81 protein-coding genes and 1 tRNA gene are annotated in these 100,577 nt (G+C 41.8%); 55 read left to right on the top strand and 27 right to left on the bottom strand.

Translation table 11 applies throughout. From position 1 onward, the window contains the following. Positions 1-85: 85 nt before the first annotated feature. Complete coding sequence (locus N473_RS01055; RefSeq protein ID WP_063366367.1) at positions 86-466, bottom strand: hypothetical protein; 381 nt, start codon at positions 464-466, stop codon at positions 86-88. A gap of 30 nt (positions 467-496) precedes the next feature. Continuing rightward, the gene (locus N473_RS01050; protein WP_063366366.1) at positions 497-1,993 is read right to left on the bottom strand and encodes a DNA cytosine methyltransferase; all 1,497 of its coding nucleotides are present in this window, start codon (positions 1,991-1,993) and stop codon (positions 497-499) included. A gap of 148 nt (positions 1,994-2,141) precedes the next feature. Here N473_RS01050 and N473_RS01045 point away from each other — a divergent pair, with 148 nt between their 5' ends. Both N473_RS01045 and N473_RS01040 read left to right on the top strand, forming a co-directional pair. Next, a complete protein-coding gene (locus N473_RS01045; RefSeq protein WP_063366365.1) occupies positions 2,142-2,420 on the top strand; it encodes a hypothetical protein in 279 nt (92 codons plus the stop codon). Between the two features lie 39 nt (positions 2,421-2,459). Continuing rightward, positions 2,460-2,870 carry a hypothetical protein gene (locus N473_RS01040; RefSeq protein WP_063362099.1) on the top strand — a complete coding sequence of 137 codons (411 nt, stop codon included), beginning with the start codon at positions 2,460-2,462 and terminating at the stop codon, positions 2,868-2,870. A gap of 84 nt (positions 2,871-2,954) precedes the next feature. On the opposite strand, the gene N473_RS01035 is transcribed toward N473_RS01040, so the two are convergent. Next, positions 2,955-3,212, bottom strand: coding sequence for a hypothetical protein (locus N473_RS01035; RefSeq protein WP_063362098.1), 258 nt, complete (start codon positions 3,210-3,212; stop codon positions 2,955-2,957). Between the two features lie 229 nt (positions 3,213-3,441). Between N473_RS01035 and N473_RS01030 the strand changes: the two genes are divergently transcribed. Further along, positions 3,442-3,945, top strand: coding sequence for a YfbU family protein (locus N473_RS01030; protein WP_063366364.1), 504 nt, complete (start codon positions 3,442-3,444; stop codon positions 3,943-3,945). On the opposite strand, the gene N473_RS01025 is transcribed toward N473_RS01030, so the two are convergent. The 3 genes from N473_RS01025 to N473_RS01015 all read right to left on the bottom strand — a co-directional run bounded on the left by N473_RS01025 (position 3,942) and on the right by N473_RS01015 (position 5,908). Beyond that, on the bottom strand, positions 3,942-5,198 hold the full coding sequence (locus tag N473_RS01025) for a Y-family DNA polymerase (protein WP_063366363.1): 1,257 nt from the start codon (positions 5,196-5,198) through the stop codon (positions 3,942-3,944). The two genes, N473_RS01030 and N473_RS01025, sit on opposite strands and share 4 nt — an antisense overlap. After that, positions 5,186-5,599: a LexA family protein gene (locus tag N473_RS01020; RefSeq protein ID WP_063366362.1), complete on the bottom strand. Its 414-nt coding sequence runs from the start codon at positions 5,597-5,599 to the stop codon at positions 5,186-5,188. Before N473_RS01020 ends, N473_RS01025 begins: the two co-directional genes overlap by 13 nt. 232 nt (positions 5,600-5,831) lie before the next feature. Then, positions 5,832-5,908 (bottom strand) — tRNA-Pro (locus N473_RS01015). Between the two features lie 329 nt (positions 5,909-6,237). On the opposite strand from N473_RS01015, the gene N473_RS01010 reads away from it, so the two are divergent. Further along, the gene (locus N473_RS01010; RefSeq protein ID WP_063366361.1) at positions 6,238-7,617 is read left to right on the top strand and encodes a fibrinogen-like YCDxxxxGGGW domain-containing protein; all 1,380 of its coding nucleotides are present in this window, start codon (positions 6,238-6,240) and stop codon (positions 7,615-7,617) included. Positions 7,618-7,726: 109 nt separating this feature from the next. Here N473_RS01010 and N473_RS01005 read toward each other — a convergent pair whose 3' ends face one another. From N473_RS01005 to N473_RS00995, 3 genes are all read right to left on the bottom strand, one after another. Beyond that, positions 7,727-8,731, bottom strand: a complete 1,005-nt coding sequence (locus tag N473_RS01005; RefSeq protein ID WP_063366360.1) for a CobW family GTP-binding protein — start codon at positions 8,729-8,731, stop codon at positions 7,727-7,729. A gap of 213 nt (positions 8,732-8,944) precedes the next feature. Next, positions 8,945-10,360 (bottom strand): alanine/glycine:cation symporter family protein, encoded by a 1,416-nt coding sequence (locus tag N473_RS01000; protein WP_039609348.1) that lies wholly within the window; start codon positions 10,358-10,360, stop codon positions 8,945-8,947. Between the two features lie 145 nt (positions 10,361-10,505). After that, positions 10,506-11,228 (bottom strand): metal-dependent hydrolase, encoded by a 723-nt coding sequence (locus N473_RS00995; RefSeq protein WP_063366359.1) that lies wholly within the window; start codon positions 11,226-11,228, stop codon positions 10,506-10,508. 278 nt (positions 11,229-11,506) lie between these two features. Between N473_RS00995 and N473_RS00990 the strand changes: the two genes are divergently transcribed. The 4 genes from N473_RS00990 to N473_RS00975 all read left to right on the top strand — a co-directional run bounded on the left by N473_RS00990 (position 11,507) and on the right by N473_RS00975 (position 17,359). Further along, the gene (locus tag N473_RS00990) at positions 11,507-12,982 is read left to right on the top strand and encodes a hypothetical protein (RefSeq protein WP_063366358.1); all 1,476 of its coding nucleotides are present in this window, start codon (positions 11,507-11,509) and stop codon (positions 12,980-12,982) included. A gap of 154 nt (positions 12,983-13,136) precedes the next feature. Then, positions 13,137-13,451, top strand: a complete 315-nt coding sequence (locus N473_RS00985; protein WP_063366357.1) for a hypothetical protein — start codon at positions 13,137-13,139, stop codon at positions 13,449-13,451. Positions 13,452-13,735: 284 nt separating this feature from the next. After that, a complete protein-coding gene (locus tag N473_RS00980) occupies positions 13,736-16,525 on the top strand; it encodes a collagenase (RefSeq protein WP_155735499.1) in 2,790 nt (929 codons plus the stop codon). Positions 16,526-16,603: 78 nt separating this feature from the next. Next, positions 16,604-17,359 carry a transporter substrate-binding domain-containing protein gene (locus tag N473_RS00975; RefSeq protein WP_063366355.1) on the top strand — a complete coding sequence of 252 codons (756 nt, stop codon included), beginning with the start codon at positions 16,604-16,606 and terminating at the stop codon, positions 17,357-17,359. 30 nt (positions 17,360-17,389) lie between these two features. Here the strand turns inward: N473_RS00975 and gloA are convergent, their stop codons facing one another. The 4 genes from gloA to N473_RS00955 form a co-directional block, all read right to left on the bottom strand. Continuing rightward, positions 17,390-17,830, bottom strand: coding sequence for a lactoylglutathione lyase (gloA, locus tag N473_RS00970; protein WP_063366354.1), 441 nt, complete (start codon positions 17,828-17,830; stop codon positions 17,390-17,392). Positions 17,831-17,904: 74 nt separating this feature from the next. Continuing rightward, complete coding sequence (locus N473_RS00965; protein WP_063366353.1) at positions 17,905-19,854, bottom strand: pre-peptidase C-terminal domain-containing protein; 1,950 nt, start codon at positions 19,852-19,854, stop codon at positions 17,905-17,907. A gap of 5 nt (positions 19,855-19,859) precedes the next feature. Further along, positions 19,860-20,537, bottom strand: a complete 678-nt coding sequence (locus N473_RS00960; protein WP_063366352.1) for a DUF1566 domain-containing protein — start codon at positions 20,535-20,537, stop codon at positions 19,860-19,862. Further along, complete coding sequence (locus tag N473_RS00955) at positions 20,534-22,033, bottom strand: ethylbenzene dehydrogenase-related protein (RefSeq protein ID WP_063366351.1); 1,500 nt, start codon at positions 22,031-22,033, stop codon at positions 20,534-20,536. Before N473_RS00955 ends, N473_RS00960 begins: the two co-directional genes overlap by 4 nt. Positions 22,034-22,193: 160 nt before the next feature. On the opposite strand from N473_RS00955, the gene N473_RS00950 reads away from it, so the two are divergent. From N473_RS00950 to N473_RS00920, 7 genes are all read left to right on the top strand, one after another. Further along, entirely contained in the window at positions 22,194-23,381 is a 1,188-nt protein-coding gene (locus N473_RS00950; RefSeq protein ID WP_063366350.1) for a sensor domain-containing diguanylate cyclase, read from the top strand. A 73-nt stretch (positions 23,382-23,454) separates the two neighbouring features. Beyond that, positions 23,455-24,513 (top strand): DUF2066 domain-containing protein, encoded by a 1,059-nt coding sequence (locus tag N473_RS00945; protein ID WP_063366370.1) that lies wholly within the window; start codon positions 23,455-23,457, stop codon positions 24,511-24,513. After that, a complete protein-coding gene (gene hda / locus N473_RS00940; protein WP_063366349.1) occupies positions 24,513-25,217 on the top strand; it encodes a DnaA regulatory inactivator Hda in 705 nt (234 codons plus the stop codon). The genes N473_RS00945 and hda overlap by 1 nt, the downstream gene beginning before the upstream one ends. An 84-nt stretch (positions 25,218-25,301) precedes the next feature. Beyond that, complete coding sequence (gene pheS, locus N473_RS00935; protein WP_039609339.1) at positions 25,302-26,282, top strand: phenylalanine--tRNA ligase subunit alpha; 981 nt, start codon at positions 25,302-25,304, stop codon at positions 26,280-26,282. A gap of 13 nt (positions 26,283-26,295) precedes the next feature. Beyond that, a complete protein-coding gene (gene pheT / locus N473_RS00930; RefSeq protein ID WP_063366348.1) occupies positions 26,296-28,683 on the top strand; it encodes a phenylalanine--tRNA ligase subunit beta in 2,388 nt (795 codons plus the stop codon). 2 nt (positions 28,684-28,685) lie between these two features. Then, positions 28,686-28,985, top strand: a complete 300-nt coding sequence (gene ihfA / locus N473_RS00925; RefSeq protein ID WP_023400419.1) for an integration host factor subunit alpha — start codon at positions 28,686-28,688, stop codon at positions 28,983-28,985. 139 nt (positions 28,986-29,124) lie between these two features. Next, entirely contained in the window at positions 29,125-30,714 is a 1,590-nt protein-coding gene (locus N473_RS00920) for an EAL domain-containing protein (RefSeq protein ID WP_063366347.1), read from the top strand. 36 nt (positions 30,715-30,750) lie between these two features. On the opposite strand, the gene N473_RS00915 is transcribed toward N473_RS00920, so the two are convergent. Further along, complete coding sequence (locus N473_RS00915) at positions 30,751-32,373, bottom strand: alpha-glucosidase family protein (protein ID WP_063366346.1); 1,623 nt, start codon at positions 32,371-32,373, stop codon at positions 30,751-30,753. A gap of 656 nt (positions 32,374-33,029) precedes the next feature. On the opposite strand from N473_RS00915, the gene N473_RS00910 reads away from it, so the two are divergent. The 5 genes from N473_RS00910 (at position 33,030) to N473_RS00890 (ending at position 43,435) form a co-directional block, all read left to right on the top strand. After that, on the top strand, positions 33,030-35,888 hold the full coding sequence (locus N473_RS00910) for a TonB-dependent receptor (protein ID WP_063366345.1): 2,859 nt from the start codon (positions 33,030-33,032) through the stop codon (positions 35,886-35,888). A gap of 100 nt (positions 35,889-35,988) precedes the next feature. Further along, a complete protein-coding gene (locus tag N473_RS00905; RefSeq protein WP_063366344.1) occupies positions 35,989-37,491 on the top strand; it encodes a tryptophan halogenase family protein in 1,503 nt (500 codons plus the stop codon). Between the two features lie 200 nt (positions 37,492-37,691). After that, positions 37,692-39,530 carry an alpha-amylase family protein gene (locus N473_RS00900; protein WP_063366343.1) on the top strand — a complete coding sequence of 613 codons (1,839 nt, stop codon included), beginning with the start codon at positions 37,692-37,694 and terminating at the stop codon, positions 39,528-39,530. A 2-nt stretch (positions 39,531-39,532) separates the two neighbouring features. Then, entirely contained in the window at positions 39,533-41,023 is a 1,491-nt protein-coding gene (locus N473_RS00895; protein ID WP_063366342.1) for an MFS transporter, read from the top strand. Positions 41,024-41,044: 21 nt separating this feature from the next. Then, positions 41,045-43,435, top strand: coding sequence for a glycoside hydrolase family 15 protein (locus N473_RS00890; protein WP_063366341.1), 2,391 nt, complete (start codon positions 41,045-41,047; stop codon positions 43,433-43,435). A 246-nt stretch (positions 43,436-43,681) separates the two neighbouring features. Here the strand turns inward: N473_RS00890 and N473_RS26080 are convergent, their stop codons facing one another. Together N473_RS26080 and N473_RS00885 are read right to left on the bottom strand one after the other, a co-directional pair. Next, positions 43,682-43,831, bottom strand: a complete 150-nt coding sequence (locus N473_RS26080) for a hypothetical protein (RefSeq protein WP_155735498.1) — start codon at positions 43,829-43,831, stop codon at positions 43,682-43,684. Positions 43,832-44,000: 169 nt separating this feature from the next. Beyond that, complete coding sequence (locus N473_RS00885; RefSeq protein ID WP_063366340.1) at positions 44,001-45,305, bottom strand: anti-phage deoxyguanosine triphosphatase; 1,305 nt, start codon at positions 45,303-45,305, stop codon at positions 44,001-44,003. Positions 45,306-45,562: 257 nt separating this feature from the next. Here N473_RS00885 and N473_RS00880 point away from each other — a divergent pair, with 257 nt between their 5' ends. Together N473_RS00880 and N473_RS00875 are read left to right on the top strand one after the other, a co-directional pair. Next, positions 45,563-46,387, top strand: a complete 825-nt coding sequence (locus tag N473_RS00880; RefSeq protein WP_063366339.1) for a glucosaminidase domain-containing protein — start codon at positions 45,563-45,565, stop codon at positions 46,385-46,387. Then, the gene (locus tag N473_RS00875; RefSeq protein ID WP_063366338.1) at positions 46,377-47,021 is read left to right on the top strand and encodes a DUF2987 domain-containing protein; all 645 of its coding nucleotides are present in this window, start codon (positions 46,377-46,379) and stop codon (positions 47,019-47,021) included. The genes N473_RS00880 and N473_RS00875 overlap by 11 nt, the downstream gene beginning before the upstream one ends. An 88-nt stretch (positions 47,022-47,109) precedes the next feature. Here N473_RS00875 and N473_RS00870 read toward each other — a convergent pair whose 3' ends face one another. Continuing rightward, a complete protein-coding gene (locus N473_RS00870) occupies positions 47,110-48,276 on the bottom strand; it encodes a putative manganese transporter (protein WP_063366369.1) in 1,167 nt (388 codons plus the stop codon). A 72-nt stretch (positions 48,277-48,348) separates the two neighbouring features. Continuing rightward, complete coding sequence (locus N473_RS00865; RefSeq protein ID WP_063366337.1) at positions 48,349-49,977, bottom strand: M28 family metallopeptidase; 1,629 nt, start codon at positions 49,975-49,977, stop codon at positions 48,349-48,351. A gap of 193 nt (positions 49,978-50,170) precedes the next feature. Between N473_RS00865 and N473_RS00860 the strand changes: the two genes are divergently transcribed. From N473_RS00860 to N473_RS00850, 3 genes are read left to right on the top strand one after another with little or no spacing between them, the layout of a single operon-like run. Continuing rightward, complete coding sequence (locus N473_RS00860; protein ID WP_063366336.1) at positions 50,171-51,013, top strand: DUF3025 domain-containing protein; 843 nt, start codon at positions 50,171-50,173, stop codon at positions 51,011-51,013. Further along, the gene (locus tag N473_RS00855; RefSeq protein ID WP_063366335.1) at positions 50,979-51,767 is read left to right on the top strand and encodes an ATP-binding cassette domain-containing protein; all 789 of its coding nucleotides are present in this window, start codon (positions 50,979-50,981) and stop codon (positions 51,765-51,767) included. Before N473_RS00860 ends, N473_RS00855 begins: the two co-directional genes overlap by 35 nt. Next, the gene (locus N473_RS00850) at positions 51,760-52,971 is read left to right on the top strand and encodes an ABC transporter permease (RefSeq protein ID WP_063366334.1); all 1,212 of its coding nucleotides are present in this window, start codon (positions 51,760-51,762) and stop codon (positions 52,969-52,971) included. The genes N473_RS00855 and N473_RS00850 overlap by 8 nt, the downstream gene beginning before the upstream one ends. A 3-nt stretch (positions 52,972-52,974) precedes the next feature. Here N473_RS00850 and N473_RS00845 read toward each other — a convergent pair whose 3' ends face one another. From N473_RS00845 to tsaA, 3 genes are all read right to left on the bottom strand, one after another. Then, positions 52,975-53,775: a UDP-2,3-diacylglucosamine diphosphatase gene (locus N473_RS00845; RefSeq protein ID WP_063366333.1), complete on the bottom strand. Its 801-nt coding sequence runs from the start codon at positions 53,773-53,775 to the stop codon at positions 52,975-52,977. 154 nt (positions 53,776-53,929) lie between these two features. Further along, positions 53,930-55,651 (bottom strand): proline--tRNA ligase, encoded by a 1,722-nt coding sequence (locus N473_RS00840; protein ID WP_063366332.1) that lies wholly within the window; start codon positions 55,649-55,651, stop codon positions 53,930-53,932. Between the two features lie 94 nt (positions 55,652-55,745). Beyond that, positions 55,746-56,477 carry a tRNA (N6-threonylcarbamoyladenosine(37)-N6)-methyltransferase TrmO gene (tsaA, locus tag N473_RS00835; RefSeq protein ID WP_419555128.1) on the bottom strand — a complete coding sequence of 244 codons (732 nt, stop codon included), beginning with the start codon at positions 56,475-56,477 and terminating at the stop codon, positions 55,746-55,748. Positions 56,478-56,628: 151 nt separating this feature from the next. Between tsaA and N473_RS00830 the strand changes: the two genes are divergently transcribed. Next, positions 56,629-57,075, top strand: coding sequence for a hypothetical protein (locus N473_RS00830; protein WP_063366330.1), 447 nt, complete (start codon positions 56,629-56,631; stop codon positions 57,073-57,075). A 20-nt stretch (positions 57,076-57,095) separates the two neighbouring features. Here the strand turns inward: N473_RS00830 and N473_RS00825 are convergent, their stop codons facing one another. Beyond that, positions 57,096-57,710, bottom strand: a complete 615-nt coding sequence (locus N473_RS00825; RefSeq protein WP_063366329.1) for a hypothetical protein — start codon at positions 57,708-57,710, stop codon at positions 57,096-57,098. Between the two features lie 268 nt (positions 57,711-57,978). Between N473_RS00825 and N473_RS00820 the strand changes: the two genes are divergently transcribed. From N473_RS00820 to N473_RS00790, 10 genes are all read left to right on the top strand, one after another. Further along, the gene (locus tag N473_RS00820; protein ID WP_063366328.1) at positions 57,979-58,776 is read left to right on the top strand and encodes a hypothetical protein; all 798 of its coding nucleotides are present in this window, start codon (positions 57,979-57,981) and stop codon (positions 58,774-58,776) included. Position 58,777: 1 nt separating this feature from the next. Then, positions 58,778-59,098, top strand: coding sequence for a hypothetical protein (locus tag N473_RS00815; protein WP_063366327.1), 321 nt, complete (start codon positions 58,778-58,780; stop codon positions 59,096-59,098). 73 nt (positions 59,099-59,171) lie between these two features. After that, on the top strand, positions 59,172-62,846 hold the full coding sequence (locus N473_RS00810) for a hypothetical protein (protein ID WP_155735497.1): 3,675 nt from the start codon (positions 59,172-59,174) through the stop codon (positions 62,844-62,846). Positions 62,847-62,904: 58 nt separating this feature from the next. After that, the gene (locus N473_RS26660; protein ID WP_063366325.1) at positions 62,905-67,758 is read left to right on the top strand and encodes an RHS repeat domain-containing protein; all 4,854 of its coding nucleotides are present in this window, start codon (positions 62,905-62,907) and stop codon (positions 67,756-67,758) included. Positions 67,759-67,781: 23 nt separating this feature from the next. Further along, the gene (locus N473_RS00800) at positions 67,782-67,997 is read left to right on the top strand and encodes a hypothetical protein (protein WP_063366324.1); all 216 of its coding nucleotides are present in this window, start codon (positions 67,782-67,784) and stop codon (positions 67,995-67,997) included. 168 nt (positions 67,998-68,165) lie between these two features. Continuing rightward, positions 68,166-68,303 carry a hypothetical protein gene (locus N473_RS26440; RefSeq protein WP_196766347.1) on the top strand — a complete coding sequence of 46 codons (138 nt, stop codon included), beginning with the start codon at positions 68,166-68,168 and terminating at the stop codon, positions 68,301-68,303. A 141-nt stretch (positions 68,304-68,444) separates the two neighbouring features. Beyond that, entirely contained in the window at positions 68,445-68,594 is a 150-nt protein-coding gene (locus N473_RS26435) for a cyclic-phosphate processing receiver domain-containing protein (protein ID WP_196766346.1), read from the top strand. Positions 68,595-69,161: 567 nt separating this feature from the next. Next, positions 69,162-69,323, top strand: a complete 162-nt coding sequence (locus N473_RS26075) for a tyrosine-type recombinase/integrase (protein WP_155735496.1) — start codon at positions 69,162-69,164, stop codon at positions 69,321-69,323. Between the two features lie 50 nt (positions 69,324-69,373). After that, complete coding sequence (locus N473_RS00795) at positions 69,374-69,886, top strand: hypothetical protein (protein ID WP_063366323.1); 513 nt, start codon at positions 69,374-69,376, stop codon at positions 69,884-69,886. A gap of 432 nt (positions 69,887-70,318) precedes the next feature. Further along, entirely contained in the window at positions 70,319-70,768 is a 450-nt protein-coding gene (locus tag N473_RS00790; RefSeq protein ID WP_063366322.1) for a hypothetical protein, read from the top strand. Positions 70,769-71,074: 306 nt separating this feature from the next. Here N473_RS00790 and N473_RS00785 read toward each other — a convergent pair whose 3' ends face one another. Beyond that, a complete protein-coding gene (locus tag N473_RS00785) occupies positions 71,075-72,061 on the bottom strand; it encodes a transposase (protein WP_063366321.1) in 987 nt (328 codons plus the stop codon). Positions 72,062-72,369: 308 nt separating this feature from the next. Here N473_RS00785 and N473_RS00780 point away from each other — a divergent pair, with 308 nt between their 5' ends. From N473_RS00780 to N473_RS00750, 7 genes are all read left to right on the top strand, one after another. After that, a complete protein-coding gene (locus N473_RS00780; protein ID WP_063366320.1) occupies positions 72,370-73,197 on the top strand; it encodes a hypothetical protein in 828 nt (275 codons plus the stop codon). A gap of 12 nt (positions 73,198-73,209) precedes the next feature. Continuing rightward, the gene (locus N473_RS00775; protein ID WP_155735495.1) at positions 73,210-73,989 is read left to right on the top strand and encodes a hypothetical protein; all 780 of its coding nucleotides are present in this window, start codon (positions 73,210-73,212) and stop codon (positions 73,987-73,989) included. Between the two features lie 24 nt (positions 73,990-74,013). Beyond that, positions 74,014-74,781 carry a hypothetical protein gene (locus N473_RS00770; protein WP_063366318.1) on the top strand — a complete coding sequence of 256 codons (768 nt, stop codon included), beginning with the start codon at positions 74,014-74,016 and terminating at the stop codon, positions 74,779-74,781. Positions 74,782-74,808: 27 nt separating this feature from the next. Continuing rightward, positions 74,809-77,121: a cadherin-like domain-containing protein gene (locus tag N473_RS00765; protein WP_063366317.1), complete on the top strand. Its 2,313-nt coding sequence runs from the start codon at positions 74,809-74,811 to the stop codon at positions 77,119-77,121. A gap of 49 nt (positions 77,122-77,170) precedes the next feature. After that, positions 77,171-77,494 (top strand): hypothetical protein, encoded by a 324-nt coding sequence (locus tag N473_RS00760; RefSeq protein ID WP_063366316.1) that lies wholly within the window; start codon positions 77,171-77,173, stop codon positions 77,492-77,494. A gap of 153 nt (positions 77,495-77,647) precedes the next feature. Further along, positions 77,648-78,517, top strand: a complete 870-nt coding sequence (locus N473_RS00755) for a helix-turn-helix domain-containing protein (protein ID WP_063366315.1) — start codon at positions 77,648-77,650, stop codon at positions 78,515-78,517. A 94-nt stretch (positions 78,518-78,611) separates the two neighbouring features. Further along, the gene (locus N473_RS00750) at positions 78,612-78,989 is read left to right on the top strand and encodes a hypothetical protein (protein ID WP_063366314.1); all 378 of its coding nucleotides are present in this window, start codon (positions 78,612-78,614) and stop codon (positions 78,987-78,989) included. A 248-nt stretch (positions 78,990-79,237) separates the two neighbouring features. Here N473_RS00750 and N473_RS00745 read toward each other — a convergent pair whose 3' ends face one another. Next, on the bottom strand, positions 79,238-81,409 hold the full coding sequence (locus N473_RS00745) for a M3 family metallopeptidase (RefSeq protein ID WP_155735494.1): 2,172 nt from the start codon (positions 81,407-81,409) through the stop codon (positions 79,238-79,240). A gap of 451 nt (positions 81,410-81,860) precedes the next feature. On the opposite strand from N473_RS00745, the gene N473_RS00740 reads away from it, so the two are divergent. Together N473_RS00740 and N473_RS00735 are read left to right on the top strand one after the other, a co-directional pair. Continuing rightward, on the top strand, positions 81,861-83,435 hold the full coding sequence (locus N473_RS00740; protein ID WP_063366313.1) for an alkaline phosphatase: 1,575 nt from the start codon (positions 81,861-81,863) through the stop codon (positions 83,433-83,435). 164 nt (positions 83,436-83,599) lie between these two features. After that, on the top strand, positions 83,600-84,088 hold the full coding sequence (locus tag N473_RS00735) for a hypothetical protein (RefSeq protein ID WP_063366312.1): 489 nt from the start codon (positions 83,600-83,602) through the stop codon (positions 84,086-84,088). An 89-nt stretch (positions 84,089-84,177) separates the two neighbouring features. On the opposite strand, the gene N473_RS00730 is transcribed toward N473_RS00735, so the two are convergent. Continuing rightward, a complete protein-coding gene (locus N473_RS00730; protein WP_063366311.1) occupies positions 84,178-86,169 on the bottom strand; it encodes a TonB-dependent receptor plug domain-containing protein in 1,992 nt (663 codons plus the stop codon). 90 nt (positions 86,170-86,259) lie between these two features. Further along, on the bottom strand, positions 86,260-86,634 hold the full coding sequence (locus tag N473_RS00725) for a hypothetical protein (protein ID WP_063366310.1): 375 nt from the start codon (positions 86,632-86,634) through the stop codon (positions 86,260-86,262). A gap of 731 nt (positions 86,635-87,365) precedes the next feature. Between N473_RS00725 and N473_RS00720 the strand changes: the two genes are divergently transcribed. The 6 genes from N473_RS00720 to N473_RS00695 all read left to right on the top strand — a co-directional run bounded on the left by N473_RS00720 (position 87,366) and on the right by N473_RS00695 (position 96,192). Next, positions 87,366-88,073, top strand: a complete 708-nt coding sequence (locus tag N473_RS00720; RefSeq protein ID WP_063366309.1) for a hypothetical protein — start codon at positions 87,366-87,368, stop codon at positions 88,071-88,073. Between the two features lie 3 nt (positions 88,074-88,076). Continuing rightward, the gene (locus N473_RS00715) at positions 88,077-89,240 is read left to right on the top strand and encodes a M48 family metallopeptidase (protein ID WP_063366308.1); all 1,164 of its coding nucleotides are present in this window, start codon (positions 88,077-88,079) and stop codon (positions 89,238-89,240) included. 4 nt (positions 89,241-89,244) lie between these two features. Further along, entirely contained in the window at positions 89,245-89,814 is a 570-nt protein-coding gene (locus tag N473_RS00710) for a hypothetical protein (RefSeq protein WP_063366307.1), read from the top strand. A gap of 805 nt (positions 89,815-90,619) precedes the next feature. Then, complete coding sequence (locus N473_RS00705; protein ID WP_155735492.1) at positions 90,620-91,018, top strand: hypothetical protein; 399 nt, start codon at positions 90,620-90,622, stop codon at positions 91,016-91,018. A 7-nt stretch (positions 91,019-91,025) separates the two neighbouring features. Then, positions 91,026-95,681, top strand: coding sequence for an RHS repeat domain-containing protein (locus N473_RS26655; protein ID WP_063366305.1), 4,656 nt, complete (start codon positions 91,026-91,028; stop codon positions 95,679-95,681). A 7-nt stretch (positions 95,682-95,688) separates the two neighbouring features. Beyond that, complete coding sequence (locus N473_RS00695) at positions 95,689-96,192, top strand: hypothetical protein (RefSeq protein WP_155735491.1); 504 nt, start codon at positions 95,689-95,691, stop codon at positions 96,190-96,192. A gap of 135 nt (positions 96,193-96,327) precedes the next feature. Here the strand turns inward: N473_RS00695 and N473_RS00690 are convergent, their stop codons facing one another. After that, on the bottom strand, positions 96,328-96,615 hold the full coding sequence (locus N473_RS00690) for a hypothetical protein (RefSeq protein WP_063366303.1): 288 nt from the start codon (positions 96,613-96,615) through the stop codon (positions 96,328-96,330). 102 nt (positions 96,616-96,717) lie between these two features. On the opposite strand from N473_RS00690, the gene N473_RS00680 reads away from it, so the two are divergent. From N473_RS00680 to N473_RS00665, 4 genes are all read left to right on the top strand, one after another. Then, a protein-coding gene (locus N473_RS00680; RefSeq protein WP_419555127.1) for an IS3 family transposase occupies positions 96,718-97,841 on the top strand; the annotation gives its coding sequence in 2 pieces (ribosomal slippage) (positions 96,718-96,940 and positions 96,940-97,841; 1,125 coding nt in all). Beyond that, the gene (locus N473_RS00675) at positions 97,842-98,069 is read left to right on the top strand and encodes a hypothetical protein (RefSeq protein ID WP_063366301.1); all 228 of its coding nucleotides are present in this window, start codon (positions 97,842-97,844) and stop codon (positions 98,067-98,069) included. Beyond that, complete coding sequence (locus N473_RS00670; RefSeq protein ID WP_063366300.1) at positions 98,062-98,634, top strand: hypothetical protein; 573 nt, start codon at positions 98,062-98,064, stop codon at positions 98,632-98,634. Before N473_RS00675 ends, N473_RS00670 begins: the two co-directional genes overlap by 8 nt. A 597-nt stretch (positions 98,635-99,231) precedes the next feature. Next, positions 99,232-99,741, top strand: a complete 510-nt coding sequence (locus N473_RS00665; RefSeq protein ID WP_063366299.1) for a HEAT repeat domain-containing protein — start codon at positions 99,232-99,234, stop codon at positions 99,739-99,741. The last annotated feature ends 836 nt before the right edge of the window (positions 99,742-100,577 follow it).

Below are 100,577 nucleotides of genomic sequence, written 5' to 3'. Positions count from 1 at the left end.
GAGAATTCTTATGGTCGTAAATTATTGTAGTCATCAACAAGTCTCATTTAACAATTTTAATTGCGTGGTTATTCTTTAAACATAATTAGTTGATAGGCACCATTGAAGCGCCACACTGGCATTCAATTCCTATGTTTGGTGATTTGTGTGCAAATACATCAACATCATATTGTTCAGTGCATTTGCTGCATTGGTACTTAATGGTTTCTGGCTTTTGTCCCATTCTCATATGAACAGCATCAATGGCATTTTCAACGGGGCAATTAACATTAGAATGTTCGCCTATATTTGTGTTGAAAAATGTCGCTACATCATTTGCTAATTCAGTCGCTTTGGATTCCCAGTGATCACAATTGTCGATTAGCTGCTTATTTTCTTGTTCTAGAGCAGCTACCTCTCGGGCTTTCCTTATTGCGTAGTTTTGTAGTGATTCATTCACCTTTATGTCTGCTGGCATTGGTTGCATTGATTTTAATTCCTTTATTTTTACTGAAAGTTACGCCGCTATACGGCTTTCATTTGATCTTAAGTTGGCCTCAACAATTGCTTGAGCAACCGGTGGGCAAACGGCGTTGCCGCAGCGAGCGACTTGCTTTGCTTTTGATAGTTTCATTCCGCTGCTGTCACGGCTTATTTTGTAGTCGTCTGGAAAGCCTTGTGCTGCAAATAGCTCATGCGGTTCAAGCATGCGCATACCTATATCAACGATCTGATAATCTTCGCCCTTAATCGTTACTAGGCCGAAACGGTCTTTAGTTGTTACTGTGTGCAATGGCTTATCAAGCCGGTGAACACTACCCGTGCCGTAGTACTCAACTAAGAAAGCTCTCACTTCACCGATATGAAAGCCACCGGCTGAGATGGTGTGCACTGGTTCATTCGTACCGTGGCCTATGTTTGAACCGCGTAGTTTAACCATGTGGCTTGTGACAAGTGCGTTATGATCTTTAGCTGTTACGGTATGCAATGGATCTTGAATGTCCGAGCCGTCAACACCTGTGTAGTGTTTTGCAATATGAGCAGAGACAAGTGCAAAATGACCACCTTTCACTTGGGCGCATATTGTTCTAAGGGGTTCATTTGCGGACATATTGCGTTGATTGCTAGCATTTGCATGTTCAGTAATAAAAGGGATTGAACACTCTTCAGGAACTACGAAAGGGTTATTCGAGTTAAGTACAAATCTTTGCAACCCCTTTGCGATTCTGGCCATAGTTTTTTCTGCCAAAGGACGTTTGCGGTTAAAAATAGACTTAACTGGCACGGACCAATCGATTATATCCGCTGCTGTTTTGTATGGCTTTAAACCTTCACCATGAGTGGGCTCGGGCCACGCAATTGGTTTGTCATCATTTCGTGCAATTAGGAATAATCGTTTACGAATAGTTGGCGTTCCGTAATCACAAGCTTTTAGTATTCGCCATTCCACGTTATAGCCAAGGCCGTTGATGATTTTATTTTGTGTTATGTGATCATTCTCTATACATAGCGCTTCACACACTTCATTGAATGCGGGGTTTTCACATGGTAAGCCAGTTGTGAGCGCTAGAATAAAAGCATTAAACGTTTCACCTTTTCGCTCTTTGCATGGCTTTCCATCTACAACAGGTCCCCAAGTAAGAAATTCCTCAACATTTTCTAGCATTATAATTCTGACAGGCACAAGTGCTGCCCAACGTACAGCAACCCAAGCTAAACCACGTATGTTTTTATTAACTGGTACATTTCCTTTGGCTTTGGAAAAATGCTTGCAGTCAGGGCTGAACCACGCAAGCCCTACTGGGCGACCATTACAAGCCTCTATAGGGTCAACATCCCATACTGACTCGCAATAGTGTTTAGTTTCGGGGTGATTTAGTTTGTGCATGTCTATAGCATCTTGGTCATGATTGATGGCTATATCGACATGACGATTCAGGCCTAGCTCCATACCGGTTGAAGCACCGCCACCCCCTGCAAAGTTATCAACGACTAATTCATTTTGATAAAGCATTTTTAGTTCCTTTTAAATCATCTTTGACTTAATATTGAATTATAATTAATCATCTTTGATTTAATGTCAAATCATTTATGATTTAAATTAAGTCTTTTTTGATTTAACTTTTAGATCACTCTATGATTCGAACAATAATAGGAAGCGTATGGCGAGCGAAATGCCAAAAAAGAAAGAGACAGACAGGCGACACATAGAAGCTGGGCTATCTGTATTGACGAGCTTAAAAGGTGATGCTGGTAACAGGGCTTTATTTCGTCAGGTTTATGGGCGTGAACCTGATAGTCAGAGTGAGTTAAACACCTTTAGCAATAGGCTGCAGCCGGGCAGAGGAAATCCGGGTTTAGATTTTCTCGGTAAATTTGTGGAAGCTTATCCAGAGCTTGCAAAAATGTCCCTTGGTGAATTTTTTAGGGTTAAGGAATAGGGGTATAATGATCCTATTTGAGAGAAGGTTGGAGGGTGTATGGATATTCTTTCGTTAGCAATAGGGTTTGTTGTTGGTGGGTTTACCGGTGCTGCTGGCACCTTTTACGGAAATAAGTATACAGATCAGCGTAGACAAAAAGAGAGTGAAAAAAAAGCAGTTGAGCAATGGGAAGGTTTAAAAGAAAAATTCCCTGAGATCATTCGGGAAATGATAGAAGACGTTCAAAATCCAATATTTGCTGGAGCGCGCACTTTTTTCGTATTAGAAAGTAATTATCAGATTTCTACAGATGAACCATGTTTTATTTATCACCCTGATAAGCACCCAGAGCTTCTAGCAGCACTTCGGTATATGGAGGATTTAGGATATATAAAGGATATTACTCCGAAAAACTGTCCTAAATATAGATTTTACGAACATTTTTATGATTTGCTAAAGGATAGCTAAATAACTTAAAGGCCGCTATAGGCGGCTTTTAAGTTTCAAATTAATCTACAAGCAATTAGCTATATTAGCTCATGTAGAATTCTTCTAAATGGGGACGATCCTGACATCTAGATAGCGGCCATCGCTATTTAGCTTGATCTCACTAATAAACCCTTCCAAGTTTTGAAAATGAGCACGCACAATATCCCTAAAATATTCAGCTTGCGGAGTATTGTAAAGCTCTTTATCAAGTGAATATCCACCTTGCGTCAATCGTCCATAGACTTTTATGTGCTCGCCATATTTTGCGATTGCCTCTTGTGCCTTGCTCTCTACGAATACCTTTTGCTCAGGCGTTAACATGATTATCTCCTTTCGTGAGTGTTCAACTTCAATGTAGCTTATATTGTGATAACTTTAGCTCGATTGGCAAGTGTAGGAAACGAAGGTTTTAGGTTAGCTCCCTTTAGACAATGCGGTAAGCCACTTCTATTAGATTGATTTATATCAATAGCCTTTCACTCTTGTTTGCTTTTTGACAGTTGTGTGCCTAACTAGTGTTTAAGATAACGGAAAACACTAAGGACAATTAATGAATCTTAGCCAACAAGAGAGACTTCAGTTGATCAATCAATTTGAGATTTTGTCTATTCAAAATGAGAATGATGCCAGCCACTACCAAGAACTAATAAAGATTTTACAGTCAGGCTATACAATTTTTTACAATCAAGTATTTCAGCACCTGTCAGAAGAAATGAGTGAAGAATCATGTAAGCTGGTTTTGAACATATTGGATTTATATAGAGCGATTGAAGATACAAGAGCAAGAACCGCCAGTAAGGAATTGGATGATCATCGCAGATCAACTTTTCTAGGGTTTGATGGAAACAGTGAAACTGAATATATGTGCTTCGCTAGATTTTTGGTTGTAGAGCAAGGTAAGTTTCGCGAGCAGGAACAGTATCTACAGAAAAATGACAATATGAATAGCCATATGCCAATGATAGAAATATACAGAAGAATGCTGATTGCGGCCGGAAATTATAACATCTGGGAAATGAGCGCTGAAGATGCGCTAAACATATTAAATGCCTAGCATTTGATTACTGGAATATCAGGCCACCTGGTCGTATAGCGTGGAGATAAAAACTCTCTGCGCATTTCCCAATTTTTAGTTTGTAACTCTGGCCCAATGCGAGCGGTAGTGGAACCATATCTATTATTTATCTCGTCTAAGCACTTCATAAGTTCTGGCTTGTCCTGAGATTGATTAAACATATCTGCCTGTTGAAATACATCATCTTCTAGCTCAATAGCTCCAACACCTGCTTTGTAGTATCTAACGCCCGGCTTATACAATTGGCTAAATACATTCTCTACAGCGTTCGCAAATACGGTTGCATCATTGGATGAAACAGGTAGCTCTTTAATGAAAGACTTTTTGAAATAGTCATTCTCGTGTGGCGAACTGTGAGCAAATATCACAATACGTTTTGCCAGTGAGTTTTGCTTTCTTAGCTTCTTGGTCACGATAGAACAATGAGTTGCAAGTGAGGCTTTGAGCGAGAATGGATCGGTAACACGTTCGCCAAAACTGCGAGTACTGTAGACTTCTTTTTTACGTTGCTTTACTTCATCCCAAGATAAACACTCTTCACCATTTAACTCTGTGATAGTGCGCTCGAGCACAACACTAAATTGCTGGCGCATAAGTCGTGGGTTTTGTATTGCCAAATCGAGTGCAGTTTCAACGCCGAATAGTTGCAGCTTTTTAGTTAGCTTTCTTCCAACTCCCCAAACGTCACCAACACCCATTTTTGAAAGTATTTGTCTGCGGCTTTGTTCATTGTCGATTACTGCAACACCTGTAGCGTTTGGGAATTTCTTTGCAGCATGGTTTGCTGCTTTTGCTAGCGTTGGAGTAGGGCCAAAACCTACCCCAACAGGTAGTTTTGTTTTACGCCACACTGAACGCCGGATTAAATGGCCGTAGTCATACCATGATGAAACCACATCACTATAGCCGTCGAACTTTAGAAATGACTCATCGATAGAGTAGATATAGTGATTGTCACTAAATTGGTTGATGACATTCATCATTTTATCGGAGAGATCAGCGTATAACTCATAGTTAGACGATTTAATTACTACGCCATTATTATGCAGAATATCTTTCAATTTAAAGTAGGGCTCGAACTTTGGAATACCTAAACGCCGGGCTTCAGGAGAAGCCGCAACGATACACCCATCATTGTTAGATAAAACGACAACGGGCTTTTTACGTATGCTCGGATCAAATACCTTCTCTGCAGACGCATAAAACGCAGTTGCATCAACTAGTGCATACATTTAGTTAATTCCGAATTACTGCGATGCATACGAACAGAGCCAATGACGACACCTTCTAGCTGAAAGTTATCGCAATCACTAATTCTTACTGGCGAATAAATGGGGGAGGCAGATCTCAGCAACCTATTATCAACGTCTAATAGTTTGCAAACAAACTCGTTGTTGTAGTTAGCAACGATTACATCGTTTTGCTGTGGCTGTACTGCTCTATCAACAACAAGTAGATCGCCATCGAAAATGCCTACGCCTTGCATTGAATCACCGGACGCCAAGCCAATGAAAGTCGCATTTGGGTGTTGCACTAATAATTGATCTAAAGACAGTCCTAGTTCTCTGTATTCCGCAGCCGGTGATTCAAATCCTGTTATGCCGGCACTTGCTTTGATTGGTATTACTTTCATACGTCAACCTGATACTGTTTATATATACAGTATATAATCTGAAAACGTGAGAGCACAAGAAAAAATGCTGTTAAGAAGACTCAGTGAAACAAGTTAAAGAGAATGAAAATGCTAAAGAACAGGTATGCTTGAAAGTACTGTATAATGGGACGCTAATGGGGCATTAATGGGGCGGTGCAAATAAAATAAGGAAGAAAAAAGGGTGTATCTCAATGATTAATAAGAGGAAAGCTGGTCGGCATAGCAGGATTTGAACCTGCGACCCCTGACACCCCATGACAGTGCGCTACCAAGCTGCGCTATATGCCGACTTGGTTGTCACTATAATGATTTTATTTTAAAAGGCAATAACTAATTGGTTTGTTTGGACATTAAATGGTCATAAAGCGGTTTTTGCATGCTGAGAGGTGTGTTTTCCCCTGTTAAATTGGGCTAATTAGGTGTTTTTTACTTAGTGTTTGTCGTACTTATGAATACGGTAATTGGGGCGTATTTATCTAAATATAATATTATTAATATATTGATTTAACTTAATAAAATAACTTTTTCGTATATAAAAAAGGGACGTGGTTTGTTAACATAATTGCGAAGGTTGCAATTATTCGGCCTCATACCTAGTAAAACATAAGGAAAAGTAAATGTTTAAACTCGCTCTATTGTCAGCAGCAGTATTTGCTGCAAGTTCTGTAAATGCTGTTGTTTTGGTTGAAAATACGGTCAGTCATAATGGTGTGCTGGTGCCAGCAACATCCAATGAGGTGGTTGTAACTGGTGTTGCCAGCAATTTACATGCGGAGCCAGGTGCTGTTTCACTGAAAAAGAACTCTGACGGCTCGTTTAGCTTAAGTTATAAAGAGTGGGAGTATTTAGATGGTACGCATACCAACGAAACCATCTCAACGCTTACATTAGGGGCTGGTATCCATACTATGGCCGATGGGTCAATCTGGGAAGTAGGCGTACTTGATATAAGTACTGCCAGCCAAACGTTTGAATTTTCTCAGCAGTATGATCAAGTACCTTATTTATTTCTAAGTCCGCAATCTGATAACAGTGGTTTTGCATACGTTGCCAGAGCCAATAATGTTAACCAGATCGGTTTTAACGCTAAAATTCAATATCAAGAACTACAAACAACTGGAAATACTCGGGTCTCACAAAAAGTTGCTTATTTGGCTGTGTACGCACCTAACAAAACGGGTCAGTTGGACTCAGGACAAACTTACAACTTAAACCAAGCCAAAGTTAACGAGCAGACAATTAAGTTTGAAAACCATGAGCTGTTTTTACAAGAAGAACAGTCAAAAGATGCTGAGCTCACTCATATACATGAAGTGGTCAACATGCTAGATATCGACGGTCACTTATTTGCGCAAGATATTACGACCGATGGTAGTGATACGGTAACTATTCGTGCAAACAAAAATATTCAACCGGTATCAGGTAGCGCAAGCTGTAAAATGATCCTAGAGAAAAGCCCAGATTCATTGTCTGGCTACTATACGTTGGATCCTGACGGTGTAGGCGGTTTGGCTGAATTTACTACTTTCTGTGATATGGAAAATCAAGGTGGCGGCTGGACATTAATGGCCATTCGCTATGTGCCGGGTAAAGAGTACAGCAGTGCAAATAACTACGAGTCACATTATACCGAGACGCAAAATATCACTTCGTTTGTGGATAATTTCCATTTGACTGATCCTCAGTGGTTCCATTTCAAGAATAATAGCCAAGAAATGATGCTGACTATGCGTGATGCAGGCTATTACGGCATTGCTGATATCTCTAAATTTGAAAGCGCAAACTGTATTCCACTGCAAGACACGCTTGGTTTAAATCACGGTTTAACAGGGGAAAGCATATTCAGACTTTATTGGTTTGAAGATGGGGTTTGTGATGGCAAAGGTGGTAATTTCTCCATGCTTAACTATGCGAATATTTATGGTGGGACGTACTTTAAATCGACTAATATTGGTTCGAAAATAGTCGGTGGCACAACTTATATCTTTGTAAGATAATGAGTAAAGAGCAACCCTTTGGGTTGCTCTTTGTATTAATCGTATTGTTGTTAATTAATGTTGTTTGAGCGCGTTATGCATAATGCTTAGTGCTTCTAAGTTTTTATAGTTAGGTTGCTAAGCAGTGGATAAGCTTTGTTTCAAGATCTGTACTTAGGTTTTCACCAATGATCTCAATGCGGCTTTCAATACATTCGTCTAGTTCTATCTCTGTTGTGCCATCGGCTGTTTTGTTGTAGCCAAAAATGCCATCCATGGTGATAAACACCGCCTTTAAACGTTCCGCGTCGACACTGGTGACAAATACTCTCAGCTTATCTCTGTCAAATACTTGCTCGGGGGCAAAACGCCAGCCTACACTGACAAAGCCTTCTCCTTCATTTAGAGCTTTTAGGAAGCCATCTTCAGGGAAAGGCTCTGCGTTAATGTCTCTAGCTGGATCGGCATCATGGTGATGGTGGTGATGACAAGGCGGTTTAGCGTTATTGATTGTTTTGCCGCTAAGCCACTGGGGGTTGAGTTGCCCGTGTGAGCAAAACTCTAATTGCTTACTATCAAACCCTTTTTCGGCCAAAAATAGCTCAAGCTGTGTTTTTTGAGTGTCCTGATATAAATCTAGTTTATTGCCAACCACGACATCAGCAATGGCGATTTGCTGATTAAATGTAGCATGCTCTGTGTAGCGGGTATCAGTGAGGCTTCGTGCATCGACTAGGGTGATGACTTTTTCGAGGCTAAGCAATTGCTGGTAATATTGATTTGATAATAACTGCAGTACTTCTAAGGGGTGTCCAAGCCCTGTGGGTTCAATGAGTAAGCGATGCGGCTTAGCTTCACTGAGTAGCTGATTAAGCGCGATTTGCATTGGCAAGCCAGATGCGCAGCACATACACCCACCGGGTACTTCTCGGATAAATACTTGGCTATCTTTTTTTCCGCTAAGTAAATTACCATCTATACCAATCTCACCAAACTCATTGACTAAGATGGCCCACCTTTCATCCTCAGGCTTTTGTGCTAGCAGATGCTTAATTGCGGAGGTTTTACCAACGCCTAAAAAGCCGGTGATGATGTTGGTTGGGATCGCCGAGATTGGCTGATTATCACTTTGCATTACATACTCCAATTTTTCACACTTGTGTGACGGTTGCCGCGCATTATATTTGAAATGTTATACTATAACAATTATTGTCTTTCTAAGCATGGTATTCACCCTGCTGTTAACGGGCTCTTATTATAAGGTAGTGGATTTAACGGCTTTGAAGAGAGGGGGAACAAAAAAGCGGCAGATTAACTGCCGCTTTTTTAGATAAAGGTAATTGGCTATTTATTTGCGCCAAATACCTTTAGGAAGCGTTTTTGCTATTTCAGGTCGGCTACTTGGGTCAAACTTGGGTGTTTTACCTTCTTTAAGCTGGGCTTTGTAGTCTTTGGCAAGCCAGATCACAATACCCGACAACATGAATAATGCAGCAACGTTCACAATGGCCATCATACCCATTGAGATGTCAGCCAGTGTCCAAATCAGACCAAGCTCACCCACCGCACCAAACATCACCATGCCTAATACACACAGACGGAATACCATCATGGCAGTCTTGTTTTCTTGCAAGAACATTAGGTTAGTCTCAGCGTAGCTGTAGTTCGCCACAATTGATGTGAATGCGAAGAAGAAAATAGCGACGGCAATGAAGATTGCACCCCATTGACCAACATGTTCTACAAGGGCTGCCTGTGTTAATGCAATACCGGTAACACCTGAATCAGGCACCAGCTGGTTTGATAATAAAACCAGGGCTGCAGTTGCACTACAGATCACAATGGTATCGACAAATACACCGAGCATTTGTACATAACCTTGTGATGCAGGGTGGTTTGGGTTTGGTGTAGCACTTGCAGCGGCGTTTGCTGCACTACCCATACCGGCTTCGTTAGAGAACAAGCCGCGTTTAATACCTTGGATCATTGCCTGCATAACGGCATAGCCTACAGCACCGCCAGCTGCTTGCTCTAAACCGAATGCGCTGTTAATAACCTGCATGAACACATCTGGTAGTAACTCAAAGTTGCTAAAACACACGTACAGTGCAACTAACAGGTAAGCTAATGCCATGAATGGTACAACGAGTTCTGCAAAGCGTGCGATGGTTTTCAGACCACCAAAGATGATGAACGCAGAGCCAATAACAAGCACAATGCCCATTACATATTTAGGTACATCAAATGCCACTTCAAATGCTGCCGCAATGGAATTTGATTGTACTGCATTGAATACTAAGCCAAAGGCAAGGATTAGACAGAGTGAGAATAAAATCCCCATCCAGCGCTTGTTCAAACCATACTGCATGTAATAAGCAGGCCCGCCTCGGTAGTTGCCGTCTTCGTCTTTTACTTTATAAAGCTGAGCGAGTGCACTTTCTGCAAAGCTGGTTGCCATACCAATTAAGGCAATAAGCCACATCCAGAAGATTGCGCCTGCACCACCTAAATACAGGGCGACAGCCACACCGGCCATGTTACCTGTGCCTACACGGGCTGCGAGTGAGGTACAAAATGCCTGAAATGAGGAGATACCTTCACCAGCGCCACTTCGACTGTTGGCCATGACTTTGACCATATGCGGGAATTGAGCAAATTGAATAAACCCAAGTCGGATCGTAAAGAAAACACCGGCTGCGATCAGGAGGTATATAAGAATATGTCCCCACAACAGGCCGCTGATTTGGTTAAAAAACTCAGCCATCGGATATCCTTTATTTAAGGTAACGAATAATTTTGAGCGCGTAACTTACCACAACTTGCTATCTATACGAAATTACTGCGTCGAATTCAGTTGTACAGTATTGTTTGCATGCACGTTGCTTGCAACGGTGTGAGCTTAAAATGGGTTACCATGTCCAGCTCTGCCAAGGCAGGTTATGTAAGTCTGGTAAAAAGCGCAACGTTTGTAGTTTTGTGGACCAAGTAGTGAATAGAGATGAGATATCTGTCCAGTAGGGCTGTGCAAAATAGATACCCCCAGCAGTGATTGCAACTTGCGACAAGGAGGTAATTGGGTAGCGCAGATCAATCATTTTCATTGCGGTGCCGAACGAGGCTTTAAGCTCTTTGTTATCAATGTCTACGCTGTAGCATTCATCTAATATGAGATGGGTGATTGCGCCAGTAAAAATAAAAATACTGCTCAGCACTGCAATGTACAAAGTGACACCCACAAGTAGGGCTGCGTGCAATGTTAGAATGCTAAACATCAGTACCGCAGAAATCGAGTGTAAGGTGGCTCGGTGAACTGTAAAATGTTCAAAAATAGGTTTGATGACATACATAAAACACACATACATCATGGCACCAACTAACCAGGTTTCAATGACTGAGTCAAAGTTGTTATTGAGTAAAACAATCCCAGCGGCAAGTAGCGCAAAGATGCTAAACAGACTATTGAGTGATTTAGATTTGTCGGAGTCCAGATCGGGTAACAATCCTGCGAGTGCGCCAACAATAAATAAACCAAGCGCTTGAAATCCATTAACTTCAGCCATGCTTAATAAGACAGAGCTGAATGTCGCACTGACGATGGTAGATGCTTTGAGATGAGTAGAAAAATTCGCCATGATACTTCCAAGTAGCGGAACCAATTAATTAATATAGAGAAATTAATTTTTCTTGCTAGTCTACATGAAAAACGCGAACAGGCACATTGAGTGGCATTTAAATCTTACGTCAGGTTATGCCTAATCCGCGTAAACAACACTAAATGCGGACTGTAATGAGGTGTAATGTTTTTTTTGTACTTGCTTGACTAGCCTAAGACAGTTAACACGCTTTTAAGCAGTATTGATGCGCAAGTTCAAACAGAACAATCTCTGACCGACTTAGGAGTGAGTCCATTATGCACTTTCTCAACCCAATGCTGCAAAACCACCCTATGGAAAGTACATTTATGCAAACGTGGTTAAATCGGCTTGCAGATAAATACTCACCTTGTTTGTTTACTCAATGCAGCAGTGCTACCACTGAACTTACCTCTGAAAACTACATTGATATTTATGATGGGCGTCACGCTGCAGCTATTTATACTGATGTTTCACAAACATTGAACAGGACAGAAGCGCTGGCCATTTATAAGGGAAAGCTACTGGAGCGAGGGACATTTTCGCAGGTCTATGAAAACGTAAAAAAGCATGCTGCTATGGTGCGATGTCATCGCTTAGAACCAGATGCTGTGATAGTCCCCAGTTGTGTGAGTGTGCATAGCTACCTCGTGGAGTCCGCTCTGTGTCGTCATTATGCCGATATTGGATTGTTTGGTTTGTGCGGCAGCGCAAAACGCGTGCATCAAGATTACAACTTAGCTTATGTCTTAAATACCTTAGATTATTTAAATAGTAGCCTCGATAAGGATGACTGCTTATTTTGCTTTGGTTTAGATCCGTATTTGGTGAATTGGGGCAAGCCTTTGGATAAACTGAGTGTTGAGGCGCTCGATGCATTAGCACTTGAACGACCGATTTGTATTGTTAGCAGTAATTTCTCAGTGGCTTATGTGAATACACAACTGTTAGATAAAATCCAAAATAGTGCAATTGGGCGAACGCCCTCGTTTAATGGGTTTATTGACTCAGTGAAGACATTGGGTTTTGTGAATGCGGAGGGGATGTCATTATTACCCTGGGCATTTAGTGGCAAAGAGTTATTGTGGCAATTGAGCTCACTGCCAAAGACATTTGAATATATTATCGAACAGGCTCAAAAGCAGGGTGTCAGTCATTTTGAAGTGGCGCTGCAAAGCCATTTTGTTGAGTTATTATTCGAAAAACTGGTTATACGTTTCTCAAAAGCTCAGCGCTTTTCAACTTACTACACATATCAAAGTCACATTGATGATCACGCGCGGTTAGATCATTGTGAAGTGATGAAGCTGTCGCAACTTGGGCGGCTTGATGAAAAAACCTCTGTGGGTATCGCCGTGGGCCGTTTGGCCACATGTGGTTATAAATGGGTCAATGATTATCACTATGATGAGCTCTTTGTACCTTGCAAAAGCATTCTAAGCCACGGGTGTAATCTGTGCTTACATAATGACTTTCCTCGAGAGCCAATATGCCCGTTGAGGTTGGCCGACATTGCAATGGGTCGTGATATAGAAGCCATGCCTCATAATTATTCTTGTGATGAACGTACGCTGGATACTGGGCAATGTATTTCACCGCAAGAGGCCCTGAAAGCGATTACCTATGGTGCTGCATACCACGCTAAAGTTGCTGGGTACAATCAATTAAACAACATCGCACATTACATGAAATTAAACTGCGACCCTATTAGCTGCAATAGACCTTGGCGCGATATCAAAGTCACGTTGTTATAAATTCAATTGATTGTCATAGGACACATTTAGATACGATTTGTATCTATTTCGTGACGGATCTTGAATCAATAAGATGCTTAAATGTAGTGGTGTAATGGAGTGTAATAATTTCATATGTCACAATAAAGTTAAGTTTCAGTATTAAGGCTATGTCATGATTGCAACTATTTTTAAATCATTATTTTTTAAAGCGTTGAAAAATGAAGCGAGTAGAAAAATTGCTAAGTCGGTTGTTGAAGGCGCCGTTGATAAAGGTGTTGATTACTTCAAAGCTCGTGGACAAGTGAATATCCCCTCTCAACATGAGGTAGAGACGCTAGGTTTGATCACTGGGTTAAATAATTTAGCAAGGAAAAACCTGCCTGACGGCGATTACCCGTTGAGACTAGAAAAACAAACTCTACTGGTTACTATGCGTAATCAAGGTGTCGTGAACATCCAATATGTAAATAAAAATATACCTCAGTAACTTTTGTTTCATGTGCCAAGTACCTGCACATGTTTATTTGTGATTCCAAGCTGCATCACAACATCACTATAACTAATTGATTATATTGCTTTACCTCTTAAAGGAGCGATAGGGCAACTCCCGCCTATACTGGAATAATTCAGTATTTTAAATACCAAGATAAAGAATTTAACCCGCTGTTTATGAAATAATATTATATAAAATATATTGTATGCAATATTGCGTTTGTGTTAAAAAAGTGTTCCCGCTAACGGGTTTGGATACACATATAAAAAGGTAATATTATGAAAATACAATCACTTGCTATGGCACTGCCCATAGTGGTATGTAGTTTACAATCCTTCGCTCATCAATCCACTGAGCGAACATTTAGACCTCTAGTTACATCACAACCGCAGCACTTCACCCATGGTGATGAGTATACGCAGCATCAGCTTGATAATTCTCCTACGGCACAAAGTCATGTGTCGCAGCATGAGCACAGCTTTGTTAACTCGGCTTTTATGACAACACGTACTTTGGACGTCACTTTGCAATGCGATATGACTGCATTAGCGCAGGCGAGCTCCCACACGATTGCAGATCTGGTAATTCAACAAGGCGCCAGTTGTGTGAATGAGTTATTTAGTGCGGCGAGTCAAATTCAAACGTCCGTATTTACCACAGAAAAAATGCGTGCAGCGGCACAGCGTGCCAAGTCGTTGTCAATGAGTTATGACGGTAGTGGCAGTGCACCTTTAGAGTCCTTATTTTTGTTTATTCGTGCCGGTTACTATGTAGAATTTTACAATGACTCGGTGAGTTTCGGTGCCCAATTAAAGCCTGATGTACGTGCTGCCATCGATGAGTTTGTGAAAAGCCGGCATTTTTATAACAACTCTGATGCACATGGCAAGGTGTTGAAAGAAGTCATTACTGCAATGGACTCCTCCGAGATGCAGGATGTTTATTTACCGGTTGTAAAATCATGGTTGTTGAAGTGGGAACAATCATATGCAGACAAATGGTATATGCGCAGTGCCGTTAATGGGGTATTCACCATATTGTATCGAGGCCAATGGAATACTGAATTTGTCGCAAAAGTACAATCAGACACGGAGTTAGTGAATATCTTAGCTAACTTTACCAAGCAAAATTGGATGATTGGTTCAGATTCAGAGTATCTCATCATCAATTCAGCCAGTGAACTGGCCAGATTGAAAACTTACAAGAATGCACCTATCCAGCCATTGGTAGATACCGCCCTAAAGGATTTATTTGGCCGCTTTGAAAGCTTTGGGTATGGGGATGGTATTTGGCTTGCTGCGGCAGATGTTGCGACCTATTATGCTGATTGTGATACCTTCGGCATTTGTAATTTTGAAGACGTATTGACGCAAAAGGCGTTATCTCAAACTTACCAATGTAGCGCGACGATTCGGATCCGATCACAAAATATGACGTTACAGCAGCATGAATCAGCATGCCAAACGATGGCGCTGGAAGAGTCCCGTTTTCATCAAATGTTAGCGACTAATCAAACCCCAGTCGCTGATGATAACAACACGATGCTGCAAGTGAATATTTTTGATAGCAGTGGTGATTACAGTAAGTACGCTAAGGCGATCTTTAAGATTGATACCAATAATGGCGGTATGTACTTAGAGGGTGATCCAAGTAAAGTAGGCAATCAGGCAAATTTTGTTGCCTATGAGGCCAGCTATGCCAAGGCGGATCATTTCGTTTGGAATCTAGAGCACGAATATGTGCATTACTTAGATGGTCGATTTGACTTATATGGTGACTTTAATGCGCCGACTGAAGCGATTGTTTGGTGGAGTGAAGGAGTTGCTGAATACGTAGCCAATCTCAATGACAACCAAGCAGCCATCGATACGATAAAAGATGGCAGTACTTATCAGCTCAATGAAATATTTGCCACGACTTATGCTGGGTTTGATCAAGATAGAATTTATCGGTGGGGTTATTTGGCGGTACGTTTTATGTTTGAACGTCATTTTGAAGAACTTAAAGTGATGCTCTCACAAACTAGACAAGGTAATTGGTCTGGTTATAAAACAACGGTTGATGATTGGGCTCAGCGTTATAACGAAGAGTTTACTCAATGGACATTAGCACTTGCAGGCAGTGACGACAATAGCGCACCTGTGGCATCTATCAACGGGCCTTACATGGGCACGATTGGTAATGAGATCCGGTTTAGCAGCCAAGGGAGTTCAGATCCTGAAGGGCAAGCTCTGACTTATTTGTGGCAATTTGGTGACGGTGCACAAAGCACCAGTGCAAACCCAAGGCATATATATAGCGCACCGGGAACCTATACTGTTTCACTCACAGTGAGAGATCCGCAAGGTGCACAAGCAAGTGCATCGACTTCAGTGGCGGTATCAGAAAATACAAATGAGGTGGTGGTTCTGCTCAAAGGGCAACCTGTCACAGTGGCCGCAGAACAAGATGCATTTAAGTATTTTAAACTCTCGTTACCGGCTGGCGCCACTGACTTATCAATAGTGACTTCGAGCGGCACTGGCGATGCTGATCTTTATGTTCAACACGGCCAGTTACCTACCCTTGATAGTTATGATTGTCGCCCGTATGTCAGCGGCAATGCTGAGCGATGTGATATTGCTCAGCCTGCAGGTGGAGACTATTTCATCATGCTACGCGGTTATAACCGCTTTGATAATGTCACATTAGTGGCTGACTACACGCCTCCTGTATCCACGTTACCTGATCAATGCAAAATACAAGGTGGTTTATCTGGTGGAAGAGTGATCGCAGGGACACCTGTTTGCTTAACGAGCCAAACACCGATGTGGTTTAGTCTTGAAGATGTCGAAGGGCAGGGCAGCATCAGTATTCAGACAGGGCATGGTAGCGGTGATTTAACCTTAGAGTATAGCAATCAAGGCTGGCCAAATGACGCTAATACTGAGGCGAGGTCGGCTAACGAAGGCAACAGTGAGTGCATTAATCTTACAGGGCAAAGCCAATATTGGGGGTATCTCAAGGTGTCGGGTAACCATCAAGGGTCAACGTTATTGGTTAGGTACAATGAGGGCTATTGCCAATAACTTTATTGTATAAAACTTGATGACTGAACGGTGACAGGATAAATTAAAAATAGAGCCGTTTAGTCATTGTTAGGGTTTATGTTGTTAAAGTTATTTGTATTGGGTGTTTTTGCTTTATTGTCACTGAGTGTAAAGAGTGCTCAGATAGAGCGCCTTAGTTTGTATACTTACCACAACAAACCGCCATACATAGAAAGTTTGGCGGACAAAAAAGGCCTGTATTTTGATATTGTGAACTTGCTTAATGAGTTCCAGCCAAACCTGCAATATAAGTTGGTTTTTATGAGCAAAGAGCAGATCCGCCAACGGCTTGAACGCGATACTTTAGCGGGGGTCGTATTAGGGGTTAACCCCCAATGGTTTGGTGATATTGAACAGCAAAGGTTTATTTGGAGTGACCCGCTGTTTTACGACACAGATGAATTTGTATCGAGCATTAAAAAACCGTTTGAATACCTAAGTCAAGCATCATTACATGGGAAAAAATATGGCGGTGTAGAGGGGTATTTTTATCCTAAGTTGGCAGAAGCTGAGCGCAGAGAGAAGCTAACAAGAGTAGATGCAGGCAGTGAAAAGGAATTACTTGAATTGATTTTGCAGCAACAATTGGATTTTGCGGTGGTTAGCAGACCAACCTTTTTTTACTTTGCCAAGAAAAATGGCTGGTGGACAAGTTTATCTTTATCGCATCAAGCCCATCAGAAATACTACAGGGCTATTCTGATACCAAAATCAAATAAAGCGCAGTTTACTCCTTTACTCAATACAACCAATTCTTTGGGATTCAAAAAGTATATGAAGGAGCTGGTGAGCTCATACCATATATCAGAATGAAGCGGAGCGACTCCGCTTTTTCTTAATGTTTTACCATGTGCCTGTATTTGGCATTGATAGCCACGGTTCTTGCGGCTCTAACGGCTGATTTTTTTGCAGTAGTTCAATAGAAATGCCATCAGGAGACTTGATGAATGCCATATGTCCGCATCGAGGAGGTCGGTTAATGGTGACGCCAGCTTGTTGGATTTTGTCGCACAGCGCATAAATATCATCAACGGCGAATGCTAAATGGCCAAAGTTTCTGCCACCTGTGTACTCTTCACTATCCCAGTTATAGGTTAGCTCAATTGTTGGTGAAAACGTTGCTTGTGCTTGTTCAAGCTGACCTGGAGCGGCTAAAAAAATTAAAGTAAAGCGACCTTTTTCGCTTTCTTTACGCTTAATTTCAACCAATCCTAATAGGTCACAATAAAATTTAAGTGATGCGTCTAAATCTTTTACGCGCACCATGGTGTGTAAGAAGTTCATAACTTGCCCCTTGTGATTATGCCCCACATGATAGGGGCAAACTTAGACTTCGCAAGGGGCAATTTACATATAGATTAATATTCGGCGCTTAACGTGACGCCACTATATGTTTCATATGCTCTCACACCTAGGTGCCATGTACCCGCCGTAGGATTAGTTATGGTGCAGGTTTCGGCATTTCCATTTTCGTAGGGGCGGCAATCATAGCTTGAAGTGGTCGGTTGGCTACCTACGCGGATATAAAGATCTGCATCGCCTGTACCGCCGCTAATTTTAACTGTTAGCTTGCTCGCACCTGCTGGGACATCGAAAGTTTTGTGAGTCCAGTTTGATTTATTCGCTGAAAGCCCCGTCCACTGCTGTTTATTGCCCGGATTAGTTGCTGAACTGAAAGATCCAACCAACGACACGCCGCTAAAGGCAGCATAACCGTTTAGCATCACATAATACGTGCCCGCTTGCACATTTGAGATAGTACAAGACTCATTATTACCATCTTTGTATGGGCGACAGTCATAGCTTGAAGTTGTTGGTTCTGTCCCAAATTTAACATACATATCTACGTCTCCAGTACCGCCGCTTGTTGTAAACGATAGCTGGTTGGCATTGGCTGGCACGTCCATGGTGAAAACGGTTTTACTGCCTTTTGCACCCGTTAACCCTGTTGCAGGCACGTCGTTTTCAAGTACATTAGGGTTTGGCAGATCAGGCGTATCAATAATTGAACGGCCAGACGTACTTTGGACTAGAGGCAAAATGTCGCCTAAGCCACTTGCGTACCACCAGTTTACATTACCAGGTAATGCTAATGGATCAGCGGCGCGCTGCTCACGAGATAACGTATTGGTAGAAGAGGAAAACTGAGCCGTTCTTACTTCAAGTTTGTTCGGTGTTACAGACAGTACTTTGAACTGCTGAATGCTCGCTAAGTCAATAGTCCAAGACTTAGGATCATTTGCTGAACGTGCTGGTGCCCCCCAGCTTCCTTCACCTACATACACAGTGCCGCCAGTGGTCGTTTTGACAAAATTACTGCCTGATGGTTTCAGTGCTTCTGTGATTTTATTGATGTGAGTGTCTGATTCAACAACTAGGTTCATCGCGTGATCATAAAAGTTATTTGCCCACCAAGTATGCAAGATGGTGTTATCAGATTTGCCAGAATAGTGCGGGTACATGGGTTTATGATACTGGGCTACTCGCCATTTAGCACTGCTACCTTGACTCTGCAGGTCTTGCTTTAACCAGTTATTCATAGCAGTCGCGTAGCTTGACCAACCACTGTTTTTGTACTGGCTGTTGAGCGTATAAACTCGAAGCAAATTAGACACATTGAAAGCGCCGTAGGTATCAGCACTTGTACATTGACCGTCACTGTTATAGTCAACCCCAAACACCTGGCATAAGGTCTTGTAGTTATCATCTTCATGATTACCATGTGTGGCAACAAACGGGTATACACGTTTATAGTTTTGTCCGCCAATCAAATCACTGGAAAAGGTAAGTTGCCAATCTTTGAGGTATTCCTTCATTTCCGACGCCGAGTTGGCATTGGTATAATCCCCACCGTGCATGATAAATAGCGGTCTGATTTTTGCGACCATTTGATTGCCTGAACGACGTGTGGTCCAGCCTGTTCGGGTATCTCCGCCAGCGATGGCAACAAAGCCAGTCGTTGTTGATGTTGGCGCAGTTTTAAACCATAAATGTTGACCACATCCCGTGCTATCACACACACGATAGTAAATCGCGGAATCAGCAGGCAGGCCTGTCAGCTTCACGAATTGGCTGCTTAAACTACCTGCAAAAGTATGGCTGGCAGTGACTGTTTTGCTGGTCCAGCTAGACTCATCAGTACTAGTCCCGTATTTCACCACGTGATTTGATCCGCTGGTTGGTGTAAAACCAATGGTTGCTTGGCTACTTGGGTTACCATCCCAAACGATACGATGGTAATCACTGCCTGCATAGCAACTACCTGCCATGAGCAACGTTGAAGCGAGGCCAAAATGGAGCGCTCTCATAGTTATTATTCCTGTTTCTGTTGTGTAATTAGTTCGCGACGACTTAGCTGCGGTGAAGTATTTGCTGCTGGCAGATCGGCGACCAGCATCACAAATGCGGCATTTCGGTAAGGCAGCGTGTAACTTTTACCAAAATGGAAATTAATTGCGGTTGCGCCATCGCCACCTTGACGATATTGCTTGGATAACGGTTGGCTGTGGTCCGCGCTCCAGTAATCTCCTTTTTTTATATGCACAAAAAAGTCATTGGCGATATAGGGGTGAGCAGGAGAGGCGGGGTCTTGAATTAAGCTACTTAGCTCTTGCGCGCTTGGTAAACGCCATTGAGTTAGGCCACACAAAGCCTGTTCGTTGGTACGGCGTATTAAGTCCTGGGTATCACAGCGGTTGGGTTCAAAATAACAATCTCCGAAGTTCTCTTTACCTTGCGCACCGTTAAACCAAGAATATGTCCAATAACCATCATGAATGGTTTCGTTATCTGTTTTTACTTCCCAAAGTAGTTGATTTTGAGTGTCATGCACGCAAGCCCATGGGCCTTGCCATGGTGACAGTGTCTTGCCGTCTTGGGTTATTTTTGTAAATCGTGGATGTTGGCTTAACTTAGGTTGTGCTGGAGGCACTAAGCAAATACCGATAAATACTGCAATGATGAATGCAGAGATTAAAAGCCGTTGGATCATAGTGCATACCTCAATTTTATCGCTTTTATATGCCTTGTGTGCGCAATCTGTGCATGGTCAAACGCCGATACCCACATACAGGTTCCGGTTTGCAAGGGAATGTCATATTTAGATCGGGTGTTGTGCTTGCGAACTAACTCTAGCGTCCAGCGTCCGTCGTGCCACTCACCTCTCGCTCTGACATCCGCTCTGTCTCCTTCAAATCGGTTAGAACGATACAAAACCGAAGGCAAAAGAGTCCCAATAGGGTAGGTATCTTGTTGGTGTTGATAAGGCTTTGATCCAAACCATGGCAGAACAGCTTGATGGGATTGTGGATCCATGGGCAAGCGTTTTGGCGATACCCCTTGATTGCTATACCATTGCCAGTTCATCACATATGCACCACTTTCTTTTCCGTCGGCTTGGTAACCTGCTGAGTATCGACGTTTTCCTTTGAGATGTTCACTGGGTGGTCCAATAAAGTTATCATCGGCGAGGTACATATCATTGGTTCTTACGGCTTTCCAATGCCATAAATCTCTGACCTTGCCATCCAAGCTGGCATGGTACCCCTTACCGTGCCAATTCTTCGGTTTATTCTTAATTGGTTTACTGCCAGAGTGATAGGTATTGTCCCCTGCAATTTCGCACCCATCGGAAAGCATGACGGCAAATTTATCCTCATAAAAGGTGCGTTCATCAAAGCGATAAAAGCCGTTCTCTTGTACTTGCCAACCATTGTCCGTTTTTAGCAGTGGCAAATGGTTGGTACTCTTTGATTTGTCTTGCCATGAGATGAGGAAGTAGGTTTCATATTGATTCGCCAGTGCTTTGATGGAAACTTCGGTGCTGCCATTGTCAAAGTTTGCGCCGCCAATGGTTGTGACTGTATACGTGGGGGCAGATTGCCACTGGGCTTCTGTGGCTTTACCATCAATTTCAATAAATACGGTATCAGCCATTGTTTGTACTTCAAGCTGGTGGCTTGTGTTTACGGTGAATGTATGAATAAACAGACCCAATATGACCAAGCATAGTGTGATGGCACCGTGCATAAGCTTGAGACGTTTTGGCAATATTGCGCCAAACACACCGCGTCCTTTTTGCAAGATATAAATCCAAGCGTGAAGCACGAAATAGCTGACCATTAACCACATTGCGACTTGGTGAATACTCCGTGCATAATGGCTATGAAAGTTTGCCCAAACCGCCCATCCAGATAACACGATAAGGCAAATGCTGATGTATCCTAAGTAATTAATTATTTTATGATAAATGGATGGGTAACTACGAAAAGGGGCACGTAAAGAGTAACCTGTGTATGCGATGACGAGCAGCGTCAACCCCACTGCAAATCCAAGGTGCCATGTATGTATTGCACCTTGTGGGAGCAATACAGATATCGCAGCCAACCAGTCTTGACTAACAAGTGAAATTCTAAAGCCTGTTAACATACTGCCGATAATCGTTACAATGGCAAGTATATGTAAGACAATAAAAGTTTGTCTTTCCATAAAGGTTTTCATAATAATTATTGTTTTTGTAAATATAGTGTAAATTACAATGTTTACATAAATATGTCATTTTTCAAATACTGCAAAAGGGTATAGTTTTGTCTAAACTTTAAGCAGTTGAGCTTAGATAACAGTGTTAATAGTTACAGAGGGATACGCAATGGAAAAAATAGCTGTAGAGGCGGTAGACAGCGGCTATGTGATTGATAGCATGACGGATATAGTAGCGTGTTTGAATACATCAGATTCAATTCAACGCTTTTTACTGGATATTCATTGTATATTACAAAAAGTAACTTATGCAGATAATTTTTATGTGGTCTTATATCAAGAAAATGGAAATTTATCTTTCCCGTATTTTCATGATGTTAAGGACGATATTGAGGCGGAGGAGTTAGACAACTTATCTTTAGATGACATTTCGCACTCACTGACAGCTTTTGCCCTGAAATCACATAAAGTGTGCAATTTCAATCAGCATGATATTGAACAGTTAATTGATAAGGGCGAAGTAAATATTTTGGGCTCAGTACCCATGCAGTGGCTATGTTTCCCATTGGTTAATCGTAGCCAGCACTTGGGTGCGTTCATTATTCAATCATATCGAAAAGAAAACGAATACTCAGGCATGATCGTTGATGTCTTGTATACCATCAGCCATGTTATCTCATCAGCGCTGGATGCATTTAATAATCAACAAGCCTTAATTGAAGCAAATAAATCGTTGCAAAGCTACCAGACAGAGCTGGAACACAAAGTACAAGAACGGACGTCTGAACTCAAAGAAAGCTTAACGAAGCTTGAGCATGAAATAGAGGTACGAGAGTCACTTCAGCAACAGCTAGAGCATGATTCTTTGCATGATAGCTTGACCGGGCTTGCCAATCGAAAATACTTATTTAAGGAGTTAGAGCGATTGTCTGCACGCTCGCAACGCGGAGATATCCTCGTTTATGTGTTGTATCTTGATCTTGATGATTTTAAGCCCATCAATGACAACCACGGTCACCAAAGTGGAGACTTAGTGCTTAAAACGGTGAGTGAACGACTCAATCAAACTCTAAGAAGCTATGACTTTGTATGTCGCTTGGGTGGGGATGAATTTGTCGTGATGTTAACTGAAAAAATAGACAAGCAATCATTAAGTCAGTTGGCTGAGCGTATGCTGAAGTCTTTGTCATCGCCTATAACGTTAGAATCTGGGATAGAGGTGCAATGCGGTTGTAGCATTGGTATTGCTTCTGTGATCAACCAATCTTTTGACGCTCAAGCTTTGATCCATGATGCGGATCTGGCATTGTATGAGGCGAAAGGAAAAGGAAAAAATCAAATTTATTTTGCCAAGTAAATGTATCGCCATTGCTTTACCAGCGTGTATGATTGCATTAGGATCAAACTTTATTTTTATTAAATGGTTGCGAATGGCACAAAAACTCTTCTTTATTTGTCTATTTTGGATGTGCAGCTCCGCGTTTGCGATAGAAGTGACGGATCTATACGAGGCAACGCTTGTGGTTGATGACAAAACGCGTGCCACGCGCGCCAAAGCCAGTCAAGATGCGTTGGATCAGGTGATCAAGAAGCTTACAGGGAAAGCTGGGCATAGTGATCATCCATTGATCAAAAAAAGCAAAAGACGTATATCAGATTACATGCTGAAGTACGAATATATTGAGCATGCCAACCAAGAGCTAAAGATACGAGTGCGCTTTGAAGCTGAGAAAGTTGAAAACTTGGTCAGAGAGAGCGGGTTTGGGCTTTGGGGTAACCGACGCCCTCTGATTGCGATTTGGTTAGTAATTGAAGACAATTTGAGGCGCGACTTTGTGACTCAAGAGAGTTACCCTCAGTTAGAGCGATTAATTTACGATACGGCTGCGGAGTGGGGGATCCCCGTTGTTGTGCCATTGATGGATTTAACTGATCGTTCGCAGGTCGGCATTGCTGAGGTATGGGGGAATTTCTCCGAGCCTGTAGAGGCCGCATCGGCCCGCTATAATGCTGAGCGGGTGATCACTGGGCGTTTATTCAAGCAGCCTAACTCCAGCAGTTGGCAACTGGATTGGCGTTATACGGATGCGGAGATGTTTGAGTCAGTGCAACTGGTGGGTGACAAGCAGCAGTTATTGATTTCTATGATCAATGATATGTCGGCGGCGCTTGCCAGTGAATATATCATTGACCCGACTAAGTCTTATGCTACAAATAGTACCGTGATCACGGTCGACGGGCTAAGAACATTTGATAAAATAGAACGTGCGAAAAGAGAGTTATTGACCATCAGTACAGTGAATAGCGTTGATGTTATTTATCGAAGTAAACAGCAAGTTCAATTTGAAGTAGAGCACCTATCTTCTGTCTCAGATTTACAAAAGTCACTGAAGTTGGAACAGTCTTTCGAGGTCTACGTAGACCCGCGGGCTTTTCATCAGGTCGTCAGTTCTGAAAACTTAAGGTACAGCTGGGTAGGGCAGCAATAATGTTAGATCCGATGCAGTTGGCTTTACCAGTAACTTTGCCAGATGACGAGACGTTCACATCTTATTTTGGCGGTGAAAAATCACTTGAAGTGACGCACTTAAAAAAAGCGTTAAGTGATATCCAGTCCGATTTTCAATTTACTTATTTATGTGGCTTGGCAGACTCCGGTAAGTCTCACTTGTTGTATGCAACGTGTATTCATGCGCAAGAGCTCGGCCTATCAACGATTTTACTTTCACTTCGTGAAGTGATTAAGTTCGGCCCAGACGTGTTAGAGGGGCTGGATGCACTGGACGTAGTGTGCATTGATGATGTGCATTTAGTTGCTGGCAATGAAGCAATGGAAAAAGCCCTCTTTAACTTTTTTAATCGCTTTAACGAAGCAGGTAAGTGTTTAGTGATGACCGCTGATCTCTTACCTAACATGCTCAATATCGAACTGCCCGACTTAGAGTCACGATTGGCATGGGGCACGACTTTTCAAATTCGCTCAATGAGTGATGATGATAAAGCTGAAGCATTAGTGAAACGTGCGCACATGCGTGGACTCGAATTAAGTGATGAATGTGCCCGATTTTTACTCACTCGATTGAGCCGAGATATGCGGGCATTATTGGATGTTTTGGATAAGTTAGACCACGCATCCATGGCTGCACAGCGAAAACTTACCATTCCTTTTATAAAAGCAACGTTAAAGCTGTGAATTTGGGCTAGAATCTAGCCCCATCTTTCAGTTATCATAACTGATTCAGAAAAGGCAAATTACCTCAACCAGATCAGGTATAGAATGAACTTAGAGAATATTTTAGCGCAAGCGCTTGAAGCCGTTTCAAGTGCCAGTGAGATTGCGCAACTTGAGGAAGTCAGAGTTAACTACCTTGGTAAAAAAGGTGAGATTACTGGGCTATTAAAAACCCTAGGCAAGCTAGCGCCAGAAGAGCGTAAAGAAGCAGGTCAAGTAATCAACCAGGCAAAAAACCAGGTACAAACTGCAATTAACGAAAAACGTGAAGCACTTGCAAATGCTGCATTAGAGCAAAAACTAGCAGCAGAAACAATTGATGTGACTTTACCAGGACGTACAGCGCCAACAGGTGGTTTACACCCTGTAACGCGTACTATTGAGCGTATTGAATCATTTTTTGGTGAGCTCGGGTTTGCAGTAAAATCAGGTCCTGAAATTGAGGATGATTTTCATAACTTTGATGCTTTGAATATTCCTGAGCATCATCCTGCGCGTGCTGACCACGATACGTTCTACTTTAATCCAAAGCTTGTTTTACGTACTCAAACAAGTGGCGTACAGATCCGTACGATGGAAGCTGAACAGCCTCCACTTCGCATTATCTCTCCTGGACGTGTTTATCGTAACGATTACGACCAAACACATACTCCAATGTTCCATCAGGTTGAAGGCCTAATGGTTGATGAGAATGTCAGCTTCACTGAGCTGAAAGGTATTTTGCACGATTTCCTACGTAATTTCTTTGAAGAAGACATGGAAATTCGTTTCCGTCCTTCATACTTCCCATTCACTGAGCCGTCTGCTGAAGTCGATGTAAAAGGCAAAAACGGCAAATGGTTAGAAGTACTTGGTTGCGGTATGGTGCATCCAAATGTTTTACGTTCAGTCGGAATTGACCCTGAAAAGTACACTGGTTTTGCCTTCGGTATGGGTGTAGAGCGCTTGACGATGTTACGTTACGGCGTGAACGACTTACGTGCATTCTTCGAAAACGATTTAAAATTCCTAAACCAATTCAGATAAGAGCGAACCAAAAATGAAATTTAGTGAAAAGTGGCTAAGAGAGTGGGTAAACCCTGCGATTGATACGGATGCTCTTTCTGAACAGCTTTCTATGGCAGGTTTAGAAGTAGATGGTGTAGATCCGGTTGCTGGTGACTTTGATGGTGTAGTCATTGGTGAAGTCGTTGAGTGCGGCCAGCACCCAGATGCTGACAAGCTTCGCGTGACAAAAGTAAACGTTGGTGAAGAAGAATTACTCGACATCGTATGTGGCGCGGCAAACTGCCGTGCAGGTCTAAAGGTTGCGGTTGCTAAAGTTGGTGCTGTATTACCTGGTGGTTTTAAAATTAAAAAAGCAAAACTACGTGGTCAGCCTTCTCACGGCATGCTATGTGCGTTTGAAGAGCTTGGTATGGCGGAAAGCTCTGACGGTATTTTAGAATTACCAGCAGATGCAACAATTGGTCAGAACATTCGTGAATATTTCCAATTAGACGACGTCACTATCGATGTTGACTTAACAGCAAACCGCAGTGACTGTCTAGGCATTAAAGGCCTTGCACGTGAAGTGGGTGTATTAAACGCTCTGGATGTAACTGAAGTTGCTATCGACACAGTTGAGCCAACCATTGATGACAAGATTGACATTGAGCTAGTAGATAGCGACGCGTGTCCTCGTTATTTAGGCCGAGTTATTAAGGGCATTAACCTTGATGCTGAGTCGCCACTGTGGATGGTCGAAAAACTGCGCCGCTCAGGTATTCGCTCAATCGATCCTGTTGTTGATGTGACTAACTATGTATTACTTGAGCTAGGTCATCCGATGCACGCATTTGACCTCGCTGCTATCTCAGGTGGCATCAAAGTACGTAAAGCACAGCAAGATGAAGAGTTAGTATTGCTAGATGGCAATACCGCTAAGCTCAATACATCAACATTACTGATTGCTGACCACGAAAAAGCATTAGCAATGGCGGGTATTTTTGGTGGTGAAGCATCAGGTGTTAAAGAGGGTACTCAAGATATCCTACTTGAAAGTGCATTCTTCAACCCACTCGCGATTGCTGGTCAAGCGCGTAGCTATGGCTTGCACACTGATGCTTCTCACCGTTACGAGCGCGGTGTAGATCATGAGCTTCAGCGTGATGCTATGGAGCGTGCGACTGCATTATTACTTGAAATTGTTGGTGGTGAAGCGGGCCCAGTTGTTGAAGCTGTTTCTGAAGCAGATTTACCAGCGGCTAAATCAGTAACACTTCGCCGTGAGCGTTTAGACCGTGTGATCGGTTATCACATTGAAGATGCTAAAGTAACAGATATTTTGACTCGTCTTGGTCTAGAGGTATCGGTTGATGCTGGTCAGTGGCAGGCACAAGTGCCAAGCTACCGCTTTGATATCAGCATTGAAGAAGATCTTATCGAAGAAGTTGCACGCGTATTTGGCTACAACAACATTCCAAATGTTGCGCCAATTGCAGCACTTAAAATGACAGATCACCAAGAGGCATCTGTACCAGTTTCTCGTTTCCGCAATGAGCTAGTTGCACGAGGCTACCAAGAAGCGATCACTTACAGCTTCGTAGACCCTAAAAAGCAGGCGCTACTGCACCCACAAAGCGATGCGCTAGTGTTGCCTCACCCGATTTCGGTTGAAATGTCTGCAATGCGTGTAAGTTTGATGCCGGGTCTTGTAAACGCTTTGGTATACAATCAGAACCGTCAACAATCACGTATTCGATTCTTTGAGCATGGATTAAAGTTCATCAAAGATGAAAATGCAGAAAACGGTGTTCGTCAAAGTGCTGTGATTGGCGGTATTGTGTATGGCAATACACATAATGAACATTGGGGAATTGAAACTCGTAAGGCTGATTTCTTTGATATTAAAGGTGATGTTGAAGCTTTACTTGCAGTTTGCAACGACCCTGCTAGATTTAGCTTTAAAGCAGAAGCGAGTGATGGTTTACATCCTGGTCAATCAGCGGCAATTTATGCTGATGGCGTTAAAGTTGGATTTATCGGTGCGATTCATCCTCAATTACAAAAATCGCTAGAATTGAACGACACAGCGTTTGTATTTGAGGTAGAAGTGGATGCAATTTCACAAAGAAAGCTACCAGAAGCCGTTAATATCTCAAAATTTCCATCAAATCGCAGAGATATTGCTATTTTAGTTGCAGATGATGTAAAAATAGGCGATATTTTAGAAAGCATTGAGAAAGTTGGCGGAAATCAATTAGTTGACCTAAACTTATTCGATGTGTATAAGGGCAAAGGTATTGAACCCGATTATAAGAGTTTAGCCATCGCCCTAACCCTACAAAACGTTGATAAAACGCTCGAAGAGAAAGATATCAACGAAGTAGTAGACAGAGTCGTGGCCGAATTGGCCAAACAATTTAATGCATCGTTGAGGGACTAGATATGGCGCTTACTAAAGCCGACATAGCTGAACACCTATTTGAAAAACTGGGGATAAATAAAAAGGATGCCAAAGACTTAGTTGAAGCGTTTTTTGAAGAAATCCGCTCAGCGCTTGAAAACGGAGAGCAGGTTAAGCTTTCTGGCTTTGGCAACTTTGACCTACGTGATAAAAAACAACGTCCAGGTCGAAACCCAAAAACTGGAGAAGATATACCTATTTCTGCAAGGCGCGTTGTAACTTTTCGACCAGGTCAGAAGTTAAAAACTCGTGTTGAAGTAGGCACAAGCAAAAACCTGTAAGCTGAATTATTGGCATTTTGCCAGAATGATTTTACGGCTTTCCCTCAAAGGGTTTACTCGCAAGAGTAAACCCTTTGTCATATATCGGTCATATTTACGCATTAGACTTTGCTAACTCATTTTATCTTGGAAATTTGACTTGAGTCAGAGAGTATCTGCTTGGACTAATCACTTTAAGAATATTGTTGTTTCTTGGCTGATCTGCTCATTTCTTTTTGGTCTCCTTTCTATTTTTATCTATATCCAACATGCTGAGTCTAATAAGGCATCCGTCAGGGCGATGGCTGAGCGAGTGATGATTGAGTTTGGCACTCAATTAAATAGTGTGGACAGTTTTTTACATCATGCTGACAGCATAGACGTTCAATGTTCAGATTCCGCTATTGCGAAAATGAGACAATTTGTTTTTAAACATCCAGCGGTGAGTGAAATAGGAATAGTTAACCCCGCTGGTGAGTTAGTGTGTAATTCGTTCGGATTACTGTCTTCACCTCTGTTTATCAGTGAGCCACCTAAAAAGAGAGGGCTTAGGTATCACGGTCCTATTATCTCTGAGTTTTTGCAAGTGTCCGCATTTGTGTTGGCCAGAACTCGCCATGATGGCTATGAAGTGAATGCATTATTACCGACCGATTGGATCAACGATATGATCCATTTAAGCAAATATCCTGAACTTGATTACATTACAATCGTCGATAGTGAGACCGGTGTACCTATATTTTTGCAAGGTGAGTATAGTTTACCACTCGGGCATGCATTGTTTCCTTTGTCTCAAAGCACTGAATTAGAGAAGTTGTTTGATGATCAGAGTCGTAAGTTTCTGTATATGAAACCTTTTCAAAGTGTTCCGCAGTTATCTATTATCGTGGCTAAAAATGCTCGATTTTTAGGGTTACCGAGCCCAATCTGGTTAATGGCCTTGTGTTTTATGTATGTGTTGTCTTGGCTTGGGTTGGTTTTGATATTGAATCATTATGATAAACGTGTGTTCAGCAGCCGGGCATTGTTATTGAGTGCGCTGACTCGTCAGGAGTTATTTAATGTCTATCAACCTTTGGTAGATGCGCAGCAACAAACTGTCGTCGGTGTTGAAGTGTTGATCCGTTGGATGCATCCTATTGAAGGGGAGTTGGGACCAACCTATTTTGTGCCAGAAGCAGAACGAGATGGCACGATATTAGAGATATCATTGTATCAAATTGACAAAGCGATATCTGATTTGAGGTCTGTTTTAGTTACTAACCCTGATTTTAAAGTGTCATTTAACGTGAATGGTTATTTGCTAGGCTGCCCGAGTTACATAAAAAAGTTGTGTGAAGCTAAGTCTGTATTTCATAACTTAACCATAGAGCTTACTGAGCGTGATGTACTATCCGAAACAAAAATTAAGTCGGTCCTGCAACGGTTGGGTGAGTTAGGCGTTGAAATTGCGATAGATGATTTTGGTACGGGCTATTGTGGTTTACAGTACTTGCAGAGTTTTCCAATTGACCTGCTCAAAATAGATCAAAGCTTCGTTGCCTCCATTGGTTTAGCTAATTTGCAATCTCCAGTTTTAAATGCGGTGATAGAAATGGCCGATAAGCTGGGTAAAAAGTTGATAGCTGAAGGTGTTGAAACGCAATTACAAGCTAATTATTTAAGTGCGCGTGGTGTGAATGTGCATCAAGGTTGGTATTACCATAAGGCCCTAAGAGCTGGCGCTTTGAAAAAACTGCTCAGGGGTTGAGAAAGCCCCATGAAGGGGCTTTAGGGGTCATCTGTGTTATATAGATGCGAAATAGCAGCCGTAACCGGGCAGGGTTACTATACCTGCTTGTAGCTCACCGGTATGGTGGGCCAGTTCATCCATGGAAACCTTTATGCTTTGTTCGACCACAAATTCCGAAGTTTGTTCCGTCAAATTGAATACACAAAGCAACTTCTTGTCTTCTAGTGTTCTATAAAAGGCTAAAATCGGCTCTTTAGTCGATATAAATTCAATATCACCTGTAACTAGCTCTGGGCGTGACTTTCTCCAAGCTAAAAATGCGCGATATTGTGCCAAGATAGAATTATCATCTTGCTCTTGTATATCTACCGCAGTGTGCGCATGTGCATTAGCAACAGGCAACCACGGCTTACCTTGTGTAAAGCCAGCATGTGCTTGTTCCGTAGACCATGGCATGGGAGTGCGACAGCCATCTCTGCCTTTAAAGTTTGGCCAGAATGTTATGCCGTATGGGTCTTGAAGATCTTCAAATGCAACTTGTGCTTCACCAAGCCCTAATTCTTCACCCTGATACATACAAACGCTGCCACGCAATGAGCCAAGTAAAGCAGTGAGCATTTTTACTTGCTGAGGGTTCACTGTTTGGCCGTCTTTAGACCAGCGGCTGGCGACGCGTTCAACATCATGGTTGCTAAATGCCCAACATGGCCAGCCTTCGGTCATTACAGATTCAAGGCGTGATACCGTTTCACGAATATATTCAGCGCTGTAGTCATTGGTAAGCAGTTCAAAGCTGTATCCCATATGCAGTTTGTCACCACCGGAAGTATACTCTGACATGGTTTTAAGAGAATCTTCTGATGAAATTTCCCCCAAACTAACTGTGCCCGGATATTCGTTAAGCAAGGTACGGATCTCAGCCATAAAATCCAAATTTTCCGGTTGAGTGTTATTGTAATAGTGGTATTGGAACGCGTAAGGATTGTCTTCGCTGAACCCTCGACCCTGTCTCAACTCTTTTGGCTTAGCTGGGTTGTCCTTCAGTTCACTATCATGGAAGCAGAAGTTAATCGCATCTAAACGGAAGCCGTCCACACCTTTGTCGAGCCAGAATTTGACGTTGTCTAATACCGCTTGACGAACTTGTGGATTGTGGAAGTTTAAATCAGGTTGTTCAGTTAAGAAGTTGTGTAAATAGTACTGACATCTTCTCGGTTCCCATTGCCACGCAACGCCGCCAAAAATAGATAACCAGTTATTTGGCGGGCTGCCATCCGGTTTAGCATCAGCCCACACGTACCAGTCAGATTTTTCGTTGTTTTTATCTTGACGGCTTTTGACAAACCACGGGTGTTCATTGGACGTGTGGCTGAGAACCTGATCAATAATAATTTTGATATCACGTTGATGCGCTTGAGCAATTAAGTTATCAAAATCGTCAATATTACCAAACATAGGATCAATATCTCGATAGTCACTGATATCGTATCCAAAGTCTTTCATCGGTGATTTAAAAAAGGGGGATATCCAAATTGCATCAACGCCTAATGACTTTATGTAATCAAGACGTTCAATGATGCCGTTAAGGTCACCGATACCATCACCTTTGGTGTCTTTAAAACTGCGTGGGTAAACCTGATAGATTACCGCACCTTTCCACCATTCATTTTGCGCCATGCACGATTCTCCAGCTTTGTGCAGTGAAGCCACTTCTTAAAGCGAACTAAGCCAGCTAAAAGTATAAAGTGCTTCTGGTCGTTAATATTGTCGAAAAGCATACGGCATGCATGCATTTGAGTAAAAAAACTGCATACGTATGCATTTAAAATATTATGAAATTTTGACAGATCTTTGACTATTGAAGGTTTACTAAATCATCTTTACCAATTTATAGTGAAATATATCAGGGCTCAGGTTTTATAAGTGCTTGGAATATTTAAATTGGTAATACCAATTTTACTTTAACGTATTTAGCACACATCTATCTGCCGATTTTTATGTCATAACTTGCTTGTTAAGCGATTGAGTTACTTGCTTGTAAAATATACTTAAATGTATTGCTTAAATTGTTAATTTTGGTTGCGTTTTGAATAAAGTTAATAAAAGCATTAGCTTACAAGCTTTTAAAAGACGATTTTTTGAAGTTTATGCCTGCTCACCTTTCTTTGAATACGTATGCATAAAGTTGTGACTAGCCAAGTCACAGCGCTAATATGGCGGGTGACAACAAAATTAACGTCAAATGAATTTATTTTTGCAGTTTTACTATCAATCTCTGCATTAGGTAAATAACAACAAAGCGACGTACAAAAAGCTAATTGGGATAAAACATTATGTCTACGTTCAAACCAAGCTTATTAACAGCTGCACTCATTGCAGCTGGTGTAAGTCACACTGTAAGCGCACAAGAGCAGCAAACAGCAAAGATAAACGAAGAAGTAGAAGTGATAGAGGTACGTGGGATCAGCCGCAGTATCATAGCTTCGATTGATAAGAAACGATTTGGCGATACCGTCTCTGAAGTGGTTGATGCGGGAGACTTGGCTTCTTTGCCGGACATATCAATCGCAGATGCATTGAGCCGTCTACCGGGCGTTACCGCCGTAAGAGATAGCGGTCAATCATCTCAGCTTAATATTCGTGGTATGAACGGAGACTTTATTCAAACTACATTAAATGGCCGTGAGCAAGCCAGTACCAGTGGTTACTCGGCAGGTAGTCGTTGGATTTCTTTTGATCAATATCCGTCAGAACTAATTACACAGGCTGCTGTTTATAAATCGCCAAAAGCATCTCTTGTAGAAGGCGGCGTGGCAGGTTCTGTGGAGTTGAAAACGGCCAACCCGCTAGATGCAGAAAATACGCATAACTTTAATACTAGTGTAAGGTTTTCTCATAACGATGCTGCATCAGATATTGATGCAGATGCCAATGGTGAAAGGCTAAGTTTTTCATACCAGGGTAAATTCTTGGATGAAACTTTGGGTTTCGGTATTGGTGCAGCATACTTAAATCAACCAAACAGTTCTGTTGAGTTTTCGGGTCACTCACCTGAAGGTACACGCGATATCGATGGTGATGGTGAAGCCAATGAGCGTTCATTCAATGGCTATCAATATCGTAATTCTGTGGGAACCGATGAGCGTTTGGGCTTGATGAGTACTTTGGTTTATCAACCTACTGATAACCTAAAAGTTCAATTTGATTACTTCCGCTCGACTTTTGATTCTGAGGATAGAAAAAACGGATTAAATTTAGAAGGTCTTTCGAGATCGAGTGATTTATACAATCTAGAAAATGCCAAGCTTGAAAATGGCTTTTTGGTTGGTGGTGACGTATTCATTACCGACACAAACGGTCCATGGGTTGAGATGCGTTCAGAAGACCAGTCGACTGAGTCGACCACAGATAGCTTTGGCTTAAACCTAGACTACTCAACAGACAAGTGGGAAATTAGCTTAGATGTTGCGCACAGTGAAGGTGAAAAAACGCGCCGTGACATGATAGCATCAATGCACGCTTATGAATTTGGTACCGCGACACTTGAAGATGGCACACAGGTCGAGACTTGGCAGGAGTTAAGTAATCAATACTTTGGCTTTGAGCATGTAGCTACTGACGCTGCAAAGTTAAAGTTAGGGCATGACTATACCGATCTTACGCACATGCGTTTGGGTGATTGGGAGCAATTCCCACATAAGTACACAGATAAAATTGACAGTGCTAAATTAGACTTTAAATACCATATTGAACACGACATTATTGCGTCGGTAGAGGTAGGTGTTCGTTGGTCTAAGCGTGAGTTTACAGATCAGCGCTCAACATTCCGTTGGGGGGCGCGTGAAGGGCAAAATGGTTACCGTACACCAAATGGTGAAATTGTCACAAATAAAGGGTGCGAATTTAACCACCAAAACCACGCTTGCGTTCCACATGATTTAACAGGCTTTGTGACAGTTAAAAACGGTGGTGGCTTTGATTATCTAGATTTAGATATGATTGGTATTGCTGACTCTGTATTTGGCCCAGGAAATTATGAAGGACAGCAGACTTGGGAGCATAACTGGACACTAGTTGAAAGTGGTGCTGTTAAAGAAGAAGTAACGGCAGCCTACTTTATGGCAAACATTGATACGGAGATTGGGAATATTCCAGTATCAGGTAACTTCGGTGTGCGTGTGGTTCGGACAGATACCAAGTCTATCGGTATTCAACAGATCCAAGGTGACGAAACAGGTGATCCAATTACCGATGATAACGGCGTGACTGCAAATGATTATCGCCATGTAAATTATGGTCCAGAGTATACAGACACGTTACCATCACTGAACTTAAATTTCCGCATAACTGAGCAAGATCAAATTCGTTTTGCTGCTGCAAAAGTAATGGGTCGCCCACCTGTTAATCAATTACGTGGTGGTGCCGGTTCGTGGGCAGATACTGCGAATGATGGTGTCAGTAAAAGATACAATGTATGGTCTAAAGGTAACCCGAACTTAGACCCGTTCAGAGCGAATCAAATGGACCTGTCATATGAACATTATTTTGAAGATGGCGGCGCATTTGTAGCGGCACTGTTTTGGAAAAATATTGAGTCATTAATCGAAGATGTAACTTATTTCGAAGGTGAAATTGACTGGGCTACGATTGGTTTAGAAGTTCCTGAAGGATTTGTTCCTGGCCAGTATCAAACGACGCGTAATAATGACAAAGGCGGATATATTCGAGGTCTAGAGTTAGCTTATACGACGTTGTTTGATAGCCTTCCAGGTGTTTTTTCTGGTTTGGGTTTAAATGCGAACTACTCGTATACAGAGAGTGAAACGACAATTGATGGTGGCAGTAATTTCCCTGACTTACAATTGGACTTGCCAGGTTTATCTAAGCATGTGTGGAGCACAACTCTATTTTGGAATATTGATAAGTTCACGACACACTTAAATATTCGTTATCGTGATGAGTATACTTATTTAGGTGCAACTCCTGGCGGTACGACTCCGACAACTGCGGATGAGTACACAGTGGTAGATTGGCAAGCTACATATGATTTCGATAATGGGGTACAAACTGTATTCCAAATTAACAATTTGACTGATGAACCTAATACGTCAAATCTAGGCAGTTCACTTAGAACTGGGGAAGACAAGGTGTTTGGTCGCCAGTACTTCCTAGGCTTCAACTACAGCTTTTAGTAAGCATAGTTAGTCGCTTGAAATAAAAGCCATCAGAACGAATGTTTTGGTGGCTTTGTTTTATATAATATTTACGGTGCGGTATATCAGGAGAAAGACAATGAATAGCAGAAAAATTATCATACTAGGTGGAGGAACCGCTGGCTGGATGGCGGCAAACCTAATTGCAAAGAGTTGGTGTGATAAAGATATTTGTATCAGCGTCATTGAATCACCCGATATAGGTATCATCGGCGTCGGAGAAGGTTCTACCCCGCAATTCAAGGCCTTTATGGATTTTATTGAAGTGCCAGAGTCAGAGTGGATGCCACAATGCAATGCGACCTATAAAAATGGCATACGCTTTGTAAACTGGTCAATGAGACCCGGATTTGAGCAATACTTTCACCCGTTTCCTGCACAGCCCGATGACTACTCTGCGCCGGCTTTTTTTCATAATAGTTTTGTGCGTAGAAAAGGGGTTGATTTAGAAGGTCATCCAGATCCGTTCTTTTTAGCAACTTATTTGGCTGAGCATGCAAAAGCACCTATTGCAGCTGAAAGCTTTCCGTTTGAAATCAATTACGGTTATCACTTTGATTCTGCAAAGCTAGGGCTGTTACTGGCAGAAAAAGCAAAAAGCTTTGGTGTAGAGCACATTCAGGCTCGAGTTCAAGATGTGCGAAAAAACACCGATGGCACAATTGCAGCATTGATTTGCGAGTCTGGCATCGAAGTGAGTGGTGATATTTTCATTGATTGCTCTGGCTTTTCTAGTTTACTTCTGCAGCAACATTTACAGGTTGGTTTTGAGTCATTCTCAAACAATTTGTTTAATGATAGCGCTGTTGTTCTCCCGACTGAGCAAGGGGATGTTATTGCCTCGGAAACGCTGTCAATCGCAAGGAAATACGGATGGAGTTGGCATATTCCTTTAACCAATCGTATTGGTAATGGTTATGTTTATAGTTCGAGGTATTGTAATAAGGACCAAGCAGAAACGGAATTAAGGGCTGCTCTTGGGTTATTAGATAGTGATATTGAAGCGAGACACCTGAATATGAAAGTGGGTCAAGTAAAAGAACATTGGCACAAAAACTGTGTGGCAATTGGGCTATCTCAAGGGTTTATTGAGCCACTGGAAGCAACTGCTCTACATATAGTACAAGAAACCGTCCAGTCATTTATTGAGTGTTATCAAGAAGAAAACTTTAGTTGCAAAGGGCGAGGCAAGCATAATCGAATGATGTCACAAAGATATCAAGCTATCAGGGATTATATCGTCGCGCATTACCGAGTTAACAGCCGCAATGATACAGCTTATTGGCGTGATAATGCGAATAACAACCAGCTGTCAAAGTCTTTATTTGACGTTTTAAATACTTGGGTGCAAGGAAAAAATTTGTCAGATGAGCTGGATAGGCAGGACATTGATAAATATTACCCTTCTGTTAGCTGGCATTGTTTATTAGCCGGATATGGTATTTATCCAGAACAGCATCAATTAGTTGCTGCAAGCCAAGCAGCGAATAAATACGAGATGAGTCAAGTGCGTGAATATATTAGAAGGTGCGGATTGAATTTTACGGATCACCGCACTCAGTTGGCCCGTTTCATCGATTAATGCCAAAAATATGATCAATAGTGAGTTCAGTTAACTCGTGCACAGTGAGCGAGAGTTTTGATGGCGCGAAGTATCTACCATACTTCGCGTTTTTTATATGAATAACAAATTAATCACGACTTTGAATACGTATGCAAGTGGTTCAACACTGGGCTGCAAGTCAGTAGACTCAATTAAAATACCAATATGACAACAAGATAATGACAATAAAACCTTTGGTGCTTGCACTGAGCTTAATATCAGGCAGTGTTTTACTGACAGCATGTCAGTCTTCTCAATACACTGAGCAAAGTAAGCAAGCCGAACAGCAAGAGCAAAAGCCTGTCGTTTACCAAGTGTTCACGCGACTATTTGGTAACACAAACACCAATAATGTGCCTTGGGGTACGTTGGAACAAAATGGCGTGGGCAAATTCGAAGACTTTACGCCAAAGGCGTTATCGGAAATTAAAGCCATGGGCGTGACCCATGTATGGTATACAGGTGTGCTGCATCATGCTTTAGTTGCCGATTACAGTGCGTATGGCATTGGTATTGATGATCCCGATGTGGTGAAAGGCCGTGCAGGTTCACCTTATGCAATTAAAGACTATTACAATGTTAACCCTGACTTAGCACGAGATCCTGCAAAGCGACTGGCAGAGTTTGAAGCGCTGATCGAACGTACTCATGATGCAGACATGAAAGTGGTGATAGACATCGTACCCAACCATGTTGCAAGAAATTACCAATCTTTGAGTGCGCCGCAAGGGGTAAAAGATTTTGGTGCGCAAGACAATACGTCGCTGACTTATGCCCGTGATAACAACTTTTATTATGTGACCGGGCAGGATTTTAAAGTCCCTACATCTGTTGACTATCAAGTACTAGGCGGTAAGCCTCACCCGCTTGCGGATGGCCAATTTACAGAATCACCGGCGAAATGGACGGGAAATGGCGCACGAGCTGCACAGCCGCATATTCATGATTGGTATGAAACTGTTAAAGTGAATTACGGTGTGCGCCCTGATGGCAGCTATGACTTCCCATCGCTGCCCGCTGAAATGGCAAAGCAAGACTACCGTGCACACTATGCATTTTGGCAAGATAAAGACCTACCGGATAGCTGGTATAAGTTTAGAGACATCACCTTATATTGGCTTGATAAAGGGGTAGATGGCTTCCGTTACGATATGGCTGAAATGGTGCCAGTTGAATTTTGGAGCTTTTTAAATTCTTCCATCAAGATGCAAAACTCTGATGCCTTTTTATTGGCTGAGGTATATAACCCAACCCTTTACCGCCTTTATATTCACCAAGGTAAAATGGACTTCTTATACGATAAAGTGGGCTTTTATGACAGCTTGAAGCTGTTGATGCAAGGCACTGGCAATGCACAAAGTGTAATGGATGCACACTTAAGCGTGTCTGATATTGCACCACACATGCTGCACTTTTTGGAGAACCATGATGAGCAGCGTATCGCCAGCCCTGAATTTGCAGGCAGCGCTGAAAAAGGCAAGCCGGCGATGGTGGTGAGCCATTTGATCAGTAAAGCACCGACTATGCTGTATTTTGGTCAATCGGTCGGTGAAGACGGCTCAGAGATGGCCGGTTTTGGTAAACCGAGCCGCACCAGCATTTTTGATTATATCGGTGTACCTGCCCATCAGGCTTGGATGAATAAGGGCAAATTTGACGGTGGTCAGCTAAGTAATGAGCAAATGGCATTACGTCAATATTATAAAAAACTCATGAACTTAAGCTCAATGCCTGCTATTCAACATGGGGCTCTGGTGCAACTGAACACATTAGATAGTGCTAACAAGCCAGCTGAAAAAGTAATGGCATTTGCACGTGATAATGCCGCTCAGCAAGTCATTGTGGCAAGTAATTTTGATGCTGATAACGCGCAGCAGGTTACGATTGAATTACCTGAGGGATGGCAAGGCAAAGTCGCCGATAAGTTGGAGTCTCACCCAACACTTGTCATTAAAAATAATCAACTCAACATCACCTTGGCACCGCTTGCCAGTGTTGTGTATGAGCTAGAGAACTAATTATGCAAAAACAAAAACCACAACTGAGTTTCTGGCAAATTTGGAATATGTGCTTTGGTTTTATGGGCATACAATTTGGTTTTGCGTTACAAAACGGTAATGTGAGCCGAATTTTCCAAACGCTAGGCGCATCAGTTGATGATATTCCAATTTTGTGGGTGGCAGCGCCGCTCACAGGATTGATTGTACAGCCTATAATTGGCTACTGGAGTGACAGAACTTGGACAGGCCTTGGCCGTCGTCGTCCTTTCTTTTTATATGGTGCGATACTGACGACCTTGTCACTCTTTATCATGCCAAACTCGCCAACACTTTGGATTGCAGCCGGCATGCTGTGGATCATGGATGCGTCAATCAATGTCACGATGGAACCGTTTCGTGCATTAGTGGGTGATAATCTTAATAAAAAGCAGCGCGCAACAGGTTATGCAATGCAAAGCTTTTTCATTGGTATTGGTGCCATTGTCGCCTCTGCATTGCCTTGGATGATGACCAACTGGTTTGGGATCAGCAATACAGCAGCGCCTGGTGAAATCCCTGAGTCTGTAAAATATGCCTTTTATTTTGGTGGTGTGATTTTATTTTTAGCCGTCGGCTGGACCATTCTGAAAACCAGAGAGTACACGCCAGAGCAGTTAGCTGAATTTGAATCACCAGAGCTTAAACAAGCATCATCGCAGCCAAAACAACGCATTCAATTTGCTAAGTTTGCACTTGTCAGTGGTGTGATGGGTGGCCTAATTTTGGCGGGTGTTACCGTATTGAAGCTAGAAAAAGAGCTTTATTTGTTAAGTGCACTATTACTGTCGTTCTCAGCGATCATTCTCATTGCGGGTTATCTGCAAAACAAGCAACGTACAAGTGGTGGCTTCTACGAAGTCATTTACGACGTATTCACTATGCCAGAGACCATGAAGCAATTGGCGGTGGTGCAATTTTTCAGCTGGTTTTCTTTATTTGCAATGTGGATCTATACCACATCGGCGGTAACCAGTTTTCACTATGGTACGACGGATGTGACCTCTAAGGCCTACAACGACGGCGCTGATTGGGTCGGCATTCTATTCGCTGCATACAATGGTTTTGCCGCGCTAGCAGCCGTATGCATCCCATTTGTTGTTAAACGTGTTGGCCTCAAATGGGCGCATAGTTTAAATCTGCTTTTAGGTGCTGGTGCGCTTTTGAGCTTCTTGTTTATTTCAGATCCAAGTTTACTCTGGATACCTATGATAGGTATCGGCTTTGCGTGGGCATCTATTTTATCTCTGCCTTATGCCATGTTAAGCGATGCTGTGCCAGCGCACAAAATGGGCGTGTTTATGGGGATTTTTAACTTCTTTATTGTTATCCCTCAACTGCTGGCTGCCAGTGTACTTGGCCTTATTTTAAGAAACGTTTTTGAGAATCAACCTATTTATGCATTAGTTATTGGTGGTGTGTCGTTTATTTTAGCGGCGCTGTCTGTTGCACGTGTGAAAACAAGCGCGCAATAAAACAGCCACTGAGGAGTAAAAATGAAAAAATTGTCATGTTTGTCGTTGGCACTGATTGCCGCAGGCCTTATTGGGTGTGGTAGTGCAACGAATACGCAGCAGATTGAGGCTGCACCGGGTGCGCCGGGCGATAAGCCGTTTTGGACTTATTCAGATAAAACGGGCATTGGCACATCTTATGAAGCCTATAAAAATGGCCAGTATGCAAATGATGCTCAAACAGGTGAAGTATCTAAAGTTTGGTTTTCAATTGCCAAAGGCATGATCACCGAAACCATGTTTGGCCTTATTCACCAAGCGCAAATTCGTGATATGCAGTTTGTCGTGACAGGTAAAGACTTTACTGTGACTGAGCGCGATGAATTAGAGGTGTCTATTGATTATCTTTATAAAGATAATCAAGGCCGTCCTTTATCTCTGGCTTATAAAGTTGTCAGCAAAGACAAGCAAGGTCGCTTTACGCTAGAGAAACACATTTTCACGGACCCTGATGGCCAAACTCTATTTGTTAGAGCAAAAGTGGACACGCAGCTGAGCGGTGTAAAAGCGTTTGTGAACGTCAATCCATATGTAAATAACAACGGCCTGAATGATTCCGCCACCGTGACAGACAAAGGGCTGCTTGCTTGGGAGTCTGATAACTTTTTAACCTTGCAAAGTAGCACTGGGTTTGAGCAGGCATCAGTCGGTTTTACAGGTAGCAGCGACAATTTGAATGACCTTAAGAAAAATCATGCATTGACGCGTACATACCAAAGCACGGGTGACACAAAAGGTAACGTAAACTGGCTTGCAGAACTAGGTGAAGTTAAGGGGTCTGCGACCTTTGACCTTGCTTTGAGCTTTGGCAAATCACAAGCAGAAAGCTTTGCTCAAGGTGCCGCTGCGCTAAATAAAGGCTATGACAAAGTCCTTGCACACTACAATGGTCAGGGCGAATACATCGGTTGGGAAGATTATTTAGCCAGCCTTGAACCCATGCAGCGTCTTGCAAACTACACCACAGACAGCGGTAAATTATTAAATGTCAGTGCATTAGTGTTAAAAGCACAAGAAGATAAAACGCACGCCGGCGCGCTCATTGCATCACTGTCTAACCCATGGGGTGATACAGTTGCTGCTGAGCAAGGTCACACAGGGTATAAAGCGGTTTGGGTACGTGACTTTTATCAAGTTGCTATGGCGTTCATGGCGATGGGCGATCCAGATACAGCGCTAACCGCATTTGAATACCTTGAAAAAGTTCAAGTGATGGATGGCACGCCGGGTAACCAAGGTGATACTGGCTGGTTTTTACAAAAGACACATGTTGATGGTGAGTTAGAGTGGGTAGGCGTTCAGCTTGACCAAACAGCGATGCCGATCATGCTTGCTTGGAAATTGTGGCAAGCGGGTGTGTTAAGTGATGAAAAGCTAGTTTACTGGTACGAGCGCATGCTCAAACCTGCGGCAGAGTTCCTAGTTGATGGCGGTCTGGCAAAGATTTTGTGGAATGACACGCAAATTACACCACCTGCGACCCAACAAGAGCGCTGGGAAGAGCAAGACGGGTATTCTCCTTCGACAACCGCTGCGGTGATTGCGGGCTTAGTGACAGCAAGTGACATCGCTAAGCTAGCAGGTGATAAAGCCGGTGAGCAAAGGTATCTAGATACTGCTAAAAAGTATAACGATACTGTTGAAAAGCTCATGTTCACCACCGAAGGTAACTTGAGAGGCGAAGATACAGATGGTGAATACTTCTTCCGTATCGCACGAGACGAGAACCCAAACACCGCCACAAAATTGGGTGATAACAATGGCCGTACAGGACTTGATAAGCGTCAGATCATTGATGGTGGATTCTTAGAGTTAGTACGTTATGGTGTAAGGGATGCCGATGCGCCTAGTATTTTGAAAACACTGCCAGAGTACGAAGATGAAACGTTACCTGAAAACTTGCGTGTAAAATACAGTTTTACCTTTGCAGGTGACCCAAATACTTACCCAGGCTACCGTCGTTACGGTAACGATGGCTATGGCGAGGATGAAGTTAAAGGGACTAACTATGCAGAAGGCGGCCAAAATACACCAGGGCAGCGTGGTCGTGTATGGCCATTCTTTACAGGTGAAAAAGGCCATTATGAAATTGCGGCTGCCGCTGCGACTAAAGGCTTAAACAAAGAAGCTGTGACGCGTATTAAGCACACCTATGTCCGTGGTATGGAGCACTTTGCCAACGAAGGTTTGATGCTACCAGAGCAAGTTTGGGATGGCGTCGGTGTTAACCCGTTTGGTTATCAGCTAGGTGAAGGCACAAATTCGGCAACACCATTGGCTTGGACACATGCAGAGTACGTTAAATTGGTTCGTTCACTTGCAGATAAAAATGTCTGGGATCATTACCCAATCGTCAGTGACAAACTAAAATAACCAACCTTTTTGATGGGTGGTAGAGGCTACCACCCATTTACCTTCATACTCACTATTTTTGACCTCACCCCCAAAACTGCAAAGCTATGCTTTTATCTTTCTGATTATTCAGCTTGCTTTTAGTATTTATAAATATTGTTTTTTCTATGAAAATTGGGACTGATGTTATTCGTTGAAAGGGGGGAAATGAGCTTAGAAAGAATATGAAAAACATGAGGTCAGCTGACCCCATGTTTATATTATGATTTATGGCTCACAACGGTGCCAACCAGTTGTACACTCCCATGTTGCGTACCATCTAATACCACCATTGATCTGCTTAGTTGCTTGCTTGTTTAAAGTTACATTATCATTCGACAAGTTCTTTAAATTGCCTTTTTGTAGTTTTAATTTCATTGTTATTCCTTTTTTGAATTTATTAACATCAAAAATTAGACTAGTACAACTGTATGAAAAATGAACTACAAGTTGGTGGCAATACAATTTGGCAGTGTTTAGCGCTGAACGCTAAAAACACTTGCCTATTATCTCTATTTGTAAGCACGACAATATCACCGAACGCACCCTATAATCTCGCCATGCTATTGCCAAATAATCGTGCATGACAGCGTCTTGCGTATTCATCAGTCATGCCAGATAAATAATCTGCAAGCACGCGCATTTTTGCCGTGTCACTTTCAGCATGCTCATACTGAGATTGAGCTGTATAAGGGAGTAAACGCATTGGGTCGCTGGAAAATGCATCAAACAAATCAATCAACATATTCTGGCCACTAAACTCAATCTGCTGCATAGTCGGTTCACGAATGAGTCTTTGATACACAAATTGTTTGAGTACCTTTAGGATGGCTTCAAATTCATTGTTGAGTTTGACGGTATTTTTGAGCAATGGGTCGTCAAAATCTGCTTCGTGCTGAACCAAAGCGCAGTGAACAATGAAAATGTTGACCAGTTCGCCAATGGCGTCTTTTCTAAGTGGTTCATCATCAGAGAAGAGGCGATGCGTTAAGCTTGATAGATTCTGTTCAAGCCAAGGTGAGTCAATTTGTTTGAATTCAGGCATCGCATAGTTATACCAATCGCGCTCACTGAGTGTGCCAGTGGCAATTGCGTCTTCTAAGTCATGAACCGCATACGCAATGTCGTCTGCATATTCCATGATGGCTGCATCAAGAGATTTGTAGATAGTCTTAGATTTAAATTCATCAATGGGATTGTGCGTTGTGAAAAGGGCTTTATCTTTATTGGACAAAGGCGACAGGATCCAATCAAAAACGTCTTTATCACAATCGTAAATGCCCTTAGCTGGGAACCATTTTTTCGTGTAGATAAAGCGCTGATGTGGGTTAATGCTTTGTGGTGTAAGCTGCAATGAGGAGATGTGCGCTGGATATTTTATAAAACCGAGCAACGTACGTCTGGTCAAGTTCATACCATAGCCATTTGAATAGGGCTCCAACTTAGTGACGATCCGCAGCGTTTGTGCATTGCCTTCAAAGCCCCCGTAATCACGCATCAAATAATTGAGGGCGATTTCTCCGCCATGACCAAAAGGCGGATGACCAATATCGTGGGCAAGACAGATGGTTTCAATAAGGCTAGCAGAGGGGAAGTGTTCAAAGTCAGGGTTTTGCAGCTTAAGGTGACGCAATAGGCCAGTGCCTATCTGAGATACTTCTAGTGAATGTGTTAGCCGTGTCCTGTAAAAGTCATTTACACCAATGCTCATGATTTGCGTCTTTGATTGCAGACGCCTAAAAGCAGCTGCATGGATGATCCGAGAGCGGTCTACTTGCCATGCTGAGCGATTATCATTGGGGCGATTCTTTACTTGATCTAGCAATCTTTGTTGCCATACGGGCTGGGTCATAAGGTACTCTACGTGGCTGGTTATTGTCTTATTCCATCTTTGTAAGCTAAGTATAGCGATGCAAAGTTAAAAATGTAATTACTTGGTGTGACTGGAAAAAAGCTTATTTTAGCGACGGATAGGCGTAAATTCGCGTTTAACTGCGATTGTTGCTATAATCGGTCGCCGTTTTATGAGATGAACTAAGTACAACGAGTCTTTCTCTGACAAAGGAAGTTCAGATAGCTCGTTTGGTAGGTACTAGTGAGAGGAGAATCATGCGTTCTAATTTGATCAAGATTGTATTAATTGCAGTTTCTTTGTACGCAATTATATATCCATTTATAACCGAACCACCGGAAAAGCCAGAGCCAGTAGAAGTACCAGAAGTTATCGTTGAGATCCCTGAAGTCGAACTACCTGAGCAGCCATTACATGATGTGCAGCTACCTGACTTTGCGTCTATTAAAGACATTGCGACTAAGAAAAAGACCTTTTTCGACTTCATTAAACCTCATGTAGAGGCCGAGAATAAGGTCATTTTGCAACAAAGAGCCAGCATTGAAATTGCATTGATGATGTTGCAGTTTGATGAGTCGCTCAGTGATGTGCAGATTGAACGTGTAGAGACTATCTTTCAACTTTATAAGATAGATCAAGAAGAGATCACCGTTCAGAGTTTAAAATTGGCCCTTGATAGAGTGGATATTATCCCGAAAGAGTTAGCATTAATGCAGGCGGCCAATGAGTCCGCTTGGGGTACATCTCGATTTGCACGGATCGGTTTAAACTTTTTCGGTCAGTGGTGTTACCGTGCTGGGTGCGGGATGATCCCGAAGCGCCGTGCTGATGAGGCCGCACATGAAGTGGCGGCATTTAAGTCGGTTAGGGCATCGGTTACTTCGTATTTTAGAAATATAAATACCCATGATGCTTATCGTGAACTTCGCACAGTTCGTGCGCAGCTTAGAGCGGATAAAAAAGAGATCACCGCGACGGCTCTGACGCCGGGTTTAATGTCATATTCTGAACGTGGACAAGATTACATTGAAGAACTCAATGATATGATCAGACATAACAAGGCTTATTTTGATGAAGAATAGGATCCTACCGCTGCTGCTGTTATCTGGTAGTTTTGGTTGTTTCGCAGAAGAGTTTGTGGCCTCTTATGAAGGCTTTTATGACCGCCTCAAGGTGGTCAAAAAAGGTGATTTCGAGTTTGCTCGAGTGAACTTCTATTTGGTTGAAGGTGAAAGTAAAAAGCCATGCACCATTGCAGAGGGAAAAATAGTTACAGAGCAAACTTCAATGCCGCTGCACTACACAGAACATGCACAGTTAATGTTACCAATTGACGAAAAGCTTGATAAAGACAAGGCCGTGGTAGTGGTAAAACCTGAAACGGCGACTTATTGTGAGATTAAGATCCAAATTGAATCTGCACATTTTGAAAATCAGCATTTAACAAAGCAAAAGCTATATCAGCTACATACAGAATTTGAGACTTTATTGAGTGATTTATCAGGTGTGTTTGTGGGTAAGCTACTGTCGTTTATGTTGCCCGAGCAAAAAGGCGTCACCGTGGAGTTTGCAAACAATGTCGCTTTAAGTGGTGAGGGCGTCAGCTGTGAATTGAATCGTTGCCGTTTTCATGTCAGTGACAGCTGGGAAAATGACAATGCTCGATTTAACGTACTTACTAACTTGGTCAGTGTTAAACCTTGGATAGAAAAGTAACCTAACCAGTTAGATAAATAACAGATATGAAAAAGCGACCGTGAGGTCGCTTTTTTGTTGTGGTTGTGAATATGCGAATTGAAATTGGTTAGGGGAGGTTCCAGTAGTAAATCCCATACCCGACAAACAAGGCGGGTATTGCTGAATAGGCTGTTGCTAACAGTGCAGCTTTTGGCGCAAGGGCAATCGCTGGAAACAATGCATCGCCATCATTTGCGACAGCGTTTGCTGCTAATGCACTAAATGGTAATACACCCTGAATATATAAGCTGGTCACCACAATTTGCGGGCCACAGCCTGGCAGTAACCCAATCATGATCGCAATGAGCGGTGCGTAAATCGCATATTCTGTGAACCAAGCCGCTAAGTCTAAGCCAAATAAAGCAACCGATAGCTCATAAATCATAAAGCTCGCCACTACCCAAGCGGTGACAAAGTGCGTGTCTTGAAGGATTTTAGCTAATCGAGAAGGGGGCTTAACCTCTTCTTCTTCTGCCGTAATTTGTTTATACGTTTTTCCTTTAGATGACAAAGCCCAAATAACAACCGCGAAGATAGCCATACCTGCACCGAGTAATTCGATAGGTTGCTCAAATTGTCCTAAGTCCATGTTGAATGCCATGACTAACGAAATCGCAATGCAAGGGAATAACACAATTTTCCAAACAGGCTCACTCATGCGTACTGCAAAAGTGGGTGGGTCGCAGTCTTCTACTTGTGTGTCATTGGTTTTAGGTCTGCAATAATCGGCTTTGTGAAACAGGTTTACGGCTAGGCCGCTGATGGTACCGACAGCGATACCTAGTAAGATGATCGCCATGCCTTCAAGCGGCTTTTTTGCTAACAGTAAGAATGCTGCATCGCCCATGGTTGCGGTCAATACGGCAACGACGGAGGCAAAACTGGCTTGCCCTTTGGTAAATTGGGTTACAACGATGATGGCGCCGCCACAACCGGGTAAAGCACCAAGCACCGCTGCCATTGTGACTTCAAGCGCTGGAGATTTTTTGTTTAAGTAACTCAGTTCTAATTGAGGGAGTTTTTCAACAAGGTAATAATAAATTGCTAAGGTACCTGCAACAAACACACTGACCTGAAAAAAAGCGTCTGCTAGCGTGCCTAACGCAATGTCACGAATTGGGGCATAAAACAAGGTTGCTATCAATAATAGTGGCAATATCAACCGCTTATTTGCTGCCAGATAGGCAAATTGAGAAGCCGTCTTGAACGGATAAGAACGAGAGTATGAGAGCATATAGTGCAACCGGTAACCTAATAACAGTTGCACTTTAGTGTTAAATTAAATGAAAATCAATATCATTTCCATTTATTTTCTTTGGAATTCAGACGTTGCACTCCAAGTTGGCCACGCTTCTTCTTGAGAAATTAAGTAACCAGCTTTGAAAAATAGTTGAAGATCTTGGACTGCGCCACTGAGATCCCACTCTTTTCTGTATCGGTCACATGGCTGGTGGTAACAACCACGTAGTACAAGACTCATACGCTTACGGTATTTTGCTGTGGCATCGTCGAATGGTTCATGACCACCACCTGCATACATAGCTGGGATCCCCATGTTAGCAAAAGCAAAGTGATCTGAGCGGTAGTAAATACCCGCAGATGGGTTTGACTCATTAGAGATTGAACGGTTTTGTTCATCAGCTACTTGTTTAAGCACGCCATCTAGAGATGATTTACCAAGACCAACAACGCTGATGTCTTTTACTTTACCAAGTAAGTTAAGGGCATCTAGGTTGATGTTTGCAACGGTTTGGTTTGCAGGGATCACTGGTGTTTCCGCGTAGAATTTAGAGCCTAATAAACCTTGCTCTTCAGCGGTGACTGCTAAGAAGGTGATCGAACGATCTGGGCGCTGCGGTAATTTAGCAAATGCTTCAGCGACTTCAATGATGCCGCCCGTACCTGTCGCGTTATCGTGTGCACCGTTATAAATTTTATCGCCTTTACGATTAGGATCGACACCTAGGTGGTCCCAGTGCGCAGAGTAAATGATGTGCTCGTCTGACTTTTTAGCGCCCGGTAGTGTGGCGATAAAGTTATATGATACCGACTTTTTAATGGTACTTTTCACATCGACAGACGCAGTTAAGTCGCCCATATCTACATGGTATGCACCTTCAGCTGCTTTCTTTTTGGCCTCTTCAAAGTTCAGACCGGCATCAGCAAAGAGCTCTTTTGCAACATCGACGCTGATCCAACCTTCAACTGCAACGCGGTCCATATTGTTGTTCTCTTTTTGGAAACCAAATTGCTCACCGCTCCAAGAGTTTTCAACTACTTCCCATGGATAAGACGCAGGCGCTGTTTCATGAATGATGATGGCACCCGCCGCACCTTGACGGCTTGCTTCTTCATATTTGTATGTCCAACGTCCATAGTAAGTCATGGTGTTGCCGTTAAAGACTTTAGGGTCCTTTGTCGCATAGCCCGGATCGTTTACTAGCATAACGACCGTTTTGCCTTTTACATCCAGACCTTCGTAGTCATTCCAGCCATATTCTGGTGCATTCACACCGTAGCCAACGAATACTAATTCTGAGTCGTTTAAAGACTGTGCTGGGCTGATGCGGCTTGTGCCCATGACCATGCCTTTTTTGTATGGGTAGCTGCGCTCACCGATTTTTAGCGTCATGTTTGGATCGGCTTCGATTGATACCAGCGGTACTTCTTGCAAAAAGCTATTGCCGTTGCCCGGCTCATAACCCAATGCTTTGAAATGTTTAGTTAAATAAGCAAGCGTTAATTCTTCGCCTTTGCTTGATGGCGCGCGGCCTTCAAATTCGTCAGAGGCAAGCGTTTTGATGTGTTCACCTAGTTGCTCGGCATTAATACTATTGTATGCCGTGACAATGTCTTCAGGTGTGTTGCTTTTTGTCGTTGCACAGCCTGCTAAAATGGCAAGCGACAGAGCACTCAGTGTTAATTTTAGTTTCATGACCTTTCTTTTTATAGAGATTACTTCCAGGCTAATTAATACCATAATTGCAAAGTAAATTCGACTTTAGCCGATGTATGGTGGCAGAGAGTTCAAAAAGTGCGCAGACGGTATTTATCTTTTTGCGCCGTCGCGTGTATTTGGTAAAATGCGCGCAATAGTACAATTTGCGAAATGAGCGCGCATAGTTAGCATGAAAAAGTTTACTCCCCCTGAAAATTGGCAAAATCAATTGTTTGCGCAAGCCCCTTTTGCGCATTTACAGGCGATATTTAATTTACAAGCCTTTGATACTTGGCCAAGTTTTGAGTGGTTAAATGCACAGACCAACCAGCAAAACGCACAGGGTAAACACATTGTTTTTACTGAAAACAGTAAGCTGGAAGAAGAAACTCGTTACTATGAGGAGATCATTGCGCAAACCGGTCAGGTGCCGACACGAGAGCATAACTGGCATGATTTTTTTGGTGCGATGATCTGGTGCTTATTTCCAAAAACCAAAAGTCTACTTAATAAACTTCACATTGAAGAAATAGCACTGCACGGCTTAAAAGAGCGCAGTCGCAAACGCAATGCATTAACCTTGTTTGATGAATGCGGATTAGTGCTCGCGGTGCCTCATATGCAATGGCAAGAAGATTTGCGTTCGCATTTATGGCATGACACGTTTTTTGTGCAAAAGGATAAGTGGCATTCAGAAGCTCTGCCTTTCGTTTTTGGCCATGCCAATTACGAAATGCTGACTAACCCGTTTATCGGCCTAACGGGCAAGTTGCTATGTATTCAAGTCGACGAGTCTTTTACTGCACTTCCTCTACTTGAGCAATATGCGCACTTGGATAGCCGTTTGGTGGAGTTGATCACAATGGATAAGGTGCTGAATGACAATAAACAGATGTCACCCATCCCTTTACTGGGCATACCTGAATGGCATTATGATACGCAGGATAAAGCATTTTATGCGGATGAAAGCTACTTTAGGCCTAAGAGAAGGAAGATAAGTGATAGTAGTAAACGGACTGAAAAAACGCTTTAAGCTCGCTAAAGAGCTCGAAAATGCCACCAGTCGTGGCGACGCAAGGCAGCGTGATGGTTTCTTTTATTCTGTGGAAGATGTGTCTTTTCGCTGTGATAGAGGTGAAGTATTGGGGCTGCTTGGCCCCAATGGTGCGGGGAAAACCACCACGTTACGCATGTTATCAACCGCACTGAAGCCTGATGCAGGCAGCATTGAAATATCTGGACATAACATCGTCAAACACCCCTTGAAAGGTCGAAAAGCCATTGGCTTTTTATCTGGTACAACGGGGTTATATGGTCGTTTAACGGCAAAAGAGAATGTCGAGTACTTTGCCAAATTGCATGGCTTAAAAGGTAAAGCCCTTAAAGTGCGCTGTGATGAGTTGTTTAGTCAATTAGCAATGGACGACTTTTTAGATAAACGCGCTGAGCATTTATCAACGGGCATGAAGCAAAAAACCAATATTGCTCGAGCTGTGGTGCACCAACCCGATGTGGTTGTGTTGGATGAGCCAACCACAGGCTTAGATATTATGACCAAGCAAACCATTATTCAGTTTATTCGTGAGCTCAAATCTGCGCATACCCCAGTGGTGTTTTCTACACATCACCTTGATGAAATCGCTTTATTATGTGACAGCGTGTGCTTGATAGATAAGGGGCAAAGTCGTTTTTCTGGCAGTATCGAGGCGTTTAAAACAGCAGGGCAGAGTACAGAGCTAAACGATGCATTTTTGAATATTGTTAATCACGGATGTGCAGATGTTTGAAGTGTTTTTAAAGGAAGTCAAAGAGCTACTGCGTGACAGAAAAACCCTGTTTTTTGTCATCGCCCTGCCCATTGTTATCTTTCCTATTTTATTTGCTTTGCTTGGGTTTTTAGCGTCAAAGACCACCTTTGAAGCGGAGCAAAAGGTGCATACTTACTACCTTGCTAATGCAGATCTTTCTCCAGAGTTTGCACAAATGCTGTTTTATCATAAAAGCTTTAAACCGTATGAAGGGGATGAGCAGTTTGACAGCGTCGAGGCATTAAAAGCCGCTGTAAAGGCGGGGAAAATAGACGTCGGTATTGAGATCCCTAAGCAGCAAGATAAGCAAGTGAGCGTTTCACCAGAGCAAGCTGTTTGGCATGTGGTATTTAATGATGCCCAATCGATTAACTTTGTATATAAGCGATTGGAAAAGCTGATTAATAAATACGCCGCAAGCATTCGCTCTGCGACGTTAGAAGCTTTAGGGGCACCTAAAGTGCATCATAGTGCAATTCTAAAACCGATCACCATTACCAAAGTCGATACCGCAGATAAACGTGAAAATTACGGTGAAAAGCTCGGTGCATTAATTCCTTATATGTTGATCCCGCTTGTTTTAATGGGCGCAAGTTACCCAGCGATTGATTTGGGCGCAGGAGAAAAAGAGCGTGGTACCCTTGAAACCTTGCTGTTGACACCTGTGACGCGCACGCAACTGGTACTGGGCAAGTTTTTAACAATATTGGCCAGTTCCATTGCCTGTGCCTTAGTGACCGTCTCTAGCATGGCTATTTGGATAAGTATTGCTGGCGGAATAGGGGTGTTAGACACCATTAAAGACGCTTTTTCTAGTGTGACCTTTGCGGACTTTATGTTGATCTTTGCGCTGTTACTGCCTGTGGCTGTGATGCTCTCATCCTTGGTGTTGGCCATCTCAATCTATGCGCGCTCGTTTAAAGAGGCACAAAACTATATGGGGCCCTTGAGCATGCTGGTATTCGTGCCCATTGTCGTGTCGGTGATGCCAAATATGTCACTCAATACCACTACGGCTTGGATCCCCATTACCAATGTATCCTTGGCGATTAAAGAGATCATCAAAGGCACCGTTGACTACAGTGCCGTGGTGATGATTTTTGTTGCCTCAGCGCTGCTTGCTGGGGCATTGCTAATGTTTTGTATACGTTGGTTTAGCAAAGAGGCCGTATTATTTAGGTAACAATTAGGCGGCTTTAACGCCGTCTAAATTTTGTGTGTCTAACTCAACGACGTTCAATACTTTTTGTATATCAGACCAGTGCAATAACTCAATGCGGCCTTGCTCGTTTTCAACAAGTGCCGTACAGTTTTCTATCCAGTCGCCATCATTACAATATACGATGCCATCGGTCACATTAATTCTGGGCTGGTGAATGTGGCCACAGATAATGCCATCCATATCTTGCTTTTTTGCTTCGTGCACAGCGGCTTGCTCAAACGCCGCAATCGCTGCACGAGCTTTATGCACTCGGTTTTTAAGCCAAGAGGCCAGCGACCAATAATGACCGCCATAGAGCTTTCGCACACGGTTGGTCCAGCGATTTAAAAACAGCAAAAAGTCATAGGCTTGATCGCCAATAATACTGATTAATTTGTTGTAGCGGGTGGCCGAATCAAAGTCATCGCCGTGTAGCAATAAAAAACGTTTACCTGCTGAGGTGGTATGGACATAAGTATGGTGTACTTCAACATTAAACAATGTCATATCCACATAATTGCGAAACGTCTCGTCGTGGTTTCCTGGAATATAAATAACACGCGTACCGGACTCTGCTTTTTTCTGAATACATTCTAAAACTTGATAGTGGCTCGGGTGCCAGTAAAACTGCCTTTTTAAAGACCAAAGATCGACGATATCACCCACTAAATACAGGGTATCGCAGCGCGTGCAATTTAAGAAGTCTAATAAGAATTCAGCCTTACAGTCTTTATAGCCAAGGTGCACATCTGAAATCCATATGCTGGGGTAGTAAGTTTGCTCCATCTTGTTTACTCTCAAGCGTAATAATGTCTACGGTAAAGGCACGAGATGACAAACTTTTATCAGTATTGAGACGCTAAGATGACATTTTCTGCAAAGGTAGCAGGTAAAAACAAAAAACGCGCCATTAAAGCGCGTTTTTATAAATGGGGGAGAATTAAGCCATTAGCTTAGTGATTTCTGCAACTGCTGAATCAATGTCTAACATGACTTTTTCACCAGTACGGCGGTTTTTCAGCTCAACTTGATTGTTATCAAGGTTACGCTCACCAATGACCAAGGTGAAAGGTACACCCACGAGTTCCATATCGTTGAACATGACACCTGGGCGCTCTTTACGATCGTCAAACAATACTTCAAGACCTGCTGCTTTTAAATCCGCATAGAATTTTTCTGCGATATCAGGAATACGGTGAGACTTATGCATGTTCATCGGAACGATTGCGATGTCGAATGGTGCAAGGGCTTGTGGCCACTTAATACCAAACTTATCGTGATTTTGTTCAATCGCCGCAGCCACGATACGTGATACACCAATACCGTAACAACCCATGGTCATGACTTGGTTTTTACCGCTTTCGCCGAGTACGCCTGCATTCATTGCTTCTGAATACTTGCTACCAAGCTGGAAGATATGACCAACTTCAATACCGCGTTTGATTTGCAAGGTACCTTGACCACACGGGCTTGGATCGCCTTCAACTACGTTACGAATGTCAGCAGTTGTAAACTCAGCGACATCGCGGCCCCAGTTAATACCACTGTAGTGCACACCGTCTTTGTTTGCACCGGCAACAAAGTCAGACATAACAGCAGCGCTGTGGTCAACAATCACTGGCATATCAAGGCCTACTGGGCCAAGTGAACCAGGTTTTGCACCAATCGCAGCAACGATGTCTTCTTCTTTTGCCATTTCAAGCGGAGAGTCAACTAGCGGTAGCTTTTCAGCTTTTAGCTCGTTTAATTCGTGATCGCCACGAACGATTAATGCAACTAGACCACGCTCACCGTCTTCGTTTTCAGCGCCGTATACAATCAGTGTTTTAACGCCTTTGTGCGCTTTAACACCGTGTTGTTCAGCAAGCTCTGCGATGGTTTTTGCGTTTGGTGTATCGAATGTATTCAGTTCTTTGCTTGGCTCTGCGCGCTCAGTTGCAGGCGCTAGGGCTTCAGCTTTTTCGATGTTTGCCGCGTAGTCACTTTCTGTGCTAAATGCAATCGCATCTTCACCAGATTCTGCAAGTACGTGGAATTCGTGTGATACGCTACCACCAATTGAACCTGTGTCAGCAATAACTGGACGGTAATCTAGACCTAGGCGCTCAAAAATATTGCAGTATGCTTGGTGCATCACTTGATATGTTTTTTCAAGGCAAGCGTCATCTAGGTGGAAAGAGTAAGCATCTTTCATGGTGAATTCACGTGCACGCATTACACCAAAACGCGGACGAACTTCATCACGTACTTTAGTTTGTACTTGATAAAGTGTTAAAGGCAATTGCTTATAGCTGCTTACTTCTTTACGTACAAAGTCAGTGATCACTTCTTCGTGCGTTGGGCCAAGTGCAAATGGACGATTGTGGCGATCGGTAATTCTTAGTAGTTCAGGACCAAACTGTTCCCAGCGGCCAGACTCTTCCCACAGATCAGCAGGCTGAATGACAGGCATCAACATTTCGATTGCGCCAGCTTTTTCCATTTCCTCGCGTACAATAGTTTCTACGTTACGAAGTACTTTTAAACCTGACGGCAACCAAGTGTATAAACCTGAAGCGAGTTTGCGGATCATACCCGCACGTAGCATTAGCTGGTGGCTGACCACCTCGGCATCAGAAGGCGTCTCTTTAAGAGTCGCTAAAATATATTGACTGGTACGCATGCTTGTTCCGTTCAATGTTATGTGTTTTTAATTAGGCACGTAGTTTAACAGTGCCTAAGGTGCTAAAAAAGAGTTATTTTCGCTGTAAAGATATTTAATCTTGTGGTTTTTTGGCTGTTTGCGGTTTCTCAGCGCTCACTTCGATGACATGGTTATGCTCATCTTCAACTTGCCAGCGAATATTGAATTCGTACAGACTCATGCCATAGCTTTGTGTTTGCTGTTTTTTCTTTTTATAGGCAGGTCTTGGATCTTGTTTTAAGACGTTGCTGATAAAGCTCATTAGCTCCGGATATTGGCGCTGCTTTTCGATAAAGTCTTGGGCTTGCTCACTAAATGAGACCGTCATCTCGGTTTCTGGGCGCGTATCGGCAAACCCCGCCGAGGCACCTTGCAGTGCATCTGAATAAGGCAGATAAGGTTTGATATCCACGATTGGCGTGCCATCGAGTAAATCTATGCCAGAGAGCAGCAGCGCCAATTGGCCATTTTTATATTCAACACCTTCTAGCTTGACTGCACTCATACCAATGCCATTTGGCCTAAAGGTTGCGCGTGTGGCAAATACGCCTTTGCGCTCATTACCACCCAGCCTTGGCGGGCGTACTAGCGCCGAATAACCTTTGTCCGCGGTTTCGTGGAATCTAAATAGTAGCCAAAGGTGAGTGAATTCTTCAATGCCTCGCACAAATTCTTCACGGTTAAAGGCATCGCTGAATATCAGCTTTGCAGTGGCCTCAGGTACCAGTCTTGGTTGTCTTGGAATGGCAAACTTTTGCTTATATGGAGATTCTATATGGCCAATGGCTTCAACTTCAAATTGCACGATAGCGGGCTCTGTGGATTAAAAGCTGCATTGTATCGCTTTGTATATGGCGCAACAAATTTAAATTTTATAACAGGGCGTGTAATAAAGTGTAATGTACACCCGAAAAATTACCCGCATAATTATCCTAAAAAACAAAACGGATAAAGCGATGTACTTTGCGCGATTTGGCGAGTTGATGTTGACGAGTGATGAGATGGAACTAATTGGTGAAAGAGCCCTTGGTTTTAAAAACAGCATTACCCCTATCTCGAGTGAACAGGGTAAGCGTACAAGCTTAAATAAGCCAACTCACAGTAATGAAGAAATTTCTGCGTTTATGGAAATAGCGATCCGCGCATGCAAAAAGCACCTGTGCCAAAATAGCCCGATCCGCAGCGCGGTCATTTTGGAGCTACAAAAAAACAGGCAAGTCTTGATGAACACCTTTAGCGGTATCAAAGAAGGCAGCATAAGCCCATGTAAACTTAGCCCTGTATTGCAATCCTACACAGAGTCTATTTCTGCCAAGCTGCTTCCTGACACCTTGTTGCCAGCCAGTGATTTAAAGACTGCGGTCAGTACAATCTTATTTGAAGTAGCCAGAGAGAGCATATAAACGCTCTCTGTTTTAACCTTTTATGGTTTTATTTGGCACGGCTTTTCGCCGCAAATAGGGTGGTGATACGGTTGAATTGGAGCTACTGGTGCATAAATTTCATAGTGACCTAATTGTTCGCACTCTCCTGTACTAGTCCGTCTTTGTGACATGATCCGAGTTGTACCGTAAGTTTGACCTGGCGTTCCTAGTGTAAATGTTTTGCCATCGTTAATATCTGGGTGTAGATATACCCTATCAGTGCGTAATCTATAGGCGACATCACCTTGACAGCTATGTCGAGTATAACCAATATCGATGTTGCTCATCTGGCCATAGTAGTTAGGCTTCATCGAGCGAATACTCGTACTATATTCATTACCTAAATAAAATACTTCTGCATTACCATCAATACCTTGGATATCATAAATCCGGCCAACTCGGGTCTGTCCGTCTCCTTTATACAAATATAAAGTCGCGTCGTTTTTATGTGGCTGCTCTACACTGATCGCCTTCACACGCTCATATCCTGGAGCATCTGTGCAGTCACTTGCCCCTTCAATTGAAATTGGTTTTTTATCTTCAAAGGCGTTAACCAGCAGTGCATAGCTTGCTTTGCCCGTTGCGGTATTTAAAGACAATGTCCATGTCTTCATATTATCTGGCAATACACAATTGGGTTTTGGGGCTTCGTTGTGGTTATCTAACGTAATATAAACGAGGTCTTATTGTATTTTTAGGCTTTTTATATCTGATATTTGCGCATTAATACTGGCAGAAAATGTGAATATTAATAGTGAGCTTATCTGTTTTATCATGGTTCAATTCATTTGTTTTTTAAATTATACATTGTGCTTTTTCTTAATAAAGTAGAAAATACCCCAAATGAGTACAAATGTTAATTTATAGGTAGGTAATGATTTTATGAGGTCTTCATTAACTTTAGTTTTGGCAACAATAGGTGTTTTATCACCCTCGTTAATGGCAGTAGAGGGTTTAGGCGTTAAATCTATTCGCATTGAAAACGATGTGGTTTATTTTCAAACACACATTGATAAAGCACACAGTATACCGAGTTGCGTTAGCGCAAATAATAATCCTTATTGGACGTTGTCATTAAATACTGCGTCGGGCAAAGCCAGTTATTCGTTACTGGTGACCGCAGTGAGTGAAAAGCGACAAATAGCGGTTAAATCCGCAGGCGACTGTTTGGATGCATCAGGGTATGAGCGTGCAATCAGCGTTGAGTTGGGCGATGCTATTGCACAGCCACCCGTGCGAGCTAATGCAAGAGCGGCTTTATATCAAGGAGATAGAGTAACCAAAATTGGCGAAATCTTGACGGCTACTGAGTATCAACCAGGAAAATTTAGTTATCAACTGTTGGTCGACGTCGATGGTGTAAATCTTATTCGAAATTGGTCGGCATACCCCTATCCATCTATTATTAGCACGCTTTATTACGAGGGCACAGATTGTACAGGCAGAGTGGGCTTTTATGATAATAATCCATCCGGCTTTATGGCCTCACCTTGGTATAAAGATGGTAAGTTTTTAAAATTAGATACAGCGAGCCAGATTTGGCCTCGTTCGCAAAAAACTGAGATGGGCATTTGTTATCAGATGTCTGGCAATGAAAGAGTCTACCCTGAAGTGTCTTATGATTATCAGTTGAATCATCCTCAATGCGGTGTCGGTTTATGCCAAGTGAGAGTAGATTAAAATGGCACGCTTAACACTATTTAGCTTGTTTTTTTTGTTTATAGCGCCGGTGATGGTCAAAGCGCAGACAATAGCGGTAAAAATATCAGAAGACATCGTTTATTTTAATGCACCAATAACTGGAGAAGCGCCGAGTTGCGTGACTGCTGACAATATCAATCAATGGGCATTTTCATTAACAAGCCCTGATGGTGCCCATTTATATCGCGCCTTATTAGCGGCACAAAATCAACACGCATTAATTAAAGTAGCAGCCACCTCGCAGTGTAGTGCAGTTTTTAATATTGCCACACCTAAATCAATTGAGCTGATATATCAATAACAGTAAAAGCGGAATTTTTATTACACCTAATAGGGAGCGCGCGTGCTCGTAGTTTATGGGCCCGTTATCAATAATGAAGTTAACTAATTTTTTAATATCTAGCTCAGCGCTTGCAAGTGCCACCTTGTTTATGTGCGCCAGTGCGAGTGCATCGATATTGGGGCTGACCAGTTTTGATTTGCTAGATCCAGAGCCTGATTTACCCGCACGCGCGCAAAATAGCCGCGCGGCGTGGGATGATTATAACCTCACGCTATCGCACAGTGTGCAAGGTACTTTACAGCTACGTTGGCAAGCACAGGCTGGCATGTCTCAGTATAAAGTGGCTTATCAATTGGCATCAGGGGAGTGGGTCGAAACACACGTTCAGAGTAACATCTTGGACTTAAGTACGCTGGTGGAGCAACCGACATCATTTAAAGTGGTGGGTTGTCTAACGGCCACACAATGTGACGACTACGGTAATGAACTTAGTGCACAGGTCAGTGACGTTGGTGCAAATGCATTATTTATCTATTTACCTCAATATGTCCCAGCGGATGAGGGGTTTCGGATATCTTGGAGTGCAGTAACAGAAGCACAGCAATATCAACTTCAGCGCGCAGATTTTGGTGGCCAATATCACACTGTAAGTACGGTACATCATCAACCTGAATTTCCAGACTTTCACTATGATGAGCAGGCTTTGGCGGCTGGGCAGTATTGCTACCGCGTAAATGTGGTACTGGCCAATGAAGTAACAAGCCAGTCTTTACCTGTGTGCACGCAAGTCGCAATGCGCGAAATGGCCACGCCATCTGGTTTTTTAGCTGAAAGTACAGAGCCCGGGGTATACAACCTAAATTGGCAACCCGTTGAGCGTGCCCATTACTATCAATTGGAGCGAGAAACGCTTACTTTAGAAACGGTACGCGTTGAACAAAGTACAGAGGGCGTTGAACCCAGCTTAGTGCTAGCAAGCCCAATGATGCGGGCAGCCATGCCATCAGCGATACCGTTAACGATGTCTGCAATGGCTTCTTCGAGTCGCAGTGCAAGGGTGTTGACTCTGCCTGCTGCAAGTCCCGTATTAGAGCAGCAAAAATTCACCAAAACTTGGCAGTCCATCGAGTCACGAAAGGTCACCCACAAAACTCAAGTACATACACTGGGCACATTCGAGCTTGGCGGAGCGCAAAACTACCGTTTATCCGCGTGTGATAGGAATAACACCTGCTCCAAACCTCATCCAATGTCATACCAAGTGCCGATTAGCAATGCTGTGAACGCAAAAGCGACCGGTGCAAAAGCGGGCAAGTCGACGACTGATCAAAATGCTGTCTCACTGACTTGGGATCCGGTACCTGATGCGGATATGTATACAGTTAAAATGCGACGCAAAGGCGCTCAGTGGGAATCTTATTTTACAGGGATCACAGAAACGCAATTCAGTGAAAAAATCCGCTTAGCGGGCGAGTATCATTTTGAGATTCAGGCCTGTATCAAAGAAGGATATTGTGGTGAAGTCGTGCCTGTGGGCAATACCGTAACCTTTACCTTGAATAGTCCTAACAATGCGATGACACCAGAGTATATTTTGGTGCCTAACAAAGTGAATGCGGGTGAACCGTTTGATGTGAAATGGCGTGCGCCACGTCAGCAGGGCTTTGTAGAGTTTGAACTACAAGGCGAGCTTAGCAGTACGCTCAAGCGAGACAAAACTGATAATTTTGGTTATGACGCCCAGTCGGGTTTTTACTATGACACACGCCCAGCGTTGCCGCACGGGAGAGAGTACTGTTATAAAGTCAGAGCGTGGTATGAAGGCCAAGTAGGGTCTTACACGGGGACTGAGTGTACCGTTGTTGGCACTAAAGTCTTTGACGCTGTGCGATTCATGAATGCGAATTTAGTCAGTGCACAGACGGTCAGTATTAGTTGGGAGAAAAAATCTGGTGCGACCAATTACTTGCTGGAATTTCAGAAGAAAACAGCAGATGGAAAAATTGAGTGGCAACCAATGTATTTAGGGCCTGAAAGCTCGATTACGCAGTCAATCGACCCGTTTCATCTCACACAGTATCAACGCTTGGGACACTTAGGTTATCGCGTGTCAGCATGTAACGCACAAAATGTATGTGGTGACTTCATGCGAGCGTTTTTACGTGGTTTGAGTACATCTCATTTTGGCAAAACGGCATCGGCTAATAGCAAAGCACCTGCGTGTTTATATGTGCCTGCTCAGGTGGCTGCTGGGCAGTCTGTACCGATCACATGGTGTGATGCGCAAGCGGATGGGGTTGTAGCGTATGACATTGAAGGTGAAACGAGCAGCACGATATTTACGGCAACTGCTCAAAACGCACCGCGGAATATGCATACCTTGATGGAAACTCATCGCACACCGGCTGCTGGCCGTAGTTATTGTTATAAGGCTCGCGCACGCTATGCAGATGGCTCAGTGAGTGGCTACACGGCAACGCAATGTACTCAGGTAGGCGCTTTGGCATTTGAGCCAGTTAGTTACTTTGACGCTCATATGAGTGCACATAATAGAGTGTCTTTGGCGTGGGGCAAAGTGATAGGTGCTGAGTTTTACTTGTTAGAGTTTCAGACTAAAAACAGTGCTGGCATGGTGGAGTGGTTACCCATTTACTTCGGTCCAGGCCAAACCGCGACGCAAACTCTAGATACGTTCCATTATGCTCAGTTTAGACAAGCAAACCATTTAGGTTATAGGGTCTCTGCATGTGATCAAGCAGGCTACTGTGGCGATCATAAACGAGATTACATTCAGAGCTTGAGTGCAAGCAACTTTAGTCCAGTTGCACTGCCAATAAACCAAGTCCCTGCGTGCATTTATGTTCCAAGCAAAGTGGTTGGTGGTAAAAATGTGCCTGTGAAATGGTGCGGTGCGCAATCACAAGAGGTCGCTGAGTATCAAGTGCTAGGTGAGCTAAGCAATGTGATTTATAGCAGTCGACCTGAAATGGCCTCGAAAGATCCTCAAGGCGTGTTTGAGCTAAAACGTACCTTAGCGCACGGCCGTGAGTATTGTTACAAAGTTCGTACGGTAATGCATGATGGCTCAATGAGTGATTTCACGCCAAAGGTGTGTACACAAGTAGGCGATATCAACTATCAGGCTCCAACCTCGGTCACGTTAAATTTTGTAGCTGAGGGGTCAAATCAATACTTTGTTAAATGGCCTGCGGTAGTGGGTGCTAGCAAATATAGACTGGAACTACAAACAGCTCTTGGGCAGTGGGCTCCTTTATCATGTGACGTCACATCCTTCACTCAACAAGGTAAACCGTATTACGGTTGCACAATTTTATTGGGCGAAGGCGATAAAGTACCAGAGCTGGGCTGGAGTGTATTGCGTATCTCTGCATGCAATGCCAATGGGGGGGGCTGTGGTAACTATATTCGAGTGCCTGTGATGCAAGCACCTATTTTGAGTGGAAGCCGCACGTTAACTTGGACCTCTCCGGTTGATACTCATTACTTTATTTTAGAGCGGGCACAGTGCTCATCAAGCTGTAGTGCCACGACTTCATTGGATTGGCAACATGTCACGCAAACAACTGAATCACAGTATAAACAGCCAACAACGGATAAAGGTAAATACCTTTACCGAGTAAAAGGCTGTAATACCGTTCAGTGTTCTCCATGGAGTAATACAGTCGAAGCCAGCAGTAAGAAACAAGTGATATTTATCCACACTGACCTATTAGGCAGCCCAGTGGCTGAATCGACTTTGAATTAAGAAAAGAGCGGTTTGAGGTATCAGACCGCTAAATACGATTGTTTAAATGGATATAAAAATGAAATTTACAATGCGGTGTAAGTTAGGCTTATTAGCAGGACTTTTGCCTTTGCAGGCACTGGCTTTGTCAGATCCTTCTAAGTTGCCTGATTATGCATATAACTATAAAGAATATACTAATAATAGTACTGAAGTAGAGACGTTAACGACAGATTTGTTGGGTGATAAGGTCGATTTAGCCAATGGTGGCTTTAGTATCTCGCACAATGAGCTATCTCTAACCGTGAATGGTGGCTTGAAGTTAGACCTTACAAGAACCTTCAGTGACCCAGATAGCTGGTTTCATAGTACTAAAGAATTTGGATCATGGAGTTTGAAGCTTCCTCATTTACGTTCAGTTTATGCAACGGATACAGCTGGTACCTATGACAATGCATCAGCATGGGCAAAGGGAAATGCGTGTACAGCAAATGTCGGTGCGACACCAAATATGGTTTATAACCATACCATTTTTCATGATGCGGATGATATAGAGCTGGTTGTCTATCGTATGCACAGAGATGCCTATTGGAGTGGTGATTCGCTCTCACTAATCGATGAGCCCAGCTATAAATTACTAGAAAAAATGACGGGCGGCCCCAACGAAAATAAGTTCAAAAAAACCACCAAAGCTTCACATGAAATTACCTGTTACACCGCAAAGTCTGGAAACGAGGGCTTTAAAGTCATCAGTCCTAACGGGATCACATATTACCTAGATGAAATGCGGCAAATTGCTGGACGTAACAATTTAAGAATGTCTGCGTATGTTGAACAGGGGTGCGTGCCTTTTAACTGTCCGCCAAAGCAAGTTCCCACAGGTGGCGGGGGCTCCCCATCAGGCTCTTGGGTTGAGCAGTTCCACGTCTTTATGTTGCCATCAAAAATTGAAGATAAGTTTGGTAATACCATTGAGTTTAATTATTTAGAAAATGGGAAAATCGACTATATAACGACGTCTGATAATCAAAGGGTAGATTTTACTTGGGACCCAGTCGAAGAGCGCATTGAAAGTATTAATCACAATGGTCGAGTGTGGCAGTATGACTATCGAATAGTCAAGTTCTCTGATGCACGCCGCTATAACCTATTAGAAAAAGTCACGCTGCCAAATTTACAGACTTGGATCATGGAATATGGCAACGATAAAGTTTTTGAAACCCCAAGACTACAAATACCCGGTGCAGCACCTGGCTGCATTGCGAATGAAGGTCTGCACATAGAGAACTTTATTACTGTAAAGCACCCCAATGGAACGTCTGGCCAGTTTGGCATAAGGGATTTGTGTAAAGGGATCACCGATGTTCCACGAATTTTAAAAATAGACCCTAATGGCTTCACAGAACATGATGACGTTTGGGTGCCAAAGTCCCATGCTGCGTATTCTCTAGTGAAAAAAACGTTGAATATACCAGGTGTATCATCACCACTAATCTGGTCGTATGATTACACAGGTGAAGAAGGAAGTTTCAGCAATATTTTGAATGTGGATCACACAAAAGTGACCACAGTAACTAATCCAGATAACTCATATATCAAACATCACCATAGTCGACGTTACGGGGTAACTCAAAATAACCTATTAAAAGAAGAAACCTATTCTAAAGATCATAAAAAGCTCAAAGAAGTGAGCTACGACTATCACTATGGTGATAATCAAGGTGCAGGGTTTGGCGAGGATAGAGCGATAGTATTTATCCTGAACTCTGAAAAGTCATTTGAGCCACAACGAAAAGATTTCACCTCAAACATTAATGTTGAGGTCAGTGATGTAAAAACCACCATTTTTAAAGAGACAAATCAGTCGGTTTATTCGACAAAAGTACTAAATTTTAACGAGTACGATAAGCCAGACCTGTTTACGTTAACAAACCATGTTAATGCTGAGTCCAAACATGTGCGGTTGACACACTTTCATGACTTAGAGACCAATTCGTTAAACCAACCAAGTAAAGTTTTTGTCAGTGAGACTGACTTATCACAGATTAATACCAATGGTACTGACAAACTTGCTGCTTGGACTCAGTATGCTCCATATCAACTGACCAATCAGGGTACTAAACGTACGGTGCATTTACCTAGCGCCATTTCAGTACATGGTCAGTTAAAAAAGACATTTAATACTTACCATGGTCACGGTGGGTTAGAAAAAGTCACTTTTAATGATGGCACAGGTAAACGTGTTATTCGTTACAGTGACTATAAGCATAATACTGCGCAAACCATTACATTACCGAATCGTTACTTTGACGCGCAATCGATGTCGATTAATAAAGTCATTGATGAAAATGGATGGGTGAGGCAAATCAAGAACTTGAATGATGTCACCACCTACTATGACTACGATAAGATTGGTCGTATCACCAGTGTTGATTTAACCAATGACACAGGCCAAAACTGGCTTGATACCCACTTTACGTGGAATGACGATACCCTTACTCGCTCGGTTAGACGATGCTTCTTAAATGCGCTTGGGGAATGTGAACCTGGTACTGTTGAATACCTAAATGTTGAGCAATACGATGGGCTATATCGATTAATTAGCAAAACTGAAACCGACCTGTCTAAGCAAGCAAGCTCGATAAATCCGACGCGTTATCAGCGTTTTAGCTATGACTATAAAAATCAACCAACTTTTGAGTCATTTCCTAGTTTCGATGCTCTTGAAGCGAGAGGGACGAGTACGTTTTATGACGCCTTAGGCCGAAAAGAATCAGTGACAGTCAGCGGGCTAGGTACCACGCGTTTTGAATACCTGAGCGGTCATAAAATGTCGGTGACTGACGCTAAAGGACATACCACAAAAACCACATACCAAGCATTTGGCAGCCCAGCTTATGATATTGCCACGCTCATCGAGTCTCCAGAGTCGGTGACAACGGCGATGGATGTGAACTTATTTGGGTTGGTTGAATCCATCACCCAATCGGGTGAGGGGGTGTCAGTCACGGAGACACGCAAGTACGACGATAACCAAAACTTATGTTTGATAATCAGACCGGATGTGGGTAATACCCTGATGGGCCACAACGCTTTAGGCCAAGTTGTGTGGCAAAAACAGGGAGTCGATAATACGCAATGTGTCACAACTCAACCCAGTGATGCCACGGTGTTTGAGTATGACAACTTAGGTGATAGCCATACTGTGACGTTCCCTGTAGGTACTCCGTCTTTAACTTATGAGCATGATAACAATGGCAACCTTTTATCTTTGACCGCTGGGAGTGTGAATCACACTTATTATTATAACAATCAAGGGGCTTTAGAGCTTGAGCGGCTAACAATCAATAACACCCTTCAATCAGAGGTTGATTATGGCTATAACAGCGCCTTGGCACAAAGCTATATTGCTTACCCTGATGGCACAACTGTGCACTATAGCCCCAACGGCTTTGGGCAACCAACGCGTGCCGTTGTTTTGGATGCAAATGGGGCGGTAGAGCTAGCATTTGCTGAAGACGTAAGTTACCACCCGACAGGTCAGCCTGCGCGCTTTATATATGGCAATAAAGCGGTGCACAGTTTAGCGCTCGACCCGCTGAGTAACTTGCCTAAAACGCTGACAGATACGTTGGGTACTTCAGCGTTAGTGAACCTGACATATGACTATGACAGCAATGCAAACGTTACTGCCATTACAGATAATGTGAATAATGCCTATAGCCTAACGAGTTTAGTTTACGATGGCCTCAATCGCTTGAGAGAAGTACAAGGTGGCGTAGCAATTGGAAACAGTGAAATTACATATGATACCTTAGGTAACATTAGCACCTACAAAAGCAAAGACCGAGACCTTACCTATCACTATCAAAAGAGCAGTAACCGCTTAGAGCGAGTGACAGGGCTGGGCACAGGTGGTAAGTATGGTGCGATTAACTATGATGCCCGAGGCAATGTCACGCATAACGGCGGGTTTGCCATGGATTATAACTTGGCGAATCAAATGGTTGAAGCCAAGGGCAATCGTTACCTTTATGATGGTCATAACCGCCGTGTGAAACAAGAAGATGGCAATGGCACCAGCTATAGTTTATATAGCCAAAGCGGCGTATTACTGTATCGTGAAAAAGATGCATTTGCAGGTGAAGGCACCAGTTACATCTATTTAGGTAAAAAGCTCATTGCAAAGTATGGCGATGTGACGCCACCGACTGCAAATAATGACCGCCAATACCATCGCCCATTCGGAGAAACGATAAACCAGCCTAAAGATGATGTAGGTTATACAGGCCACAAGTTTGATACAGATTTGAACTTGAGCTATATGCAGGCACGATACTATGATCCAGTGATTGGGCGGTTTTATTCGAATGATCCTGTGGGTTTCAAAGCATCGAATGTTCATTCGTTTGGTAGATACACATACGCAAATAACAACCCATATAAATATGTTGATCCAGATGGTAACTATGCTGAGTCTGTGTGGGATGCAGCAAGCCTTGCTGTTGGCATTACATCCTTAGGAAATAATATTTCGGAAGGAAATTGGGGCGCATCTGCGTTGGACACTCTTGGAGTTGTTGCTGATGGTGTTGCTATCGCATTACCAATAGTTCCAGGCGGAGCTGGTATGGCAATAAATGCTACAAGAGGTGCAGAATCGGCTGTAAATGCTGTTAAACTAGAAAAGCAACTAGCTTCAGAGTCACAGTTGACTCAATTATCTGAAGGTGGTGGAACAGTGATAAGCCAACCTGCGAAACAAGCGGATAGAATTGCTGCCCAGCATGGGGTTGAAGCAAGTAATGTACAAAAAGTTAGTTCAGATGCGCATGTAGCTAAAGATGGTCAAACTGTTCAAACGCACGCATTTAGAGATGCGTCAACCAATAAGGTTCTTGAGCCTAAAACGATCATTGATGAAAACCAATAATTCTAAGGTATCAAAGTAAGTTTATGAAAACTGTAAAACGAATTTCATCTGAAAGTGAAGGTATATGCATTCAAATCAAGCAGTCTGCTGATGGTACGTATAATTTGGAAAAATATTTATCAAAATATGATCCAGAAGAAGAAGTCTCTTATGAAGTGAAAGTAACGCCAAACCCATCAGGAATTTTTGATACTTTAGAATCCGCTGAAGAAGAAGCCAAAAGAGTGTTGGACTTGTAGGCTCATTTTCTATGGGAACTAGGTTCTGTTTATTGTTTAAGCCTCGCTCTCAAGTGAGGCTTTTTTATACTTACGATCTAAAGCTAACAATATTACTTTTCTTCAGATACGGACTCTATTTTTTAGCGTAGATATGCTGACGGAAATTGGAAACGAAGAATATTTACAATGACATTACCAAAAAATACCCCGTATGCTCTGCATCAGCTAGAAACATCCGCAAGTAACCGATTGAACTTTGAACAATATATTACTTTGCTACAAAAGTACCTGTTTCTGCTAAATGCCGATATTCCTTTAAAGTAAAAAGTTAGGTATTTGTTTTATAACTGGCAGATTTGGGGAGCTTAATTCTTGTGTATACCCAATAAATCTATCTTTCTGTAGACTTCAATCACTCACCGACCAAGTGACGCCGTAGCCTAAATAAAATATAGAGCCAACGATATGAAAGTATATCTAGACGATGAACGACAAACTCCAAAGGGATGGAAAAGAGTTTATTGGCCGTTAGAAGCTATTGAGCTTTTAGAAAGTGGAGAGGTATCTGAAATTAGCTTAGATCATGATCTTGGTGATGATGACCGAGGTATATAAGTTTGGACAGGCACAAATCTTTGGAGTCAAAGCCTCACACTATGAAGTAACCCCGTAAAGTTAGATTTATTTCTAAGCTGGGATAAGTTGGGACAGGCACTTTTTTCAAAATCAATATCATCATAGGCGTAAGTTTAGAAAGTACATCTTCTAGGGTTAGGTGACCTAGTCACATTGAGGTTAGTTGAATGAATAAGTTGGGACAGGCACTTTTTAATCCTCTTTTTAATCCTTTTTAAATGGCGCGAGTTGGGACAGGCACTTTTTTACTTTCGAGTTGGGACAGGGAAATAAGTTGGGACAGGCACTTTTTAAACATCAAGGAGTAATAAGTTGGGACAGGCAAAAATCTTTGGAGCCAAAGCTTCATACTATGAAGTAACCCCGTAAAGTTAGATTCAATTCTAAGCTGCTAGCAAGGCCTGATTTCGATACGCTATCGGACTCAGGCCTTTTAGTTTCAGTGGAAATAAGTTGGGACAGGCACTTTTTAAACATCAAAACTAAAAGTATAAAGAATAAGTTGGGACAGGCACTTTTTTACTTTTCAAGGTGAAGCCTAGCTAGATGCGCAAAACATTTGGTTATCATTCATATAAGCAGGGGGTTGATATTAAAACTCTACGACGTTTACTTAATCACTCAAGTGTTAAAGAAACGCTCGAATATATCGGAATTACAGAAGACAGAGTAAAAGATGTGCATATTGGGTTTGAGATAACAATTTAACAAAGCTACCTGCTGTGCTAATTTGCAACTGAACAATTTAAGGAGAAAATATGGTTAAGTTAACAAAGGACCAAAAGCGGAAAAAGAAAATAAAAGCAGCTCAAAAAGCGGCTAGAACACGGATGCATGAAGATAACGCAGCATTGAAAGGGATATCAGATGAAGAGATAGCTTTGACTATGCAACTGCTAGAAACAGCGGAGCAAGAAGGGCTTCCTGTTACTTTTGAAGAAGCGGCAAATACAGCTCGTGATGTGGTTTCAGGAAAAAGTGCAAACATGGATGACTGGCCTAGTGAGCGAGATTTCCAAAACGCATTGGAAGAGAGGTTATCCAAGCGCCTTCAGTCTACTGATTTTGAAACTTTGACAGTTGGTGGAAGCAAGTTGCGGTTTGATATGGCTATGGCTATCGATGGTTATCCGTTTGAGCTGCCTGAAGGCGCTGACCCGAGTGATTATGAGCCACTACTTACAAATGAGCAGTACATGTCCGATAGGTATGACCCAGTAATTGATGCTGTTTTTTATCGGGCATCATTAGGTGAATATCAACCAGCATAACAAAATAAGTTGGGACAGGCACTTTTTAATCAGCCAATATCATCATAGGCATGAGTTTAGGAGGAACTAAATAGAGGACAGGCTCAAATCTTTGTCTCCAAAGCCTCTCACTTTGATTTGTTCCCATAAAGTTGGACTCATTTCTAAGCGGCTATCAAGGCCTAGTTTCGATACGCTATCGGACTTAGGCCTTTAGTTTCAAATTAATTCGTTTGTGATAGGAACAGGCACCATGGTGTTGTCTGTATCTTTCCCAAACCCTGCCAAGTTATACATCCTCCTCATGCCCACTCACTAAATTACTCATAAATTTCACGCTTAATACAGTACAAAGCGCATTCCATGCATAATTCAGTTTGGGATAAATTTTTAATTAGCCCTACGATAGCTCTGCCATATGGCTTTTATTCAAATTAAATAGAGAGGTGTTGTTTGAAAAAAACAATAACGATTGAAACAATCTTAGTGATAATAACTGGCGTACTACTGACACTGGTCCGATACAGTGAAGGCGGTATTAATTCTATAAATAAAATGGCCGAAGGCGTAGAAACAAACCCTATGGTTATTTATATGCTTTTCGCGCTTCTTGGGCTTGCTATTATCAGTCGGTTGCTAAGAAAATTTTATGGTATCAATACCTATAATTATAATGCAAAAATGCAGTTTGTAGAGGAGGTATGTGAAGGTGTTGGGTCGGGTCTTTTGGGTATATATCGCTTAATAAGCGGCATGGCGATCACAGTTCCTTTTATCTGGTATTTCACCGATAGAGATGCATTTTTGTGGCAAAAAGGCTTAGGCATATTATTGATTGGTATAATGTTTTTTGTTGGTCTGCTTATACTTTCGTGGGCTAATAACAAGTCTAAAGGCGATTAAAAGTAATTTATTCAATGTTGCAAAGCTCCGCGTTTACGGGGCTTTTTTCATGCTCGGGTTGTGATAGCAATAAGTTGGAATCAATAAGTTGGGACAGGCACTTTTTAAACATCAAAACTAAATAAAGGACAGGCACTTTTTAATCAGCCAATATCATCATAGACATGAGTTTAGAAAGTACATCTTCTAGGGTTAGTTGACCTAGTCACATTGAGGTTTGTTGAAAGCAAATCACTTGAATAGGAATATTTTCATTTTTATAAACAAGCAATGTTTAAAATGGCAGACGTAAAATTGCGTTAAATACTATCCAACACCTTTGTACCAGTTCGCATCATTTTTGGCTGCATGCGCTTGCAGCGCAGTTTTAGAACCAACAAAATTCCCATACTGTGTTCCATAGTTTTGTATTTTATCTAACCAAGCTTTCTCATCAATATTGAGTAAAGTAAGTATGTTAGGAGTATTTTTTGGGATGTAACCTTTCTTTTCGGGGTGAACATGTCGGCCTGTCCAGTCAACTAGGTCAAAGTAATCCAATAATGAAAATGGCAATGTGTGCGCTTGCTCCCTTGTGCCAAAAGGTTGTAGTGCAATGGGTTGCACAGAATCTTGTACTTTTTCATTTTGTTTTGACTCTTTTGATTTTGCGCTTTGGAACTGCTTTAATCGCTCTTGAATTGATGTAAAGTCACTGTCCTCTAGCTTATTTGCCATATTCGCACGTATAGGGTTTAAATCAACATATGCCATGCAGTTTAGTAGGGCGTTTTCATCTAACAACGCTTGAGATTTATATCTTCCTTCCCAGTACTTTCCTGTGCAGCTATCCTCTTTATTTGCTTCTTTTGCGATAAACTCATTAAGGTTTTTCATATACCAACTAATGTCATAAAGTCTTGTTCGCCATTTTGCGATCAGTTCAGATACTAGTAGTTGCTCCGCCTCGCTCAGGGTTTCTCCTTGCAAATATCTATCAATGATAGGGCTACCTTTATAAAGCCGATACCACCTCGAAATTACTTCATCATCTGACCAGCCGAGTGCCTGAAGTCGATTCACTTTAACAACGAGATGATAATGATTGCTCATGATGGCATAAGCCGCGATTTCAATAGCAAATATACTGCTTAATAGTTTTACGCGCTCTACTAACCAAGTACGTCTATGGTCAAAGTTTTTACCTGTATATTTGTCATCGCCACATAAAAATGCGCGGCGAACGCAGCGTGCAATTAGGTGATAATATGGTGTAGCCGACAAGTCTATCAACGCCTTCCTTGCTCTTGTCATTTTTTAACCCTCCTTTTCACTGGATATGTAAACAGTAGTTGAGATGTGTAATTTAAGCAAAGAATTCATGTCTGTCCCAAATCCAATATGTCCCAAATCCAATATTCCCAAACTTATTCCAATTTGTGCCTGTCCAAAACTTACCCCCTATAACTAATTTGTGCCTGTCCCAAACTTAATTTGTGCCTGTCCCAAACTTAATTTGTGCCTGTCCCAAACTTACCAAACTTATTCTTTTACCATATGCATCAATACCTAATTAAGGTACAATGGTCATAAGGACAATTATCTGTTTTAAAAGCAAGTTTATGAAAAAAATGACCTTAATTTCAGCCTTAGCAGCTATGTCTAGTGGTGCGATTGCTGCATCAAGTGTTGAGCAACTAGAGGTGTATGGTGATACGGTCACATTTACTTTATCAGCGCCTAAACAACATACGCCGCCAAGCTGTGTGAGTGGTGACAATCACAACAAATGGGCAATCAACTTAAACTCCTTACAGGGACAAGCTATGTATAGCTTACTGGCGTCTGCTGTCTCCAAAGGGCAGTTAGTGTCGGTACGTTCTGCAAATCGCTGTGAGTCTTCCCCAGATATAGAGCAAGCTGCGGGGGTGTCATTGTCGACTAATTACCAAAGCCCATTGACAGCCCAACAGCCCTCTATTTATAAAGGGGACGGAGTAACAAAGTTAGGTACAGTGATAGGTTTTGACGGCGGGAGAGCTTACTTTATCCCCAATGGTGGCTCAAATCTAGTTTGGTCATACATAAAGTATCAAAACTATTATGATGACCCAGTATTTTTAAATGCACAGTGCGCAGGGGATGCTTACATTCGTACCAACCCTCGCAGTCCCACCTATATTCCTGCAGTTGATAAATATATGACACAATTAAGCAACAACCTTGCTGAAAACCGTTTGAATACAAAAGGTAATATACCTGTTTATGCTTTAGTGAATAAGGTAAATGGCAAAAGTTCGATAGTGTATAAAGCTGAATGGCAAAAGTTCGAGTATAAATATGAGTGTGTAGCTCAAAACAAGTTAGCCAGTGAATATAATAGCTCATATTCAAAACTCGAACCCATGCCTCACCCATTATGTGGTGACAGTGCTTGTGTTCTTAAATAATAAAAAATATCTATGAAATACAAATTTTTAACCTTGCTGGCGGCAGTCATGTCGGCCAGTACAATTGCTGCGTCTTCTATTAGTCACCTTGAGGTGGCTGGAAAGACGGCTATTTTCACCCTTTCTAACCCTAAAACCCATCAAGTTCCAAATTGCGTTAGTGCGGCAAATCATGAAAAGTGGGCCGTTAATCTTAGCTCTTTACAAGGGCAAGCGACTTATAGTTTGTTAGTGACAGCCCTGTCAAAAGGGCAATTTGTTACGGTTAACTCAGCCAGTTATTGTGATACTGATTTAGCAATTGAAGTAGCAGATGGTGTCTCACTTACTGCGAATACTGATCGTGATGTAACCCATGCAGTAGCGCTTTATAAAGGCGGTGGTACAACAAAAATAGGTAAGGTGATTGGGTGGAGTGATAAACATCATGGGTATGTATATACTCCCCTCACAGGCAGTATTAATCCGGATTCATATTGGCATTATTCTAAAAGATTTCCTAACAATACTGTATTTATTACACCTGATTGCTCAGGTGATATGTATGGGTGGTATTATGAAAACAACCCACTTCATTTTTATGAGGCTGTGAATTCATACTTAACGTATGCGGATGGAACTCAACACGGAGATAAGCTTTCTGATCATGGTGAGTCTCGAGTGTACGAAATGGTTGATGATACTACCTGCCAGGTTCGTACAGGAAATGTGGCCCAAGGTTATTCGCATCACCGCAAAATGATAAAAACGACACACCCTCTGTGCGGCGAAAAGCCGTGCGTTATCAAATAAATTTACTGGAAGCACCTTGTTAGTATGAAATACCTATTTTTACCCGTGTTCGCTTTAAGCGTCAACAGTGCAGTTGCTGCATCATCCATCAAACAGCTCGATGTATTGGGCCAAACTGTGACATTCACATTGGCTGAGCCCAAGTCACATCAAGTCCCAAATTGTGTCAGTGCGCAAAACCATGAAAAGTGGGCTGTTAATTTAAACTCATTGCAAGGGCAAGCAGTATATAGCTTGTTAGTTACAGCCATTGCAAAAGAGCAGCTAGTGTCAGTTCAATCTGCGAATGCCTGCGAGTCTATTACAGATGTTGAGCAGGTAAAAAATATCTCACTCATGGTTAACAATGCGATTGTAAATAGCAATGTGCCTGCAATATATGACGGTAGTGGCATGAATAAAGTGGGGAAGATTGTACGTTTTCAAAATGGGATATATGAGTATGTGCCAATTGATGGAGCTACAGATGTTGAGCGATATATAAACTATACCACAGATAGTTTTTATTTTTTAGACAGTGAATGTAAAGGGGAGTTGTATTCACAGAACTTTTCACGAACTTATCGAGATCGAAAGTTATATTCAGAGAGGTTTGGCAGTTTCTTTGGTTATTCAGACCCAGACGACACAAATAATTACCTCAATTCACAAGGTGCCAAAACAGTTTATCAATATAACAATGGAGCTTGTTTACAGCAGAATGGAACCGCGAGTGGATTTTCCTACGGTGCATTGAGGCTCGTTCCTACTACCCACCCTTTATGTGGCGATAAGCCCTGCATAATTAAATAAAACAGAATATTTGGATAAGGATTGACAGTGAAAAAGGCTGTATCAGTTACGATTATGTGCTGGCTCAGTATGTTAAGTGTGGCAGCTGGTGCATCGGGATTAGAGTTTCCGATCCATTTGCAATTTACACTTAAAAACTTGCATGACCAAGCTAGTAAAAATACAAAACCCGTGGTCACAAGCGACTATGTGACATTACAAGAAGATGGCACAGGAGAGTTCGATTTTCTCAGTAATGACTCTGATAAAGATAAGGACCTGCTTAAAATTGTCGCGGTATCGGCATTACATGGTGAAGTCCGCCTATTACCTAACGGGCGTGTGCAATATATTCCTGCCGCGCATTTTAATGGGCAAGATGAAATAACCTATTTATTGTCAGATGGGCGTTCAGTGCCTATCGAAGGTACCGCCTTTATTACCGTTAATTCGGTGAATGATGCGCCTTTGACGACAAATGATGAGGTGACCCTAATCGCCAACACACAAGTGAATATTGATGTGTTGGCAAATGACAGTGATATAGACGGCGATGCATTAACGCTCTCAGAGGTGTCGGCTAAGCAAGGGCATGTATTGATTTCAAATAATTTGGTGCAATATACCCCTTACTTTGATTATGACGGTCCTGATGAGATCACCTATTCGGTTAGCGATTCTAATGGTGGTGTTTCAGTGGGTCGAGTCAGCGTCACTGTGTTGAAAGAGAACAAACTTCCGCCTATTATCACAGCTCAGCAAGCATTGCATATGGACGAGGACACTCAATTTGATTTGAAGTTGTCTCATTTTGTTTATAGTGATGTGGACTCGTTGCCTGAAGATATTCGCCTAGAAGTTGGCAGTGGAGCCAACTATCAAGTCAAAGATTTAACGGTGATACCTAATGAGCACTATTATGGCGAATTGAGCGTGCCTGTTACTTTATTTGATGGAAAGCATCGCTCAGAGGTATTCAACACGACGCTGACGGTAGCGCCGATTAACGATCCTCCAGGGAACGAAGCAATTATGACTTTTGGTATTGTGAAGGGCGAGAAGTTTGCGTTGTTTATGTCAGGTATGGTGCGTGACCCTGATATTGACTACAACCCTGAGGGCGGTCTCGACCCCAGGCTTGAGCAATTTAGGTATATTTTTAACAAAGATGCTACAGGGACTGATGACAAGGGCTGGACAGTAAATGGCGGGCGCTTTTTACAGATACCCGGTGAGCGAAATGGACGTGTTGAGTATATCCCTCCAAGCGATCCGAATATAAGTAGCGACTATGTTTTCTTTTTTGTATACGACGATATGGGAGCTCGATCAGGGCGTGGTGAAATAACAATTGAAATAAAAGAGTCAAAGTCATCTCCAGTGATAAGGTTCCATGACAGTATTCCTGCTGTTGTAGAGGATCAGCCGTTTAGCCTAGATATGAATGCATTTAGAATTCTGTATCAAGGTTCTTTCAGCAACAATCATAAACTCCATTGGGTGATACCAAATGAGCCGGGTCGCTATACCTATGATGCAGCGACCAACTTGATCACCATTGATCCGTTGTTTGAAGGCACGGACCTTAACGTATTTGTTCAAGTCAGTGATGGCGTATCCAATTCAGGAAGTTATCGTGTGCCAGTGCGACTTATTCAAGTGAACGAGGCCCCTATAGTATTTGATGCTGAGTTTACACTCACAGGGCAACAGTCCGGTGAAATTCATTTTAGGACGGGCATGTTAATTGATCCTGAAGCGCAAGCCGCGCCCGGATTGCTCGACCGCTTTACTTATCAATTTATGACCCCGTCAGGCAGTGCCGATAACAAAACTAAGCTTGGCAAAATTGTGCGTGTCCCAGGTCAGCCTCATGGGGTATTTAGATATGTTGCCGACCCGGGTAGTACAGGCAAAGAAGTAGTACCCTTCTGGGTTACTGATGAGCAAGGGTTGCAATCACAGCAAGGGTTTATACTTTTTAATCTGGAAAATAACGAACCGGATACTGGATTGAAAGAGTTTGCGCTGAGCATTGATAAAGCGACTGCCAAAGCTGGTGACTCGGTAACATTAAGTTGGTCAGTGCAAGCACATGCGACGACTTATCGAGTATGGCATAAAGTCGATGCAGGCCAGTGGCAAGTGCTGAAATCAAACGCACAGGCTGGGCAACATCAATTTGTATTGGGTCAATTTAATGTCAGTACATATTATGTTGAGGCTTGTACTGCCACAAGTCAGTGCTGGCGCTCTAAATCGACCTCGCTATCTCAAACCAAAGGTCAAACAGGTAAAAAGCAGGTGATTTTTATCCACACCGATTTGCTTGGTAGCCCTGTAGCTGAGTCAACGAATTGATAAAATAGGGCCTTGCAGCTGCAAGGCCAATAAAAATAGAAGTGAATACATGAGAGCATTTGTTTTTTTAAGTGCACTATTGCTGAGTTTTAAGGGTCTTACCGTAGAGCAACAGTATTTAGTGACACAAGTGGACATTCAAGGTGAAGTTGTTTTGTTTAAGACACACCCACAAAAGCAGGTAACGCAATTAAGCTGTGTTGAGCCAAGTTTACAAGCGCATTGGGGAGTGGACTTAAATGCCCCGGGAAATGTGAACATTTATAGCTTGGTACTTGGCGCATTTGATAGTCAAACACCCGTGACAATTACAAGCAAACAAGCTTGCATTGCAGGCGTGGAAGCTGTTAAGGCCATTGGTGTAATGAAGTAAATTCCTGCCAGCGCGCGCAAGCACGGTATGACCTGTGCTTGCGAGCGTTTATGTTATCAATCGTGACAGGCAGTAAATTAGCAGGCAGCAAATTAGGACAGGCACAACTCATTCCTTTAAACTGTTGATACCCCACAAAGTTAATTTAGCTAGATGACATCAGAACATAAACCAGTTTTACAGACCTTGCGCTACGACTCTCAAGTCGTGATGGGACTCATGCAATTTTCTGCTCCCTATACTTATCAAGATGGCTTAGTCAATGAAGCTCGGTTGATCCATATCTTTAAAGGCCAGTCATCGTTAATTTGCGCAGGTAAGAGCTTGTCTTTAAAGGCGGGAGATACGTTGTTGATGAAGGCGGATAATTTCATTAATCGCTGGTTGGAAAGCCCACAAAGCAATGCAGTTGAATTTGTCGGCGTAAGGTTAACGCAGTCGTTAATCCAATCAATATATGAGGGTTCATTACCTGAAAAGTTTGTAGGCACTCACTCAAATTTAAAAAGCTCAGAATCTGGATCTGCCGCAGTGATCTCAAACCACACACTACTCACAGGCTATTTTACGCTGTTGAAACAGTATATTACGCAACCAGATATGACAGATTGTTTGATTGCTTTAAAGGTACAAGAACTGATAGAACTCATCATGCAAGTTGATGGTAGCAATCAAATCACGCCACTCCTGAGTGAACTCTTTTTATCTAATCAACCTAAATTACAGCAGGTTGTACAGGCACATTTATATTCTCCTTTAAAGGTCGAAGAGATGGCATTTTTATGTCATATGAGCACATCGACTTTTAATCGAAAATTCAAACAAGTGTATGGCACGAGTGCCAATAAGTACCTTGTATTAACGCGCTTAGAAAAAGCAGAGCAGTTAATAAACACCACCAATAAGCGTGTCACTGATATTGCGTTTGAGTGTGGTTTTGAAGAACTGAGTTACTTTTCAAGAGCGTTTAAACAGCACTTTAATATCACGCCTAGTGAACTGAGAAAAACACGGTCTGACTGAATAGTGCAAATCAGTGACCGAATAGTGCAAGTTACACTGAGTCAGCTCAAATAATATGTTTGCTATTAATTCACAGATATATAGGCATATTATTATGATCAAATTCGCACAAGTGCTATGTGGCATATTTGTACTTATTCTAGGCTCAGCGGCATTAACGGCGATGTTGTTTCCTTCCGTGATTAATGAACCCAGTGGTTTTAACGCTGTGACAGAGTATGGGTTTACTAATCTACGTACACTGGGGGCGCCCACGTTAAGTTTGGCGATAATTACTGCCATAGGCATTTATAAAAAATCATGGTTACTGATTTTACCCGCATCGATGTACTTCTTTTTTAACTTTTCAGCGAGAGTCATCTCAACGATGGTTGAAGGGTATGAACCTGTGATGCTATTTGGGCTTGTGTTTACATTTTCACTCTTTATCACTTCACAAGTTGCGTTACACCTATTTAGAAAAGCCAATTAGCTTAAGATACTTGTCTTAAGTCTATAAAAAATATTGATAGTGTTGTCTCGTGTATAATAGATCAGGTAAAGCTGTATTTACTTGCTTTATTTTTTATAAAGAGTTTTCTTTGCAGCAACTTAGCATGTTGTTGCATCACATATTACGGTGAGTTATCGGTATTATCGGTGGGCCAATCGCTGGGTTAGTCTTGATTTAACGGATAAAATAAAGCCGAAGTACAATGACTTCGGCTTTGGCGTTAAGACTTAGTCTAGACCTCTGTTACGCAGTAGTGCGTCAGTGGTTGGCTTTCTTCCTCTGAAGCCTTCATATGCTTCGAAGTAGTCCAACGTATCACCACGGCTGTAGATGAATTGGTATAGACGTTCAGCAGTTTCTTTATCGAAGATGTCTTTCTTCTCAAGGAAAGCGTCAAAACCGTCAGCATCTAAGATTTCTGACCACATGTATGCGTAGTAAGCTGATGAGTAACCACCTGCGAAGATGTGACCGAAGTGTGTACTGCGGTGACGCATAATGATTTCTTCAGGCTTGCCATAGCCAGTTAGGATCTTGTTTTCAAATGCGCGAACATCTAGATCTTTGACATCAGTTAGCTGATGGTATGCCATATCAACCAATGCAGATGCTGTAAATTCAACAGTTGCAAACCCTTGGTTGAATGTACCTGCTTGCTTAATTTTCTCAAGTAATTCTTCAGGCATAGGTTTGTTCGTTTTGTAATGCAATGCGAATTTCTTCAGCATTTCAGGTTGAGCAATGAAGTGCTCAAATAACTGTGCAGGGAACTCAACCCAGTCGCGAGGTACGCTAGTGCCTGCAAGTGTTGGGTAAGTTACGTTAGACAGTAAGCCGTGAAGCGCATGGCCAAATTCGTGGAATAGCGTCTCTGCATCTGAGTAACTCATTAACGTCGGCTCGCCCTCAGCAGGCTTGTTAAGGTTCATGTTATTAAGAATAAGTGGCTTAACGTCGCCAGCAAGCTTTTGCTGAGAACGGAATGAGCTCATCCAAGCACCAGAACGCTTAGTTGAACGCGCGTAGTAGTCACCATAGAATAGGCCGATTGCCTTACCTGCTTTGTCTTGCACTTCCCAAACACGCACAACTGGGTTGTATACAGGAATGTCAGTACGCTCAACGAATTTAAGACCGAATAAGCGCTCAGCTGTATAGAACTGTGCTTCGATCATGTTGTTTAATTCGAAGTATTCAGCGATTTGACCTTGGTCTAGGTCAAATTTTGCTTTACGTACTTTCTCTGCGTAGTAGCGCCAATCCCATGCTTCAAGCTCATGTGTTACGCCTTCAGCTGCCATTAGCTCTTTGATCCACTGACGCTCTTGTTCTGCTTTTTCAACCGCTGGTTCCCATACTTTTAATAGTAGGTCCATCGCCGTCTCTGGTTTGCTCGCCATTGAATTAGTTAGTACATACTCTGAGTGATGTTTGAAACCTAATAGCTGAGCGCGCTTTGCGCGAAGTTCAACGATTTCTGCAATGATGGCTTTGTTATCAAATTCATTGTCGTTGTCACCACGGTTCGCCCAACCTTTAAACGCTTTTTCACGTAGATCACGTCGGTCAGAAAACTGTAGGAAAGGTTGAACGCTAGAGCGATTAAGGGTAATGACGTATTTACCAGGTAAGTCTCTTGCCGCTGCTGCCGCTGCTGCTGCATCACGTTGTGCCTGAGGTAAGCCTGCTAAATCAGATTCTTCTAGTACTAGAGTGAAAGCACGTGAATCATTAAGAGAGTTTTGGCCAAATTCAGTGGTTAGTGCAGAAAGGCGCTCATTAATTTTTGCAAATTCAGCGCGCTCTTCACCAGTTAGCTTTGCGCCTGAACGTACAAAACTATTGTAAATACGCTCAAGTAGACGTGTTTGTTCCGCATTTAATAGCGCAGATTTGCGGTTGTCATAGACCGTTGCGATACGTTTGAAAAGTGCTTCATTCATACGAATGTCACTATAGTGGCGTGTTAGCATTGGTGAGATTTCACGCTGTAGAGACTGCATTTCATCGTTTGATTCAGTATTGGCAAGGTTACCAAATACCATTGAAACGCGGTTTAGTGTAGAGCCTGCTAACTCCATCGCTGCGATGGTGTTATCAAAATCAGCAGGGCGCTCGTTTTCAGTGATCGCATCAATCTCTTTTTTGTGCTCAACAATTGCTTGATTAAACGCAGGTAAGAAATGCTCAGTTTTGATGTCACCCAGTGGCGGTGCACCAAATGGTGTGTTCCACTCTTGGAAGAATGGGTTTTGTGCAATATTGCTTGCAGCGGCTTTTGCAGAAGCGGTATCAGTTGCTTCTACTTGTGCAGTTTGCTGCTGCTCTGGTGCGTCTGAACAACCGTTCAGTAACATGGCTGCTGATATAGCTAGCGCCAAATGAGTTTTTCTTAACACTGGATTTCCCCTAGTAAAGGTAGTGAAATTTAATATTTTTAGTTGTTCCTAGATGATACATAATAACAATACCGCATTGTTGGACTTTATCGCATAAAACGAACAGTTGAACCGAAAATACACTTATAAGGTACAATTTGTACTGATTGTTGCGAATTTTAGGTCACTAAAACGGACGAATAACGATGCAATTTTCTTTGCCTAGCATTGCTATTTTTGCTCCTAAAGCCAATTATTTGACTAATTTGGTCTCGTTGTTGAGCAAATGTTTTTATCTGTCTAGGACACAATTGAAAAATACTTGTTGTCAATTCAAGTGGATTATAATGTTATTTTATAACATAACGCAATTGAGCTGCTTTTTTGCACAGCTGGTCGCATGTTTCTTACAACGGTAATTTAGCATTGGTATATTTTTGCGGCCATTAATTTATTGAACGAACAGATCAAAATGCAAAAACGCTTTAAGCCAATACTCATCGCGGCCATGCTGCTATCAACCTCCTGTACCATGTTGCCAGATCCAACCTCAAAGGTTACGCAACCCAGTGGCCCTAAGAATATTATTTTGATGGTGTCTGATGGTATTGGGTTTAATGGTTGGCTTGCAGCGGATTATTATCAAGGACTTGCCGGTCAGCAAACATACCAAGTTAAACGTCCAGATGGCACCAAGCCATTGGTATTTGGCCTTGCGCACAGTGCGTTAAATTTAGTCGATGAAAATGGTAGTACTTTGGCCAGAGGTACCGATTTATCGAAAGCCGCTGGGGCAGTTGATCAGGGTTATGACCCACAAACACGTTGGGACCGATTTGAAAATGCCATGCTCAATGATTATTTAGACTCGGGCAGCTATACCTCCTACACGGATAGTGCCGCAGCAGGTACTGCGTTGATGAGTGGCCGAAAAACTGCTGTAGGTCGCATTAATATGGATTGGAGCAATAGCGAGCAGTTTGACACGATTGCACAAATTGCGATGAAACAGGGCTTATCAGCTGGTACTGTAACATCTGTGATGGTGTCGCATGCGACGCCTGCAGCGGCGGTTGCACACAATGTTTCTCGCAACAACTACGTCGAAATATTTAATGAAATGCATGACTCAGGCCTGTCGGTCATAATGGGGGCGGGCCATCCTATGTATGACTCAAGTGGCGCGTTGAAAGTGACAGAAAAGCAGACTTTTAAATATGTTGGTGGGGAGCAAACTTATAATGCAATCCGCGCAGGCTCTAATGAAAAAGCCGCTCTGTATATCGACTCTAAATCTGAGTTTGAAGCGCTGGCGCAAGGTGAAGTGTTGCCTGAGCGTGTAATAGGGATTGTGCGTTCAGGATCAACTTTACAAGCGAGTCGAACAGGTTTAAATGACGCAGACACCCCTTCAGGTATGGCGTTTAATAACAGTGTACCAAGTTTGGCGACCATGAGCGTCGGCGCTTTGAATGTACTAAATCAAGATCAAGATGGCTTTTTTGCGATGATTGAAGGGGGCGCTGTTGATTGGATGGGACACGCCAATAACATGCCGCGCTTTATTGAAGAGCAAATTGATTTTAACCAAGCGGTTGATGCAGTAGTTAAATGGGTTGAAACCAATTCAAATTGGGACGAAACCTTGCTGATTATCACCTCCGATCATGAGTGCGGTGGCATATGGGGAGAGGGTACTTGGACAAACGGTCAAGGTGGTGCAGTTGCAATCGACCGAAATAAAGACGCTTTGGAAACTGCGCGATTTAATCCTGCTGAAGATCAATTTAATGCTTTTTTAGCGGTACAAAATCGTGGTAAAGGTAATATACCGGGATACCAATGGGCATCACGAAATCATACCAATGAGTTAGTACCACTTTGGGTAATTGGTAAAGGCGCTGACAGTTTTAATGAGTTCACACGTACAGATCCAAAAGCTGCGGAGCTTTGGGGGGAGCATTATAAATGGAATGGAAGCTATGTGGATAACACCAGCGTGTTTCAAGTAATGGAAGCAGCATTATTACGATCGTCTAATCAATAATAGTCCCATTCATAACGTAAGCATCCTGTGCTTGGGTGCTTACGTTCTGTGTATTATCATATCTAACTGTTTGCTTTTTTTTATAATTCATCATTAGGACTGTTTAAATATACAGTAGTTGTGGTATGGTGTATCAAAATTAAAAACAAACAACAGGAAAAGCCATGCTTCAAGTACTAGAGCACAATGAACCAAAGGATTTTGATTTTATTATCGGCGACTGGCAAGTAAAACACCGTCGTTTAAAAGATATTCTCAGTGGCGCACAGGAGTGGATTGAATTTGAAGGGCAATCATCGACAATAAAAACGCTTGGTGGGTTTGGTAATGTAGAGGATAATTATTTACATATGCCCAATCAGTCTGTGAGAGCAAAAGCAATCCGCTCTTATAACAGTCAGACAAAAGAATGGTCAATTTGGTGGCTTGATGGGCGAAATCCAACGGCGATGGATACACCGGTCGTTGGTCAGTTTACTAATGGCGTCGGGCGTTTTTATGCTGATGAGGTATATAACGGTGTGCCAATCAAAGTAAGATTTGTATGGGACTCAACTAACCCAGATATGCCTACTTGGCAACAAGCATTTTCCAAAGATGATGGCGAAACATGGGAAGTGAATTGGAAGATGGAGTTTATCAGAGCACAGTAACGCACACGTCATTGTGTTAGCCACATACAAAATAGCTGAAAAAGGGAAATAGTCGTGAATCTATTTCCCTATTTTATGACAAGTGGGGGCTATCCAAACGTCATTCTAATCCCTGCATTGACGGTGAATCCATCATTTCGAGACCAAATATCGGTTGTCCATCGTCCACTGGGCGCTTGCTTTGGTAGCAATAAAGAATAGTCTTTCGTTTGACGAACATTTAGTAAGTTTTCTGCATTTAAAAACCAACTGACATTACCGAGCGTGATTTGGCCGAGTAACCCTAAGTGCCAATAAGGATCGCTATTATCTAAATACGGATTATTTTCCAGCGCTTGAGTACCGGTATAATATGCTTCAAACCCGACTAAGTGGCTGCCATGCTCTTCCCACATGATCACCGCACCAGCTGAATGTCTGGGCGTCAACGCGAGTGGTGCTCGGCTTAAATTGGCCGATGTTTCCTTACTGGCATCTGTGTACAGGTAGCTGGTGGTCACTTTTATATCATGCCAACGATAACGCAGTAAAAGTTCAGTACCACGAATTTCACTGTGTCCAGTTGCATTGGCGATACGCACTGTTTTACCAGAGAAGGCACTCAGGTTATCTAGCGTTTCAAGTTCTGTGACATTATCTACGTCAGAAGCAAATAAAGTAATACTCGCTTCAACCCCATTAAATGTATAGCCGATGTCAATGGATGCAGTGGTTGCGCGCTCAGCATCTAAATCGGATAGTGGCGCGAGTCGAGAAAGTCCGGTATCGTCGATATCTTCAATAAAGGGAGTTGGCGCAAAAAAGCCTTTGCCGTATGAGCCACGGACAGTCCAATCGCTTGGGTTATAGAGCATTGAAATGCGAGGGCTAAACTGTGTGCCATATTCACTGTGCCAATCAGCTCGGGCGCTCAGTGACATAGCAATGTCATGAGAGACATCGTAGTCCAATTGTGAAAATAAGCCGGGAACTTCAAATGTATAGTTAAACTCAGGGTTACTTTCTGATGAAAACTTATCGCTTTGATGCGCAATACCCACAAGCCATGCTGCATCGTCCGTATAGCCAGATAAACTCGTTTCAAGCAGGTAGCTTTCATGCGTGTCGTTTTCTAGTACTTGGCCATATTGATGGTCGTGATCTTGATGCATTACAGAGCCTCGGACATTGAGGTTGAGCACTTCTCCAAGCGGTTGCTCAAAAATAAAGCCACTGTCGAGCCTTGTTGTGTCTTGTGCTTGGACATAGGGTTGTCCATCAGGCATAACGGCCCCTTCCAGTGTCCCCGCTGTACGTTGCTCTGTCATGGCACCAAATGTGGCATACAAATTTGCTCCGTTGTCACTGGACCAATATATACGAGGTCGCATAGTTGCTCTGTTATACGCTGCCATGTCTATCCAGCCATCATTATCCAGATCTTTTGCTGCTTGATGATGGGCACCAGCGGTAATGGAGGTGCTTATATCATCTGTTATGGGTGAGGCAAGATAGGCGGTAATATCTTGACCATCTTTAGACGTGGCATTAAACAGGGCTTCTCCTTCAAACTCGTCAGAAGGCGTTCGCGATATCAAATTGATAACCCCGCCTAGTGCCGAGCCGCCATATAATGATGATGCAGATCCTTTAATAATTTCAACATTAGCCAGATCGGTTGGTGGGATCTGAAGTAATCCGATTGAAGCGGTTTGACCACCGTACAAAGGTAAACCATCACTTAATAGCTGTGTATAGCGACCGTATAATCCTTGCAATCTAATATTTGCACTGCCCAGCGCAGGGGAGGTATTTTGTACTCTGACGCCGCCAGTTTCGGCGACCAACATCGAGATATTACCCGGCCTCATTAGTGCTTTTTCTTGTACTTCTTCAGTGTTGATGACTTCGGTTCGTGTGGCTGACTCTGTCACGATACGGCCAAGCCTAGATGCAGTAACTTGGATTTTTTCAACTTGTTTATTGTTATGTTCGTGGTGATGATCACCATGGTTTTCTTCATGATGGTGATGTTCACCCGCATAAGAAGCATAGGGTAGCAGCATCGCCGAGATGGCGATTGTAGAATAGGTGTTTAGCATTTTTACCTCTAAGCATGCGAAAATTGCTCGCATATTAAGCATAAATATTTAAAAGTGATTTAAATGTGCGAATTGCGGGCGCACTAACCCTTAAGAGGCAAAAATAGGGGGACGAAAAAGTGAATCTTGTACTTTTATTGGGTGTTCATGGGAGATGTTGAACAACATGTGGTGATATTTAGAGAATGATACCGAGTGGTTGTCTGGTTTTACATAGGCAAAAGTCATACACGCATTGGATGGACAGATACATTCGTCCTCACAACAATCGACCTCACAGCAATCGTCTTCGTTTTGAGCGCCGCTTCCTAACTCGCGTTGCGCGTCTGACACCGTAAGGTGAAGATCAACGACAAGTGTTGAGCCTTGCTCAAAGGACATGGCAAAGTTATATGCAAGCGACTGGCCGATAAAGGCGACTAACACAGCAGTAATAATCAATACGTGTGATAAGGGCTTAAGCATAGGGCTCTCAATAACTAAGTTGCGCGTACTGTAAAATATTTTATCTAACTTGTGAATAGGTATGCGATTAATGGATTTTAACGCTATGTGTGAATGTAGTTTGTAAGTGCAACAATACTTATTTATTCGATATTGTTTACTATATTTTAGGGGGAAACAAATTGAAGCTTATTTGTGTCGTATTTTCAAAAGAGAGAATGGAGCAATAAGTCCATTTCATCATGGGCGGGTTCAGTTATAGACATATTGATTGAGCATATAGCCTAACTTATTATGTAGCCTAGCTATTAAGAAAAAATGTTAGCTTAGCGCGGTGCTCAACAGCTTGGCAATGAGTTGGTTAAGTTGCTATGGTTGGGTTTTTGTCTTCGTTGTACATTAAGCTAAATATGCCCTCCATATACCCTCCAAACGCATGGGGTCTGTGTTTTAAGCATAACGAACAGGCCTTGGAATTTAATTTTTAAAAGGGTACTTTTAGATTGATTTTTGATCACATCATGTTTGGTAAATTAATGGGTGGTTGATTTTTGACCTGTCTGTTGTTTGGCAATATCCCATGACCTATCTTTAAGCATTGCATCTATGGTTTTCTTTGTTAGTTTATTTGTTTAGTTGTTAATTATTAATAAATTTATTATTTTACAATAGTTCTTAACGATTTCTTACAAATAATTGCATTAGTCCCCGATTTAGTATATTTTCCCGCCTTTATTTTATCGGGAAGAAAGATGAAAGGTAATATTTTAGCCACTTTAACTGTGCTTTCACTGTTGCTTTTGCAAGGGTGTGCACACACGTCAAACTACGCTGCAAAATCTACATTAAATAGTGGTGGCGAAGCAGGAGAAAAATTAGAAAAATCAAAAATCCTGTTGATGCCTATTGATGTTGAATTAGCTGAATTAACAGCACTAGGCGCATTAGAAACTAAAGCAGACTGGACTGAAAGTGCTAAAAAGCACATGAATGTTGCAGCGGCAAGAGTGATGGAAAAGCATAACGCGGATATCGTGCCTTTCGAATCAGACAATACTGATCCAAACGCTATCAGCTACCAATTGGCTAAATTACACGAAGCGGTTGGTTATTCAGTGCTAGTACACCACCTTGGTCCTCAAAAACTGCCATCTAAAGGCAAGAATTTTGACTGGACATTAGGGAATGACGCGCAAACACTTCGCCAAGAAACAGGCGCAGATTATGCGTTGTTTTTATTTATGCGTGATAGCTATGCGTCAGCAGGTCGAGTAGCAATGCAGGTTCTTTTAGGTGCACCTGGTGGAAGCCAAATTGGTTTTGCATCGCTGGTAGATCTTGAGTCTGGAGATGTTGTGTGGTTTAACCGTTTGTTTAGCACCACAGGCGACTTAAGAAAAGAAAAGTCAGCACAAAAATCTGTACAGAATTTATTAGACGGATTTCCTAGCGCGGAATAACACATGAAGAATACGCTTTTATTTGTCTTTCTCGTTGTAGTCATAGTACCGATTTGTAATGCCCATTCTCAGCTGACATATTCGCCTACTATTGACGTGAACTATGAACCAGATTGGTCTTCAGATGAGGGCGGGTTTTGGTACAAGGTTAATCAACTTGAGGCAGATGTCAAAAGCTCTCCTTATCTTATTCGTGACAAGGAGTTAAATAACTATGTCTCGAATATGGTATGTAAGATAGCTGGAGAATATTGTTCATCAATTCGTGTTTATATTATTGATAACCCTCACTTCAATGCTGCAATGTATCCAAACGGCATGATGCATGTTTGGACTGGATTGTTGTTACGTGTAGAGAATGAAAGCCAACTCGCTGCCATACTTGGTCACGAGGTCGCACACTTTTTACGTACGCACCAAATTGAGCAATGGCGTCAAGCGCAAAGCACAGCCGCAGCCAATATTATTCTTGATATAGGTATTGCCGCCGTAACGGGCGTATACGGTTTGGCTACCCTGGCTAATTCAGGTTCTGGTGCGGCATTTAGCCGAAAGCATGAAAAAGAAGCTGATATTATGGGCGCAGAGCTGATGCACAAGGCTGGATTTGACCCGCTTGAGGCGAGTTTGTTATGGGGCAATATTCTCGAAGAAAGAAACTCGGACAAATCGAAAGAGTCGCGTTCTACATTTTTTGCAAGCCACCCAGCTTCAGAAGAGCGCAATAAATACCTTAAATCTCACGCATTAACACTGCCTAAAGTGAAAAGTGATGACAATAAGGGAGCAGGATTACACGCTGTAGTCAGCGTTCATTATGAGCGTTTGATGAAAAATCATATTGCGCTTCAAGAGCAAGAGCAGACAGAAGTGTTGCTAGAGCGTCATAAAGAGATGGGTTACCCGTTATCTTTGATTCACTATTTTTATGGTGAATTATCAAGAAAACGGGGAAAAGAGCAAGATATAAAAGAGGCGATTTCCCATTATAAGACAGCTCTGACTCACGCAGGTTATCCGAATACAACACATAAACATCTAGCTTACCTGTACTTAAAAGTTAAGGAAAATAGTACGGCTAAAGCACATTTTGAAAAATATTTAGAATTGGTACCGGATGCTAAGGATAAAGCAATGGTAGCTTATTACATTAAAACTTTGGGATAGTAAAATGAAACACATTGCATTAGCACTGTTCTTACTGACACTAACTTCATGCGCTGCGTTTAAGCTTGTTAAGCCGCAGTCTGCAACTGTTCATGGTATAACGCTAACACCAACTTCAAGTTGGAATAAAGTCAATGGTAACCCACATAAAAAGTCTCAGCTATGGACTAAAGATGGCTTAGCATTAAATGAGTTATACATCATTGGTAATATTGCAGATGGAGAAACTATATTTAAGTCTTCTAACAAAGAGTTACCATTACCTTCTTTTAAAGCGGGTATGTTGCCAAATGAACTTGAAGAGTTTGTAAAAACTTCACTGAAAAATAGCCATGGTGGCTCAATCAACGTGAATACTGAGAGCATGGCTCCGCAAATGATTGGCGAAGATGTTGGTTTCAGAATGGAACTTTCTTATTTCCTTGAAGGTGGTTTGAAGAAGTCGGTTGACGCACTTGTTGCTGTTAAAAATGACAAGTTATATATGGTTATGTACGTTTCACCTTCTCTACACTATGCAGAGCGTTATAAAGCTGAAGTAAATAGTATCTTCGGTTCTATTTCAGTACTGTAAAGTGTCCGATAACCCAGCAGCACACTTATCGCATACTTGCTGTTGGGTTTTTAACTTTGTGTTATTTAGTATATTTTTAGAAAGTGAGCAATATATCGCTCATTTTTTGTATCGAAAGCTGAGTTGATATATTCTAAACAGCGGCTTTTTATTTAACTATTTCGTCTTCTCCCTCTATTACTCGTTTTAATTATTTTAGATTGAAGTGCTTCTTCGTATTTACAGCTCGAATAATATATCAGTACATTCAGTTTGGTTATCTTTTTTAAGTAAATAACCACTTACCTTCAATGTTTTGCTTTACTGTTCATGTGATACGATTAATACATGTATTGTTAATTAGTGGAGTGTTGACCTCGGAGTGTTTCTCTTTTTTAAATTGGCTTGATATACCTGAGGGGATTTTTGCTCCAGCAGCGAATTTACAAAAATCATCAAGTCCTTGTTGAGGTACTTAAAAATTGGCTAAATATTAGGTCATAGTTCGCGAGGGTTCACCTCTCTTTGTAATGAAAGGTCATGTCATGTTCTTTAAACTGGATTTATAAAAGGGCTTTATCCTAATTATTTAGGAATAGGGAAAGATTTCCTAGTATCACTATACACCCTCTTTAACAAAAGGTAACTAAAAGGTTTTAAAGTGTTTTTATAATGCGTTTTTTTTACATCTAGGGTTTTATTGAAGGTATGTGTTAACATTGTGTTTTATTGTGTGCGCTTATTTTTAATAAAGAGGTTGAAATTGAAATTGAAATTTAAAAATAAAATATCAATTTTATTGGTATTACTTCTAAATTTTCCTTTTATGGCGAAAGCTAAAACGACATGGATCCCCATTCCAAGTGAGGGGGCATTTTTGGTTATCCCATTCATACCAACAGTGCCTTTTCCCCCAGCGTCAAACTTTAGTACAAAAGTTACTGCAGGTATTACATATGTCACATGGGATGATATTAAACACGCCAGCAGATACCAAATTCAAGTTTTGAATAGCCAAGGCCAATGGGTTGAGCTATTTGTCGTGGATGAAAATCAGTTTCTAATAAGTAAGTTAAATGGTAATTATGAATTCAGAGTTATTGCGTGCAACATAAACACATGTAATAACACAGGCTTAGCTTCGGTCAGCTTTGCGCCGAGTAAAAAAGTGACATTCATTCATACCGATTTATTAGGTAGCCCAGTTGCAGAGACTCAAGAGTAGTTAGATTATGAGAATAATAAGAAAATTTATTTCGATCGCACTTTTAGTATTTCCTAATGCTGCATTAGCAGATACTGGGCACTTACCAGGAAATGGAAATGGAAATGACGAAGGAAGCACAGATTTTTCTTCTGTATTTAAGAGTTACTATAGCGATTTGCCTTCTGAAAGTATAAGTATTCAGGATCTAAAACTCACCCACACATTTAATATAAAAACGATCCCTGCCGCAAATGGTAGTTCGCTTTCCGTTGGATATGAAGTGAAAGGCTTTCAAGGTGGTGCTGTATACATATTTAAAAAGTTCAATGGTCATCGATTGAATATGTCACTCACGGCAACATGGGACAGCGGTGGAGAAAAAACAATAAGAAAGTTTGGGTGTTTGGGGAATTTATCAGGCCTTGAGTTCAATCAAGGTGGCTTGGGTTTACCCCAAAGATCAAAACCTTTAGGATTTAACAGTAACGATATGCCATCTGGCACATTGGCACTATTTAAAGACCACACCATATTAAAATGTGAATCAGCCAGACCTGTGGTGGTTTTTTCTGATGGAACAAAAGTCAAGTTTGGCAGTAGAATAACATCAGTAGAAAAACAATATGTTTGGAGGCCTGTCTCTATAGAGGATAAGCATGGCTTAAAAATTGACTTAACCCAACAGCATATTAATTTTAATGGAGTTCAAATTAGTGAAGTGGCTGGGTCACAGGTTAAGCAGCTGATAATTGATGATAACAGTGAAACCTATGTAACCACTTTTAATTTTAATTCTTTAGGTGAAATAAGTTCAGTTGTCGACCCGGAACAGCGTGTTACCTCTTTCACGCATACTGGTGCTTTTACCGGGGCTTTGAAATCAATCGATAGTATTACCTTTCCGTCAGGTTTAAAAGTTGAGTATACATATCAGGGTTATTGGGAGGATAGTAGAAATAGCCTTACAGTAAGCTCTAAAAAAATCACAGGACCAAACATTCAGGAAAGACGTTTTCAATATACATTAACACCACCAGAGGTAGGTTACCCAGGCTTAGGGGGTCATAAGTCAATCTCATATGAGTACGATGTCGATGGGAATTCACATGCTTTGACTAAGGTTAATTATATCCATTCCCCAGCAGACTATGGTGCCCGTATCTACAAGCAGGAAATATATAAAGGGCCATATTTAAATGTTGGTTGGGTTCTTCGTCAGCGCTGGAAAGAAGGTGACTTGCTCGCTAAAAATGAAACGCAATGGGAGCATTACTATCTTGGAAGCAGCGGGTGTTATAAGCAACTTATAGGCGAGTATTTTATTGTTGCACCAAATCGTTGTGTAAGCGTGAGAAAATCAAAAGAATATACTAGTTATAGGGTAAGTGATGGTTATGATACTTTCTTTACTGACTATTTGAGTTATGGAAAATATAGTGGATTAACAAAATATAAAGAAGTTTTTTCGAGTTCTAAAGAACTGCCAGCAAATCCAATAGACTCTCAGGTTTTTACCGGTGCTACTAAATATACCAAAAATACATACTCACATAATAAAATTAATTGGATAACAAACCAGTTAAATAGGAAAGAATATTCAAGCTCCAATAGTGGATACATTTCAGAGTCTCAATTTGTTCTTGAACCAGACACGCTAAATATAAAAGATATATATAGTTTTGGGTTATTAAAAGAAAGTTATACTTATCATGAAACTGGTGATTCGAAGGGGGCCGTAAAAAGCAAAACGCTAAATCATCAGCGCCTATCAGGTAATGGTAAAATTACGACGTCTTTTAGTTCTGATTACACTGCGAACGTACCAAAAACGATTACTTCATACTCAGCTTTGTCAGATAGTACAGTTCAAGAGATTAAGTCGGCGGATTTATTCGGTAACACCTTAGAATATACTGATAAAAAAGGCACTCAGTCTTATTATAAATATGATAAGTTAGGCCGATTAGTTTCTAAAAAAACTGAAAATGATACAAGCTTCGGGCGTCAATGGTTAGGTGTTCTATATAGCTGGGATGACATAAATAATAAAAGAACAATTACGCATTGTACTTTAAATGAATCTATGTCTGGTTGCGCCTCGAACCTGGAATTTAAAATAGAAGAAAAATATAACGCGCATAACCAGGTTATCCTTAAAAAATATACAGATTTAAAATATGCAACAGCGCTTAACAGCACACGTTATCAAGTCTTGAATTATGATAGATTTGGGCGTCTGGCTTTCCAGTCAATAATGAGTGATAGCCATACAGAAACGCGTGGCACGAGATTTTATTATGATTTTTTAAATCGTCGCATCAAAACTGAACAGTCTGGGTTGGGCACAGTTAACTATCGTTATTTATCGGGCCATAGAATGGAAGAAACTGATGGCAAAGGGAATAAAACGACTAAAACATTTCAAAGTTATCAGGCCCCAAATTATAAAGATATAATTGAAATAGCTTCACCTGAGTCGATACTCACCAAATTGCATCGAGATGTTGGGGGATTTATTGAATCTATTACTCAATCTAATGAATCGCCAGCAAATTCAGGGGGAGGTGGTGGTGATGTTGTCGATCCAGAGCCTCCAATTTGTGACAGAATAGATCCATTTCGATGTGAAGACCCGCGCATTATTGATATAAATAATGTTTATTCTGCAAGTTCTGCAAGTAGAGTTCTAAAGCAAACAGAAACGCGCTTATATGACTCAAATAAGCAATTGTGCTTAGTGAAGCGAGCGGATGTTGGCACGACCGTAATGAAGTACAATGCACTAGGTCAACTAGCTTGGAAGAAAGAGGGCACTAATTATACCACATGTTTAACTTCGGCTCCTTCTGGCAGTATTCACTTTACTTATAACAACTTAGGTTTACTACATAATACTAATTATCCAGGCACTGATTTAGATCTGGATCAGGAGTATGATAGAAATGGTAATTTAACCACATTAATTAAATCTAATATAACGCAGTTCTATACTTATAATAATAAGAACTTATTAGAAACTGAGCTAATTACAATTGCTGATCAGACTCCCGTTTCATTGCAATATGATTATGATGCTGCGGGGCATTTATATTCTGTAACCTATCCAGATAGTACAACAATAAAATATATGCCTAATGCATATGGTGAAGCACGTTCGGTGATTGCTTATAATCATAATAATGTACTGGAAAAGCGCTTCATTAAAGATGTTAATTACTATCCTAACGGTATGGCTAAGAGTTATGAATTTGGAAATGGCGTCAGGCATGAACTTGAGTTGTATACTGACAGTGATCTACCCAAAAGAATATCGGATCTAAAAACTGGCGTTAGTGCATTAGATTTGACATATGGTTTTGATAATAACGGTAATGTTAATTCAATATTAAATGGTGTTGATGATGGCTATTCGATTACCAGTATGCGATATGATGGATTAAATAGGTTAACTAAAGTTACTGGCGGCAGTAAAATAGGTGATAGTGATATTGGTTATGATGTTCTCGGTAATATTACAAATTACAAAAGTAAAAGTAGAAACCTTGTATATACCTATAATGCCGATAACAATAGGTTGACTTCTGTTTCAGGAGTAAGTGGTAAATATAATAATATAAGCTATGACAGTAGGGGGAATATTACGAACAATGGAAAATACTCCCTAGTTTTTAATGATGCCAATCAAGTAGTAACCGCCAATGGTAATAGCTATTTATATGATGGCTTTAATCGTAGAGTTAAAAAGGTTGAAGGCGACAAAACAGAGTACAGCATTTTTAGTCAAAGTGGCCGACTGTTATTCAATCAGACTGGAGTGCTCACTGGCAATGGTGTTAACTATATTTATTTAGGCAGCAAGTTGATTGCAAAGTACGGTAATGTAGAAACTGTTTCATTAGCTCAGAGCAAACAACATTATCGACCTTTTGGTGAGAGTATTGAAGGATCACGGGATACTATTGGATACACTGGCCATGAATATGATACTGACCTAGGCTTAAACTATATGCAGGCACGATACTATGATCCAGTCATAGGTCGTTTCTACTCGAATGATCCGGTGGGTTATACGGCTAAAAACCCTGTCATGTCTTTCAACCGATATTTATACGTGAATAACAACCCGTATAAATACACCGATCCGAATGGTGAGTTTTTCAATTTGGCTCTAGGTGCTATTGGTGCGACTGTTGGCGCAATTTCTGGAGGTGTAAGTGCTTATGTTTCTAGTGGCGGTGACTGGGAAGCTACAGCTCAAGGGGCAGGTGTAGGTGCCGTGTTAGGTGCCACAGCAGGCTTTACTGGTGGTGCCAGTCTCGTTGCTGCTGGTAAGGCTGCGGATTTAAGTATGAAAACAGCTACTGCCGGGCGAGCTTTAAGTACAATGGGAAGTACATCTTTAAAAACAGGTGCAGTTTCTGCTACATCTAATGCGGCAGGGCAAGTTATAGGGCATGATGGGGACTTGTCTAAAGTTAGCGGAACCCAAATTGCTGTTGCTGGTGCCGCTGGATTGGCTCCGGGTCTTGTAGGCGGAGCAATATTGGAAACTGGAGCAACAGCGACAGTTACATCGGTGGCTAATGTAGCTACAGCAACAGTTGTAACGGATGTATTAAATACGGCAACGCAGATTGTTGGAAGTGAAATTGCTAAAGATATCGAAAAACGAGATGACTAAAAGATATATGAAAGAACTAGCTAAAAATGCTGCTCCGCTATTATTAGTTCTATATTGCTTAATAGGTGTCTTTCCTATTTTGCAATATAGCTATCTAAATCACGAGCCTTTTATATTCACATTCAAATATGTAGGACCACTGTTATTATTGGCATTTTTATATTTTTATTGGTCAAATCTTCAATATCAGAAGTTGTTAATCAAAATTGCTTTGATTTTTCAAGTAATAATGAAAGTGTTCTTTATTACCACTATGACAACTGGGTATATTCTGTTATTTAATGATTTGTCTAGTAAGCCAGAAACTAGTTGTTTTAGTGGGAATGTTACTGATAAATGGAAGAACTCGGAATCTCTATTTTTTACCGATTATAATTTTAAGTTAAAAGATAGAAATACCGGGGTGGTAGAATCTCTAAATGTTACGAAGAAGGATTTTGATCAACATAAGGTTGGTGAGTTATATAGCGAATGCTTTAAAGAAGGAGTATTTGGGATTCGTTTTAAATGATCACTAAATAAGAATTTTGTAATTTGAATCCAAAGCCTCGCAATCGCGGGGCTTTTTGTTTTCAACCTGCGATCAAGAAAAATCTACGAACCTTATCCTATTAACCAAATCCAATATCTGAACTTTATGACCAATCTATTTAACTGAAACAAGCTTCTTAAAAGAATCACTGCCAGGGTAAAGTGTAAAGGCTTTACCTGATTGTATAAGTTTGCCGGAAATATAAAGCTGGCTAATGGTTGCTTTGTATTGTGGGTCTAGTTGTTCAATTGGTGTGTTATCGGATGTGCCCATACCAGAGTAATATCCCAGATGAAAAGAGCCATCATCTTGAGAAATTAAAAGACTAGGTGAATCAGTGTTGTCTGCGCTCCATATGTTAATTTTCTCGAGTACTGAGTGTTGAGATTTATGTTGGTTCATGATCGTGCTCTTGATTGAACTATTCCTATAAAGCTAGTACTGATCTTCCCCTAAACAACTAGACATCTTTTATTTTGAAAATGAAGTAAGATAGAAGGTGTTATGAGAAATAAATATCCACAAGAATTTAAAGACGAAGCCGTTCGTCAGGTCATCGATAATGGCTACGCAATTAAAGATGTAGCTAATCGCCTCGGAATTACTGATAAATCACTTTATAACTGGGTGAGTAAGGCAAAGAAAACGCCTAAACAGAATAAAGAAAGTGACGAAATAAAGCGGTTAAAAGCTGAGCTAAAACGCGTTACTCAGGAGCGTGACATATTAAAGGAGGCCGCCGCGTTCTTTGCAAGCGAGTCAAGGAAAGATACGCGTTCATAAAGTCTCGCCTCGATAAGTGGAAAGTCGCTCAAATGTGCTCTGTCCTTAACGTTCATCGAAGTGGCTTTTATGCTTGGCTAAATGAGCCTGAGTCCATTAGAGCAATTGAAAACAAGCAACTGACCAAAGAGATAAAAGAAGCGTTTATTGAGTCTGGTGGCGTTTATGGAAGCTCTCGAATTACAGCTCAACTGAGACGTAATGGCACGCGTGTTGGTGAGAATCGCGTGGCGCGTCTAATGCAGCAAGCCAAACTCAAGGCTAATTTGGGTTATAAGCGTCGTTATTTTAAATCGTCAATGCCATCGGTCATTTCAGATAATCATGTACAACAACAGTTTGTGGTAGCTGAGCCTGATACCACTTGGGTGACCGATATCACCTATATCAAAACGTATGAGGGCTGGCTGTACTTAGCAGTCGTTGTCGATTTATTCTCACGCAAAGTCATAGGCTGGTCTATGCAGCCCACAATGAAGCGTGAAATTGTAATAAAAGCACTGCTGATGGCTCTATGGCGTAGGCAACCAAATGCTAATGTTATCGTGCATAGCGACCAAGGCAGTCAATATACAAGTGAAGACTATCAAGCGTTCTTAAAGACAAATAACCTTACAAGCAGTATGAGCAGGCGTGGTCATTGTTTGGATAATGCTGTCGCTGAGAGTTTTTTTCACTCACTTAAAACGGAGCGAGTGAAGCGAAAAATCTACGCGACTAGGGATGAAGCTAGGGCAGACTTGTTTGATTATATAGAAGTATTTTACAATCGAGTACGACTGCACAGCCATCTGGGCCATCAGTCCCCAGAAGAGCTTGAGATCCGATATAAATCGGTAAGCTAAGTGTCTATAGTTTTAGGGGAAAATCAGGATGGACTTAACGCAGGTATGACCATATTTACAGAGTTGACACTTCAAGTAGGGACAGCCGCGGCTAGTGAAGATAATAGTGAGCAAACTGATGGGGGAAAGGTGGGTTTTCTATTCAACATGGCAATAACCCCTGGTGCTTTTTGTGTGGAAGAGCAGAAGAACAAGTCGATCCATTTAGAAGAAACTAATTATGAATAGGTTCTATTCGAAAGAAATCCCAAACCTCATAATTATGATGGTAATTGCTACCGTCACTTCTGTGTGTTTTTTGGAAAGCTGGCGTGAAGAGTTCGCGTTGTATGTAATCATAATTTTAATTCTGCTCTGGGCTATAATAGTAGGGTTAAGTTATGAGGTTAATGAAAATAAAATAGTATTCTATAAGTTTAATTATAGATATATATCTATACTATTTGAAGATGTTGAGTTTCTGACTTTTTTTGGGAGAACGTTTTCTATCATGACTTATTTAAATAGACCTGTAATATTGCTCGGATTGAAACGAACGGATGTGAACTTGATCTTGAATAAAGTTAATAAGTCTTGTGGTGGTTTTAATAATGAAGAGTTTTTTGTTATTTTAAATAATGCAAAGCTTTTACGTGGGGTTGTGCAGGATGTTGGTATTTTATCCTTTATAATGTACTTGCTTTTTTTTGTTATAAATCCTTCGGTTGAAGTTGGCTTTATAGTTACCTGTTTTTTTTGGGTGTCTTTTAGTGTTTCATTAATTTTGAAATTAAAAGGTATAAAAAAACTATAGATTTGAATGCCTTTTGAATTAAGCCTTCTTGCCTAGTTCTCAAAAAATTCGAACTGTGAACGGTTATTTAGGCAATTTGTATAAGTTTATTCGATTTTGCCATTGAAGAGTGAAAGAGAGGTTCTCTACTAGGTTTTGTAACGCCACTCAATTTAGTACAGAATTGGACATTGTGAGAAACCTATTATAGGTTTTTCATAACCAATACAAGATATTGAAAAATATGATTATTTAACTAATTTGGCTTGGTTGTGAGATGGTTAAACCTTCGAGTTTTCTTTTTCATCAATCAAGCTTTTGAGATTTACTAGAGTCGGTCGACCGTAATAATTGGTATCAATATGATATGTGTTACCTATCCAAACCACCAACGACATAGACATCCTTAACGGAGTCAATAACTATCGTTTTTTGTGCCGCGACCTTTTTGATAGCATCAATCCCAATCTTTAACATTTACAAATCCCTTAAACAAACCAGCCAGAGTTAATTCTAGCATTAGTTTATTAATCGAATAGGCACATGCTTATGAGGCGCCACTGTGAATGTTATCTTTAATTTATTACGTCGTAAGAAAGCGAGCATAATAGTAAGGCCATGCCAATTAAGCCTCCCCAACAAGTGTTTGATAAAGTTGTAACGCTTGTAGAGGATGAAGAAGTTAGATCTGAAGCTATAAGAGTACTTGGCGACTGGGAGTATATTAACTCAATTGAACTGATTGCCAAGCACCTAAACGATCACTCTGAGCTGGTTAGGTTGGACGCGATTTATGCTCTTGGTGAGATTCGAGGTAACGATGCTCTAGAGCTACTTGAACAAATCAGCATGGAGCAATGCTCTGAAGTTGAAAAAGTTCGTTTATATCAGTCGTTAATAAGATGTGGTCGCAGCGAACTTATTGAAAAATGGTTGTATTTTTTAAACAGTAGTGATGCATTAGTTAGAGCAAATGTGGCCGGAAGAACATGGAGTGTTTGTGATTCAAATTCTCATGCAGTAATAAACTCTGCATTAGAGGTTGCTAGGAATAAGGAAACACATATTTTTGTTGTAAATGAAATTGATGACGCTCTAGATTGGTTAAAGTCAAAGGAGCCTATGTAAGGTTAGTTTGAACCCAAAGCCTCGCACTATGAAGTGACCCCCAATAATTGGACATTCTAATTACTGGGGGTCTTTTTATGTCTAAATACAGTAAAAAGTTCAAACTAGAAGTTGCGACGCAAACCAACACTTAAGGTTCATGCTCGCTTTCTAGGCAAGTTAATGTCAACTCACGGCAAATACGATATTGGTGTTTAGTTTATCGCCTTAATGGCGAACACGCTTTTTTGCATAAGTAATAGCCTTATACAAGTGAAGTTCACTTAGAAATGATCCAACGAATGAAACGAGAAGGGTGGTCGTTAACTTACACCAGTTGTATGTCCCCATAGTGAAATAGTCCATAAGTAGAATTTTTATCAATGTAAGAAGGACATTTTACGATGCGAAAAAGTAAGTTCACTTAAACACAGATAGTTTGCATGATAAAAGAATTTGAATCGGGTGTGCCAGTACCAGGAATATGCACTTTAGCCAACATCACACTACTCGCACAGCTCCGGTACTGGAACGCTTATCTCGACTTATGAAGGATTTACCACACTCGTTCTTTATGTTTTGCTTGAAAATCGGACAGTGCTACTTTTGTTGTGTTAATTTTAATTAAAGTCATGAATATTAGCTTTGTTCTTGGGATTATCTGAGTTATTGGCTTGTGTGGTTTTAGTTTTGTTTAATACGAAGTTTTTGATAACTATTTAGTGGTATTACAAGGTTAAAATAAAATTTTATTTTAAATTTAACACCAATGTAAAAACTTATTATTGTAAAAGTTGTATCAATCAATGTTGGGATACGTATTTATTTGAGGTTTTCTGGTTGTTTTTAAATCTATA

It is taken from the genome of Pseudoalteromonas luteoviolacea CPMOR-1, assembly GCF_001625685.1.
Taxonomy (GTDB): domain Bacteria; phylum Pseudomonadota; class Gammaproteobacteria; order Enterobacterales; family Alteromonadaceae; genus Pseudoalteromonas; species Pseudoalteromonas luteoviolacea_K.
The sequence above is the reverse complement of the archived record's forward strand: the minus strand, read 5'-3'. Positions and strand labels throughout refer to the sequence as shown.

What these genes read in the sequence shown, in the direction of transcription:
- N473_RS01055 (WP_063366367.1), bottom strand. Translation starts at nt 466, where the DNA reads ATGCAACCAATGCCAGCAGACATAAAGGTGAATGAATCACTACAAAAC.
- N473_RS01050 (WP_063366366.1), bottom strand. Translation starts at nt 1,993, where the DNA reads ATGCTTTATCAAAATGAATTAGTCGTTGATAACTTTGCAGGGGGTGGC.
- N473_RS01045 (WP_063366365.1), top strand. Translation starts at nt 2,142, where the DNA reads ATGGCGAGCGAAATGCCAAAAAAGAAAGAGACAGACAGGCGACACATA.
- N473_RS01040 (WP_063362099.1), top strand. Translation starts at nt 2,460, where the DNA reads ATGGATATTCTTTCGTTAGCAATAGGGTTTGTTGTTGGTGGGTTTACC.
- N473_RS01035 (WP_063362098.1), bottom strand. Translation starts at nt 3,212, where the DNA reads ATGTTAACGCCTGAGCAAAAGGTATTCGTAGAGAGCAAGGCACAAGAG.
- N473_RS01030 (WP_063366364.1), top strand. Translation starts at nt 3,442, where the DNA reads ATGAATCTTAGCCAACAAGAGAGACTTCAGTTGATCAATCAATTTGAG.
- N473_RS01025 (WP_063366363.1), bottom strand. Translation starts at nt 5,198, where the DNA reads ATGTATGCACTAGTTGATGCAACTGCGTTTTATGCGTCTGCAGAGAAG.
- N473_RS01020 (WP_063366362.1), bottom strand. Translation starts at nt 5,599, where the DNA reads ATGAAAGTAATACCAATCAAAGCAAGTGCCGGCATAACAGGATTTGAA.
- N473_RS01010 (WP_063366361.1), top strand. Translation starts at nt 6,238, where the DNA reads ATGTTTAAACTCGCTCTATTGTCAGCAGCAGTATTTGCTGCAAGTTCT.
- N473_RS01005 (WP_063366360.1), bottom strand. Translation starts at nt 8,731, where the DNA reads ATGCAAAGTGATAATCAGCCAATCTCGGCGATCCCAACCAACATCATC.
- N473_RS01000 (WP_039609348.1), bottom strand. Translation starts at nt 10,360, where the DNA reads ATGGCTGAGTTTTTTAACCAAATCAGCGGCCTGTTGTGGGGACATATT.
- N473_RS00995 (WP_063366359.1), bottom strand. Translation starts at nt 11,228, where the DNA reads ATGGCGAATTTTTCTACTCATCTCAAAGCATCTACCATCGTCAGTGCG.
- N473_RS00990 (WP_063366358.1), top strand. Translation starts at nt 11,507, where the DNA reads ATGCACTTTCTCAACCCAATGCTGCAAAACCACCCTATGGAAAGTACA.
- N473_RS00985 (WP_063366357.1), top strand. Translation starts at nt 13,137, where the DNA reads ATGATTGCAACTATTTTTAAATCATTATTTTTTAAAGCGTTGAAAAAT.
- N473_RS00980 (WP_155735499.1), top strand. Translation starts at nt 13,736, where the DNA reads ATGAAAATACAATCACTTGCTATGGCACTGCCCATAGTGGTATGTAGT.
- N473_RS00975 (WP_063366355.1), top strand. Translation starts at nt 16,604, where the DNA reads ATGTTGTTAAAGTTATTTGTATTGGGTGTTTTTGCTTTATTGTCACTG.
- gloA (WP_063366354.1), bottom strand. Translation starts at nt 17,830, where the DNA reads ATGAACTTCTTACACACCATGGTGCGCGTAAAAGATTTAGACGCATCA.
- N473_RS00965 (WP_063366353.1), bottom strand. Translation starts at nt 19,854, where the DNA reads ATGAGAGCGCTCCATTTTGGCCTCGCTTCAACGTTGCTCATGGCAGGT.
- N473_RS00960 (WP_063366352.1), bottom strand. Translation starts at nt 20,537, where the DNA reads ATGATCCAACGGCTTTTAATCTCTGCATTCATCATTGCAGTATTTATC.
- N473_RS00955 (WP_063366351.1), bottom strand. Translation starts at nt 22,033, where the DNA reads ATGGAAAGACAAACTTTTATTGTCTTACATATACTTGCCATTGTAACG.
- N473_RS00950 (WP_063366350.1), top strand. Translation starts at nt 22,194, where the DNA reads ATGGAAAAAATAGCTGTAGAGGCGGTAGACAGCGGCTATGTGATTGAT.
- N473_RS00945 (WP_063366370.1), top strand. Translation starts at nt 23,455, where the DNA reads ATGGCACAAAAACTCTTCTTTATTTGTCTATTTTGGATGTGCAGCTCC.
- hda (WP_063366349.1), top strand. Translation starts at nt 24,513, where the DNA reads ATGTTAGATCCGATGCAGTTGGCTTTACCAGTAACTTTGCCAGATGAC.
- pheS (WP_039609339.1), top strand. Translation starts at nt 25,302, where the DNA reads ATGAACTTAGAGAATATTTTAGCGCAAGCGCTTGAAGCCGTTTCAAGT.
- pheT (WP_063366348.1), top strand. Translation starts at nt 26,296, where the DNA reads ATGAAATTTAGTGAAAAGTGGCTAAGAGAGTGGGTAAACCCTGCGATT.
- ihfA (WP_023400419.1), top strand. Translation starts at nt 28,686, where the DNA reads ATGGCGCTTACTAAAGCCGACATAGCTGAACACCTATTTGAAAAACTG.
- N473_RS00915 (WP_063366346.1), bottom strand. Translation starts at nt 32,373, where the DNA reads ATGGCGCAAAATGAATGGTGGAAAGGTGCGGTAATCTATCAGGTTTAC.
- N473_RS00910 (WP_063366345.1), top strand. Translation starts at nt 33,030, where the DNA reads ATGTCTACGTTCAAACCAAGCTTATTAACAGCTGCACTCATTGCAGCT.
- N473_RS00905 (WP_063366344.1), top strand. Translation starts at nt 35,989, where the DNA reads ATGAATAGCAGAAAAATTATCATACTAGGTGGAGGAACCGCTGGCTGG.
- N473_RS00900 (WP_063366343.1), top strand. Translation starts at nt 37,692, where the DNA reads ATGACAATAAAACCTTTGGTGCTTGCACTGAGCTTAATATCAGGCAGT.
- N473_RS00895 (WP_063366342.1), top strand. Translation starts at nt 39,533, where the DNA reads ATGCAAAAACAAAAACCACAACTGAGTTTCTGGCAAATTTGGAATATG.
- N473_RS00890 (WP_063366341.1), top strand. Translation starts at nt 41,045, where the DNA reads ATGAAAAAATTGTCATGTTTGTCGTTGGCACTGATTGCCGCAGGCCTT.
- N473_RS26080 (WP_155735498.1), bottom strand. Translation starts at nt 43,831, where the DNA reads ATGAAATTAAAACTACAAAAAGGCAATTTAAAGAACTTGTCGAATGAT.
- N473_RS00885 (WP_063366340.1), bottom strand. Translation starts at nt 45,305, where the DNA reads ATGACCCAGCCCGTATGGCAACAAAGATTGCTAGATCAAGTAAAGAAT.
- N473_RS00880 (WP_063366339.1), top strand. Translation starts at nt 45,563, where the DNA reads ATGCGTTCTAATTTGATCAAGATTGTATTAATTGCAGTTTCTTTGTAC.
- N473_RS00875 (WP_063366338.1), top strand. Translation starts at nt 46,377, where the DNA reads ATGAAGAATAGGATCCTACCGCTGCTGCTGTTATCTGGTAGTTTTGGT.
- N473_RS00870 (WP_063366369.1), bottom strand. Translation starts at nt 48,276, where the DNA reads ATGCTCTCATACTCTCGTTCTTATCCGTTCAAGACGGCTTCTCAATTT.
- N473_RS00865 (WP_063366337.1), bottom strand. Translation starts at nt 49,977, where the DNA reads ATGAAACTAAAATTAACACTGAGTGCTCTGTCGCTTGCCATTTTAGCA.
- N473_RS00860 (WP_063366336.1), top strand. Translation starts at nt 50,171, where the DNA reads ATGAAAAAGTTTACTCCCCCTGAAAATTGGCAAAATCAATTGTTTGCG.
- N473_RS00850 (WP_063366334.1), top strand. Translation starts at nt 51,760, where the DNA reads ATGTTTGAAGTGTTTTTAAAGGAAGTCAAAGAGCTACTGCGTGACAGA.
- N473_RS00845 (WP_063366333.1), bottom strand. Translation starts at nt 53,775, where the DNA reads ATGGAGCAAACTTACTACCCCAGCATATGGATTTCAGATGTGCACCTT.
- N473_RS00840 (WP_063366332.1), bottom strand. Translation starts at nt 55,651, where the DNA reads ATGCGTACCAGTCAATATATTTTAGCGACTCTTAAAGAGACGCCTTCT.
- N473_RS00830 (WP_063366330.1), top strand. Translation starts at nt 56,629, where the DNA reads ATGTACTTTGCGCGATTTGGCGAGTTGATGTTGACGAGTGATGAGATG.
- N473_RS00825 (WP_063366329.1), bottom strand. Translation starts at nt 57,710, where the DNA reads ATGAAGACATGGACATTGTCTTTAAATACCGCAACGGGCAAAGCAAGC.
- N473_RS00820 (WP_063366328.1), top strand. Translation starts at nt 57,979, where the DNA reads ATGAGGTCTTCATTAACTTTAGTTTTGGCAACAATAGGTGTTTTATCA.
- N473_RS00815 (WP_063366327.1), top strand. Translation starts at nt 58,778, where the DNA reads ATGGCACGCTTAACACTATTTAGCTTGTTTTTTTTGTTTATAGCGCCG.
- N473_RS00810 (WP_155735497.1), top strand. Translation starts at nt 59,172, where the DNA reads ATGAAGTTAACTAATTTTTTAATATCTAGCTCAGCGCTTGCAAGTGCC.
- N473_RS26660 (WP_063366325.1), top strand. Translation starts at nt 62,905, where the DNA reads ATGAAATTTACAATGCGGTGTAAGTTAGGCTTATTAGCAGGACTTTTG.
- N473_RS00800 (WP_063366324.1), top strand. Translation starts at nt 67,782, where the DNA reads ATGAAAACTGTAAAACGAATTTCATCTGAAAGTGAAGGTATATGCATT.
- N473_RS26440 (WP_196766347.1), top strand. Translation starts at nt 68,166, where the DNA reads ATGACATTACCAAAAAATACCCCGTATGCTCTGCATCAGCTAGAAACA.
- N473_RS26435 (WP_196766346.1), top strand. Translation starts at nt 68,445, where the DNA reads ATGAAAGTATATCTAGACGATGAACGACAAACTCCAAAGGGATGGAAA.
- N473_RS26075 (WP_155735496.1), top strand. Translation starts at nt 69,162, where the DNA reads ATGCGCAAAACATTTGGTTATCATTCATATAAGCAGGGGGTTGATATT.
- N473_RS00795 (WP_063366323.1), top strand. Translation starts at nt 69,374, where the DNA reads ATGGTTAAGTTAACAAAGGACCAAAAGCGGAAAAAGAAAATAAAAGCA.
- N473_RS00785 (WP_063366321.1), bottom strand. Translation starts at nt 72,061, where the DNA reads ATGACAAGAGCAAGGAAGGCGTTGATAGACTTGTCGGCTACACCATAT.
- N473_RS00780 (WP_063366320.1), top strand. Translation starts at nt 72,370, where the DNA reads ATGAAAAAAATGACCTTAATTTCAGCCTTAGCAGCTATGTCTAGTGGT.
- N473_RS00775 (WP_155735495.1), top strand. Translation starts at nt 73,210, where the DNA reads ATGAAATACAAATTTTTAACCTTGCTGGCGGCAGTCATGTCGGCCAGT.
- N473_RS00770 (WP_063366318.1), top strand. Translation starts at nt 74,014, where the DNA reads ATGAAATACCTATTTTTACCCGTGTTCGCTTTAAGCGTCAACAGTGCA.
- N473_RS00760 (WP_063366316.1), top strand. Translation starts at nt 77,171, where the DNA reads ATGAGAGCATTTGTTTTTTTAAGTGCACTATTGCTGAGTTTTAAGGGT.
- N473_RS00755 (WP_063366315.1), top strand. Translation starts at nt 77,648, where the DNA reads ATGACATCAGAACATAAACCAGTTTTACAGACCTTGCGCTACGACTCT.
- N473_RS00750 (WP_063366314.1), top strand. Translation starts at nt 78,612, where the DNA reads ATGATCAAATTCGCACAAGTGCTATGTGGCATATTTGTACTTATTCTA.
- N473_RS00740 (WP_063366313.1), top strand. Translation starts at nt 81,861, where the DNA reads ATGCAAAAACGCTTTAAGCCAATACTCATCGCGGCCATGCTGCTATCA.
- N473_RS00735 (WP_063366312.1), top strand. Translation starts at nt 83,600, where the DNA reads ATGCTTCAAGTACTAGAGCACAATGAACCAAAGGATTTTGATTTTATT.
- N473_RS00730 (WP_063366311.1), bottom strand. Translation starts at nt 86,169, where the DNA reads ATGCTAAACACCTATTCTACAATCGCCATCTCGGCGATGCTGCTACCC.
- N473_RS00725 (WP_063366310.1), bottom strand. Translation starts at nt 86,634, where the DNA reads ATGCTTAAGCCCTTATCACACGTATTGATTATTACTGCTGTGTTAGTC.
- N473_RS00720 (WP_063366309.1), top strand. Translation starts at nt 87,366, where the DNA reads ATGAAAGGTAATATTTTAGCCACTTTAACTGTGCTTTCACTGTTGCTT.
- N473_RS00715 (WP_063366308.1), top strand. Translation starts at nt 88,077, where the DNA reads ATGAAGAATACGCTTTTATTTGTCTTTCTCGTTGTAGTCATAGTACCG.
- N473_RS00710 (WP_063366307.1), top strand. Translation starts at nt 89,245, where the DNA reads ATGAAACACATTGCATTAGCACTGTTCTTACTGACACTAACTTCATGC.
- N473_RS00705 (WP_155735492.1), top strand. Translation starts at nt 90,620, where the DNA reads ATGGCGAAAGCTAAAACGACATGGATCCCCATTCCAAGTGAGGGGGCA.
- N473_RS26655 (WP_063366305.1), top strand. Translation starts at nt 91,026, where the DNA reads ATGAGAATAATAAGAAAATTTATTTCGATCGCACTTTTAGTATTTCCT.
- N473_RS00695 (WP_155735491.1), top strand. Translation starts at nt 95,689, where the DNA reads ATGAAAGAACTAGCTAAAAATGCTGCTCCGCTATTATTAGTTCTATAT.
- N473_RS00690 (WP_063366303.1), bottom strand. Translation starts at nt 96,615, where the DNA reads ATGAACCAACATAAATCTCAACACTCAGTACTCGAGAAAATTAACATA.
- N473_RS00670 (WP_063366300.1), top strand. Translation starts at nt 98,062, where the DNA reads ATGAATAGGTTCTATTCGAAAGAAATCCCAAACCTCATAATTATGATG.
- N473_RS00665 (WP_063366299.1), top strand. Translation starts at nt 99,232, where the DNA reads ATGCCAATTAAGCCTCCCCAACAAGTGTTTGATAAAGTTGTAACGCTT.